Genomic DNA, 115,343 nt, shown 5'->3' on the forward strand with positions numbered 1-115,343 from the left:
GGCATATCCCCGCAGATTGATTATTTCTTCCATCATCATGCCAAGCCCCCCTACCAGAAACTTATCCGGATAAAGCTGCCTGAGCCTTTTGGCCTCTGTATATCTGCTGGGCGCTGTGAAATCCGGCAGATGATTTTTCCAGTTCTCGAAATTATCCCAGGACTCCAGAGGCGGATTCTTTACCTCCCCCATAGTCTCTCCAAAGGTCTCCATCTTATATCCCCACTGGCTGTATCCTTCCGCAACAGGTACAAATTCAGGATCATAGCTGGATACAATGTAAATGTCCGCATCGTACTCCTTCAATATATCCTTTGTGATTGCCTGATTCAAAGCGTCTGAATCAAAATCCAGACAGATGGGAATTCTGTCAGGTCCTTTTCCCTCTATGGCATTCAGTACACATTCTTTTGATGTCTGCATTGTCTTTAATCTCCTTTACATTTATTTACTTTAACACAGCTCCTGCTGCAAAACTTTTCTCCACCTGCTCACTGCAGATACAATAAAACAGAATCAGCGGTATACACGTTATGACAATTGCCGCAGCCATGGGGCCCAGTGCAGTTGAATAGGCGCCTCGAAAAGCAGTCAGACCAATAGGCAGGGTATACAGTTCAGAAGTCTGCAGATAAGTGGATGCCATAATAAACTCGTTCCAGTTGCTCATGAAGGTGAAGATAGCTACAGTGGCAACTGCCGGTTTCAGTACCGGAATAATAATATGTACAAACGATTTGATCACACCGCATCCGTCAATAAATGCAGCCTCCTCCAGTTCATGAGGGATACTTCTGAGAAAATTACTGATTATAAACACTGCCAGCGGCAGACCCGCGGCTATATATGGGATAATGATACACCAATGTGTATTCAGCAGTCCTGCTTTCTGCATGATCAAAAACAGAGGAATCAGGGTTGCATGTATGGGAACCATCATCCCCAGCATCAGGAATCCCAATGCGGCATTGCTTCCCCTCCATTTCATTCTCGTGATCGCATATCCCATCATACAGCTCAGCGCAACTGTGATGGCTACACTTACAAAAGTAACCAGCACACTGTTCAAAAAATATTCCGCCACATTTCCTTTCAGCCATGCCTCCGCATAATTGCCAAATACAGGAGTTTCCGGCAGCCTTAATGAGCTGGCCGTATAAATTTCACTGTTATTTTTCAGAGAAAAATTAATAAGCCATAGAAGCGGAAATATCTGAATCACTGAAAATATTATTAAAATTATGATTTTGACTGTATTCTTCTTCTTCATTGCCATTTCCTCCTGTCAATATTCCATGGGTTCCCTTGACATAACCTTGTTGATCAGCAGATAAACCCCAATACATACCACACAGAGCATTACTGCAATGGCACTGCCATAACCATAATTAAATTTCAAAAATGATTCCTTATACATATGAATCGCTATGGTTGTTGTAAGATTATAAGGACCACCTGCAGTCATAACATAAATATTGTCGAAAATCTTAATGCTTCCCACCACAGCAAGCACAAGGCAGACTTTTAATATATCCCGAAGCATTGGAATAATAACACGGAATGTTACCTGAAAACCATTGGCTCCGTCCAGTTTTGCTGCCTCCTCATATTGTTCCGGGATTGCCTTTAGCCCCGCGTAGAGAATAATCATGTGGTAACCAATCCACTGCCATATAACCGGAACAATGGCTGCGATCAGGCAGGTACCTTTTTCCGACAGCCACTCATGCTGAAAATTTGACAAGCCTACAACTCTTAGAAATTCATTTAAAAGTCCATAGTTTACATCGTAGATTTTCTGCCACATAAGCGCAATTGCTGTGGTAGATAAAAGCACAGGTATGAAGAACGCGATTCTGAAAAAGCGCGTTCTCTTTTTCATACTTGATAAAAGCATGGCAAAAAACAGTGCTGGCACTAACTGCCCAATTACTGCAACTATCAGAATGACCAGCGTATTTAGAAGCGCTTTTCTAAAAACCATGTCACTGGAAAATAGTTTTATATAATTGTGAAGTCCCACATAATCCTTCGGACCGATTCCCTTCCATGATGTAAAACTCAGGTTTACGGTATACAAAATGGGATAAACAAAAATAAAAGCGAATATAAGAAGTCCCGGAATCATAAACAGCGCAATAACAGGTTTGTTGGACAACATTTTTTTCATTCTTCTTCCCCCTTCAAACTGGACTGTCCTCATTTTAAGGACAGCCCTGCACTTCTTTTATATCATCCGCCTTTGATTATGCTTTCCAGCTGCTTGATAAAGTTATCTGCGTCCACTTCGCCAGCAAATTGCTGTTGGGATAAATCCCTCATAGGCTCACCGATTGCAGTATCCAGATATGTGAACCACCACAACTGTGTTTTCTCCATTTTTTTGAAATTCTCGATATATGTTTTCATCATTTCTGTTTGTCCGGCCTCTTCAATGTCTGTCTCAAAATAGGTCTGCTCTCCGTTTTCAGCAAGGTGGTCATTCAAAATCTTGGAGTATTCCACTGCCAGTTTGGCTGCTGCTTCCTTGTTCTCTGAATTCGCGTTGACTGCAATTCCCGCATCCGCAGCATTTCCACAGCAGGATAGATATGGATCTTCTGCCCCTGTTTTAGGAAATACCGTACATCCTAAGTTCTCATCAGATTGCAGTGCGGATACCTGCCAGGAACCCGTAGGATACATTGCTATCTTTCCAGCTTTCAGCAGCTCTACACATTCTGATGGTGTTGCCTGCATATAACCGGTCTGAAATGCATTTCTTTCTATCAGTGTCTCCACCTTTTCCGCAGCCTCCACAAATGGTTTACTGGTAAAAGTACCTCCGTCTTTCATAGCGTCTGCAAATGCATCTGCATCTTCCCGCACCACCATCATATTATAAAAGAGGTCGCCTTCCCATCGATCTTTATCTCCAAGTCCCATGGCCCCGATTCCCTTGGCATTGCACGCATCTACTACATCCAATAATGACTCCCAGTCTGCAGGAACCTCTTTGCCCATATCTTCAAAAACTGCTTTGTTATAAAAGAGACAGTAGGATTCCAGGGCCCCTGTGGGCACAACATAGTTATGACCATTCTCGTCCTTTTGTGCATAGGTATCATAAAGTGTATAACCGGATTCCTCAATCGCATCTTCTAAAGGATAAAGGGCATTCGCCGCTAAAAAAGGTTCACTATAAGAACCTCCCCATGTATAAAACAAATCCGGCAGCTCATTTGCCTGAAGCATAACCCTGATTTTTGTTTTATAAGTTGCATCGTCCACACGCTCGATATTGATCTTATAACCAAGCTTATCCGCAGCCTCCTGAAAACTGTCTAACTTTGCGGGATTGTCCGTTTCCGGATCAAAATGTACCAAAATAGATATTTCGGCATTGGCTTCCGATTTACTGCCTTCATTACCAGCCGCATCATTTACCTCATCATTGCCTCCGCATCCCGCCAGCGTTCCAATCATTGCTGTTATTCCCAACAACATACTTATTTTTTTCGTCTTTCCCATTTTCTTACCTCCTTGATTCGTGTTTTATCTATGTTTAGATTCTATCATTACAGATTAACGAAAAATATAGAATATATTCCGACTGCGTTAAATATATTCATCATTTTATTTTATATATATTAATAGGCTGCAGCCTTACATTTTCTGTAAAACTGCAACCTATTTTATTCTTCCCATGGTTTTATTCACCGGCATAAATTTCTCTGTATTCACCGGCGGTAATTCCCGTATGTTTTTTAAACACCTGCGAAAAGTAAGGATAATCCGTATATCCCACCATTTCAGCGATTACATAAACTTTATGTTCCGTCCTCCGCAGAAGCTGCTTCGCACGATCCATCCTGACTTTGGTAAGATAAGAAAAGAACGTCTCACCCTGTTCTCTTTTAAATATACTGCACAAATAATTTTTACTCAGATGAACAGCGTCAGCCACATCTGCGAGGGAGATTTCTTCTCCAAGATGCTCGTCCACATAATGTACAATCTGCCCCATAATCTCCCTGTTTTTTCCCGCCGAATCTGCTGCCGCTTCATCCACGGTCTCCTCTGTAATTTCCAGAACAAGGTCTCTCAGCATATCGCCTGTTTTATAGTCATTAAGCGCAGCGATCACTTCCCTGATTTTTTTCTTTCTCTCCTCATCCGGAGAGATATTAAACAGCTCTGTTAAGATAAGAATGGTCTGGCTGTAAAACTGCTGGTATATGGCTTTATTTTCTCTCATCTCCACATATATTTTTTCAATCAGCTTAACTGCACTTTTTTTATTTAAAGCCCTGAGTTTCATACATATCTGGTTCATAAGTTCATGATCATATTCCACACTTTCATTTGAAAATACTCTGACCTCATCATAGAAAATACAGCTTCCCTCTCCCAGATTGCATCTTTCCTCCAGAGCCGCCTCACAGTCCTTTCTCGCCATATATAATTTATGATAATCTTCATATACACAGCTGACTCCCACGGACAAACTAGTTCTTGTAAGATTTTTGAACTCACTCAGTATAATTTCAAGCAGTTCCTCCATGGATTTTCCCTCCGGCAGTGTATCAGAATCCTCAACTACATATAGCAAATGCTTTCCCTTTACAAAAGAATCACTGACAAACAGCCCTTTGGTATTTTCTCTGATGATCATCCTCAACTGTACCCACAACAGTTCACGCATTTCAGGTATAGTGTCACAAATTTCTTCCCGGTCCAAATCAAAACACCAGAGTCTGAATGGGTCTCCTTTCAGTTCTGAACCATAATACTTCAGACTCTCCATCAGGTTTTGCCCCTCTGGAATAATTTTATCTGCCAATTCACTAAAAAACTGGTTTTTCAGTATGGGAATATTTTTCTCTGCCTCTTCCCTGAGTTCCCTGATATTTCTCTCCAGGTCCGCTTTTCTCTGAATCCTTTCATAGACCTTCTGCAGAGCCTGCTCCAGCTCTTCTTTTTTAGTGGGTTTCATAATATATTCCATGACCCCTGCCCGCATGGCAGAACGGGCAAAATCAAACTCATCATATCCGCTGATTATGATAACCTCTGTTTTTGGGTAATTTTCTCCTATAAATTCTGCCAGCTCAATACCGTTCATCTGCGGCATCATCACATCGGTTATCACAAGGTTCGGCCTGTACTCCTTCAGTAATCTGCATGCTTCCTCTCCACATTCTGCCGTTGCACAGATAGAAAACCCGAATTTTTCCCAATCAATGACTTTGCTTATGTTTCTCAGAATCACAGGCTCATCATCCACCAATAACACCTGATACATTGCTTCCTCTGCTCCTTCCCTAATCGTCCTGCCTCAGTTTGTCTACAGGAATCCGTATAGTGACCTTCGTCCCTCCATTTTTCCGGTTCTCGAACCTCAATGCGCTGTCTTCCCCGTAACGCATTTTCAATCGTTCATTTACATTATAAATGCCATGTCTGTGCCTTTTTCCGCTGTTATCATAGGTATTTCCGTCCAGCAGCACAGCAACCTGTTTCTCATCGATTCCTGTTCCGTTATCCCAGACACAAATCACCAGTTCTCTATCCTCTTCCTCGGCTGAGATACCAATATATCCTTTTTCAGGTTTTGACTGAATGCCATGCAGGATACTGTTCTCCACCAACGGCTGAAGAAAAAATTTGATAACCCGGTATTTCATCACAGACTCCGGTATATCAATAAGGTATACCAGCTTATCCTCAAATCTTTTTTTCTGCAGCAGGAGATAGTTTCTGGTGTTTTCCACTTCTTTTGACAGCTCAATTTCTTTTTCTCCCCTGCCCAAACTGAACCTGAACATTTTGGAAAGGCACTGAATCATTTCTGCTATTTCTGTTTGGTCATTTGCCATTGCCTTCCAACTGATGCAGTCCAGCGTATTATAGAGAAAATGAGGATTGATCTGTGCCTGCAGGTTTTCAAGCTGGGCCTGCTTTGCATTTAACTTTTCCCTCATGACCTCGTTTACAAGAATATGTATGCGGTTGATCAACCTATTGTACGCATCTCCGAGTTGAATGAACTCATCAATCCTTCTGATTTTAATCTCTTCCTTAAAGTTCTGGTCCTCTGCGCGCCCCATAATCTCATTCAGATTTTGAAGCTCCCGCGTAACGCCATGCGAAAACCGGCTGTATATGTAAGAGGCAATGATGATCACGAAACATGTGACAAGCGCCACGATTAGGATATTAATCCACTGACTGCTCAGGACAGCACTCACCATGCCTACACACAAATAGTTCCATTCCATGTGAGTGTCATAACATCCTGTAACAAAATATTTTCCATTTCTTTTACTGTCTATTTCTTCTTTTTCTGCAGCTTTTATTTCGCTTATGAACTCCTGTACTTCCTGATTTTCTGTTTCAGGTCCAAACAATAACTCGCTCTCACCCCCATATATATAAAATTCCCCTATAGCAGGATTGCTCAGGCTATCTACCATTTTAGACAGATATTCATTGTCAAGAACAACCATGAGAATTCCAATTCCGTCTACAGTGTCTCTTTTATTAATCACTCTGGCAAACAAAATTTTATTTTTCTGTTCTCTGATTCCACTAAAATCAGAACTTACCCATATAAAATTCCCTTTTTTCTGAATCACATCAGGGTACCAGCTCTGTTTCTTCCATACTGACAGATTGCTGATATAAGAAGGACTATCCCCAACTGTAAAACCATTTCCGTTTAAATCAAAAACAGAGAGTGATTCAATATAATCCTGTTCCATAATCAATCTGGTGATTTCCTCCTTAGCCTGCTGCAAAATATTATTATAGGAGGGATTCTGATGTTCTGCTGTCAGCATATTTTGGATGCTGGAGTCTGAAAGAATAAATCGTGATTTATTCTCTACATCAGTTGTAATATATTCCACATTCCTTGATAGGTCCTGAATGAACTGCGAAGCATATGTTGAATAGTTTTTCACGGTTATTTTACCTGTTATGATTGCCGAAGTGGCTAAGATTATAAGAACTGCCAATATAAAGATACTGTTGAAGGTCAGCATCAAAGATGGATATAACTTTAGTTTATAAAACCAGTTTTTCATTTTAATTTTCATTTTATCATCCGCCCTCTACATTATATATAATTTGATTATAACAGATATAAAAATAAAAAAGAATAGTTGACAGGCAGATGGAAAATAATGTAAGTTCGCATTTTAAAACACCGTACAATTATAAAATGGGGCTGCTACACCTATTATTCACCGGTGCAGCAGCCCCATTTTTCACAGCACAACGGCTGTCTTATGTTATTTATCATTCATTTTCGTCAACTTAGCCGCCTGGTCTGCAGCCGTAAGACTGTCTATGATCTCTTCCAGATCACCGTTCAGCACACCGTCCAGACGATGCAGTGTCAATTTGATCCTATGATCTGTCACACGTCCCTGGGGGAAATTATAGGTCCTGATCTTCTCAGAGCGGTCCCCGGTACCCACCTGGCTTCTTCTGGCTTCTGCCTCCTCGTCGTGGCGCTTCTCCAGCTCCATCTCATACAGTCTGGAACGAAGCACCTTAAGCGCTTTGTCTTTATTCTTGAGCTGTGACTTTTCATCCTGGCAGGAGATGACGATTCCTGTGGGGATATGGGTCAGACGTACCGCAGAATCTGTGGTGTTGACACACTGGCCGCCGTTTCCGGAAGCACGGAATACGTCGAACTTACAGTCATTCATATCAAGATGGAAGTCAATCTCCTCTGCCTCCGGCATGATTGCCACCGTTATGGTGGAGGTATGGATACGGCCGCCGCTCTCTGTCTCAGGCACACGCTGGACGCGGTGTACACCGCTTTCATACTTCAGCCTGGAATAAGCGCCTTTTCCGTTGATCATGAAAGTGACCTCTTTGAAACCGCCGATGCCGTTCTCATTGAGGCTCATCATATCTGTCTTCCAGTTCTGGGACTCCGCAAATTTCACATACATACGGTAGATCTCCGCCGCGAAAAGCGCTGCCTCGTCTCCGCCTGCACCTGCTCTGATTTCCACAATAACGTTCTTCTCATCATTGGGGTCCTTCGGCAGAAGTAAGATCTTCAGCTCGCGCTCCAGCTCCTCAATACGCTTCTTGGCGTCTGAGAGTTCTTCTTTGAGCATCTCGCGCATCTCCGGGTCTGACTCTTCATCCAGCATCATAAGGCTGTCTTCTACTGTCTGTTTACAATTTTTATATTCACGATACGCGTCCGCTATGGGCTGCAGATCGCTCTGTTCCTTCATCAGCTTCTGGAAGCGCGCCGTGTCATTCGCAACTGTAGGCTCATTTAACTCATTTAAAATCTCCTCCAGACGAATCAAAATATCATCTAACTTATCAAACATGGTGTTCCTCCTGTTTCTTTCTTCCCAGCACCACCCTGTCAAGGCCTGCCAGGTCCTTCACTACTCTTATCTCTGTATATCCGGCATCCTGCAGCATAAGGCGCACCGGGCCGCCCTGGTTATATCCGATCTCAAAAGCCAGAATCCCTCCGGGCTTCAGATGATCCCCCGCCTCACATGATATCCTTCTGTAAAAGTACAGACCATCCGCGGTCCCGTCAAGGGCCATTCTCGGTTCGTGGTCCCTTACTTCCTCCATCAGGCTGTCAATGACATGACTCTCTATATAAGGCGGATTGGAAACGATAATGTCATACGTTTCACTGATATCTGCAAATAGATCACTTTTTTTCCATACAGCCGGTATCCCCATCTCTCTGCTGTTTTTTGCTGCCACAGCAAGGGCTTCTTCGGATAAATCCGCTCCAACCCCCTCCGCTTCTTTTAAAACGGACAAAAGAGCCAGCAAAATGCAGCCGCTGCCTGTGCACATATCCAGAATCCTGGATCTGCTGCTGCCCGCCTGCATCTTCCCGGCTTCGAGGAGCACTTCCTCTACCAGAACTTCCGTATCCTGCCGTGGAGTCAGCACATGCTCATCCACATAAAATTTCAATCCATAGAACCAGGCCTCGTGGGTGATGTGCTGGAGAGGAATGTGCTGTGCACGTCTCCTGATCATCTCCCTGTATTTCTCTGCCTGCTCCCGAGACATTTCCTCGTTCTCCCTCATAAAATAGGAAGCCCGTGTCATGCCTGTTATATATTCCATCAAAAGCCATGCATCAGTTGTACTGTCTGCGATTCCGGCTTCTTCCAGTGTCTTTCTTCCCTCCAGAAGAAGTTCTCTATGCGTCTGCATAACAGCCCTCTCCTGTTTCACATCTGTGTGAAGCGGCCATGCGGTCTTCTTCCGCCTGTGCGATCTTCTCACGGGCATCCGGGAAATTTTCCAGAAGATATGCCTTCCAGTCAAAGACTGCCTCCACCGCCGCGATGGCAACCTCCGCCATATCCGGTGTGGGTTCTTTTGTGGTCAGCTTCTGCATAGCCATACCCGGCTTTGAAAGCGCACACACCACAGGATTCTCACTTCTTCCCGCCAGCCTGATAATTTCATAGGAAATACCGGCGATCACCGGCACCAGCAGAATACGGATCACAACCCGCAGCCACATGGTATGTACCGGCACAACAGCAAAAAATCCCAGGAAAAATATAATACTCACAACAATGACAAAAAACAGAAAGCTGGTCCCGCAGCGTTTGTGGAGTCTGGAGCTCTCCATAACGTTTTCCACGGTCAGGGCCTTTCCGTGTTCCACACAGTTAATACACTTGTGCTCTGCCCCATGGTACATGAACACTCTCTGGATATCCTCCATCTTGGAAATCAAAAGCAGATATCCCAAAAAGAGCAGGATTCTCACCAGCGCCTCCGCCAGGGTCACCCCTGTCTCCGAAGCGCCTACCCTGTGCAGCAGGCTGGCGATCAGATACGGCAGCACCATGAACAGACCTACAGAGAGGATCACAGAAAAGATCACGGTTCCTGTCATGAGGATACTTTCCTGTTTCTTCTGTTTTGCGTCGTATTTTTCCCGTTCTTCCTGATTCAGGGCTTCTCTCTTTTTAATCTCCTCCTCTTCCTCCTCAAAGAAGGTTGCGGAGTACATCAGGCATTTTGTGCCCACTACCAGCGAATCAATGAAATTGAACACGCCTCTGATAATAGGAAGAGAGAGTATCTTTTTGTTCTTAATAAAACTCTTGTAGTCTTCTATCTTAACTTCAATCTCTTTGTCCGGCTTTCTGACAGCTATGGAGTATTGATCCTGATGACGCATCATGATGCCTTCCATGACTGCCTGTCCGCCGATGTTAGATGATTTCATCTATACCTCCATATCATACAAATCCCCAAAAGCAGCAGCGATTTGCCAAAGCAGATACTATACTGCTCAGGATATACAATAAGAGGCTGAAGTCCTAAAACCTCAGCCTCTCCCGTTTTTTTATTTGTCCATGCCGTATTTTTTGTTGAACTTATCAATACGTCCACGAGCCTGTGCAGCTTTCTGCTGTCCTGTATAGAAAGGATGACATTTAGAGCAAACTTCTACGTGGAGTTCTTTCTTTGTAGAGCCTGTTTTAAATGTATTTCCACAGTTGCATACTACTGTACATTCCTGGTAGTTTGGATGGATTCCTTCTTTCATCTTTTTCACCTCTTCTATCGTTTGTTATTTATCTTTATTTTGCGTTTTACAAATTCAAACAGCTTTTAAATTATAGCATATGATTTTTATAAATGCAAGCATTATTATAGAAATCGTTGTTTTTTCACTGTCTGTACAAATTCATTGTTATTGCGGGTGTGTGCGAACATATTTAAGATGTTCTCAAGGGCATCATCTGCCTTCATTCCGTTCAGGGCTTTGCGCATGATATCCACTGCCTCATGCTCCTCTTTTGTGAGCAGAAGATCCTCTCTTCTGGTACCTGATTTGGAAATATCAATAGCCGGGAATACGCGCTTTTCCTGAAGTCTTCTGTCCAGAACCAGCTCCATGTTGCCGGTACCCTTGAACTCCTCGTAAACCACATCATCCATCTTGCTTCCGGTATCCACAAGGGCTGTGGCAAGGATCGTCAGGCTTCCGCCCTCTCTCATATTTCTGGCAGCACCGAAGAAGCGCTTTGGCATGTGCAGCGCCGCCGGGTCAAGACCGCCGGACAGCGTACGGCCGCTTGGCGGAACGGTCAGGTTGTAGGCTCTTGCCAGCCTTGTAATACTGTCTATGAATATGGTAACATCTTTCTTATGCTCCACCAGACGTTTTGCACGTTCTATGGTCATTTCGGAAACTCGCTTGTGGTGTTCCGGCAGCTCGTCAAAAGTGGAGTAGATGATCTCCACATTCGGTCCCTGAATGGCTTCCCTGATATCTGTTACCTCCTCAGGCCGCTCATCGATCAGCAGGATGATCAGGTGCATCTCCGGATTGTTTTTCAAAATGGATTTGGCAGCGTCTTTTAAGAGGGTTGTCTTACCTGCTTTCGGAGGAGACACGATCATACCCCTCTGCCCTTTGCCGATTGGGCTGACTAAGTCCACAATACGCATGGCAAGGCTTCCGCCCGGACGCTCCAGGTGCAGTCTCTCATTGGGGAATATAGGGGTCATGTCCTCAAAATTCAGCCTGCGCATCTCATTCGGTTTGATTCCGTTAATGGATGTCACGTAAAGGAGGGCAGAAAACTTTTCGTTCTGGCTCTTCACTCTTGTATTACCCCGGAGAATATCCCCGGTCTTCAGATTAAATCTGCGGATCTGTGAGGGAGACACATACACGTCGTTCTCACCCGGCAGATAATTCTCACTTCGGATAAACCCATAGCCGTCCGGCAGCACTTCCAGAATGCCGCTCACACTCATGCCGCTGTCCAAGTCTGACTGCTCCATAGGCGGGCGCTCTGTACGGCTCTCCTGCTTTTCTTCTTTTCTGACGTAGGTGCGGGACTCCTGACGATCTTCCTGACGGCCGGACGTTCTTGTCTCCTGGCGCTCTTCCTGGCGGCCGGATGCTCTTGTCTCCTGGCGCTCTTCCTGGCGGCCGGATGCTCTTGTCTCCTGGCGTTCTTCTGCCTTGCCCGCTCTTGACCCATTTCTGGATTCCTGTTCGCTTTCCTGGGGAGCACTGCTCTCCTTCATCTGGCGCTCCTTGTCATCTTCCTGCACCATGCGCTCCACCAATTCACTTTTTTTCAGGGTGGAAATTCCTCTCATTCCTCTGGCCTTGGCAATTTCTTTTAATGCCCCCAAAGACAGGGACTCATATTTTTCTCTCATTATATTAATCCTTTCTTTAAAAATCGCAACAAATGGGTAATCGTCTGATTCGACATGAATAGATCTATGAATATTTCTCTTTCTTCTATAATCCTACCATACTTTCTGGAAAAAAGCAAAAGAATAATATGCAATTTATAATTTTTTTCTTCCGATGCCTTATTGTCATCTGCCCTTACTTATTTTATAATATAAAAAAAGAAAAGGAGGCTGTTTTTTATGAAATTTCAAATGATACATGAGAATTATAATGTAGCTGACTTGTCACGCTCTCTGACATTTTACCAGGAGGCACTGGGGCTTACGGAAAAAAGACGCATCACCGCGGATGACGGTTCCTTCATCATTGTGTACGTGGGAAATGATACTACAGACTTTGAACTGGAACTGACATGGCTCCGTGACAGAGAAGAACCATACAGCCTGGGCGACAATGAATTCCATCTGGCATTTCAGGCTGATAACTATGAGGAGGCTCATGCGCTTCACGAAAAAATGGGCTGCATCTGTTTTGAAAACCACGATATGGGCATCTATTTCATCGCGGACCCGGACGGCTACTGGCTGGAGGTTGTTCCTGCCAAATAATACACCGCAGGTCTGCAGGATATCCTGTATCCGAAGGGCTGCTGCATCAGGCCGATGGCTTCTGATGCAGCAGTCCTTTTTTATACAGGTAAGCTGTAAAGTACTGCTCCTTCACATTGCTGTCAGTTCATGCTGATCCTCGGAATCTCCTGGCCCCGCAGAAGTATTCTGGGGCCTCCGGTGTGTTCAATATATTCCTTTGTGATTATGACTTCCCCGATATTCTCATCCTTTGGAATCTCATACATGATATCCAGCATATATTCCTCCAGAATCGCGCGCAGGGCTCTGGCGCCTGTATGTTTCTCCAGGGCCATCTTCGCAATCGCACCAAGGGCTCCGTCGTCAAATTCCAGCTTCACCTCATCCAGTGCCAGCAGCTTCTGGTACTGTTTTAAAATGGCGTTCTTAGGCTCCTTGAGAATCTGCACCAGCATCTCCTCTGTCAGACCGCTGAGTGTGAAGATAATGGGGAGACGTCCCAAAAACTCCGGAATCATGCCGAACTTCTTCAGGTCATCCACGATCACCTTATCCAGTATATTGGCATCATGGTCATACTTGTCTTTCAGGTCAGCAAAGAAACCGATGGATGCCTGCTTATTCAGACGCTCCTTGATAATATTCTCCAGATCCGGAAAGGCTCCGCCGCAGATAAAGAGAATATTCTTGGTATCCACAGTGGTCAGAGGCACCATGGCATTCTTGCTGTTGGCCCCCACCGGAACCTCCACCTCACTGCCCTCCAGCAGCTTCAGCATTCCCTGCTGTACGGCCTCACCGCTTACGTCTCTCTGGTTCGTGTTCTTTTTCTTTGCGATTTTGTCAATCTCATCAATAAAAATGATTCCGTGCTCTGCACGCTCCACATCATTGCCTGCCGCTGCCAGAAGCTTGCTGACAACACTCTCAATATCATCGCCGATATATCCTGCCTCAGTCAATGAGGTAGCGTCTGTGATTGCCAGGGGTACATCTAAAAGTCTTGCCAGTGTCTTGACCAGGTAAGTCTTGCCGCTTCCTGTCGGCCCGATCATCAGCATATTGGACTTTTCAATTTCAATATCATCCGCCCTGTCCGCAAATACTCTCTTATAATGGTTGTAGACAGCTACTGACATGACCTTCTTGGCCCGTTCCTGTCCGATCACGTATTCATCCAGGCTGGCTTTTATTTTGTGGGGCGCCGGGATACTTCGGATGTCAAATGCCTTGGATGCTGTATTTTCCTGCTTTGGTTCCTCTTTTTTCTTTTTCACCCGCTGACGCTTTGGAATCTGGTTCTGCAGCGTGTTCAGATCGATCATGCTCACGTTGGGCATGTTCTTCATTAAATCGTTATAGTCAATCGGTGCGTTGTTCATGGTGTCAAAGCTTTTCTGCATGCATTCCACACAGATATGGATATCGTTTGGCAGGTCAATCATTTTCCCTGCTTTGCTCTCCGGCCTTCTGCACATGAAACAGATTTTTTCATAGTCTTCCTCGTCATTTGAGGAATTATCTGCGGTTAACTTGTCTTTTTCGGATTTCTCCAAATAGTCCTTATCGTCTGCCATTTCCTATTCTCCCTGCCTTTTCTATATAAAATTTGATTATTAGTGATTTTTTGTATCTGTTCAGTAAACTGAATCGTTACATTTTTCTATCGTTTGTGGGTATCTTATCACAAATTCATATGAGTAACAAGTAAACTTTTCATTAACTGCCTGTAAAGCCGGCGAAGAAAAAGGCATCTGCCTGCACACTTCCATGTACAGGCAGACACCTCTGTCTGCTGTTTTTTAACTTTAACGGCTCTTTTCCTCTTCCTGGGTTGTTGTCTTGGCGTCTTTCTTGGCCCCCAGTGTTACGGTTATGGTCTGTTCTTTGTACTCACCGTTCTGGGCACGTGAGATAACAAAATCCACGCTCTCCCCTGCTTCGTAATACTGCAGTCTCTCGATCAGCTCATCTCTGGTATTCAGGCTTGTTCCGTCAATTTTCAGGATGACATCGCCCTTCTGGATACCGGCCTGTGCTGCCGGACCGTTTTCTTCCAGGCTGTATACAAAGACACCTACAGGCATACCGTACACCTGAACTGCCTCGGATGTCACATCCGTACATGTGATGCCGAGATATGATGCTTTATTTTCATCTTCCACTTTATATCTGGTCTCTTTGCTCATCAGGTCATCCAGGATCGGTTCTGCTTTGGAGATTGGAATCGCGAAGCCCACACCCTCCACTTCATTGGAGGCGATTTTCGCTGAATTGATGCCCACCAGCTCCCCATTCATATTCAGAAGGGCGCCGCCGCTGTTGCCCGGATTGATGGCTGCGTCTGTCTGGATAAATGTGCTGTCTGCATTCTCAGAGCTCACCTGACGGTTCAGGGCACTTACATAACCGCTGGTCACAGACTGCCCGTATCCCAGGGCATTGCCGATAGCCACTACTTGGTCACCCATAGTCAAAGAGTCGGAATCACCGATGGTGGCTACTTTGATCTCCTCCAGAATATCCTGAGGGATATCGGAAAGCTTTACAGAGATAACTGCAAGGTCATTATCAGCATCCGTACCTTTTACCTGAGCTGCCACTGCACTGCCCGGACTTTCCGTTTCTTCCCCGTCGACACCCTGTTCGCTGCTGGTTTTCTCCACCTGGGAACTGGTAACCGCGCTGCCGTCCTGATTGGTGAAGAATACCGTCAGGGAATCCGCACCGCTTACCACGTGATTGTTGGTGGCGATCAGAAGCTCTGTGTCATTCTGGCTCACAATGATTCCCGAACCGTTGCTTGTGGCCTCCTGTGCCTGCTGTCCATAGAAATATTTGTAGATGTCAGGAAGCTCCTGAACACTCACCCCTACAATAGAGACAATGGAGGGCATGGCGTTCTTTGCCACCTGCGCTACAGTCGCACCGGATGTGTTGGAGCTGCCGGTGCTGATTGCATCCTTTCCCTTTGCGGGAGTATCTCCTGTTGTCTGAGTGTTTTCTATTTTTACATTCTCTTTCGGGTTTACTTTATCGCCCACATAATTGGTGGCCTGGAAGACAATGCCTGCCACCAGACCGAACACTGCCGCACAGGCTGCCGCTGTTCCCAGTTTCTTGCCGATTCCGCCCTGGGATTTTCCGGGCTTTTCTTTTTTATTGTTTTCCGGAGGAATGGGGGAGGTAAATTTATAGGAATCATAGTTTTTCTTCCGTTCCTTCTCATACCATTCTTCTTTTCCGGACTCGCTTTTGTAGGACCTGGCATATACAGGATTTTCCGGCGTAGGGGCCGGCGCAGGTTCTTCTGCTCTCTGCTGTCCACCTGCCGGCTGCTGAGGAGCACCGGCTTCAGCCGCTCCTGACGCTGTATCTGTATTTCCATATACCGGTGTTTCTGAAGCCGCTTCTGCGTTTCCATAACCCGGTGCTGTCTGCTCCTGCTCTGTTGTTTTTTCTTCTGCGGCTTCTTTCATGGTAAAGTTTACGCTGCCCGGAGTTTCCGTAATGGAAGGATTTTCTTCCGGTCCCTTATGTTCTTCCGCCATGCCGCGGTTCTCATTCATGCCCTCATTGAATTCTTCACTCATGATACATTCTCCCTTCACTGCTATCTATCCTGAAATATCTTACTATTTATCTTTCTGAAACATAGTCTACCAGCCATTTGTGTTCAAATTGTGATAAAACAGCAAAGAAAAAATGAAATTCTATTCTACAGTTACAGATTTTGCCAGGTTTCTCGGTTTATCCACATCCAGCCCTTTTCCGAGAGATACATAGTACGCAAAAAGCTGAAGAGGTACCACTGCCAGAGAATTGGTGAAATATTTATTTGTCTTTGGCAGATAGATCACATAATCCGCTGTTTTTTCAATTTCTGTATTGCCTACATTGGTCACAGCCAGCACGAAGGCGCCTCTTGTCTTGACCTCCTGGATATTGCTGAGGGTTTTCTTGTAAAGCTCCTCCTGGGTGGCAACCGCTGTCACAAGCGTATCCTCCTCGATCAGGGAAATGGTGCCGTGCTTTAATTCCCCTGCAGCATACGCCTCGGAATGGATATAGGAGATCTCTTTTAATTTCAGGGAGCCCTCCAGGGAAATGGCGTAATCCAGGCCCCTGCCGATGAAAAATACATGCTCTGTAGCCAGATAACGGTTGGCGAATTTCTGGATTCTCTTCTTATTCTCCAGAAGCATCTCAATCTGTCCCGGAAGCTTCTTCAAATCCTCCACCATCTCTGCCATCTGCGCGTCGTCAATCTCACCTCTGGCCTTTGCAAATTTCAGAGCCAGCAGATAATGGGCGATGAGCTGTGTGCTGTATGCCTTGGTGGTGGCAACCGCAATCTCCGGGCCGGCCCAGGTATACATCACATTGTCCGCTTCCCTGGCGATGGAGCTTCCCACCACATTGACGATCCCCAGTACCCGGATTCCATGCTCTTTTGCCTCCCGGAGAGCTGCCAGGGAGTCCGCAGTTTCTCCTGACTGACTCACAATGATCGCCAGGGTATCCGGCTCATAGATGGGATGGCGGTAGCGGAACTCACTTGCCAGATCCACCTCAACCGGAATTCTCGCCAGCCCTTCAAACACATATTTTGCGGACACACAGGTATGGTAAGCGGAACCGCAGGCGATCATGTAGATCTTGCGGATGCTGCGGATCTCGTCGTCAGACATTCCCAGCTCCTCAATGACCACATTTCCATCCTTAATGCGGGGATTAAGAGTGTCGCCGACAGCCTGGGGCTGTTCATACATCTCCTTGAGCATAAAGAACTCATAGCCGCCTTTTTCCGCAGCGTCAATATCCCATTCAATTGTGGTGGGCGTTTTCTCCAGCTCCTCCTCATCAATATTGTAGAAGGTAATGTCATCCTTTGTCATGCAGACAATCTCTTCATTTTCAATAAAATATACATCTCTGGTGTATTTCAGCACTGCCGGAACATCGGAGGCGATCAGATTGCCCACGCTGCTTCTTCCCACGATGAGAGGACTGTCTTTCCGCACTGCATAGAGTTTATCCGGCTGATCACTGAACATGATGCCCAGTGCATAGGAACCTTCCATGCGGTGCATAATTTTTGCGATCGTCTCTAACGGGTCCCCTTTATAGTAATAATCCAAAAGGTGAGCAATGATCTCTGTGTCAGTCTCTGACACAAATTCATAGCCTTTGGATTCCAGTTTCTTCTTCAGTTTCATATAGTTCTCGATAATTCCATTATGTACCACTACGATGGATTTATCTTTATTGAAATGGGGATGGGCATTGACATCGGACGGAGAACCGTGGGTAGCCCATCTGGTATGTCCGATCCCTACCGTTCCCGGCAGGGTTGCTCCGCCGTGGGTGAGCTCATCCAGAATTTTCAGCCTTCCCATGGATTTCATCATCTCAATGGTCGTTCCGTTATAGACAGCAATTCCCGCGGAATCGTATCCTCTGTACTCCAGTTTCTCCAGGCCTTCCAGCAAAATAGGTGCTGCCTGTTCTTCTCCGATATAACCAACTATTCCACACATAATCATTTCCTCCATGTAACCGGATGCAAAACATGTATTCTTTGTCTTATTATCCGGCATATTTGTCCTTCTATCCATGAAACATGGCCTATTTTAGCAGATTATTGTGTTGATGTCCAGTAAGAAGCATTCATCGTGCAAAATTTTATTACGGATTTTGGGAGGCGGCGGTAGGATTTTCCCATCCGGTATCCCAGAAATTTAAATCCGCTTTTCACCACCAGCTCCCCTATAAGCCAGGGCTTGTGTATCTTACATAGGTATCCTGCCGTCTGTTTTACCAAACGGATTCCCTCGCTCTCAGAGCGGATGCCGGCAAAGACTTCCGGGTGGTCAGCCTGAGAGACTGCCAGGTCAAAATTGCGTCTGAACTGCTGCATACATCCATAGTTGTGGGAATGGACTACCCTGGCATCTGCCCGGTAAGCCACACTGCCTCCGTCCAGGATCAGCCGTCCGGCAAAGATCATGTCCTCATTGAAAATGGTATGCGTTATAAATCCGCCCAGCTTCTCATATGCACTTCTTCTGTAGGCCGCACATACATTGGAACAGAAAAAGGTTTTGATTCCCAGCTCCGGCAGGTCTTCCCTGCTCTTTATCCTGCTTTTTGCCGGGTAATTGAAGGAACGTGTGTACTTTTCTATGATCCTGCAGTCCCTGTCCGCAAGCTGTCTGCCATAGGCTGCCCCCACCTGCGGATCCTGAAAGGGCTTTACCAATTCTTCCACCACATGTTCATCATATGGCACCGCGTCCTGTGTAAAGAAGACCAGAATATTGCCTGTGGTCATGGCTGCTGCCCTGGCTCTTGTTCCGCCGTGGTCAAAGTCCTCTTTTTTCAAATGCTCCACCCGGACATTCTCCATCCCCAAAACCCAGGTATCTTTCCAGTATTCTTTTTCCGTGTTCATGATCAGGATCTCTTTTATGGGATAGGTCTGCCTTTTCAGGCCTTCCACCAGTTTTCTGAATTTTTCATCCGGTTTGTATACCGGTATTATCACTGACACTGTATAGGAATCCATAGAATTTCTCCTCTATATGGCACAAGGGGATGCTGCGTTATCCACACAACATCCCCTGCCGCTTTTCTCATTTTTTATTCGCTGTAATCATCATCCTCGTTGTTATAGCCCCCGCCGTCACCGGATTCTCCGGAACTGCTGCCGCCGGAGCCGTCATCACCGCTGCCTTCATATCCGTTGTCATAGTTATTGCCGGATTCTCCTGAATCACCGGAATCATTATAATCATCACCGCTGTTGTAATCAGAGGATCCGCTGTCACCATAATCGGAAGACCCGCTGTCATTGTAATCAGAGGATCCGCTGTCGCTGTAATCAGAAGATCCGCCGCTGCTGTAATCAGAGGATCCGCTGTCACTGTAGTCGGAATAATCGCTGTAATCACTGTCATCCGTATCACTGTAAGTGCTTGTTCCGCTGCTTGACTGCGTATCGGCAGAGCCGTCATAGGTAGAAGCCCTGTCACTGATAAGCGCCTTCTGTTCATCACTCACATAGGAGTTTCCGAATCCTGTATGTCCTGCTATATAATCGCTTCTCTGTTTTACTATGTCAGAGGGTTCATAAGCCTGATCACCGAACAGGAACTGATGGAGTGCCTTAACATTGGTCTCCAGTGTTGTCGGTACCACACAGTCAAGGCCAATGGCATTCTTAACCTCATCGCCCATTAAACTGCTGTTGGGGAATCCGCTGGTCTCACCCAGTTTATAGGACAGGATACCCATTCCCAATTTAATCAGTTCGCTCTTGCTGAAGTCTGTTGCGATCATCGGAAATACCTGATCCATAATATCATTCAATGTAGACAGGCTGGCTTTTTTCGCTTTTTCCACAATAAGAGAAATGATATATCTCTGACGCTCTGTACGCCTCATATCCCAGCCGCTGGTATATCGAATACGGCAATATGAGGTAGCCTGTACACCGTTTAGATGAAAAGAACCTAAAATCTCTGATTCCTGTTTATCATCACCCGGGTATTCCGGCATTTCAATCGGCTCATAATCCATACCTGTCACTTCTGAAGTCTCTACACAGTAGTCATTCATATTCTTGAGCTCAACATATGTCATTTCCACATCCAGACCGCCCAGACAATCAATTGCCGTAGCCAGAGCCTTGAAATTAACAGCCACATAATTGGTAATATTCAAATCCAGGTTTGTGTTGATCATGGACATTGCCTGTGTCGGCCCGCCGTTGTTATATGCTGCATTACATTTGGTATACTTGTCATTGCCAATATTTAAATAGGTATCCCTGTAAAGAGAAACCAGTTTTACTTCCTTCGTGTCATTGTTAATGCTGGCAATGATCGTGGTATCACTCTGTCCTGATTTTACGTCTTCTTTCCTGTTATCCACACCAAACAAGGCAATATTGGTAAATCCCTTCAGCGTCTTACTGCCAACCACTGCCTCATTGACTTCGACCTTGCTGGCCTCATCTGAGCTGGTGTCAATATCCAGTTTATTCATCTTTTCATTGACTTTTGCGTATATGAAGAGTCCGCCCACCAAGATCAGCAGTACAAACAGTTCAATACCAAAAAGCACTCTTCTTTTTCTGCGCCTTCTGACGCTTTTGTTCTTTTTTGCCATTTCACTTCCCCTTATTTACTAATAAGCGTTTTTGTTTACAAAGCCTTTAAAAACTGTGAGAAACAGTATCTTAATGTCAAGTCCAATGGTCCAGTTTTCAATGTAGTACAGGTCATACTCAATTCGTTTACGGATGGAGGTGTTTCCCCTGTATCCATTCACCTGCGCCCATCCTGTAAGTCCTGGGCGTACCTGATGCTTGATCATGTATCTGGGAATCTCTTCCCGGAACTTCTCCACAAAGAAGGGGCGCTCCGGTCTGGGACCAACCAGACTCATTTCTCCGCGCAGTACATTGAAAAGCTGAGGCAGTTCGTCGATACTTGTCTTTCTCATAAATTTGCCGAAATTAGTGACCCGTGGGTCATCCTTAACGGTCCAGGCTTTTTTCTCCTCTTCGGGCGGCTGCACATCCATGGAGCGGAATTTGTACATCATGAAATTCCTGTTGTGCAGACCCACCCTCTCCTGCTTATAAATAAGCGGCCCGGGAGATGTGAGTTTTATCATGATCACCGAGAAAAGCATAACCGGTGAAAACAATACAATTGCGGCCAGCGCGCCTCCCAGATCCATAATGCGCTTGATCAGGGCATTGAACGTATTGGAAAGCGGCACATATCGGATATTGATGACCGGCAGTCCCAGAATGTCCTCCGTATAAGGCTTTGTGGGGATAATGCGGTTATAATCCGGTATAAACTTCGTGTGTACTCCTGATTTTTCACAGAGAGCCACAATCTGTTCCAGACGGTAATATTCATTCAGTCCCAGAGTGATGGCAATCTCATCCAGATGATTCTGCGGCAGAATCACCATAAGGTTGGCGATCCGTCCCAGCACCTTGATTCCCTTATACTCTGTACCGGCTTCAATATGATCATCCAGAATCCCCCGCACCTTATATCCCCACTGGGGATTGGCGAGAATGCGGTCAATGTATTCCTCTGCTGCACGGCTGTATCCAACTAAAAGTACATGCTTCTGATTATATCCCTTGGAGCGCATCTGGCGAAGCCCCAGTCGTATGAGGTTCCTGGACAGCGTCTCCAGAAAAATATTGACCACATAAAAAATAAAAATCACATGACGGGAGAAATCTATCTGCTTGACCAGATATAAAACTCCCACAAACAGGAACATCCCAATGGTATTGGCCTTGATGATATTGGACAGTTCCAGTCTCCGCCCCTGCATACGCTTAGGCGTATACATGTTAAACGCATAATTTAATATCAAATATCCGGGCACAATGAACAGCAGTGCTGACATATAGACCCGGAAAGGTAATCTTCCTACATTGTCGTTCAGGAAAGGTACATAAAACTTAATGACCCAAGCCAGAAAATAAGAGAGTGCAATCACAAAAGCATCGATCACCACCTGCAGACGGTTAAAATGCTTCTGGTTCTCTTTTATCAAGGTTTATCACCTTCTCTTCTTAATAATTCGCAGCCGCTTATCCTTTACTGTATCAGCCGGCTACGATAATTCTAACTAATAATACTATAATTTTAACAAAAAGGCAACAAAACATTTTCTGAAGACTCCTTAAGGAGGCGAAAAAACGGCGTTTTGCAGGATTTTTTACTGCAAAACGCCGTTTTTTCTTGTAACATTATTTAATATTTTTGTTACATTCTTCCAATTTTTCCACCAGTTCCCTGCAGATTTCTTCTGCGCTTTTTTTGTCCGTATTGACAATAAAATCGGCTGCTGCCATATATTTTTCTCTGCGTTTTTCCATAAGCGAACGGATGTACTCCACAGTCTTTCTGCCCTCAATGACCGGACGGTCGTGGCTGTCCTTCACCCGCTCCAAAATCACCTCCGGAGAAGCTGACAACAAGGCCACCCTGCCGTTTTTTTTCATCTCCGCAACATTGCGCTCCCGCATGGGTACGCCGCCGCCGCAGGATATGACCACATTTTTCCGGTCCTGCAGCTCTATCAAAAGCTCTGTCTCCAGACTGCGGAAGTATTCCTCTCCGCGCGTCTCAAAAATCATCGGTATGCTCATGTTCTCCCTCTCGGAGATAAGCTGGTCCATCTCCACCACTTCCAGGCCGTACCTTTCACTCAGTGTGCGGGCAATGGTGGATTTCCCTGCTCCCATAAATCCGATCAGGACAATATTACAGCCAAAATCTTTCTTATCTCTCATGTTGCTTCCCCTGTTTCTCTTTATGAATGTAAAGTAATGAATTTATTATAGCAGAAACAGGAAAAATAGCAATTCTTTTTTCATCACATATTAAACAGATCGTTGAACGCCTCACTCATGGTGGGATGTGTATAGATCTGGTCGCGCAGTACCTGATACGGAGCGCCGAGATCCATTGCCAGTTTTATGGTGTTAATCATCTCATAGGACTCCTCGCACAGAAGCATGGCTCCCAATATCTGGCCTGTCTCCTCATGGATCACTGCCTTTAACATACCCTGAGGCTCCTTCAGAACCTGGGCTTTTGGAATGGCAGCCGCGGGAAGTTTGGCTATTTTCACCGGAATATCCGCTTTTCTGGCTTCTGTTTCACTCATGCCCACCCGGGAATAGGACGGAGAGATAAACACACTGTAGGGAACCGCTTTTCTTTTGGAAAGCCCGTAGCTGCCGCCGATCATGCGGGACCAGATGATCCTGAAATCATCCAGGGATGTATAGGTAAACTGCAGGCCTCCGTGCACGTCACCCATGGCCCAGATATTATCCGCTGTGGTCTTCAGTTCATCATCCACCACCACTGCGCCCCGCTGATTCAGCTCTACTCCCGCTCGTTCCGGGTGCAGCCCCTCCGTATTGGGTTTTCTTCCTGTTGCGATCAGCACCGCATCTGCTTCCAGGATTTCCTCTTCACCTTTATAGGTGAGCTTCACCAGCGCATGGCCGTCTGCCTGGGCGATCTCCCAAATCCTGGATCCCAGCTTGAAGGTTACGCCGCGGCTTTCCAGCACGCCCTGTATGGCTTCCGCCACGTCCCTGTCCTCTCTCGGGATCAGCACTTCCCCATCCTGCAGAACCGTCACTTCTGTGCCGAAGCCGGAATACATGGAGGAGAATTCCAGACCGATATAACCGCCGCCCACGATCACAAGACGTTTCGGATATTCTCTCAGATCCATCAGTGTGGCACTGGTATGTACATAGGGATTCCCCTCCAGACCCTTGATCGGCGGAATCACAGGGGTTCCTCCTGTGTTGATAAAGATTTTCTCCCCTTCGATTTCAAAGGTCTCAAGAGCTGTCTTCACCTCCACAACCGTATTGGAGACAAAGGATGCGGTCCCGTTAAATACATCCACATTGTCCAGGTCATCCAGTTTCCTGAAATTCTTTTCCCTGAGCATAGCGGTGAGCCGTCTCTTTTCATCAATGGCTGCCTCATAATCCGCAGCCCTCTCCTCCGGGGAAGCCTCTTTTTTATTAAATGCCAGTCCGGAGCTTCTGACCAGGGATTTTGACGGGATACATCCCACATTGATACAGGTTCCGCCGTACATGCCTGCATCCTTCTCGATCATCGCCACCTTTTTCCCCTGCCCTGCCAGCTTGCCTGCCAGTGTCTTGCCGCCCTTGCCAAATCCGATGATTACCGCATCATATTTTTTCATATTCATTCACCTTTCTTCTCTGTGAAATATTTTATTGTCAATATCGGCTATTGTGATCCTGCACAGCTTCTCTCTGCACACTTCATTGAGCTGTCCGTAAATGTCATCCATAATATCTGCCATACCCGAAGCTACCATACAGTTCATATCCGGATTGCCGGATTTCCAGGACGCACACACCGCCTCAATCTCCAGCGCGTCGTAAATCATGGCAAGATTCACATCCGCTGCCTTCATGGAAGTATGGTATCCTCCGTTCTGTCCCTCTTTTGTGGCAATAAGCTCCTTCTTTTTCAGTTTTGCCATGACCTTCCGGATGCGTGCCGGATTGGTACAGACATTCTTCGCCAGCTCTTCACTGGCCAGAGTCTCCTGTTTGTGGTTCAGATAAACCAATGCATGTACCGCGATCGCAAATTCACTTGTCATTTCACTCACCCTCACTCTTGTTCTTTTTCCTTATTCTTTTTCATAGTTGTGCATATAGCACCGCATTTACAGCTCTTGATACAGTCACCGCAGCGGATACACTCCCTGCTGTTTGGGGTTTCCCATACCCGGATATCCATCTTGCAGGCTCTCTGACAGCTCCCGCACCGGTTGCATTTTGTCTCGTCCACCTGATACCGGTACAGGGCAATGGGATTAAACAGCCCGTAAATGGCACCCAGAGGACACAGATATTTGCAGAACGGCCTGTATACCATAATGGACAGAAGCACCACTGCAGCCAGAATCGCTGCCTTCCAGGCAAACAGAAAACCGATGGCCCCTCTCAGGTCTTCATTTAAAAGTACCAGGGGAATACCGGCTGTCAGGGTTCCGCTTGGACAGATAAACTGACAGAACCATGGGCTTCCCTGCCCGATGATATCCACATAGAACATGGGCATCAGAATGACAAACACCACTAATATCACATATTTCAGCCATACCAGCCACTTATGTCCGGGCAGGTTCTTCCTCTTTCTGTTTCTGAAAAAAGGGATCTTATAAAGCAGATCCTGGATCAGTCCAAAAGGACACAGCCACCCGCATACAAATCTTCCGATCAGAGAACCGATAAAGATCAGAAAACCGATAATATAAAAGGAAAACCGGTAATTCCGGCTTCCCAGCACTGCCTGCAGGGAACCGATGGGACAGGCCCCCAGCGCTCCCGGACAGGAGTAGCAGTTAAGCCCCGGCACACACAGCGCCTTGGTGGGACCTTTATATATTTTTCCTTTGATAAATCCCAAAACATAGCCATTGGTCAGTGCCGTAAATCCCACCTGCACGATCAGCCGCATTCTGTTTCGGATCTTCTGCAAAAATTCAGCCAATTCCTATACACTCCAGACATATATTCACTGCTTTTGTAAACACGGTATCCACTTCCCCCCGGCTTGCGCCAAATATAATAAATGCCGCTGCCGCCACAAGAAGCAGACTCCTTAAAACTGCTGCCTTTCTCCTACTCATTCTGCACCTTCTCAAGCATTTTGTCTATCACTGCAATCCACTGTTTCTTACTTTTCGCCCCGGGATACGTCTCCCCTACCTGGTTTCCGTTCTTATCCAGGAAAATAGTTGTGGGCACAACCTGGGCATTTCTCAAGATTCTGTACTGCATATTGGCATCATCCGGTATGACAAGATGTGTATAATCCGCCTCTGTTTTATCCACAATTTCAAGTGCTGTCTCATCCTCCGGCTGGCTCACATCACTGATGATCCCAACCATCCGGAAGCCCTTATCCGCATATTCCCGGCTCAGTTCCCCAAGATCCGGCATCTCTCTGATACACGGTCCGCAGAACGTTCCCCAGATATTCACCATAGTCAGGTCCGCCTCAGCAAATATGTCCTGATTCACATCCTTTCCGTCCAGCGTCTTGGTCTTAAACTCGCCGAAGATCTCATTTTTATCGGTCTCATTCTCCGCATCTGCCTGCTGATCCTGACTTTTTTCCTGACTCTCAGTCTGCTGATCCTGGTAATCAGCTTTCTGTCCATCTTCTTTGGCACTGTCCTTATTCTCCTGCTGTCCGTCAGTCTGCGCCTTATCAGCTGCATCCTCGCCGGCGCTTTTTGAGGTCACACTTCCGTCCTTCTGGCTTCCCGCGTTCTCTTCTGTCTGTGTCTCGGTCTTAGTTGTACTGTCTTCTTTATTTCCACACCCGGCGAGCACCCCGGCTGTTACCAGAGCTGTCACCGCCATTGCCATTAAATATTGTCTCCGTCTTCTCATGGTCCAACCTCCATATTGTTATTCTCTTTGTTACAGTTCATACTGAAATTATATTAGTTACAGTTCCAAATGTCAAGTCTTTTTCCCATATATTTTTCTAATGTAACAAAGTCACAGTTGCTGTTTCACGGATAAGTAGTCGGTTCAATTTAAAACTGCCGGAAGGAAACAGCCCTATAGCCATTCCCGCCCGGCAGCCTTTCAGCTCTGCACTCTTTTAAATTTTTCACATCTTAGGTGAGATCACATACTTCCCTTTTGCCCTCACCTCCGGCCTGCTCAAAATTTCTTCCAATTTATCCAGACTGCACACCTCATACACCATACTGCTCACATCCAGCCTTCCTGAATTGATCAGGTCCAGCGCCCTCTTCTGTGTATAGGGATTGATATAAGAAGCCTTCAGCACCAGCTCCTTCTGGAAGACCTGAAACGGCTTCACAGCAATCTCCTCATCCGGCTTCGTCAGCCCGAACATCATGACAACCGCCTTATTCCCCGCGATCTCAATCGCCTGCTCAATGGTGGATGGGCGGCCTACACACTCGATCACCACATTCACCCAGTCCATTCCGTTCTCTGCAAGGCGCTCCTTCACATCTTCCTTTACAGGGTCAATACACACATCAGCCCCCAGCTTTCTTCCCACTTCCCTCTTATTCTCCACCGGCTCTAAAAGCGCCACCTTGGCAGCCCCGGCCAGCTTTGCAAGCTGAAGCATAAGAAGACCGATCATCCCTCCGCCGATGATGACCACCTGTTGTCCCGGCTGGATCTCACACATGTCAATTCCGTGGAGGCAGCAGGCCACCGGTTCTGCCATGGCTCCCTGCTCAAAGGTAGTATTCTCTCCCAGAAGATACACCTGTCTCTCATCCACTGCACAGTATTCCGCAAAACCGCCGTTTACCGTTGTACCGTATCCCATCATATTTTCACAGAAATGGGCAACTCCGTTTCTGCAGGGATCACAGGCTCCGCAGTAACAGTTCGGGTCAATGCAGACTCTGTCCCCGGCCTTATACTTCTTCACTTCACTTCCCACTTCCCTGATCACGCCGGAAAATTCGTGTCCTAAAATAGTGGGAGGCGTTACCTCCGCAGCTCCTTTATCCCCTTCATAAATATGTACATCTGTTCCGCACACACCGCATGCCTCCACCTGGATCAGCACATCATGAGGCCCAACCTCAGGCATCGGATGCTCCTCCACTCTCAGATCATGTTTTCCGTAAAATACTGCACTCTTCATCCCTATTTCCTCCACTTTCTCAGTTTTCTATACTTTCGCTCTAAACTTATAGTTATGTCTTACGCATAAGTTCACTATATAGCAAGGTACAAAAAAATACAATAGACATTTATACCAATATTCTTTTGCGATTTTTATCCAAAATGCTGCAGCCGCCCGTTACCGGATACCGTTTCCCCCTTCTCCGCCCCTTTCGTTTTGAATCCCCACTTGTCATTTTCCCCTGTCCATACTAAAATAGAGACAGATATTCCCCGGGAGGAACTTTTATGAACACAACAGGCATGACCACAATGGAAATCAAAAAAATAAATAAGAGCAAAGTCTACCACCTTATCTATGAAAGCCGCACCATATCCAAGCAGGGGATCGCCGCTGCCCTGCAGATGGGCATGAACACAGTGACCCAGAACCTGAAGCTTCTGGAAGAGGAAGGGCTCATCGAACGGAAAGGATACTTTGAATCCACAGGCGGAAGAAAGGCCCATGCGATCCGTATCCTTCCGGACGCCAAAATCGCACTGGGCATTGAAGTGCTCAGAAAGACCCTGCACATGGCTGCCATAGACCTTTACGGCAATATTCTGTATCAGGAATCCTGCGCCCTTCCCTTTGAAGCCTCAGACGCCTACTGTGAACAGGTCGGCAGAAGGCTCACCGCCTTTGTGGATAAATACGGCATAGAAAAAGAACATATCTTAGGGGCCTCCATTGCCATTCAGGGACTTATCTCCCCCGACGGAAGCACTGTAAGCTACGGAAGGATACTGGAGCATACGGGCATGAAGCTCTCTGACTTCTCCCGCTATATCCCATACCCCTGCCGTCTGGAACACGACTCCAAGGCTGCCGCCTATCTGGAGACCTGGCATCAGGAAAAATTCCGGGATTCCATTGTAGTTCTTCTGAACCAAAACCTGGGCGGCGCGGTCATTATAAACGGAAAGGTCCACACAGGCCTTGGCATGCACAGCGGGTCCATTGAACACATGTGCATTCAGGCTGACGGCCCGCTCTGTTACTGCGGGGAACACGGCTGTCTGGAAACCTACTGTTCCGCGGACAGTCTGGAACGGGCGGCGCAGACGGATATCCCCTCCTTTTTCCGGGAGCTGCGCCGTGGAAATTCCGCGTTTGCAGACATATGGGAGGACTATCTGGACCACCTGGCCTTTGCCCTCTGCAACCTGAACGTTATACTTGACTGCCGCATCATCATCAGCGGCTACCTGGCTCCTTATATTACAGGGGAAGATGTGGTGCAACTTACCAAACGCATACAGGACAGCTCCCCGTACAGTCTCCCGGATGATTTTATCTTTTTGAGCACCCACGGACAGCTTGCTCCGCCGGTCGGCGCAGCACTTTCTTATATCGATCAGTTTCTGCAGACAATTTAAGGGTATGGGAACCGCATTCCTGCGCGGTTTCCATACCCTTTCCACTATTCCTCATAAAAACAGACCTGGTTCTTGCCTCTTTTCTTCGCCTCGTATAAAGCCTTATCTGACTTCCGGTACAGAACCGGCTGTGTGATACCGTCCTTCGGAACAGAGGCCACGCCTATACTGACAGACAGCTTACATCCGCTGAATTCTTTTGGCAGGCTGCTTTGGAAATTATCCATGAGCTGTTCTGCTTTTCTGCTTATCTTCTGGCGTTCATTAACATTTTTCATAAACACCACAAACTCATCGCCGCCCAGACGCCCGATAAAGTCATCGCCCCGGAAGGTATTTTTCAGACAGGCTGCGAAAAGCTGCAGCACTTTATCTCCGTTTGGATGACCGAAGGTATCATTCACATTCTTAAAATTATCCAGATCCATGATCATGAACGCTCCTGCGCTGCCGCTCTCCGCTATGACACTCTCCACTTCCTGTTCCAGAGCTCTTTTATTCTTCAGCCCTGTCAGCGGGTCCCTGCTGGCACTCTGCACAGCCTCCGAGAGCTGCTGCATCTGACGGCTGATATCAATAAAGGCGCACTGCACCACCAGAGCCCCCTCCTGCATCTGCACATCAAAATTTCCATAGGCCCATTTGCGCTGTCCGTCCCTGCACAGAATCAAAAATTCTCTGGAGATAAGTCCCTCTTTCAGCTTCAAAAACCATTCCCTGTCCTCCTCCTCTAAAACGGGCTGCAGGAATCTGCCGTATCTCTCCTCATAATCCTCCATAGTGTATTCCATAAACTGATAAAACCCGTCATTGGAATCCAGTATAGACAACTTATCGTCCAGACGGAAACGCACGATTGCACTGGGCACTGTCCGGTAAATGGAGCGGATATTCTCATATGCCCGTCTGATCTGTCTGTGGTTCTTGCGCCGGCCGTTCAGCATTCCGAATGCCATAAGCCCCAGCACCAGAAGAATGAACACGCAGTAAAAGGCTGTGCCGTCAATGACGTTCCGCGTCTTGACATCCACCACATTACACGGAACCACCAGCAGCAGATACCAGTCATTGATCCCTGTGGCAGTGTATTCCAGTATAAAATCCTCACCGCTTTTCTGATAGCGTATGTATCCGTTCTCTCCCTTCTGCATGTTGTCCGCAAATTTTTCCAGGTCCGGGGCGGTAAAATCCCTGCTGATCACATGCTTCAGATCCTCCAGCACATTCTGCCTGGCGTCCCCTTTGGCTGAGTGCACCAGGACCTCGCCTTTGGAGTCCGTGATATAATTGTACCCTTCCCCGTTGAAATAGCGAATGGACATGAGATGCTCCAGCTCATCCATGGTATACTGCCCGAGCACAAGCCCCTGTATCTCCCCGTCCCGGTAAATGGGCACACTGATGACCATGGTACGGCTGCTTCCGTCCTCAGCCACATAGCTCTCCACCGAGCTTTGGCCCTGAAGGGCCTTTTGAAAATACGCACGGTCCTTTACCAGGATCTGCTGTTCCATGCCGTTATAATACATGATGCCGTCCAAATCCACCACGGCAAGCCTTGTAAAGCGTGTAATGCCTGACTTCTGTTCCAGAATATCCAGGACCCTCTGAGAATGGATTGATGTTTTCTGGCCGCCTATGGAGTCTGAGATTCCTTCCAGATACAGATAGTCGTTGTCGACCCTCTCATTGATCAGCTTGATGCTCTGCTGGGCAAGCTCCTGCGCATAGGCGTTCGTCTCTTTTTCCAGAATGTCATGAATGTAAGTACCGTAATAAAAAGAGGCGCCGATAATGACCCCCACCGTCAGGATAAGGAGGCCGGCTGTTATCCATCTTTTTTTCTTCTGCATAACATTCCTTCTTCCCGATTATTACTTATATTATATATGACTCCGGTGTGCTCGTCAATTGAACAAAGAAACTCCTTTACAGTCTCCCGCACTGTCGATTATAATGGGAATATAGCTAAAAAGAGGAGGGATTTTATGAGTAAGGCAAAAACTGTTTTAAAAGGCTTCGGTATCCTGCTGCTTATACTTGCCGGTATTTTACTGCTTCTGCTGGTTTATCTGACTGTGCGGGAATATCGTCCGAAGGCGGAGGAATCCCTGGAGGGAAATTATAAGGACGGTGCGTTCATTTCTCTGCGCAGCCCCTTCTCAGTCATGAGCTACAATACGGGATATGCCGGCCTCAGCAAAGACGAGGACTTCTTCATGGACGGCGGTACGAAAGTAAAACCCGCTTCCAAAGCCCTGGTGGAAGAAAATATGGAAGGCATCACAAAGGTACTGCAGGATAATCCGGCTGACGCATACTTTTTACAGGAAGTGGATATAGACTCCACCCGCTCATACCATATAGATGAGCGCAGCGCTTACAGCAAAGCCCTTGAAAAAAACAGCTTCTTCGCGTATAACTTCAAATGCGATTATGTTCCTTATCCCCTCCCTCCCATTGGACATGTGGAGAGCGGGCTTGTAACGCTGACTGACAACTATGTGGCCGGTGCCAGCAGGATTTCCCTTCCGGAATCCTTCTCCTGGCCTATCAAGACCTGCAATCTGAAGCGCTGTCTTCTTGTCACCCGGTTTCCGCTTCAGGATTCGGAAAAAGAACTGGTGCTCATCAACTTCCACCTGGAAGCTTACGACAGCGGCGAGGGCAAAATCGCTCAGAGCAAAATGCTGGCGGACATTCTGGAAGCAGAATACGAAAAAGGGAACTATGTGATCGCCGGCGGTGATTTTAACCAGACCTTTGAGGGTGTGGACAAATATCCTGTCACCAATAAGGAAGACTGGGCGCCGGGCGTGATCGGAACCGATGACCTGCCGGATCACTTTTCCTTTGCCATTGATGACACCTATCCCACCTGCCGTCTTCTGAACGCCCCGTACACCGGTTCCTATGACACCTCACAGGTCTATGTCATCGACGGATTTATCGTGTCAGACAATCTGGCCGTCAGAAATGTGAACGTCATTGATGTGGGATTTGAACATACAGACCACCAGCCGGTGCGCCTGGAGGTGGCGTTTAAGTAGGAATACTGTTTTCCCGGCCTTTTGCATAGAGTATCTATAGAGGATATTCTGTGAAAAGGAGTATTTACATGAGGGAAATCAGCCATATCACACTGAAAAACCAGGGAGATTTCATTGTCCGTCCGGGCTTTGTCTACGTGGACGGCAAAGGCAGCCGTATCTGTGAGAAGGGACATATGATGGTGGCAGCGGGCAGTTCTGCCACCATCAGTCTGAAGGATCACGGGATACCGGAGGGCTCCTGTATCACCTTCTACGCGGAAGTTCCCCAGGGACCGGACCGGGAGGCCCATCAGATTTTTGTGTACGCGGAGGATTGCGGGAACACCGCCCATTACGTCATAAGCGGTACGGCAGCAAACAGTACACTGGGATTTCTGAAAGAAGTCTGAGGTATGTATCCTTAAAACATAAAAACAACGCCGGATACTCATGTATTTCCTACTGGTATCCGGCGTTGTTTTTCACTTATTTTCTATTTTGCCTCTGTCTTTATCAGCATCATAAAGAAACGGAGCAGTACATAACCGATGATCATGGTTGTGAGAAATGTCTGAAAGCCTGCAAGCTGGTTCACGGCACTGCCCAGTCCCTCCTGTCCCTGCGCGGTGAGAAACGCCCCCATTTTTGCGGAAGCCACGATTCCGATAGCCATGGGGAAGGTCATGCCCGCATAGCCCGGTGCAAAGGGAAAGGAAAAGAATTTCGGCAGCTTTATGACAATGAAAACCAGGGACGCAAGCACGCAGAGGTACAGAAGTGTTACCAGAATCCTGTTGGGGTCATCCAGCACATTCAGCACACTCACGACGCAGAGGCTGCAGGGCGCAAGCAGAACCGCCATGGTGTGATAGACTGCCGGTTTTACTTCCACCTTCATAAGCCTCCAGATCATAAAGGGCACCAGGATCACATAGATGGCGATTCCGTAATATGTGACCACGGTCAGTATCCCTTTGGCATTCATGGCTCCCCCTGTCACACAGCTCACCATAATACCATTGTATGTAACAAACCAGCTTGGCACAAAGGTGTTGATGTCGCATTTCATGACCATATTTCGGACCGTGAACACGATCAAATGTACCGTATGGATGGCAAGGCCTGCGGCCCAGATGAACTTTCCGCCTGCAAATCCCAGTTCATAGAAATAACTTCCCAGTATCATGGTGACCATGGAAAATCCTGCGTAGAGGCTTGCCGGCACTACGTTCTTGTACTCCTCCAGGCATGTTTTGGGAAACCGTATGATCTTGACAATATAACAGACCATGACGATCAGGGCTGTCCACATCATAAAATGCCGCAGCCAGCTATAGCCGAATCCCGCATATACGTTGCTGAGAGTCAGTGCGCCTACAAATGTGGGCAGTATGGGCACAGGTAATTTTTCCAGTCTATTCATCTTTTATGTCCTCCTGATAATAGTATTCAAAGTTGTCACCCACATGGAAAAAGTCAGAGTAATCAATTTCAAAAATAGGTTTTTTCACCCTGGACACATCAATTCTCCTGGCTATGAGCTGCTGGAGTACTCCGCTGTAGGATAAATCCCCCTGGATGATAGCTCCCAATATCCGCCCGTTCTTGTGGATGATCTTCTTATATCCGTCTTTTCCCTCCTGTGTCTCCACCAGCTCCGTCTCATCCTGCGGTTCTGCCTGTCCCAGAGACATGGTGGGTATCCCGAAGAAATTCATGGTGGACTTGCTGGCAAAGAAGTCTGTCATCTTCCGCTTCCCACCTGCCATATTGCTGCCGGCAATAATGCCCTCCTTGACAGCTGCAGGCCAGATAGGTGCCCTGCCGGATACATCCCCGGCCCCGTAGATCCCCGGCACGTTCGTCTCACCGGTTTCCTCAAAGAGAAGGCCGAACCGGTCTGTCTCCACCTGGCATCCCTCCAGAAACTCCACATTAGCCCGCACACCGGCTGTCACAATGAGGAGATCACAGGGGATTCTGCTGCCGTCTGACAAAAGCAGCTCCTTAACATTTCCCTCCCTGTCACAGAACAGCTCCTGCACACCGGTGCCGTAATACTGCCTGACTCCCTTTTCGCTCATGGCAGCCTCGTAGACGGCAGCGGCTTTTTTGTCAAGCTGTCTGCACAGCAGATGGTCTGCCAGTTCCACGACCACGGGCTTTACGTCATTTTCCAGCAGGCCCGAAACTGTATCCAGGCCTACAAGCCCGGCACCCATGACTACCACATGCTCTGCCCTTGGCAGGGCCTCTTTGATCCTGTCAATATCACACAGGTTCCTGAAGCCGATGACATTTCCCGCTTCCCTCATACCCTTTACAGGGGGGATAAAGGTGTGGGAGCCTGTGGCAATGAGAAGCCTGTCAAATCCTACACGCTCTCCGTCTGCCAGCAAAACGGTGCGCTCTTCACAGTTAACGGAAACCGCCTCCCTGCCTTTCATAAACCGGACCCTGTATTTTTCCGTAAAATCAGGCTCTGTGAAATCAAGCTGCTGTACTGTCCTTATATTTCCCAGATAATGGTGGAGGATACACCTGGAATAAATGGTCTCATCCCTGGAGATCATGAGGATCTCCCCGTCCTCGTCCACTCTGCGGATCTCTTTTGCCGCATTGACACCGGCTGCGGAGGAACCCAGAATCACATATTTCATAGCCTACACCTCCTCAAATGTAATCGCCTGCATGGGACATTTTTCCACACACATAGGGGCGCCTTTTTTATCACTGCTTCTGTGCACACACATGTTGCACTTCATGATCTCCTTGTGCTTGTGGCTGTCACTTTTCAAAATGCCGAAGGGACATGACATAATGCACATATAGCAGCTTGCGCAGCGGTCCTTGTCGTATTCCACATATCCTGTCTCGGGATTCTTGCTCATGGCTCCTGTCATGCATGTATAAACGCACTCCGGCCGCTCGCAGTGCCGGCAGAATATGGGAGCCGGTTTTGTCTCACTGTCAATCACCACGCGGTTTCTGGAATCCCCGCTGTCCGTCTCATGGCTGACCACGCAGGCGGTGACACAGGTCAGGCAGCCGATACATTTGCTGCGGTCTATTTTAATCCGATACATCTTCGTTCCCCCTTATCTTTTTTCAAAGCGGACAGCCGCTGATTTGTAGGATGGTTCTTTGGAATAGGAATCATATATGGATGGCGTGAGCTTATTGCACTCAATATAATGAATGGGCGCGTACAGCTCGTCTTCCCTGACATGGTCCGTGATCTTCACAGCGAACTCAGCGTTCTGCCCATTGGCGGAATACACACAGATTCTGTCATTTTCTTTTACACCGTGATGCTTTGCAGTGGCGGGATGCATGTAGAGATATGCCTTTTTCAGAGAGACATCTTCCACAAACTTCACTTCCTTTGTCCTGCTCTGAGTATGCCACTGGCCCACAGAGCCACGCCCGGTGTTGAACACATATGGGAATTCCTCTGTTGTGGGCATAGGGTTTTCCATGGGTGTTTCAAATATAAACTGCGCTTTTTTGGACGGTGTAAAGAATCTGCCGTCTTCATAAAGCCTTCTCTGGTCCTCTTTCAGGGTTTCCCCTTCCCGGAACGGCCACTGGATTCCATGGGAATTCTCAAGTCCCTCCCATGTCACCCCTGTAATGTCGCAGGGCATTCCCCTGGAACATTCCCGCATAAGTGCAAAGCAGTCCTTTGGCGTCTCCCATCCCTTCAAAAGTTCTCCCATGCCCAGGGCTTTTCCCACTCCGAGGATGGCTTCGTAGTCGGATATTTCATTTTCCTCCCTTGGAAGCACCTGCCGCATGGCGGAGAGCCTGCGTTCCAGATTGATATAGGTTCCCTCTTTCTTCATGCCGGATACCACAGGGAAGAATACCGTGGCGCCCTCAGCGCTTTCAATGGTGTCATAGATATCCTGCACCACATAAAGCTCCAGCTTCTTCACAGCTTCAGCAAAAGTTTCATTGTTGGTCCAGCTATGTCTTGGGTTGGTGCAGAGGATCCACAGTCCTTTGATTTCTCCTGCATTGATCCCCTCGATGATCTGGTTATAGGTCTTCGTGGGCTTTTCCGCCAACACGCTCTCCTCCACGCCCAGTGCCTCCGCCACCCTTGCTCTTCTGGCAGGATTGGTGAAGTCGCCGCCTGCATAGAGTACAGCGGTGTTGCTGTAGGAACGGGAACCCATGGCATTGCACTGGCCTGTAATGGAGTTGGCACCTGTTCCGGGACGCCCGATATTTCCCGTCATCAAAGCCAGGTTGATGACAGCCTGGGCTGTACGGACAGCCTCATACCCCTGATTCACGCCCATGGTCCACCAGAATGAAACACGCTTTCCTGTGTGGATCAGCTCCACAAGCTCCAGGATCTGCCCCTCGGAAAGGCCCGTCTTCTCCGCAGCCCCGCTCAAAGTATAGTCTTTTACAAATGCCTTGAATTCCCGGAACTTTTCCGTGTGCGCTTCTATGTATTTCTTATCAATATAATCTTTCTCGATCAGAAGATTGGCAATGGCATAATACAGGTACAGATCGCTCTTGTGCTTCAGGCCGTACCAGTAATCCGCGTTTCTCGCACTCTCTGATTTTCTCGGGTCAATGACGATCAGCTTCTTGTTGTGGTTGTCCTTGATCTTCCCCCACACGATGGGATGTGTCACCACCGGGTTGGCTCCTATGAGGATGATGGTGTCGGACAGCTCCAGGTCCTTCAGTGTATATCCGGGAGCGTCAAAACCGTAGCTCTGTTTATGTGCAACCACTGCTGTGGCCATACAGAGACGGGTATTGCCGTCCACGTTTGTCTTCAGATAGTTGCGCATCACATGGCCGAACAGTGCGAATTCCTCCATGGTAAGCTGTCCGGTGCTGATGCCTGCCACGCTCTCCGTTCCGTATTTTGCCTGGAGCTCTTTGAGCTTGTCAGCTACATACTGAAAGCCCTCCTCCCAGGGCACTTCCTTCATGGTCCCGTCCGCCTGTCTGATCTTCGGCAGAGGAGACGGCTTTTTCACTGTGAGCTGCTTGTCCAGAGACAGCCCTTTGATACAGCAGAATCCGTCATTGACCGGATAGCCTTTTGTGGGGACAACCTTCATAATCCTGTTGTCCTCCACATAAAAATCCAGATTACAGTCTATGGCACAGTAATTGCAGGTGGATTGTATTTTCTTCATGACTTCCTCCTATTTTCCTGAAATATCACGATTTCTTCCGTGTTTTCTTCTATTTAAAAGGATAACTCCACACATACAAAAAAACCGTGACAAAAATCACGGTTTTCTGCTTATTCTTTGAAGTAACTGTTTAATGCATCCGGTTCCGGTATCACAAAGGTATTCTTATCATAACGGACAAGGTCCTGTTCCACCAGAACTTTGAGCTGGCGGGAGGCTGTCTCCCTTTTCGTCCCCAGCATATCCGCAAGCTGGGTCACCGTCAGTTTCAGACAGATGCGGACACCGTCCTTCTCCCTCTTCCCATAGTCGCGGGCCAGTTTCCACAGCTTGGCTGCCATCTTCTTTTCCCCTCTGGTGGCATTGGTGGTGTTCTTTAACTGGCGGTACAGTCTGCGGACCTTATGGGACTGGGAGGAAAACAGAAAGCGCATGAGCCTTGCGTCTGTCTCCATCAGTGCCAGAAGCTGCTTTCTGGGGACTGCCAGTATCAGGGCCTCCTCCATGATCTCGCAGCTCACAGGCTCCGGCAGGTCCTGAAGGATCTCCTCATTTAACAGGCTTCCCCTTCCCAGAACGAAAATCACCTTTTTTTCGCCCATGGCATTCATCTTATATAACGCGGCAGTGCCGCTCACTACGGCATATACTGTGACAATCTCTTCTCTCTCCCGATACAGGTGCTGCCCCTTTTTCATCCGCAGCAGCACACTGTAGCGTGCCAGATGTTCCAGGCTGGACTGCCGTATGTCATCTGCTCCGAAAATGATTCCCAGTGATTCTTCTGTATCCGTCACCCTCACGCTCCCATCTTCATATATTCCCGGTCTTTCCCAGCCGCTGCTGACATTATACCGTAATAAGTGACGAATATCTACATTTAATTGCAGGATGTATGTAAAGACGTCAATTCTATATATAGGTTATAAAAATATCCGATTCCCACAAACAGCATCAGTAAAACTCCCAGAAACAGCATGAGATAATACTGGTTTTCACTCCGCATAACGCTCAGCTTGTAATTCATGCACCAGGTCTTCACAAACTCTGTGCTTCCCAGCAGGAGAAGGGCTGCCTGTATAGCAGGAAACACAAAGATCTGGGTATCTCCCTTCAGCATAAAAAACGCAGGAACACTGAGGACCAGTGTCACGGCAAAAATCACCCATGCCTTTTTATTATTCTGAAATATCATATCACATTCTCCTTTTGCTTTTCTTTCCCGCATCTTATGACTCTTTTGGAAGAATGTCAATATCATACTCACAATATCAGGCTTTTCCCGCACGAAATACATTTCCCCCACAGGCTCTAGCCGGCGTTCAGGGAACGTCTTCTTCTCTCCAGCTCCACATCCATATCTGCACGTTCCTTATCCAGCTTGTAGAAACACATCACCACACCGATGACTGCACAGAGCGCCATAGGAATCCAGATAAAGCTGGCTTCAATATAGGCAAGTGCTTTAGGCGTCTGGGCCGCATTTGCCACATAGCCGCCCTTTTTCAGAAGAAGGCCGATGACGGCGCTTGCAAGTCCCATGCTGGCTTTTACAAAGAAGCCCTGGAAAGCGGCGATGAGACCTGAAACACTTTTGTTTTTCCTGTACTCAGAGTAATCGATCACATCCGGCTGAATGGCAAAGGTCGTGCCGAATATACCGTAAATGCCAAGTCCTGTGACAGCCAGACCGATGATCAGGCATACTGCAGAGGTCTTGCCGAAGTAAATGATCAGGTCACCCGCCATATAAATAGCCACACTCAGAAGCATGACATTTCTCTTTGACATCCGCTTCTCCAGATACGGCAGCACAAGGAGCATGGGAAGTCCTGAAAGGATTCCGAAGAGTCCCACAAAGGTCAGCCATTCTGTCTTCTGGAGATTGTAGGTAAAGTAATAGATAACCGTAGTATTTCGCACCACATAGATGGCAAAATACAAAAAGTTCACGGCAAAGAATATTACGCTCTGGCCTGTCAGCCCTTTTAAATCCTGTGCCAGGGAAGATTTTTCCCGCTTGACAGAGGGCGGCACCACTTCCTCGGTGTTTAAAAATGTCACTACAAAAATAAGCATGGCCGCGATTCCGTAGATGGTCATGGTCACCAGATAACCCTTACCGGCATTTCCCTTTGCGAAAAACTCCACAAGGGGAGAGGTGATGGTCATAACAATGGCTGTCCCGATCATGGCGCAGATCATACGGGAGGAAACCAGGCAGTTTCTCTCATGCAGATCTGAGGTCAGACGCGGAACAATGGTATTCAGCGGAATGTTCACCACCGTGTAAGCCGTGCAGAGCAGACAGTACGTCACATAAGCCCAGATGATCTTTCCCGTCATATGAAAATCCGGCACAAAGAATGTCATGATGGTAAAGACGGCAAAGGGAACCGCGCCCACAAGGAAATACGGCCTTCCCTGTCCCCATTTTGTGTGGGTCCTGTCCACAAGGATACCCATGCCTGTGTCAGTCAGCGCGTCGATAAACTTTGTGACCAGCATCAGGGTTCCTGCCACTGCTGCCGAGATTCCAAATACATCTGTATAAAATATCATGAGATAGGACGCCATGGTGCTGAATACAAGATTGCATCCGAGATCCCCCACCCCGTATCCAATCCTTTTCTTCCACTTAGACGCCCCTGCGGTGTATCCCGCTTGTGAGGTGTTCTGCAAATTTACTGCCTGCTCCATATTCCTTCCTCCATATCTTTTTTCTTTTTCTTCCTTTTATATCTATCTCTATTCTGCCAGTTTTGTCAGCTTCTTCATGTCTGTTTTCAAATTCCGGTAGACAGAGTGGTACAGCTCAAAATACTCATTATATTTTTCATGGTTCTTCTCATCCGGCATGATCTTTTCATCCAGCACCTGCCACTCTTTCACTTTTTCATAGGAAAGAATGCCTGTGCCGATGCCTGCCAGAATCACATCCCCCATGTTCGCCTCCACATCCTGCTTGGGGCAGACCACAGGATAACCGGTCACATCCGCGAAAATATGTCTCCAAACCCGGGACTTTGTGACCCCTCCGGCCAGGAGAATATACTCGCCCAAATCCTCCCCGGTGGCTTCCATGGCGTCCCTCAGAGAATAGGCAACCGCCTCTAAAAATGCCCGGTACAGATGCCCTTTCGTATGTGCCAGGGAAAGTCCCACAATGGTACCCTTGGCGTCAGAATCCCAGACCGGACTTCTCTCTCCCATGAAATAAGGAAGGACCACAAGTCCCTCACTGCCCGCCGGGATTTTCTCCGCCATGGCATTCAGCACATCATAGGAATTATTCTCTTCCCCGCCAAACGTATTCCGGAACCATTTTACAATGGCCCCCGCTGTGGCTCCCCCTGCAAAATAATAGGAGAGATTTTTGGCATCGTACAGATACGGCCACACGATAAGCCCGTTCCCTTTTACGGGTTTATCAGAAATCAAAGCCGCGCACATGGATGTCCCGATGGCCGCTGCGTAGATGCCGGATTCCAGCACACCCAGGCCGATATTGGCAGCGCCGCAGTCAATGCCCCCTGCAATAACCGGCATTCCCTCCATAAGTCCCAGGCTCTCTGCCGCCTCCTTTGTCAGACCGCCTGCAATATCCGTGGATTCCACCAGCTTTGCAGGCATTTTCTCCATGGGGATTCCCATGGCCTCCATCATTTCCTCTGACCAGGTTCTGGTGCGCATATCGAATATGCCGCCGATATTGCCCGCCGAGGAATAGTCAATGACGATCTCTCCTGTCAGATGGTAGATCACATAATCATTTGGCGGAAGAAAAAGCTTTGTTCTCTCCCAGTTTTCAGGCTCATGGTTCTTGATCCAGAGCATCTTCGTGTAGCCGTAGTATGGGTCAGCGCCGTTCTGGGTGATCTCCAGAAGCTTTTCTTCCCCAATATGGGAAAGTACCCAGTCGCTTTCCTCCTGTGCCCTCCTGTCCATCCAGATCAGACAGGGGCGCACCGGCTGCATCTCCTCGTCCAGAGGGATTCCGGAACCGCCGTAGAGCCCGCTGACAGCCAGGCCCTTTATGTCCTCTTTCGCGATGCCTGATTTCAGCACGGTTTCCCTGATAGAACTGCGGGCCGCTTCAAGCCATACGTCCGGCCACTGCTCTGCCCATAAAGGGCGCGGTGTCAGCACATCGTACTCCACCAGATGCTTTGCGATCAGATTCCCCTCTGTGTCCATTAAAATGGTCTTTGTACCGGATGTGCCGATATCTGTACCTAATAAATATTCCATTCCTGTTCTCCTTCAGCAGACATTTTTTCAGGTGTTTTTTAGAAACAGGTGAACGCTCCGTCCACAATAAAATCAGAACCTGTGGTAAAGCTGCTGGTATCTCCTGCCAGATAGACGGCGATGGACTGCAGCTCTTCCGGACGGCCCATACGGCCCATAGGAGCCATGGCATTCCACTGTTCAATCAGGGGTTTCAGGCTGGGGGAGTTGAGGGTCAGCTCTGTTCCCATGTATCCCGGGCTGATGCAGTTTACTCTCACGCCGCGTTTTGCGAACTCAATGGCCATGGATTTTGTAAGCTGGATCACACCGGCCTTGGAGGCATTGTAGGAGCACTGGGGCTGCGGTACATTTACAATGTGGGCTGACATGGAGGCTGTGTTGATGATGGAGCCGTGTCCCTGTTTCAGCATCTGCTTTGCCGCTGCCTGGGCGGTTAAGAATACGCCGCTCAGATTGATATCAATCACTTTCTTCCACTGCTCGTAGGTCATCTCCTCACAGGGGATATTCATGCAGATGCCTGCGTTGCAGAACGCTGCGTCCAGCTTGCCGAATGTGTTCACGATCTCTTCCATCATGGCATTTACTTCCTCCGGCTTTGTGACATCCGTCTTGATGGCAATGGTCTTCACACCGTTTTCCTCGGCAATGCTACCTGCTGTCTTCTCTGCCTCCTCAATATCCACGTCCACGATTGCCACATCACTGCCGGCCTCTGCAAGGGCGATTGCGATCTGTTTCCCGATACCTCTGGCGCCTCCTGTTACGAAAGATACTTTCCCGTCCAGTCTCATTTTCTCGATAATTCCCATGTTTTTTTCTCCTTTTCAAAGTGGATTTGTTTTTGTGATTCTATTTTGTAAAATCATTTTGTAAAATCTATTTATATAATAATCCCCGGATATCAATTCGTCAATATGTATAACTATCCAAATATGGATGGGGATTTTTATGAATTTCTACCAAAGGTGTTTGCCGGCTGTTTGTGCTATACTCTATTGTATAAAGTTTTTTTATAAATATCCTTTACAAATCTCCGGGCCAATGTGTCTGCCGGGTCGGAATCATGGTATAGATTTTCACAGAGAAAGGAAAAGAAACATGGGAAATATTACATTGACGGATATAAAGAAAAACAATTATTCTTTAATTTACAACCTGCTGTATGAGCAGGAAAAGCTCTCCAAGCAGGAGATTGCCAACCAGCTTCATCTCAGCCTGCCCACGGTCACACAGAATCTGGTTGCTCTGGAGGATGCCGGCCTGATTGAAAAGGGAGGACAGTTTGCATCCCAGGTGGGGAGAAAAGCCGTTGCCTACACACTCTGCCTGCAGGCAGGGATCGGAATCGGTGTGGAGATTTTAAAGAAGCAGATTCGGATTCTGGCCGTTGACTTGAAGGGGCAGATCTGCGGATGTATGGAATATGAGTTATTGTACAGAAATGATGATGCCTACTATAAAGAGATCGCCGGATATGTCAGCACCTTTATTGAGGACAGCGGATTTACGAAGAAACAGATTCTGGGTATCGGCTTTGCTGTACAGGGTCTGACAACAGCCGACGGACAGGAGATCATCTTTGGCAAGACCCTGGGTTATACAGGGCTTAAGATCACTGCCCTTTCCGGATACCTTCCATATCCCTGTATGTTCCTGCACGATGCCAAATGTGCCGCTGCCACAGAGCTGTGGAACCGCAGGGATCTGACCGACGCCATTTATCTCTCCATCGGCAAGCATCTGGGCGGTGCGGTGATCATCGGCGGACAGACCGTGATGGGAAAACAGGACCACGGCGGCGCGGTGGAGCATATGACCCTGATTCCCGGCGGCAGGCAGTGCTACTGCGGCAAATCCGGCTGCATGGAGACATACTGTTCTGTCAATGCTCTGCTTTTGGAGGATGAGAGCCTGGAAGAATTCTTTGACGGACTCAGGAATGGAAAGGAAGAGAACAAGGTACGTTTTGAGGAGTATCTGGAGAATCTTTCCACGGCGGTAAATAACCTGCATATGGTGATGGACTGCGATGTGATCCTCGGCGGGCATATGGCGCCTTATCTGACAGAGGAGGATCTGGCTGCGCTCCATAAAAAAGTGAAGGAAAAATCCGCGTTTCCGGATGAGGCGGATTTTATCTTTTTGTCCGAGGCCGCAAGGGATTCGGTGCCGGTGGGGGCAGCGCTTGCATATGTGAAAGGGTTTTTAGAAGAGATTTAGATAGATAAAACACCAGTTTTTCGCTGCCGATCTGTGGCACGGCCGCAGCCTAAATAAGAATCCAGCTCTCCTGCATCCTCTTCAGGGACTTGACCTTCCGCTCTGTCACTTTATCCTCCGGCAGTATCTCACTGCACAGGATAGGGGATTCTGCCGTGTATCTCCTTCGCCCGGCTGCGGCGGCCCGGCTGCTTTGGTTGGCATAGCAGTACAGGCATCCGTGGGGACAGGTATCATAGGCACCGATATCTATACTCTCCACACAGCCGCATTCGCTTCTCTGGTTTTTGTCTTTTTTCACATCCAGGCTGCAGCCGCACAGACGCCGGATCAGTTCCCCGTCCACACAGCTTCCGTGGGCAATCCCGTATTTCTGCAGGTCTGCTTTTTCCGCGCAGGTCACGATCTCCATACCGTGAACATGGGCAGTGCGGGCCAGCTCCCCGGCGAATCTGCCCAGGCTTTCCTCCTCCAAATTCTCACATTCCAGCATTTCCAGGTTCTTTTTTATCTTCGGATAGTAGTCAAGAAAACTGATCACCACCCGCTCTGTATAACCCTCCAGCGCCTCTGCGATTCCGGAAAATGCCCGCAGATGATATTGCGGTGTATAGCGGGCATTAAAGAAAACCGGGTCATAGCGCCACACCACCCGTTCTGCCCCTATAGTCTCTGCCAGTGTTTGGAACGCGGGAATCAAAACCTGTTTCTTATCCGGCAGCCCCGGCTCCACATCCCTTCCGTACCCGGTCAGAGTAAACTGAAAATAATACATATACGGATCAAGAAGCGGCAGCTTCTCAAACATAGGGACCGGATTCTTGGTCCAGAACACAATACAGTCCACCACCTCCGGCTTAAGGGATATCCTGCTCACCTGATGAAAGTTAAAAGGATTGCGGACACAGGCATATCCCTCCTCAATCCTTTTAAAAAACCAGTCCCGGTAATAGGCCGGTATATCTGTCCTTCGGCTCACACTCAATATCATTCACGCCACCTCTTTTTCGAAAATATGTTCGTTTTTCTGATTATACACCTTTTTTTCACCGGACACAACTGTGACACAAATTTCAAGGAAAATCCCCCAAAATTCGTCTTGTCCCTTCCCTCCCCATTGTCTATACTTATAGACATGAAAAGGTTTATGACAGGAGGAAAAATCATGAACAGAGAATACCATGTAGCCGTCACCGGCTCTGACTATGCAAAGGGGACGAAAGAGGATCCCTTCCGAACCATACAAAGGGCAGCCAAAGCCGCCGAGACAGGAGACAAAGTCATTGTACATGAGGGCGAGTACCGGGAATGGGTCAAGCCGGAACACAGCGGCTACAGCGACATCAGCCGTATTGTATACGAGGCAGCCGAGGGAGAAAAGGTCGTGATAAAAGGCTCCGAACGGATCCAAAACTGGGAGAATACAGAGGGGACCGTTTGGAAAGCAGTGATTCCAAACACTGTTTTCGGTGACTACAATCCCTACAAAGAGCCGCTCTGGGGTGACTGGTTCATCTATCCGGATGACAATTCCGTCCATGCAGGAGATGTCTACTTAAACGGCAAATCTTTCTACGAAGCAAAATCCCTGGATGAGGTGAGAAATCCCCAGATCCGCACAGAGGGATACAACCCGCCGTGGACCAAACACCCGGAACCCATCAAAGATAAAGAGTGGACCATTTATCAGTGGTATGCTGAGACAGACCATGAAAATACATATATTTACGCCAATTTCCAGGGAGCTGATCCCAACAAAGAGCTGACCGAGATCAATGTGCGTAAGTGCTGCTTCTACCCTGAAAAAACTGGCATGAATTATATCACCGTGCGCGGCTTTGAGATGGCACAGGCTGCCTGCCCCTGGACACCGCCTACTGCTGACCAGCCGGGCCTTCTGGGTGCTAACTGGAGCAAGGGCTGGATCATTGAAAACAATATGATACATGATGCGAAATGCAGCGGCATCAGCATTGGCAAGGAGGCCTCCACAGGCCATAACCTCTGCACCAGAAGACACAGAAAACCGGGATACCAGTATCAGATGGAGGCAGTGTTCCGCGCCCTGAAGATTGGCTGGAGCAAGGAAAAGATCGGTTCCCACATTATCCGCAACAACGTCATCTATGACTGCGGACAGAATGGTATCGTAGGCCATATGGGCTGTGTGTTCAGCCAGATCTACAACAACCATATCTATAATATTGCCGTAAAACACGAGTATTTCGGCTATGAGATCGCAGGCATCAAGCTGCACGCAGCCATTGACGTACAGATCCACGACAACAATATCCATGACTGTACTCTGGGCACCTGGCTTGACTGGCAGGCACAGGGCACGCGCGTCAGCAAAAACCTGTACTATAACAACGACCGTGACCTGATGGTGGAAGTGACTCACGGGCCTTATATGGTAGACAACAACATCTTTGCCTCTGCCTACAACTTCGACAATATCGCCCAGGGCGGTGCATATATCCACAACCTGTGCTGCGGAACCATGAGAAGAGAGGATGTCCTGAACCGATCCACTCCCTATCACTTCCCGCACAGCACGGAAGTTGCCGGCACCACACCTGTATACGGCGGAGATGACCGTCTGTACAACAACATTTTCGTGGGCAGCGTGGATGCCTATACGGAGCAGTCCTTATGCGGAACCATAGGCTACAACGGCTCCACCAAAACCCTGGAGGAATATATGGAAACCGTTGCTTCCATGGGAAATGAGGACCTGGAAATGTTTGAACAGGTAAAACAGCCTGCCTACATCAATCACAACGCTTATCTGAAAAATGCCCCGGCATTTGACGCGGAGAAAGAGAACTACACAAGTGCTGCTGATCCCCAGGTAAAAATCTCCGTGGAGGGAGAGGAAACCTATCTGGAAATCCATGCAGAAAAAGAGATGCTTCATATGCCCGCCGGAATCATCTCCACAGAAACACTGGGTATGGTCCGCATTCCGGAAGCCCCCTTTGATGGCCCTGACGGTGAATCCATTGTTCTGGATACTGACTATAACGGTGCCGTACGCTGTGAAACACCGGCTGTTGGACCTTTAGAAGGACTGAAAGAAGGATATAATAAAATAAAAGTCTGGGGATAACCCAGAACCTCAGAACGGGACACCCCATAACAGGGTGTCCCGTCTTTCTTTGCAGCAGAGCTATTTTTATTTATCTAAATACCGTTTCTCGTATTCATCCACAGAAATGGGTTTGCTGAACAGAAATCCCTGGGCCAGCTCCACACCGCAGGTCCGGAGAACCTCAAGCTGTTCCTCCGTCTCAATTCCCTCCGCCACGATCTGAATGCCCATCTTTTGCCCCATATCCACAATGGAGCTGACAATAGCCTGGGCCTTGGGATTACTCACCACATCGTCTACCATGCTTTTATCCAGCTTCAAAACGTCGAACTCCACTGCGGATAAAAGGGCCAGATTGGCATATTCCGTGCCGAAATCATCAATCGTCACAATGAATCCCGCCTCTCTGAGGCTTTCTATCAGGACACAGATATCTATGTCATTGCCACTTCTCACAGTCTCCGTAATCTCAATTTCCAGACATGTCGGTGATATCCGGTATTTATCGCATATGGAAAGAAGATGCTCAATAAAATGCGGCTGTGTCAGGGAATACCTTGAAAAATTCACAGATACGGGGAAGCCCTTTTTCCCTTCCCTGCTCCATGCCTTAATCTTGGAACAGATAAATTCAAACACAAAGAAATCAATCTGGCTGACTGTCCGTGACTCCTCCAGCAGAGGCAGAAAATTTCCCGGAAGGACCAGGGAGCCATCTCTTGACTGGTACCGGATCAGTGCCTCCGCTCCCACTGCCGTCCGGTCCGCTGAGGAAATCTTCGGCTGCAGATAGACCACAAACTGGTTTCTGCTGATTTCCTGCCTGAGGATTTCCGGGTCAGTCAGATAGAGCAGCTCATCGCTGTGATGGCGGTACCTCTTGGAAGCCGGGTTATTTCTGTAGAATTCCTTTTTGTCCTCGTACATCTGCGCATCCGCGTTTGCCACGACCTGTCCCACATCCACTAATTTCTCAGTCCACTGGGAGCCGATAGCAGCTTTGCACAGTGCATCCCGCTTAAATGCAGCCCTCAGCTCATTGACCCTTTGGCAGAATCGTTCCTTTGGCACATCATGGCAGATGATCACAAACTCATCGCCTCCCACACGATAAAAACTACCCTCCTGAAAGACCTGTTTCATGCGTTCCGCGCATTCTGTGAGTATTTTATCCCCAAAGGCATGGCCGTACCGGTCATTGATGTCCTTAAGTCCATTGACATCCAGATAAACGATGCCCACGCTTCCCTCTTTGCCGGTCATCCTCTGCATGTCCTCAATATAACGGTTTCTGTTATAAAAGGAGGTCAGAGTATCGTAGTAACTGAGATGGGCTAACTGCTGCTCATCCTCTGCCCTCCGGTAGGCAAGCAGGATAAAGTAGCAGATAGTCTGAAGGATAGAACCAATGTTCATCAGACGGTCCTCCGGAAGATTGTCCACCCCCAGACAGCCCATCAGCACATCATCTATCTCCAAAGTGGAGATTGCCACATTGCGGATATTCCGTTCTCTGGCAATCGCTTCACTTCCCTGAAATATTGTCATGAACTCTTCCGCGTCTTTCATGACAATACAGCCTTTTTGATTCAGAACCCTGCGCCACTCTTCCAGTTGTGCAGCGGATATATCCTTCAGAGCCTCATGCCGGGAACCCGCGTTTTCGGCACACCATTCATAGTCATTGTGCAGAAATCCCTCACGCAGATTAAACATATAGGTTCTCTCTGCCTTTAAAAACGTTCCGATTTCCCGCAGTACATCTCCCACTGCCTCTTTCATATCTTTTTTACAGTACAGTGTCCTGACACACTCCATCACCATCTGCTCTGAGCTCAGAGCGTATTTCAGTTTTTCTTTCTCCTGCTCCGCATCAGTGGTGTCAAAGGCCAGCTCCAGCCGTGCCCGTCTTCCTTCCCACTCGATCAGGCGGTCTTTCAGAAGATAATGGCGGCCTGTAATGGGATTGGTAATCTCCCAGGTATAGTTCTCCCCGCTCTTTAAAAATCTGTTGGTACAGAATGGACAGGGACTATCTCTTCCCTGAAGGACACGGTAACAGATCTTCCCCTCAATATCGTCCAAATGAAAGCTTCGTTTTCCTGCGTCGTTGATAAATAACAGCTCATATGTATCCATATCTGAGACGTATAGGAGCTCCGATATTTCGTTCATGGGAGCCTGCAGGTCCTGCGTCATTCTGGAGAGCTTACGGCTCTTTTCCAGATTGGCGTTTTCCATCATTTCCACTTCTCTGCGCCGCTGTTCCTGCTTTCTCATATAGACAGCCAGCAGAATCGCCGCAGCCGTACATATCAAAGTCAGCGCAGCAAAGCAAATCTGTGCCATACGGACATAGCGCTCCGCGTACTGCTCCGCAGTACCCACACTCTCATCTGCCAGTTCAAAAAAATCTTCGCTCAGATTATAAAGCCTTTGGCTGTCCGCGCCCTCCCGCACCTTCCGGATTTCCTGCTTCATCTCTTCCCAGCGTTCCTGCATGAGCGCCACCATTTCCTGGTACTCATCGTCCTTCAGCCTGACCAGCCTGTTCTCGCCTTCTCCTGTGCGCAGTTCCTCTATGATGCCGTCCAGTTTTGAAATCAGGGCATCATCCCGGCGTCCCTCCAATTCTTCTTTAACAAGTCTCTGGGTTGCTCCGCGAACAACTCCGGTGTAATTGATGACCCTTGCATTTCCCTGAAGATTCCCCATAGAATACAGGGACAGGAGTCCCGACAATACAAGAACGACCAGCAGGAAAATGGTCATCATCCTCTTCTGCATATTTATTTGCCCTCAAACTTTCTCACAGACAGCCACACAGTTTCCCAACCGGACGGCAGTATTCCGTTAATCTCTAAACCACTTTTCTTAAGTATAGAATGTATTCTGCTGCAAGTCAATTGGCTTTGTCTTTGTCTGTTAGAAACCTTTTTCTGTACTTTATTTTCACATAATCCAGTATTCTTCTTAAATAGATGGAGTCATAGGCTCCACCGATCGCTCCGGCCACGGGGATCCCCTGCAGGAATTTCATATACAGAAGCTCTCCGGAAAGAACAGCGGATGTCTCCTTTATCTGTTCCCTGCTGTCATATCCTTTAGGGACAACAGGTTCCAGAATATATCTGTCTGCTTTGGCGTTCATCTGTTCCAGTGTCTCTGCGTAGGACAGTGACCCCTGTATAAGCAAAAGTATGAAATACTTTTCCTCCTCCGTATCATATGGGTATCCGTAGTGAAGCGCTGTCTCATAGATACTTTTCAGTATCATCCCCGTAAAAAGCGGGATATCCGGAAGACCGATTCCCAGGACACCGAGTCCCACCCCTTCCACACCGGCCAGAAGCAGATTTCTGTTCCCTGCAGCCTGCGCTTTTTTCGTAAATGTGCGCAGTGTCTTTTTGTTCTCCATCAGTCCCGCAGCGTAGGCGTCCACTTTATAATTGTGCTCTATCTTCTCCCTGGAATATGTCTTCTCTATAAAATCCGTACCTTTTTCAAAAATAAGGCCGAATGCCTTTTCAAATGCTTTATCCAGCGTCTCCTGCAGCCTGGCCGGAACTTTCTCCTCCAAAGTCCGGTCCAGAAAAGATGCCTTCTTCTCCGCGTTTTTCTTCAGAAATGCCTGCTCCTTTTTCAGGACAGCCTCCATCTCCGCACGCAGCGGTGATTTTTTATTTCTCTTGATCATGGTACCACCTTTCCGGAAAATTCCTGCCTCACTCTTCTATATATATTCCAGTTCGCTGAACGCTTTTATAAATTCTTTCGTTCCATAACCCTCGAATTCTGCCTCCAGCATGGTTTCATCCTCCCGCACAACCACACCTGTTCCGTATCTGGGATGCCGGACACGCTTTGTTGGGGCTGGCTCCTGTTCCCGCAGACTCCGCTTCTGTTCCTGCAGACTGCGCTTCTGTTCCTGCAGACTCCGCTCCTGTTCCTGCAGACTTCGCTTCTGTTCCTGCAGACTCCGCTCCTGTACCTGCGTTCTCTGTTCCTGCACCTGGCGTTTCAGCTCCTGCAGGCTGACAGCGGGTCCCCGCTCTTCCTCCCCTTCCAGAAGGCGCGGCGGAATCATGCGGATGTATCGGCTCTCCCCCGGCATGGCCCTCTCACCGGGATTTGTATAATAAGACAGCTCCAGTCTGTCTTTTGCCCTGGTGATTCCAACGAAAAACAGCCTGCGTTCTTCCTCTTCTCCATCCATGTCTCTGGTTTTAAGGGGAATCAGGCCATAATTTACCCCTGTGATAAACACACAAGAAAACTCCAGCCCCTTTGATGCGTGCAGTGTCATAAGCTTCACACTGTCTTTCTCTTCGCTGATCTCCTCCCTCAGCACATCCAGCCCGTAGAGAGAGGAGGAATTGATAAACGCCCGCATTCCCGCCTCCTGGTTCTCCTGCTGCTCCTTCACATAGTCAAACATGATCTGAAACAGCCTGTGCACGGCATCCCTGTCCTCCATGTAAGAAGCAGACACAGGATTCAGATACCGCTCCAGTTCAAAATAGGAAAACAGTGCTTCCTCATCTCCGAGTTCCTCACAGATTCGGCTGAATCCGCACATCTTATCAAACAGAAGACTGGCTCCCGGCTTACTGTTGCAGACAATCTCTTTTGCCTTCTTCTCACTGATTCCCTCCCCGTACTCCCGGCTGGCGAGCACATAGATGCCGGATGGGGTATCTTTTTTATTCAGTGAAAAGCGCAGCAGGCGGATGCACCACCGAAGCACAGGCACATCCCCCACCGTTCTTTTTAATGAGACCTCAAAGGGAATCCCCTCTCTGGAAAACACATCCTCAAACATTCCGGACTGGCTCTGCAGGCGGTAAAAAACAGCCATCTCCCCGTATGGCGTGCCCTCCCTATGCAGCTTTTTTATTCTTCCCGCAAGATAGCAGGCATCCTGAAAAGCATCATACTGCCGTTTCACGATTATTTTATTCCCCGGCTCCCGCACGCCTGTAAGGGGGCTGCCGTTCTGCAGAAAGCATCGGGCAGCCTCCAGGATAGAGGAGCTGGAACGGTAATTGATGGGGAGGGTCAACTCTTTTGCCCGGTATTTATGTTTCAGGGTATAAAAAATTTGAAACGCACTGCCCCTCCAGCTATAGATCACCTGATTGGGATCTCCCACGGCAAAAAGATTGGCGCCTCTGCTGACCAGCCGGTCAAGGAAAACAAGCTGCTGGCTGTCACTGTCCTGGACCTCGTCTACAATGACCCATTTGGGAGACGGAGAATTTCCAATCTCCTCCCTCAAAAGAAGATTGGCATTTTCCAGCAGGTCAAAAAAGGTCATTTTGTCCTGACTGGCCTTTTCCTCCCGCAGCAGACGGACCAGATCAAAGATATCGTCCTGATATTTTGAAACTTTTTTCTCCTCCCCGCGGACAGCCATTGCCGACTCCAGTCTTTTCTTCAGGCGGTTCTTATATTTTATTTTCAGTTTGTGCTGCCGGATCAGATCAAGTGCCAGTTCCAGCTCTTCCTCAGGGTCTATGACCAGAAAATCTCTGGTATATCCCAGCTTTTCCACCGGAAGATATTCCCGCAGATAATACAGGGCTGTGCTGTGAAAGGTACCGAATCCTCTGAGCTTTTCCACAGGCAGCTCCGGTTCTGCGGCCAGAAGCCTGGACTTTATCTCATCTGCGGCTTTATTTGTAAAAGTGAGGACCGTCATCTCCTCATAATTCACCTTTTTCACATGGTGGAGATACTGCACTTTGGATATCAGCACTGTGGTCTTGCCGCTCCCCACATTTGCATTTACTATGCAGGCAGGGCTTTCATCCAGAACTGCCTCTTTCTGATAGGGATTCAGTCTGTCCAGCTCTTTTTCATTGTATAATTCCATATTTTCATCCTCGCCCGCAGCTGTACGGTTCAAATCACTGAACTGTTGTCCTGCTGTTTGTTACTGCATTTTGACTGGGGAGTATTCGCCCCATCGCAAAACAATTTTTATTTGGTATCATTTAGATGGGAATACCTTCGCCTGATTTTTTCTTCTGTATCTTTCCTGTTTTCTGTTCCTTCCGCCAGACGCACCTCCAGGCGCAGGGACGGGGGTGCATCCGTATAGAAGGAAATGATGTTTTTCAGGCTTAACCTGTTAGACGGTTCCAGAATCCAGGCCTGGTAAAAAGTACTGGACGTGGGAAGAAACAGGGTGTCTCCCTCAATGCTTACCTGCTCCACGGTATTGAAAAACGCAGCCATGGTTTCCCCTTTCCGGCCTAAAAAGACGCAGAACTCCTTCCATTTACGGGGCAGTTCCTCAAAGGAAAAGGGCTTCTGCATATAAGTGGAAGGTGTATGTTCCGGCAGTTTCATGCCCATAGGAGAATCCAGCTCTAAAAGCAGGTTTTCCAGGCCCCAATAGACAATCTTTTTATCCAGACGGTAATCTCCCACACAGGCAGCGCAGCCATCCTTACATTTGCAGCCTCCCACCATTTCCATGGCATGTTCTATGATCTTCGACATCAATTCATAGGCTTTCTCCGCGTAGCCCAGACCGCCCACATACTCGTCAAAAATGTACAGGCACACTTCCTCCTGAAGCCCTGCGCCCAGATCCAGTGCATTGCCGGACATAGTGACACCTATGTCCTCCTGTTCTGTCATGGTCGCCATGCGGGCCGCGTTTCTGATGGCATAGCAGATACCGTCAAAATGGTTATTTCTTAAAATCTGTCCGTTTCCCGATTCCCTTATAAGACTCCGGTACACCTGCACAACGTTTTTAGGAATGGTGATCCAGGTACTCTCCGTGTCAAAATCTTTTGACAAAGGACGTGTAAGCTGCCCGTAACCCAGGTTCTGGTGGTTGTGAAACTGCAGCTTTTTATACATGTAGACAGATTCTTTTACATTTACATCGCCGAAAAAAACTTTTGTCCTTTTGTATTCCTTTTCCGCATTTCCGTGTATGACTCGGATGGTGGTGCTGCTGCCCGGCATAGTGTAATAATTTCCATGGAAAGGAACCGCGTAGGAGGTCTTTGTCTCCTGATCCATGCGGACCACTTCATACTGGGCACCTCCGTGCATGTACACAGCGCCCTCATGGATTTCACGGAACGCCTGCATCTCATCCATCTCTGTTATGACTCTGGCATTTTCCTGGTCCACCAGTTTATATCTGACTTTATCGATATTCCTCAGGCTGAAATCTCCTGCCGGAAAGGTGTCTCCGCACCAGGAAAATCTGCCGTCCTGGGCGCTCAGCTCTTTGACTCTCAGCAGCACCGGGATCGTCTCACCCAAATCGGGAAAGACAGCGATATCATCAAGGGTGAGAGGCAGCTCCGCCGCCGCTGCCCGGATGTGGGCAAGCTCAATCAGCAGGTTGTCCCGGTCCACCACTGCACTTTCGCTCTCCCCGTCGAACAGCCAGTCCGGATTAATGGAAATGTACTGGTCAAAGGGCAGGTTATCCAGGATCAAATAGTTGGAACATGCCCTGCCGCTCCTTCCGGCCCTGCCGGTCTGCTGCCAGAAGGAAGCCCTGGTTCCCGGGTATCCGGCGAGTACGGTTGTGTCTATCTTGCCGATATCAATGCCCAGCTCCAGAGCGTTGGTGGAAATCAGGCCGCATAGCTCGCCTGTGGTCATTTTGCGCTCAATCTCTTTTCGCTCCTTTGGGGTATAGCCTCCCCGGTAGCCGGAGATCCGATCAGCAGGCCCTGTACCGGATATGTCCTCCCCGTCCAGCATGTCCCGGGCTTCTTTTAAGATGACCTCCACATTTCTGCGGGATTTTGCAAAGGTGAGAAAGCTCTGTCCCTCCTCGGCAAGCTGTGCCGTCATGGCTGCTGCCACAGCGGTACTCTGTACCTGGCCGTAGTATTGGTTGTCTTTTCCGTAAATCTTTGGCGGCTGGAGAAAGAAATACCGCTTTTCAGGTGCCGGAGAACCGTCCCTGTCAATGCGGATGAATTCTCTCTGGCACACTGCCCGGGCAAGTTCCACGGGGTTTGCTATGGTAGCGGAACTGCAGAGGAACCTGGGTGATGCGTGATAGTATCTGCAGATTCTGGAAAGACGGCGGAACACATTGGCAAGATGGGAGCCAAAGGCGCCGCGGTAGGTGTGGAGTTCATCTATGACAATGTATTTTAAGTTGGAGAATATGAAGTCAAAGCCGGCTTTGCTGTGGTTTGGGAGAAAAGCGCTGTTGAGCATTTCCGGGTTGGTCAGGATAATGTTGGCATTCTTCCTGATACGGCTGCGCTCCGTGGGCGGCGTATCACCGTCGTACACCCCTGCCGACAGTCTGTGTTCTCCAAATGTCTCGATCCAGGGGCGGATGGCACGGTACTGGTCGCTTGCCAGGGCTTTTGTGGGGTAGAGGAAAATGGCTCTTGACTGAGGATTGGAGAGGATTTCCTGTACGACCGGGAGGAGGAAACCCAGGGTTTTGCCACTGGCGGTGGAGGTTGTGATGACGATGTTTTTGCCCCGGGTGGCCTGGATGAACATTTCGGCCTGGTGGGTGTAGAGGCTGGGGATGCCGTGGGTGGCCAGGTGGGTGCGGATTTCCTCTGACAGGGTCTGGGGGTAGGGGGCGTACTGCGGGGGGATGGAAGGGGTTGTTTTTTGGTAGGTGATGAGGTTTTCTATTTGCATGGTTTTGACTCCTGGGGTGATTTTTTTGTTTATAGGAACGTTTGTTCTTAGTTTAGCATTTTTTTTGGGGGGATGCAATGGGGTTGTGGCTTCGATTGTGGCTCACGGACGGGACCATCAGAGGGCCGGGGGCGGGAGGGCAGAGGCCCTCTGATGGTCCCTGACGGTGAAGTGCGGATGTAAGAGTAAACAGAGCAGTTTTTAGATTAATTGAGGATTTGCGGATTGACATTGGGGGTGGATGTGGTATTATGGAAGCAAGTGTTTTAAATCGCATGTTTTAAATCAGATGATTCAAATTATATTTTGCTGAATATCTATGTGTATATTATGAGAATGGAGAGGTTTGGGATGCCGCCTAGGGCTAAGTTTACGAGGGAAGAGATTGTGGATGCGGGGTTGAGGATTGTTCGGAGACGGGGGATGGGGGGTGTTACGGCCAGGGAATTGGGGGCGGAGCTGGGGAGTTCTGCAAGGCCGGTGTTTACGGTGTTTCAAAATATGGAAGAGGTGCAGGCGGAGATTGTGAAGGCTGCCAGGGAGGTTTATAACAGGAGTGTGAAGCGGGGGCTTGAGCAGGATATGGCTTTCCGGAGTGTGGGGATGGAGTATATCCGGTTTGCACAAAGGGAACCTCAGCTTTTTCGGCTTTTGTTTATGACGGAGAGGGAGGAAATGCCTGATGTGAAGGATGTGCTCTTCGCTATTGATGATAACCATGAGGAGATTCTGCAGTCGGTTCGGGAGCAGTATGGACTGAGTGATGAGGATGCGTGGACTTTGTACCGGCATTTGTGGGTCTATACTCATGGGATCGCTGCTCTCTGCGCTACCAATGTGTGCAGTTTTGAGGAGAAGGAGACTGAGGAAATGATGACTGAGGTTTTTACAGGAGTATTGAAAAATATAAAGGCAGGTGAACGGCATGATCAGAGCTTGTGATCTTTTTAAGTCTTATGGGAGTGCCGATAATCCGTTTCCGGTGCTTCGGGGGATTTCCCTGGATATTGAGGACGGGGAGTTTGCCGTTATTTTAGGGGCTTCCGGGTCCGGGAAGTCTACGCTGCTGAATGTTTTGTCGGGATTGGAGACGCCGGATCAGGGGGATGTCTATTATGAGGAGAAAAAGATCACCGGGCTCAGTGAAAGTGAACTGACACGGTTTCGGAGGGAACAGGTGGGGTTTATTTTCCAGCAGTATTACCTGCTGCCTCATATGAATGTGGATAAGAATGTGAAAATGGGGGCAGACCTGTCCGGTAATAAGGATTACCGGGAGGTGATCGAGGCTGTGGGGCTTGGAGATAAACTGGAAAAGCTGCCCGGGGAGCTGAGCGGCGGGGAACAGCAGCGTGTCTCCGTGGCAAGGGCACTGGCGAAAAAGCCCAGGGTGCTGTTTCTGGATGAGCCGACAGGCGCTCTTGATGAGGCTACCGGAAGGCTGGTGCTTGACTATATCTGCAGGCTGCAGAAAATGTATCATTTTACGGTTGTGATGGTTACGCATAATCAGAATATTGCGCAGATGGCCCACAAGGTCATTCTTATGAACAGCGGTAAGATCAGGGATCTGTACAGAAATGACACACAGAAAACAGCTTATGAGATAGGATGGTGATGGTATGGTAGTAGGACTCAAGGATGCCGCTAAATTTACCGGAATTTTTATTATATCCTGCTGTGCAGTGTTTGTCTGTACCCTGTTTTTGAACTTTAATATGGATATGGCAGGGATACGGGATGAGATTGCGCCCGGGCCTGTCACTGTGTTTTATGAGGCTCAGGTCTCCTCCGGCAAAATGATAAGCTGCGTGAGCGGAGGGTGCCTTCTGCTCACCTCTGTGCTCATGCTGTTCTTTTATATTAAGCATTATATTGACAGTCACAGAAAAGAACTGGGGATTTTAAAAGCTCTGGGGTATTCTGATTTTAAGATCGCACGCGGGTTCTGGGTGTTTGGGTTCAGTGTGCAGTTTGGAACCGGTGTTGGATTCGGGGGAGCTTTTCTCTTGATGCCCAGATTTTACAGGGTGATGAATGAAGAGAATATCCTGCCGGATATTGCCGTACAGTTTCATTTCTCACTGCTTGTCTGCCTGGTTCTGATTCCTGCTGCATTCTTTTCCGCTCTCGCTGTCCTTTACGGATGCCGAAAGCTGGGAAGCCCTGTGCTGACACTTCTCAGCGGGAAACAGGGCGGGATCTTCAAGATAAGACGGCAGAAAAAAAGCGGCAGAAAGAATCTTTCCTTTCTGCAGGATTTAAGGCAGAGCACGGCCAGAAGCCGTATCTCACTTGTGTTTTTCATTGGATTTGCTTCTTTTTGTTATTCTTCTATGATGCAGATGACTTTCGGTATGGATGAACTGGCAAGCCCTATGTTCACGGCGATCATATTTGTGATCGGGATTGTGCTTTCTTTTACCACACTTCTTCTGTCTGTCACAACCGTTGTTGACTCCAATACCAAGACCATTGCCATGATGCGGGTATTTGGGTATTCGCAGAAAGACTGCAGAAAAGCCATTCTGGACGGGTACAGACCTGTGGCTTACACAGGATTTGCCATCGGCACCGCGTATCAGTACGGGCTGGTGAAAGGCATGGTTTCCATTATTTTTAAGGATGTGCCTGAAGTTCCCGATTACACCTTTAACTGGCAGGCGCTTTTTATCACTCTGCTCTCCTTTGCTGTGGTATATGAGTGTATGATGCTTTGTTATTCTGTGCGGATCAAAAACATTTCTTTAAAGGAAATCATGCTAGAGCGTGTTTGAAAATTGCTTTCGGCAAGCTGTGCGTCACAGTTTGTGGGAGATTTGACCCCGATGAAGGAGGCGTAGCGGGCTACGCTGACTGAATTGGGGGCAAATATCCCGCAAAGTGGGGCGTGCAGATTGTCGGAATGAATTTTCAAACAGGCTCTAGACTGACCATTCTTCTCACTGCTGCATTTTCCCTTGCATACTTTTCATAAAATGCGTATGATATACAAAAGTAAACCAGGAGGTTTCATATGAAATTAACCGTTCTAGTGGACAACAACACGTATATCGACCAATATTATGCAGGGGAACCGGCAGTCAGCTACTACATCGAAACCGATGATATAAAAATTCTCTTTGACACCGGGTATTCGGATATTTTTATTAAAAATGCGTGCTCCATGGGCATTGACTTAGATTCCCTCACGCATATTGTTCTCTCCCACGGCCACAATGACCACAGCAGAGGATTAAAATATCTGCGGCATCACTATGATCTGCCGGATATCCGGCTTATCGCACATCCCCTGTGTTTCCAACCAAAATACTACGAAAATGAATACATAGGCTCCCCCTATTCTTTGGAAGAGATCACTGAAAACTTCCGATTTGAGCCTGCCGAATCACCCGTTTTCCTCTCCGAAAACTGCCTTTTTCTCGGCCGGATACCCGATCTGCATGACTTTGAAAAACGCAGCCCCATCGGTACAGCCACAGCAAACGGTCAGGAAACAGAGGATCTCTGCCCGGATGATTCCGCCTTGGTATGCAGGACAGACAAAGGGCTTTTCATCGTCACCGGCTGCTCTCACAGCGGAATCTGCAATATCACGGACTATGCACGCAGTGTCTGCCGGGAACAGAGGGTTGCAGGCATCATAGGCGGATTCCATCTCTTTGATACAGACACACGGCTTGCCCGTACCATTGAATATCTGAAGGCTCTGTCCCCGGATATCCTGTATCCCTGCCACTGTGTTTCCCTTAAGGCTAAAGCCGAAATGCTGAAATATATAGACATCGAAGAGGTCGGCGTGGGCCTTACCATAGAATTGTAGACAACAGGTGAAAAAATGTTTAAAATAGGAGAATTTTCAAAACTGACGCAGGTATCCATCCGGATGCTGCGCTATTACGACGAAGCCGGCCTTCTGAAACCGGCCAGCACAGACCCCTGGACCGGCTACCGTATGTACTCTGCCGACCAGATTCCCACCCTGAATAAGATCATTTATCTGCGCGACAGCGGTTTCCAGGTCTCGGAGATTGCCGCTGCTCTTGCAGCAGAAAATGAGACTTCCCTCCTGGAACAACTGGATCGGAAATACAGGGAAATCCGGGAAACCATTCAGTCAGAACAGGACAAACTTCAAAAGATCGAACTGATCAAAAAAGATATCCTGCACGGAAAAAATGAAATGCAGTATCAGGTCTTCATAAAATCCATCCCCGCCTGCCAGGTCCTCTCCCTCAGACGAGTCCTGCCGGATTACTATGCCGAAGGCCTTCTGTGGAAGGAAATGTCCCGCTTCGCACAGAAAAACCGGATACAGGTTTCCTCTGACACCTTTTCCATTTACCACGACAGGGAATACAAAGAGACCGACGTGGACGTGGAAATATGTGCACCAGTAAAAAAGCCCGGCAAGAGTACGGAAGATTTCGTTTTCCGCCTTACAGAACCAGTCCCTTCCATGGCGTGTACAATGGTTTACGGCCCGTTTTCCAACATCGCCGGCGCCTACCTCTCCTTTGCGGACTGGCTGCAGAAAAACGTCCGCTTCCAAATGGCAGGGCAAAGCAGACAGATCGTCCACCGCGGCCCATGGAACGAAGAGGACCCCAAAAACTATCTGACAGAGATACAGATACCCTTAGAGAGTGCCTGAGCAATCACTCCGGCCTCCATATAAAAAGCAGCTTGACTCTCACACCGTGTCAGGGTCTACATTGACCTTACAAATAAATTATATGGAGGAACACATTATGATAACATACCAGTTACATCCCATCGGAACCATCCACAACAACGGAGAGGACATGTTTATAACCCTCAGCCCGGAATACATCCCGGCTCTGCAGGCCTTAGACGGCTTCAGCCACCTACAGGTACTCTGGTGGTTCAGCGACTTTGACACCAAAGAGGCCCGGGCCGTACTGGAAACAGAACAGCCCTACAAAAATGCCCCTGCCGTCATGGGCATCTTCGCCACAAGGTCCCCCATCCGTCCAAACCCCATAGCCCTCACGACAGCGCCTGTCACATACATTGACTACGAAAACGGCGTCATCCATATTGCCTACATGGATGCCAACGACAACACCCCTGTCCTGGATATCAAGCCCTACACCCCCAGCATGGACCGCATAGAATCCCCAGCCGTCCCCGCCTGGTGCAGCCACTGGCCCATAAGCCAGGAGGAATCCGCTGACTTCCCCTGGGAAGACCAGTTCAATTTTTAACAAAAGTTATAATGTAGTTTGGAAAATATTCTTGAATAAATTGATGAAATCTGCTATGATATAGACATGAAGAGGAACAACCGCCCACAAGTTGGGTTGGCCTGTAATCAGAATAGAAAAACCACCCTGTGACTGGTCAAGTTTTCGGGTGGTTTTTCTATTTTAAGTTAGTGACAAATCAAATAAATGAATGTCAGCAACGCTAAAATAAACATTCCAAAGGCCATTAGGTCTTTAAAGTCGAAATGTTTCATAGACATCACCTCCATTCTATGTAGAATGAAGGCCAACGCCACCCTGCAACACGGTTGTTCCATTTTCAAAGTATAGCATACTTTTTGCACATTCTCAATAAGCAATCATCACATATTGTCGGCCCAAATCCTAGATTACTCCCTTTTGCAGCATCACATTGGCGTAGACCGCCCCTTCCCCTGTCGCCACGATCGCATACGCCTTCCTGGCTTCCTCATAGAAAGCAAACCTTTCCACATTCCGGATCACTTTGTCCCCCCGTTCTTCATACTTCCTCACGATTTTCCTGTAAGTATCCCAAATAGGCGTCTTGGCATCATCTCCGGGCATAACCTCCATAAGACTCATTGGATGCTCCACATACCCGTCAAGCGGAATCAGACTGAGCACTGCGTCCAGCACCTCCGGCACTCCGTGTCCGTCCATTCTTATAACGATACAGTCCTTTCCCATACTCTCCGCAGGAAAATTCCCGTCTGCGATCACGATCCTGTCACTGTGCCCCATCTCCGCCAGCACTTTTAAAAGCTCCGGCGATATAATTTTCGGAATTCCTTTTAACATCTCATTCACCTTTTATCCTTCACATATATTTTTCACTGCCCAAAACAAAACACGCCCCATCTGCTCCCGGCATAATTCCCGGCACCATATGAGGCGCGCCTCTAACCGCTGTTTACCGGCCTATCTGTCCTCTTCGGAATACTTCTTATATCCGGGATGCCTTCCCGTCACACCGTATCCCTTCCGCATAGAAATCAGCCTGTCGATATTTTCCCGGGAAATTTCCTTTGCCCCGCCGAGCAGATGGGCATTCAGACTGATCTGCGCGAAAAGCTCCAGGGTCTCCATCCGGTAATACGCGGTGATCACATCCGCTCCAACCGTCAAAGCCCCATGGTTCTGCAGAAGCACAGCGTCGTGCTCTCCCAGATAAGGAGCAATAGCCTCCGGCACCTCGTAAGTGGAGGGTGTCCCATATGGAGTCACCGGCACAGAGCCGAGAGCGATCACGGTCTCTATCATGGAATACTCATCCAGAGGCTTATTTGCCACTGCAAATCCTGTGGCCACCGGCGGATGTGCATGGAGGACAGCCCCCACATCCTCCCGTTCCTGATAGCAGCGCAGATGCATCTTGATCTCTGAAGAAGGGCGGCACCCTTCCTCTGCTTCCAGAATATTTCCGTCTCCGTCAATGTGCACCAGCTTTTCCGGGGTGATAAAGCTTTTGCTCATTCCCGTGGGGGTTGCCAGAAATGTCCCGTCCTCCAGTTTCACGGAAACATTTCCGTCGTTTGCTGCCACCCAGCCCTTCTGCCACATTTTATGGCACACATCGCAAATCTGTTCCCTGAGCTCCATATAACTTAATTCCATTTCATTTCCTCCATATTTGTGTCACCGGACAAATGCTCTGTACTGTCCGTAAGCTTCCTGCCACAGTTCTGCATCCTGCGGCTCATACACTTTCATATTTTCTGAATTCCGGATGATGCTGCGAACCTCTTTCAAATCCTTTACTTCCCCTGCCGCCACAAGCTGCATGGCCAGGTTTCCGTAGACAGTTGCCTCCACAGGCCCTGCGATCACGGGAATGCCGCAGGCATTTGCGGTCATCTGGCACAGAAGGGCACTCTGGGCCCCGCCGCCAACCAGATGGACCGCCTGATATGACCTGCCCGTACACGCGCAGATCTCATCCAGCACCATCCTGTATTTCAGAGCGAGACTTTCGTCAATGCAGCGCACCACCTCACCCACACGCTCCGGAACCTTCTGCCCTGTACGTCTGCAGAACTCCCGGATACGGCGCGGGATATTTCCCGAAGGCACGAACTCCGGCGCGTCCGGGTCTATAAAGGAGACAAAGGGCGCCGCGTCTCGGGCCATGGATTCCAGATGCCCGAAACTGTACTCGCAGCCCTCGCGCATCCACTGTCTTCTGCTCTCCTGGATCAGCCAGAGACCGATGATGTTTTTCAAGAAAGATGTCTTGCCGCCGCATCCGCCTTCATTTGTCATATTGCAGGCAAATGATCTCCCGTCAATCTGAGGCACGTCAAGCTCTGTTCCAAACAGCGACCAGGTACCGCAGCTTAAGAACAGAAAATCATCCGTTTCTGCCGGCACAGCTGCCATGGCACTCTGCGTATCATGTCCTGCCACTGCTATGACATCCATAGGACCAATGCCCAGCTCCCGGCATATTTCATCTCTCAGACTTCCCAGCCGTGTTCCCGGCATGAGCACGGGTTTTAATATCCGGGAAGGAAGTCCCAGACCTTCCAGCACCTCCCCGGACCAGTCCTTTTTGACAGCATCCAGCATCTGGGTGGTTGACGCAATGGTATACTCACTTCCCATTTCCCCTGACAGAAAATAGGAGAACAGATCCGGCATTAAAAGCATACTCTCTGCCTGCTCCAAAAGCTCTTCTCTGTATTCCTGCTCTGCCATAAGCTGAAATGCCGTATTGATCTCCATGAACTGGCTGCCTGTGATCTCATAGAGTCTTTCCCTGTCCATGCGTGAGAAAGCCTTTTTCAGCATTCCCTCTGTTCTGGAATCCCGGTAGTGGACCGGGCTTGATAAAAGCATACCGTCTCTGCCAAGCAGTCCGTAATCCACACCCCAGGTGTCCACGCCGATGCTGCTGATATCCGCCCCTGACCTGCCCTGCATGATCCCTGCCCTTGTGATTCCGGTCTTAAGCTCATGAAACAATCGTAGGAAATCCCAGTACATGGTACTTCTGTCTTTTCCGTTTAAGATCACAGGCTCATTGGCAAAACGGTGCATCTCCCCAAGAGAGATTTTTTCACCGTCAAAGCTGCCCAGCATCACTCTGCCGCCGGAGGCTCCGTAATCTGCTGCCAGCATCTGTTTTCCCAGCATTTCCATCTTCCTTCCTATTTATATAGCGGACCGTAAGCTGCACATGCCCTGTAGTCCTGTCCTTCTTTGTCCATACCAAACGCGTTCCATGCAGCGGGACGGAAGATTTTTTCCTCCGGTACGTTGTGCATGGCAACAGGGATTCTCAACATGGAACACAGAGTGATCAGATCTGCACCGATGTGGCCATAGCTGATGGCGCCGTGGTTGGCTCCCCAGTTGTTCATCACATCATACGCGGTCTTAAAGGCGCCCTCACCGCTCACTCTCGGAGCAAACCATGTACACGGCCAGGTGTAGTCCGTGCGTTTCCAGATCGTGTCTGACACCTCAGCCGGAAGCTTGATGGTCCAGCCCTCTGCAATCTGCAGCACCGGTCCCAGCCCCTTGACCAGATTCAGACGGATCATAGTCACAGGCATCTCCGCATCTGTCAGGAATCTGGATGAATAACCGCCTCCCCGGAAATATCCGAAATCCGCGGCATTCCAGGTAGTTGCCTTCATAATGGCATCCTGGTCCTCCTCGGTCACGTCAAACCATGGTTTGATCACACTGTTTCCGTTTTCATCCTTTGCCTCCCCGCAGGCATCCAGACAGGCTGCGCCGGAGTTGATCAGATGAATGAAACCGCCGGCCTGTGCTGCTTTGCCCTCCAGAGTATAGCCGGTAGCTTCTTTCACAGCCTCCGGGCTCCAGTATGTACGCACATCCGCAAAAATCTGCGCCCGGTTGGTGAGCAGCTTCATGAACATCATGCCAAGGCCGTTGAGCACATCGTTCTCTGTGGCCAGGATATACGGCTCTCTGGCTCCGTTCCAGTCAAAGGATGTATTTAACATGGCTTCTGCAAAGTCTGCATTGGGATAAAAGTCTGTCCACTGTCTCTGTCCCTGGAAACCTGCTGCCAGGGCATTGTGTCCCACTTTTTCTTCCTCGCATCCCTCCGGAAGGTTTGCATTTCCGTTCATCAGATCTTTAATGATGCACATCATCTTCACAACGAATTCCCAGTCTGCGTCCTTCTGCTCTCTTGTCTTCTGCACCGCCTCCGGATTCTTGTCAAATCCCTCTATGCAATGTTCCTTTGTCCATGAGAGCGCTTTTTTAAACTCTTCCTCATCATAGATGCCCTCTGTCATGCGGCGGATCAGCTCCACTTCATCTACCGATTCCACCCGCATTCCCAGATAGGATTCAATGAAATCCGGGTCAATGATGGAACCGCCGATTCCCATGGTCACAGAACCGATCTGCAGATAGGATTTGCCTCTCATGGATGCTGCCGCTACTGCCGCACGTCCGAACCGCAGCAGTTTTTCCCTGACATCATTGGGGATTTCCGTGGCATCCGCTGCCTGTACATCATGACCGTAGATTCCAAAAGCGGGAAGTCCCTTCTGTGCATGGGTTGCCAACACACTTGCCAGATATACGGCACCCGGGCGCTCTGTTCCGTTAAATCCCCAAACTGCTTTTATGGTCTGCGGATCCATATCCATGGTCTCTGCCCCATAGCACCAGCACGGTGTCACAGTCAGGGTAATATCCACGCCCTCTCTTCTGAATTTGTCCGCGCAGGCCGCTGCCTCCGCCACACGTCCTATGGTGGTGTCCGCAAGGACTACCTTGACCGGCTCGCCGTTTGAGTATTTCAGGTTCTCCTCAAAAAGACGCGCTGCGGATCTTGCCATATTCATGGTCTGTTCTTCCAGGGATTCCCTTACCTTCAGGTATCCTCTTCTTCCGTCAATCGTGGGTCTGATCCCGATCACAGGATATGTTCCGATCAATCTGCTCTCTGCCATTTTTCGTACCTCCATACATTTAAAGTTTTTAACAGTTTTCTTATATTCCCATCCTAATCTTGTTTCAAACATATTTCCTGTGATATAATGGCAAAAAGCAGGACAATATTCACCTTTTTACAAATAGTCAGGAGGCAGCTATGCACTATCTGGATTACAACGAAAAACAGGCCCACGGCACGGCGGATTTTCCCCTTGCCTATTATTATGTGGATGAGCATCACCCGCGTTACCACATGCCCTTTCACTGGCACAAGGAGACAGAACTGCTCCGGGTCGTGGAGGGACAGCTCCGGCTCAGTCTGGATGACCGGGAGTATGTGGTGAGTGCAGGAGAACTGATCTATATCGGGGAAGGCATCATCCACGGCGGAGAGCCGGAAAACTGCATCTATGAATGCGCCGTTTTTGACCCAAAGCCTCTGCTCATGCACACACACGCCATCCGCCGCTACCTCTATCGAATTCAGCGCCGCCAGATCCAGATTCTCATGCGCTTTACCCAAAAGCAGCCGGAGATCCTAACCCGCGCGGAAACCCTGTATGGTTCCCTGCGCAAAAAAAGCCCCGGATGGGAAATGACTTCCCTCGGAGCACTTTTTGAACTATATGGTATGATTTTTGACAGGGAATATTACACGCCCTGCGCCTCCGGCGACCATACACAGGGAAAACTAAAGCAGCTAAAACCTGTGCTGGAATATATGGAGCTGAATTATCAAAGCCCCATAACCCTGGAGGACCTGTCCAGGCTGGCCGGCATGTCCTCCAAATATTTCTGCCGCTTCTTCCGTGCAGTCATCCACAGGACACCTATTGATTATCTGAATTATTACCGCATTGAGCGGGCCTGTTATCTCATGGCCGCAGAGGACATTTCTGTTACGGAGGCTGCCTACCGGTGCGGATTCAATGACAGCAGCTATTTTGTCAGGGCCTTTAAAAAATACAAAAATGTGACACCCAGACAGTATATGCAGCGCCTGGAAAAGACGTAACTGTTCACTGCGTGCACAGTAACAGAAAGTCCGCTTAATATCTCTTTATTTTCTTGGAAGGCGTCTTTTCAAATTCTTCCTCCCTGATCTTCAGGCCGTGAATCTTTTTATAGGGAGGAAGGCCTTTGTTAAAGTTGTCAATCACTTCCTGAAGCTTTTCCCTGACATCCCTGATCCTCTTTTTAGAGGCATATTCATAGTCCGGGAATATCTCAGCTTCAATGACGGATTCTGTCTCCCTGACAATGACCTCTTTTACCAGAGGAGATCTGCTGATCTCATTTTCCAATTCCTCCGGGGATACATTTTCTCCGTTTTTCAGGATGATCAGGTTCTTCTTCCGCCCTGTGATGAACACAAAATCATCCTCATCCACATAGCCCAGATCCCCTGTTTTCAGCCAGCCGTCCTCCAGAGCTTTTTCTGTCTCCTCAGGCATCTTGTAATATCCCATCATGACGCTGGAACCCCGTACCCAGATTTCCTCATCCACAACCTTGGCCTCACAGTTTGGAAGGAGTTTTCCCACAGACCCCTCTTTGGAATCCCATTCCAGATTGGTGCTGATGACAGGGGAACATTCTGTCATGCCGTACCCCTGAAGAATGGTGATGCCGTACTCAGCAAACGCTCCCACCATTTCCGGGGGAAGATAGGCCCCGCCGCTGCAGATGGTCTTTAAACTGCCGCCGAAAGCAGCCTTTGCCACCATTTTTTTCGGCAGGATACCTGTGGATTCCTTCAGTTTCTTGTATATGGATTCAATGACCATGGGGACTAAAAGCACGATCTCCGGCTTGAACAGCTTCATATTTTTTGACACATGCATGATAGAGTCATTGATGCAGATGACCATGCCGATGTAGATTCCTTTCAGGATATCCATGGTAAAGCAGTAGGCATGATGGATGGGAAGCAGGGTCATGGATACCGTACCTGCAGGTATCTTCATATCCAGGCAGGAGGCATTGTCAGCCAGATTGCGGTGTGTGAGCATTACCCCCTTGCTTTTGCCTGTTGTGCCTGAGGTAAATAAGATGGCACACAGTTTGTCCGGGTCCAGTTCACAGGAAAAGCTCCCTGCATGGTTTTTCAGAAGGACATCCAGGGATTTTGCCTGTTCGGTATCCTCTTTTGCCTGCATGGAAACCATGCACTTGATCTCCGGACATTTCTCCCCTGCCAGTTCCGCCACATCCCTGCGCAGTTCATCATAGACGAGTACACTGATATCAGCCCTGTTCAAAAGCTCGCACACATCCGCTGCCGGAAGCTGAGCATCCAGGGGCACGATCACGCATCCGCTGTCCGCCGCTCCGAAATAAGAAATGATCCACTCATATGTAGTCGGCCCGATGACCGCCACGTGTTTTCCCAGCATTCCCATGCCCTCCAGGGCTCTGCTGAAGGCCTCACTGTCCCTTTTTAAGTCCAGATACGTCTTTGTTACCACTTCTTTTCTCACTTTATAACGGATGGCCGGATTTTCCCCGTAGGTCTTGGCTGCATAGCCGATAATATCCTTCATGGTGTTGATCTGACTGCTCATATTTCCCCTCCTGCTCTAGTCCTGAAGACTCTCGATGTAGTGTACCGCTTCGCCTACGGTTCTGATCTCCGCAACCTGACGCTCCTCCACCTCAATGTCAAATTCATCCTCCAACTCCCCTACCATGCTCATAAAATCATAGGAGGTGAAACCAAGGTCCTCCACGAACCTGGAATTCTCCGTAACCGCATTTTTATCCACTTCCACATATTCACAGATCATGTCTTTTAATTTTTCTAACATTTCTCATTTCCTCCCAAAAATATTATACAGATTCGATAATCTCTCCCACTGTCATGTCCGGATTCTCCACGCCTTTGAAGATGATCCGGCACAGATAGTAATACAGATACTGCAGGTCCTCAAAATGCACCACTCCGGTCTGGTGTTCAAAATTAAAGTTCATGCCATTGTCCTCTGCTCTGTGCATAACCGTCAGATAAAGGGCATGGGCTGCCGCGCCGTTACTGTACCATGCAGATTTATATTGAATGTTCTGCAGACGCTCCAGCCCTTTTCCCTGAAGTGTCAGAGGCTGGTAGGTCAGGCTCAGAGGCTCATACGTCTGCCCTGACTTTAATTTATAATATTTGTTCCTGTATGCATAATAGGCCGTCGGGTCATAGTTTGCATGGCGGAAAATCTGGTTCTGCCCATCCCGGATCTTTTTCAGGCCTTCCATAAACGTATCCTTTTTCTCCACCACTGTGCGGAAAGGAAAACAGTGAATCCTGGTGCCGCCGCATTTCTTTTCAGCCAAAGTGGCTCTTCTGGCAACTGTGGTGTTGATGGAGACATCATCGTTGCCGTTCACCTTCTGCAGATACGTGCGGAGCCCCATCATCAGCAGGCACACCATGGAAATATGGTGTTCCTCGCAGAACTGCATCAGCCTCCTGGATGGATCTGCCTCTAACTGGAAGGTGATAATATTGGCATCCACATTGTCCGAGACGTTGGTGACTGCCCTTAACTCGGGATTCTTCTCTTTTTCCCGCTCAGCTTCCAGCTTGCCGGGACCGAAAATGCTGTTGAAGACAGGTTCTGAGGAGGAGATCATCTTCTCAAAGAACTCTGTGTCCCGTTTCTTTGCCTTGGAATCCGCCTCATACTCCAGGTCCTTTTCAAGCTGCGCTATGTAGGATTTCATCTCCTTTGGATATTCCATGCCCTCATATTTCATGTTGGCATAGATCTCTATCACATCCTTGAGAAACAGGATCAGAGACTGGGCATCCATGGTCATATGGTCCACCAGCAGGTAGATGCCCTGAAAACCATCCGGCGTAATGATCATGACTACCCGGTTTAAGGGGGAATCGAACCGTTCAAAGGGAATGGAGGTCCATTCCTTCATCTTATCCACAGCATGGCACTCCTGCCATCCGGTAAAATCAAAGAACTCAATCTCCCTCTCCTCCCTGTCAGCAATGTACTGATACACGCTGCCGTCCTCGTCCTGTGTAAAACGAAGGCGCATGGACTCACATCTGGCGTATGCCTTATAGACAGCCTCCTTCAGCGCGCCAAAATCCAGGCTCTGCTGAATGGTCAGGCTGGTGCCGATATTGAGCACCTGCTTTTTCGGACAGTATTTCTGATAGAAAAAGTGCAGCTTCTGTGCTGCGGTCAGCGGATACAGTGGTTTGCCAAACTTCTCTTTCATATGTCAAACTCCTCTCATTTTCAAACGGGAACGAATCGCAGGCGCCCAGGCCTCCCCTGCCGTCTCCAGAAACTCCGTCAGCTTCTGTTCATACAGCGCCTGCTCTTTGTAAAAAGCTTCCACATGGCCCGCTCCGTGTACTATGAGCATGTTCTTCTTAGATGCGCAATTTTCATATATCTCAAAGCACATACTGCAGGGAACAAAGGTGTCCGCATCCCCGTGGATAAAAAGGATGGGAACCTTTGCCTTCTTCACTTCCAGAGCCGCACTGCACTGCTTCAGCCCATATCCCGCCTTTTCCCTGCACATGCGGTCCGATATCTTAAGAATGGGATAGGAGGGCAGATGGTACTGGTCCTTCAGCACATGGGCAAACACGTCCCAGGCGGTGGTAAAGGCACAGTCCGAGACGATTCCCTTCACCTGCGGCGAAAGTTTTAGTCCGCTTGCCATGAGAACCGTGGAGGCCCCCATGGAGGTGCCGTGAAGCCAGATCTCACAGCCGCTGCCAAAACGCTTTGCCGCATACTCGATCCAGAGAAGCGCATCCTCTCTGTCCAGGCAGCCAAATCCGATGTATGTGCCTTCGCTGTCCCCGTGTGCCCGCTCATCCACCAGAAGCATCTTAAATCCTTTCGGCAGATAATAATTGGATAGTCCAATGTAATCACTCATTCCTCTGCTGGTATAACCGTGAAAACAGATCACCAGCTTTTTGCCTCCCTGCCCCGGAAAATATGTCCCGTGGAGCTTCAGCCCATCGCCGGACGTGATGTACACATCCTCCCGTTCCTGCTCCATCATCCACGCTTTCATCTTCTTGATCTTCGGCATATACAGATCCCAGTTTGTCCCTGCCATATCCATGGTCCTTTTGGTCTCTGCCTTCTGCCGGAGCATGGTGCGCCTGAAAAAATAAGACGCAATTCCGTATTCCCCCGCAGCAGCCAGCGCCCCTGCTCCCAGTAACAAGCTCCATCCGTTCATAGATACTCCTCCCGTCTCCGCGGCTGCCTGCGCATCCGCGGTGCATCACTCTCAGTTCCCGGAATGTGTTTATTTTTTCAGAATTCTTCTGACTGTCCTCTTAGGTGTCTTATCTTCTGTCTTTACCTGTTTCTTTTTTTCTTTTCCGGCCTGCTTGGAGAAACTCTGAAGCATCAGTGCTTTGTCAAAGCTGCCTTCCACCTGCAGTTTTCCCTGTGTGAATGCCGCGACAGCATCCATGGTGCCCCCTGCAATGCCCAGAAGTGTCTCGGCTGTGGTTGTAAACAGCACATCCCTGTCGAAATATTCATATGGCTCTATGTACAGCTTCCCCTCTGATACTTCCGCGTAAAAGGCTCCCTCGGCCTCTCCCCTGATATTAAACTGATAGGCAATGTGCTCCTTGATCCCGCTTACATCCGCCTGCATAAAAAGGTCTCTGATCTCACTCACTAATTCCTGATACGTCATTTATTTTTCCTCCAAACATATTTCGCCATTTTTCGACCACCGGTCGAATTTAGGTTGTAAACAAGATACCACTTTTTCGACCGATAGTCAAGTTTACATTTTTATGCTATCATGTTACTATCAAAGAAAAACGGAGAATGGTATTTATGCAAAACAATAGAAAAAAGGATATGATCCTGGATGCCATGCAGAGATTGATGAACCAAAACAGCGCCCAGTCCATATCTGTCAGCGATGTTGCCAAAGAAGCGGGCATCGGGAAGGGAAGTATCTACTATTATTTCAAATCCAAGGAAGAAATTCTGGAAGCTGTCATCGAACGCTCCTATTCCGCTGCCATAGAAAAAGCCAAAAATCTGCTGGAAGCCCCTGATATGGATGCCCTGACCAAGATGGAGATCATATTCCGCACCTGCCGGGAATCCTCCATGGAGCTTCTCCGCCAGGAGTCCAACAATTTTTTCGAGCTGCAGCAGAGCGCTCTTCTGCATCAGCAGTATATCCGCATTATGGTGAGAAACCTGCGCCCGATCTTGTCAGACATTATCCGCCAGGGCAACCGGGAGGGGTCCATGCACTGCAAATCCCCTGAGGAGGTTTCCGAGATTGTCCTCATTATCCTGACCATTAAGCTGGACAACCATCTCACAAGAGACAGCAGGGAGCACACCAGAAAGACCCTGGATGTATTCTCCTATATGCTGGAGACCAGCTTTCACATTGAAAAAGGAAAACTGGATTATCTGTGGGAGGATTGAACCTGCCGGACCTGCGCGCCGGAATACGGTTTTTCGGCACAAAAAATGCAGCCGGATTTTGTTCCCGGCTGCACGCGCTTATTTTACTGCTTCTATAAATGTTGCCCCGTCGATACATTCCAACCCCGCTGCATTTGCAAATCCCACGCTCTTTAAAAGCTCAGTCTCATGTTCCAGGGTCAGAGGAATGTCAAAGTGTACAAACTGATCCTCCGAGATCCCTCCTGCCTTTCGTTTTCTCCGGCATTCCAGCCGCAGGAGATTTTCCTCCTCCTCACAGCAGGCAATGTAATCCCCTTCCAGGAATCGTCCTCCCGGCTTCAGAGCTTTTTCGATCTTTGCAAAGAGTTCCCTCTTTTTCTCAGGCAGAAAATGATGCAGGGATTCAAAGGAGATCACCATGTCATAACAGGACTTCCCAAAAGGCTCCTGAAAATAATCCCCGCATATCAGTGTGATATCCTTTCCCCGGTATTTCCGTCTCAGCTTCTCCAGCATAGTACCGCACAGATTGATCCCTGTCACATGGATATGGGGATATTTCCGGAAAATGGATTCCAGTTCCAGCCCCGTCCCGCAGCCCAGATCCAGCATCCTTTTCGTATCCCCGCCAATCCAGCCGGCGATTTTTTCATAGGCTGCCTTCCAGGTCTGCATCTTCTCCTCATATGTATCAATACGCCTGTGAAAAAAATCAGCCATCTCCTCAAGCGGCACATCTCTTTCCTGTTCCAGCCAGTCCCGCAGCTCCTGCATGTACTGCTCCCTGTCTTCTCTTATAACAACCGGCATTTTTCATTCCCCCTGTACATTTCTTCTGTTTTCTTCTATTGTACAGGTCAGCATGTGGAAAATCCACCTCATAAATGATTCTACTTAAAATTGCGCCTCTCTCCAGATCCTCTTTTTCACTCTGCCTTCATTTCCCGCTCCAGCAAATCCCGTTCAATCTGCGGATACATCTTATCCAGCTTGTACACCAGCAAAATCAACACCGCCGCACCCCAGACAATGACCGGGCCGAACTTATAGATATTTCCAATGGTTCTGACAGCGGATTCCGGCTGTACCACCTGCGCTCCGGTTGAGCTGATATAGCCGCTTACGGTCATGAGTCCTGTCATGACAGCACTTGTGATACCCGTTCCCACCTTGAATCCCAGACTTGCGCCGCCGAATACGAGGCTTTCCTGGCGGAACCCGTTTTTCCAGCAGCCGTATTCCACCACATCCCCCAACATGCCGAAGATGGTGGCTGACAACTGGGATGCACCTATAGAACGGATAAGTGTCACAAAAAACAGCCATTGGAAGTTATAAGGGTTGACCAGCACCAGAAGCTGGGAGCCCACCGCAATGAGGCAGCCCGCCAGCGTAACATTCCTCTTTCCCCATCTTTTGATCAGAAACGGGCAGGCCACTGCGCCGCCGATCATGCACACAGTTTCCAGAAAATACAGGGTGCTGTACATCCACGTATCATTTCCGAAAATATATTTACAGTAATAGGGCAGATCCGTTCCCACAATTGTCATATGGATGACCTGGATCGACCACAGCCCGAGCACGCACCAGAAATACTTGTTCGTTACAAGAGCCTTGATGTTCACGCCCACAGAACGCTTCTCTTCTTTTTTTGTCTCTGTTACCACAGTCTCCTCACACCGGAAGAAGCAGAACAGCAGCAGAACCACAGCGATCACCACCCAGATGCACATGGTCTTGATCCATGCAGACTGGTCATTTCCGAATATTTTCACAAGAGGCATGGTAAAGGTCACGGAAATAATGCGTCCCACCGGGGACAGGATCATCCGGAAAATGGACAGCAGATCCTGCTGGTAAGAATCCCTGGTCATCATGGTGGACAGTGAACCGTAAGGTACATTGATAGCTGTGTAGATAACCGTTGTGGTCAGATTATAGGTGACGAATATGTATATCCCTTTCAGAAAATCTGTGGTGTGCGGCACTGTGAACATAAGAATCGCCGCTATGGCATAAGGAATCGTCATCCACAAAATCCAAGGTCTTGATTTTCCCCATTTAGACCTGGTTCTGTCTACCAAAAATCCCATGATCAGATCTGAACTGCCGTCAAATACTCTGGACACCAGCATGACAATACCGATGGTCACCGGTGAAATCCCCACATAATCCGTGTAAAACAGCGTCAGCAGTGTGGATATCATCCCGTACACGATATTACAGGCTGTATCCCCGCATCCATATGCTACCCTTGTCCCAAAGGTTATTTTCTTCTTCATAATGACCTCCCCGCCACATAATTTCTCAATTCGTTTTTCAGCACGCTTCCATAATCGCCTTCACAGCACTCTCTGTATCTGCAAGCGGAAACAGCTCATAACCCACATATCCTGTATACCCGCATGCCTCCAGATGACGCAGCACCTTTTTATAATTGATTTCCCCCGTCCCCGGCTCATGACGCCCCGGAGCATCCGCCACATGGATGTGTCCAAACTGGTCTGCGTAATGGGAAATGGTATCACAGATACAGCCTTCATTGATCTGCATATGATACACATCGTAGAGAAGCTTCAGCCTGGGTGACCCGATCAGGCGGCATATCTCCGCTCCCATCTGTGTATTCTCAAGAAAATTTCCCACATGGTCTGTGGTAATATTCAGGGCCTCCAGGTTCAGGTTGATCCCTTCTCTCTCCGCTGTCTCCACACAGTCCAAAAGTGTACGGTACATGGAGCAGAGCTTCACCGTATGGGAAAGGTTATCATAGTGGTCCACCACAACTCCTCCCTCACCCAGGGCATTGGAGTGAATGGTCACACTGCCTGCGCCCACGGCTTTTGCTGCCCGGATGGATTCCTCCAGATATTTCACGTACTTCTCTCTGTGCTCCGGGTCAACCAGGGAATAATCCGCGTCCCCGTTAAATCCGCTGATCGCAATGCCGGCCTCGCAAGCCGCCCTCTTTGTGGCTTCCAGATCCCGGATTCTCCAGTCCCAGAATTCCACCGCGTCAAATCCGTCCTTCTTTGCCGCCAGGAATCTTTCCTCCCAGGGCAGCTCTGTGTACAGGGTGTCAATACATGCGCATTTTCTCAGACTCATCTTCCTTCTACCTCCTCAATTTTTACAGGCCTTCCCTCTTTCAGAGATTTTGTGGCAGCGGCTGCCATCAGTACCGGATACAGCCCGTCCATTCCGGTTACAGGTGTCTCCCTGTCGTTCTCCACGGCATCTGCAAATGCCTGGATTTCTGAGACAAAGGCACCGGTATAACGATCCCACATTACCTTATATGTATTTTCACAGCTGGTCCTCTCGGCATCTGAGAACACAACCGTATTCGGCACATCATTTTCATTGCGCACACAGCCCTCGGAGCCAAATACCTCCACTCTCTGGTCATATCCATAGACGGCCTTCCTGCTGTTGTCAATGGTGGCAATTATGCCATTGTCAAACTTCAGCATCACAACAGCGGTATCCACATCCCCCGCCTCCCCGATAGCCGGGTCGATCAGCACAGAGCCGGCAGCCACAACCTCAGTCACCTCAGCCCCTCCTGCCAGAAAGCGTGCCATGTCAAAATCATGGATCATCATATCATAGAAAATACCACCGGAAACCTTCACATATTCAATAGCCGGCGGCTCCGGATCCCTGGAACTGATTTTGATCATCTGCACCTTCCCGATTCTTCCTGACTGCACCATATCATAGACGCCTCTGTGATTGTGGTCAAATCTGCGGCAGAATCCGATCTGCAGCTTCACACCGGCGTCCTCTGCCGTCTGAATGGCTTCCCTCACCTTGCCCAGATCATAATCTATCGGTTTTTCACAAAAAATATGCTTTCCTGCCCTGGCAGCCTCAATAATATACTTGGAATGCGTGTCCGTGGAGGAACAGATCAGAACCGCGTCTATCTCCTCATCCTGCAGAATATCCTCCGCGTCCTTTGTCACATTCTGCACACCGCATTTTCTCAGAAATTTCTCTGTCTCTTCATTCATAAAAGGGTCTGCAACCGTCTTGATCTCCACCTCCGGCACAAACATAGAAATATTCTTTGCATGCACCTTTCCGATTCTACCTGCTCCAATAATTCCTGCTTTCATCTCAATACGCTCCTTTACTCTCCGCTATTTTGTTTTTGCCCACCCGCTCCAGTCCCCCCGGCATTGCACCCCGCATTGCGAAGCCCGGCCTTTTTGACCCCCTCCGGCGTCTGGCTGTGAACTGTTTTCTTTTGTGCTTTTGCACTTTATGTGCTTTTGCACTTATAATTATAGAAAAGCCTCCCGGTTTTGTCAACATCTCTGCCCTTTCTTTTTCATTTTTAGCTACATTTCACAATATTGTGCTTTTGAACATCCCATTTTATCAGCCCTCACTTCTTCTCCTTTTGTTAAACTTAACCAATCCCCCTATTTACAACCCCATTCTCCATATGATAGAATTTAATCATAAGATGCCGCAGAGCAAAAATACCATCCCCGTGCAATAGCACGTGCACATAAACAGGAGGAATCATGATAAACAAAAAACCAACCATACAGATGGTCGCTGACAAAGCGGGCGTGTCCCGTGGAACGGTAGACCGTGTTCTCAACAACCGTTCCCATGTAAGTCCTGACGTATACGAAAGAGTCATGGCAGCCATTCAGGAGACCGGCTACCTTACCCCCCGCAGCACCTACCAGAAAACCTTGTTTGGTCAGGGCTTTCCGCCGATCAAGCTTGGTGTGCTTCTGCCCAACTGGACCGGCCATTTCCGCTGGGAGATCATGCGCGGCATTGAAGCTGCCCAGGCCGAGCTCACTGATTTCCATGTAAAGATCCTGGTAGAAGAATGCGAAACCGACATCCCGGAGGAAAGCATCGAAAAACTGGACGCGCTTTTAGAGGCGGGCATTCAGGGCGCTGCTGTCTGCACCATGAACGACCCATCCATTGAGGAGAAGATCCGTTCCCTCACCCAAAAAGACATCCCGGTCATCACCTTCAACAGTGACCTGCCCGGCACCGACAGACTCTGCTTCATCGGTCAGGACTACAATAAAAGCGGCCGCATTGCCGCCGAACTCATCAGCAAATGCATCCCCTCCACCGGCAGAATCCTTGCCGCGGCGGGCAACCTGGAATTCGACGGCCACCGTGCCCGTCTGGACGGCTTCTGCACCCGCATGTCTGAGATTGGCTTCCCCCGGGACCAGATCCAGGTCATAGAGACCTACAACAACTACCAGCTCACCTACAAAAAAGTCCTCAGCGCCCTTCAGGAAGACCCGGCCATAAAAGCCATTTACATGGCCAACCGCAGCGTAGCCGGCTGTACCAAAGCCGTGGAGACGGCACAAAAAAAAGGAGAGATCCGCATCATCTGCCATGACATGTCAGAACACACGAAATCTCTCCTTCTGGATGGAACCATAGACTTTTCCATCTCCCAGGACCTCCACCGCCAGGGCTACCTCCCCCTGATCTACCTAAGAGACTACCTTCACAAACAAAAACTCCCCCCAACCCAGGACACCGCCGCCAACATCTCCATCCTCTGCTCCCAAAACCTGTAAAAAGCTCCGGTCCTGGATTCACCACCACAGCCCCCCATACACATCCTCTCCTCCCGCGTCCACAACCAGTCGGCATGGATAGGAGACCGTATGGGCCGGCGGGCCGTGGAGCTTCCTTCCGGGCAGCATTCCGGAGGAGGCTTAGACCTGCTTAGTAAAAATGGAAGTCCCAGGCAAGGAGAAATTCCGGTTACCATCCGGAATTTCAGGACAGTTGAGCGGTTCAGCCATAAGGGCTGGACTGCGGTTCTGTCCGGTGCCTTGCCTGGGGCTTCCATTTTTACTTAGCAGGTCTTGCCGACGCAGGTGCTGTCCGGAAGGAAGCTCCACGGCCCGCCGGCCCATTACCGGTCTCCTATCCATGCCGACGTCCGTGAGCCACCATCACACGACCGCCCTACTCCCCTTCCGATTCACCCAAAAGAAATACCCCACACACAAAACAATCTGCACCCCCGAAGAACAAGGCGTCGCCAGCCCCACCCCAAACAAGGAAACCGGCACCATCCGGCTCATCAGAAACGATACCGGAATCCTCACTCCGAAAGCACCGACGATTCCCTGCACCATCACAAACAAAGTCTTCCCACACCCATTAAAATACCCGATCATACAAAACATCACCGAAACCAGCAGACAGTCAATGGCATACGCCTTCAAATACTCCGCCGAAGCCGCAATAACCTCCCCGTCCCTGGCAAAAATCCCCGACAGGATATCCCCGTGGAAAAATGCCCCATAAGCCATCAAAACACCCACAGCCAGCGACATCCCAATTCCGCACAGCAGCGCCTTCTTCGCCCTTCCGGCCTCCCCGGCCCCCATATTCTGGGAGACAAACGCTGCCATGGACTGATTAAAAGCAGACGGCACAAGCATAATAAACCCACACAGCTTTTCCGCAACCCCTACTCCCGCGGAGGGAATCACTCCCAGAGAGTTGACGATGGCAGTGATCGCCAGAAACGAAATACCTACCAGCACATCCTGAAACGCAATAGGAAATCCCAGCCGGAACACTTCCCCCATCCGTTTTCTGTCAAATGCAATATCCTTTCTGTGAAAAACAAACGTAAACTTCCTCTTCCGGATGATCTGAAGCGAGATCACCACACTCAGCACCTGAGCAAGCACTGTGGCGATGGCCGCCCCCGCAGTGGCAAGCCCGAAAACACCCACCAGCAGTAAATCCCCGACAATATTAAACACACAGGCGATCGCCACCGTAAGAAGCGGCATCCTGGAATCTCCAAGTCCCCTGAAAATACTTCCGATCACATTATACGCCACAATAAACACAGCCCCTGCGGAACAGATCCTCACATAAGAGACCGTGGCATCAAATGCTTCCGGCGGTGTCTGCATGATCCTGGCAATGGGCACCGCAAACGCTTCCATGATAACGGTTATCACGACACCTATGATGATGAACAGCATGATACTGGCTCCAATGATCCTGCCGCCTTCCTCTGCTCTCCCCTCACCGATTTTTCTTCCCAGAAGAATCGTAGTGCCCATGGCGATTCCCACCACAAAAGCCGTCACAAGCTGCATCAGCCAGCTCCCCGTGGAAACTGCCGACACGTCTGCCGCCTGGGCAAACTGTCCCACAACCAGCATGTCCACTGCTCCATACATGGTCTGCAGAAAAATAGCCGCCAGCACCGGCAGGGCAAATTTAACAAGCGGCATCAGGATTTTTCCTTTTGTAAAATTCTGTCCTTGACTCATACTCTCATTTTTCTCCTTTTGCTCGTAATGTACATTTCACGGAGGTTTCATACTATAAAAGGCTCTAAACCCACACAAAAAACCGGATAAGAAGCAGGCATCTCAGCCAGCATCTTATCCGGTTACCATTTCTGTCAGAATGGTTCACCCTCCGATGAACGCTGTCATTATATAACATGACTTTTTATTTGTCAAGATTCTTCCGAAGCTGTCAGAGAAAAAATGCGGTGTATATTACCCTGAATCTATTCTTCGCTCTTTTCTCCTAACACTTCGCGCAGCTGCACTTTGCGGTTCTCATACCTGGACATGGTACATGCATCGGCTGTTGCTATGGCTGCCCTTGCTGCCTCTCCTGTGAGCAGAGGCCTGAATTCATCATCTGCCTTTGCTCCGTGCATAATGCCGTTTAAGTATTTCATTTCATTTTTCATAATACTGTGAAGCCACATAGGTGGTTTTTTCCCCGGTTTTCCGTACATAATGGCTCCGTCCATCTCGGTGCCGTGGTATATTCTGGTACGGTCATCATCCTCCTCCTGGGACTCATGGACAAGAAAATGCTCCTCTTTTCCATCCACCTTTAACGTGCCGCCGCAGTCACACATATCAATACGGATGGCACCCTTTGTACCCTGTATCAGCACATAGTGCTCAGGCCAGTGGAAGGCAGACCCCCACTCCAAAACCGCATAACGGTTGTCGGAAAATTCCATGTTTACAAACAGCATGTCATCCTCGTCACCGAACTCATCCCCCTGGTGCGCAACATTTCCCCCTGTCATGGTCACTGTTTCCGGCATTCCGCCCATGAGGAACTGTACACAGTCCAGTTCATGAATGTGATGATACAGATGTCCTCCTGATTTTTCCCTGATCTTTTTCCAGGAGATCGACGGCTGCGGTTCTTCCCATCCGTTTCTGGCCGAATGACAGTACAGAACTTTTCCGATCACTCCGTCATTGATCAATTTTTTCGCATGACGCACACCCCGGAAGAAATTCATGACATGGCCTGCCATAAAGGTAACACCGTGCTGCTGACATGCTTTTACCATCTCGTCGCAGTCCTTATAACTCAGCGCGATAGGCTTTTCGCAAAAAACATTTACCCCGTGCTCTGCCGCCTTTATGACCGGTTCCTTGTGCAGGTAATTAGGTGTTGCCACAATCACGGCCTCCACATCTTCCCGGCTGTACAAGGTATCTAAATCTGTTTCCACGTCACATCCCAGTTCCTCTGCAACGGTTTGGGCGTTTTCCGGGTCAAGGACAGCCACGATCCTGGCCCCTTCCTGCTCCTTCATAATACGTCCAAGCTCCGCGCCGAAATAACCGGTACCCACAATTGCATATCCTATTGTCTTCATATTCTATTACCTCCAAATATATCCAAAGTTATTTTACTGCTCCGTCAGTCATGCCGCCTGCAATCTTATTCTGTATAAACATAAAGAATATTACGGACGGTACCACCACCAGGGCAGATGCTGCCATCATATCTCCCCAGTTCAGGATTTCCGAACCCTGAAGAGATTTTAAAGCCACAGACACTGTCATCTTATCTGTGCTGTTGATCAGGATCAAAGAGTATAAAAATTCATTCCACGCATTGATAAATGTATAAATGGCTGTTGCCACGATCCCCGGCATGACCAGGGGCAGTACAATCCTCACAAAAGTCTGGAGTTTATTGGCTCCGTCCACTCTTGCCGCTTCCTCGATTCCCAGCGGCACTGTCTTGAAAAAGCCTACTAGCATCCATACAGCATAAGGTACGCTGAAGGAGAGATACACTATGACAAGTCCGACTCTGGTATTGACAAATCCCAGCTTTGCCATGACCATCGAATAGGGAATCGCCAGAAGGATGGGAGGAAACATGTAAGTTGCCACCAGAACCTTTGACATAATGGAACCCAGCTTCGGAAAAAATCTTACGATTCCGTATGCCGCCATGGATGATACCACAATGGCGATGCAGGTAGTTGATATTGCAATGATCAAACTGTTGCTGATATTCCCTGCAAATCCCAGGTCCTGAATCACATGGGTAAAGTTTTCCAGTGTAAAGTGCTTTGGCAGAAATCGGGTTGGATTTGCGGTCAGCTCTCCCGAAGATTTTACGGAACACAGTAAAACCCATACCAGCGGGAAAAAAGCAATCACGGACAAAATGATCAAATATACATGGCAGAGTCCATTGCCGATCTTTTCTTTTTGATTTGTCATCACTTGTCCTCCTTTTCCCATTTTCCAATGATCGTAAAGTAAACCAAACAAACCAGCAGCAGGAATGCCAGCAAAAGCACAGTGACTGCAGATGACCTGCCCAGAAGTTTTGTTCCCCAGCCCATATTATACGCATAGACAGGAACTGTGGTCGTGGCATTGGCAGGGCCGCCGCCTGTAAGAAGATAAATAATATCAAAGTTATTGAATACCCAGATGGTACGAAGCACTACCAGCAGGCCGACTACGACTTTAATATGCGGTACTGTTATATGCCAGAACTGCTGGAATTTGGAAGCACCGTCAATCTGAGCTGCCTCATACTGGTCCTGGGGAATGGTCTGCAGTGCAGACAGCACATTTACCATGATCATCGGCGCACCGAACCAGACATTAATAAAAATCAATGTCAGAAATACCAGGCTGCTGTCACTTAAAAACTGCGGAAGTTCGCTGCTGATGCCCAACTGGACAAGAATATTCGGAAGGAAACCTGAAACACCGTTCAGTATCCATTTCCAGGAAAGTGCGATTACAATAGAGGGGAATGCCCAGGGAATGATCATCAGGGTTCTGTAAATTCCCTTTCCGATCTTCACCCGATTAATGGCCAGTGCTGCTGTAAATCCGATGAACAACTGTCCTAACAATGAACCCACGGTCCAGAGTATAGAGGTCAAAAATGCCTTATAAAAATTAGAGTCTGATAAAACCGCTTTATAATTTTCCAATCCTATAAAATCATAGGAAGCCTTGATCAGATGCTTGGTCGTCATACTGTAATATAAACTGGAAAAGATAGGATATACCAACAGTATCCCCACAACCAGCAGTGCAGGAAGTACGAAAATCCAGCGGGCATAATCAAATTTTACTTTTCTTTTCACAAAAATGCCGCCTTTCTGAGGGATGGGACTGCCCTTCGTGGTGGTTCGGGCAGCCCCTGGTAACAGGTTATGTATTCAAAATCACTGTACAGTGCTGAATACCTCATTCAGTTTGTCTTCTGCTGTCTGTGCAGCTTTTTCCACATCCGTTCCGTTTGTGATAATATCCTGGAACATACTCTCTATGATTCCCTGAGATGTGAGAAGACCGGCCTGAACACTGGGGCCTTTTTCAAATCCTATGGCAGTACCCATATCCATGGTTTTTGTGATTACATCTACCGCATTGGAGAACTTCTGTACGGTTTCGTTCTCTTTGTATTCCGGTGTATCCGAAATACCTGTAATGGAAGGCAGCATACCTACCGGTGTTGCTTCCAGGAATTTGATATAGGTATCTTTCTCGTATAATTTTTTGATAAATTCCTTGCATATTTCCGGGTGTTCTGAGTTCTCCCATACCACCATCGGAATATTGGAAGTTTCCGCTCCGTATTCCGGGTCATCCGCATTTATCTTCGGAAGAGGCGCACAGTCAATCTGATCCACCAAATCAGGGGAGTTCGTTTCAACGCCGCCGATCTGGAAACCGGAGTTAAAGTCAAAGGCTGTCTTTCCCTGATAGAACAGGGTTGCCTGATCTAATACTGCATAATTTACAGAATCCTTCGGAGAACAATTCTCATAAATGTCCAGCCAGTAACGAATGCCGTCAAGTGCCAGATTACTTGTCAGATCTGCTTTCAGATCATCTGTAAGAAGGCTCCCGCCGCCGCTTCTCACATAGAAGTTTAAGAAACGTGTTCCCATAAGGTCATTGGAACCGCAGGGGAAGGAACATCCGTAAACCCCGTCTTTTGTCAGGGTTTTTGCCGCATCGGCAAATTCATCCCATGTCTTGGGAACTTCAAGTCCTGCTGCATCCAGCAGATCCTTTCTGTACCACATGACCTGTGCATGGGAATACAATGGCAGGGAATAGCAGGTGCCGTCCTTTTCTCCTTCCGACAGGGCAGTTTTTGAAAACTTATCTCTACCTATGTCATCGATCAGATCATCCAGGGGAACCAGGGCCTCTGCGTCCATCATCTCTACCACATGACCGGGAAGCGCAGTGCTCATATCCGGCACATTCCCGGATGCAAGACCGGTGGTCCATTTCGTATAAAAATCCCCCCAGGAAAACGTCTCTATGGTTATGTTTACATCCGGGTTATCCTTCATAAACTGGTCTGCGGTCTCCTGTATCACCTCCAGACGCGGCCCCTGTGTAAAGGAATGCCAAAATGTAATGTCACCTTTTAATTCTCCTGTTTCCGCTGCTGTCTGTTTGCTTTCTGTATTCCCATTCTGTCCGCATCCTGCAAGCATGGCGGAACCTATCATGGTACCCACCAGCAAAACTGCTAATTTTCTTCTCATAAAGCTCTCCTCTCTGTTCACTTTTTACTGTTCCCCGATATCGGCCGTATCGATTTGTTTATTGTAAGTTTATTTTACCTATTTTCTTTGTGTACATCTACTAACCAAACGCTCAATAATAGCACTAGACTCTTATTCTTATTCTCTTGCCACCCTCCGGTACTGATTCGGTGTAAACCCGAAAGCTGCTTTAAACTCCCTGATAAAATAATTGGCGTCCTCATATCCCACCTCGTAGGCAATATCATTGACATTATCATTGCTCACCAAAAGAGCCCTTGCCGCAGTGGTAAGCCGGATCTCCCTCACGTATTCCATGGGTGTTTTTCCCATGTTTTCCTTAAAAAGACTGCTGAACCTCTGCTTGCTCAGTTCCGCCATATTTGCCATTTTTTCAGGCGTATATTTTTCTTTTGGATGGAGAACGATATAATCCGCCACAATCTGTACCCTGGGATCGATCTGCTTCTTCGTTTTCATGGCTCTTTTTTTGATTCTCTCCAAATCATACTCTTCTGTTTTGATTTCTCCTTTCACCCTGTCTATCTTCTCTCCTCTGACTGCAAGAGAGCCTATGAGCAGGTCCAGGTATCCCCGCACAAAACATTTCTTCGCGATATGCTCTGTCTTCACCCACCTATAGATCTCTTTGAAATAATTATCTTCTCCCATACTCTGTGTAACCCTTGGTATTCCATAGTATTCTCTTAACACATCTTCACCTTCATAAAAAACAGAGGTGGTAAAACGGATACTGAAAAATTCAAATGTATCGCTGAGTGCATGGCAGGACATTCTGCACCCGCTGGGTATGTACACGATCTGGTTCTCCTCCACCAGAATCTCTTCGCTGTCAATACAGAACTCTGCCTTTCCCTTCACTATGTACCGAAAAATGTTATATGGTATGACTGATTCCGGATATACCCATGTCCTTCCCATGGAATACAGATCAATATAGAGAAATGTAAAACGTATATTGTCAATCACTGACATAAAGGAATCCTCCTTATAAATTTTTTATGCAGCTTTCAGCAATAAATAAGGCAGCTATCCGTGAAGATACACCTGTCGATCTACACTTTATAGCTGCCCCGCCCGCTCTTACTGACTACTGTACTTTTATTTTAACTACTACTTTTTCTATATTTTCCGGCTTATTTTCCATGATTGCCACCATGTGGGCATCGCTGGGGTAACACACCATAAAATCACCCGGTTTCAGCAGATAACGGCCAAATGCACTGCCTTTATAAAAGGCAATATCCCTGTCCGCATTGTATGGGACTGACGCAGTCAGGGATTTGACATCCGCTGTGGCGATTCCCTCTCTGCCTGACACAATGTAGTGTAAATCTATATATTTTTTGTGTGCTTCATAAATACAGGCTTCTTCCGGTTTTGATGTCAGAGAAACAGGATTACAGAAAGCGCGGTCCTCACAGATCACCGTATCCGGCAGAGGAAGCTCTCCCTGCTTCAGCCCCTCCAAATAGCATAGTATCTGATAAAGTGTTTCGTACTCCCTGTAATTTTCTTTGTTTTGAATGGAATCAAAGATCATTGTATTTTTCCTCCTGATTGATCACAGATCGATCTTGTACTGGTGCAGTGTATTCTTCAAAACGGCTGCCATAATTTCATACCCCTTTGCATTGGGATGCAGACCGTCATAGGTAATGCCGTCCAGCAGCTTTTCGGTTCCCGGAAATGTGGTGGTATTATAATAGTTTACAAAAATCAGCTTATTCTTTCTCGCTGTCTGCGTCAGCCATGCATTCATCTCTTTAATATACCTTTTGCGAACCGCTTCATTTAACAAAATGGGAATATGTATCGGCAGAAGAGAGGTCAGAATTAAAGTGGTATCTGTATTTTCTGCCTGGCATATTATATTGCTGATATTGTTCTGAGCGGTTGTCAGGACCTCCTCATAAGGCTTCGGCTCCAGCCTTTTCCAATAATCCCCCTCCAGTTCAATGGAATCATTGATTCCAATGCCCATTATGCAGTATCTTGGCTTTAACTGCAGAGCATCCGCATAAAACCGCCTTTTTAAGAATTCTGTTGTGTCACCGCCGATTCCCCGGTTTACGATCAACTGTCCCGGCAGATTAAAGTATACATTTAGCTCCCAGTAATGGGTAATAGAATCTCCGATAAACAGAAAATCCGGCTTCTGCCCCGTATAAATAAGAGAATGGTTCTTAATGTCGAATTCCTTTCTTCTGCTGTCCGCTGCCGCAATGCTGGAAAAATATTCTGCTCTTGCATATCCCTCCTTTGTTGAAATCATGCGTCATCCCTCCTCCCTGCCGCTGTACAGACCGCTGATACGGTTGTCCGCTCGCAGCCGTCTGTGATTTAATATTTTTTCTAATTATAACAAATCCTTCCCGGTTTCGATATGGAACACGCGCTCAAAAATAGCACAATATGCTTATTTTGCAGTACACAAAAAAAGGCTGCCCAAAAGGTTTTCCAAAGAACCTTTTTGGGCAGTCTTCCAATTTCCGGACATGCCTGTTATTCTGTTGCTTCTAAATAAAGGACTGCGTTCATCCTGCCTGTTTTGCCAGTGTCTTTATTTTCTGATAGGACGCCAGGTCTGAATACAGCTCTGTCCTGTAGGGATTGCGTTTTGTCTTTCTTATATGAAGGATCATATAGATAAATACCGCCGCGTTTGCAAGAAGCGCAAGCAGGCTTACCACAAAAAGCGCCGTGGTGTCCGGATTTGCGGAGGCAAGCTGATAGATACCGGGTTCCGCCAGTGCAGTATACCCATCCGCAGCCACATATCCCTGCTGGATCGCAGCGTCCGCAATGGCTTTGCTGGATGTGGAATGCACCATCCAGCGGCTGGCATCCTGAAAGGCCGGCACAGTCTGGGCAAACATGCACCACAGCGCCAGTGTGTGCGCCCTGTGCTGCAGCCATGCACCTTTTCCCACGGTAAAGGCACAGACTGTGGGAGCCAGAAGCAGGGCAAATCCGCAGTACCAGGCATGAGTGGGCAGACAATTATACGTGTACGCAAAGTTCCATAGATCATAGGCCACGATCCAGAACCACATCATATCCGGCCAGAGCATATCTCGGCTCCCGTCCTTTTTCGTCACAGCCCTTATGCAGATTCCAAACCACCCCGTAATGGTGATAATGTTCAGGATTCCCGCGATGCCATTCATATAATTCCAGGCACCACCGATATAATACTGTGTCTGATTATTGGTGTACTCCATAACCGGCGTCACATATCTTCCGATCTCAAAATCACGCAGCACAGCCTCACAGATATTGATCGCCAGGATCAGAGGCGGAAAGCAGAGCGCTATCCTGTTGGAGGACAGCTTCTTCACATGCCGGATACACCAGAAACCGATACATCCCGCCGTGGAGGAATACACCTTCGCCAGGTGGAACCAGTCCATATACGCAGTATCCTTAAATGCCGTGAGCCACAGGATCGTGAGCACCACCGGCAGGATCACAAACGCGGCAAATCCCACCCATTTAAATCTGCGGGTCACCTCATTCAGAACAAAGAGACTTACAAACACACACAGCCACACAAGCAGTACCAGTGCTGTGGGAACGCCCTCGTAAAATGCAAACATACCCATTCCCCCTATTTACATAGAATTTCCTTGATCATCAGGTCATTTCCTGAAAGGATCTCCATCTGCTGCCCCTCACACATTGGACAGCGCATGTCGTACTCCATGGCGTTGAAGATTCTGCCGCAGTCCCGGCACTTTACAATGCCGGGCACTACGCATACTTCCAGTTCTGTCTCCTCCATGGAGGTTTTGTATCTGGCTGCCGGCCAGCACTCCTCCAGATATCTGGGCACGACACCGGAGAGCTCTCCCACATCCAATACGATTCGTTCCACCTCTTCGGCTCCTTCTTCCCGCACCACATCCTCAATGGTGTGGATCATGGCGTCCAGGATTCCAAGTTCATGCATAGGATCAGTCCTTTCTGCGGGTAGTTTTCACAGATGAGGCGGCAATTTTTCCGCTTCTCTTCACTGCATTTGCCGCGATTTTCACCGGAAGCTTCTCATACAGATCCGGTTTGGAATGACCGGTACGTTTCAGATGAATGGCATCAAATTTACATTTTGTGGTGCACATACCGCAGCCCACACACATATAGGAATCCACCTGTACGGCACCGCAGCCCAGGCATCTCTCCGTCTCTTTTTTCATCTGTTCCTCTGTAAATGTCATCCTGTCATCCCGGAAAGTGCCCTTCTTCTCCTGTGCATGGGCAGGGCGCTGTCTCGGTGTATTGTCAAAACTCTGCAGATCCACAGCCACGTTATTTTTATCAAAGGCATGGTATTCTCTTCTGTCGCGGCCCAAGGTCAGAGTCTGTCCCGGCTGCACATATCTGTGGATGGAAATTGCTCCTTCCTTGCCGGCTGCGATGGCGTGAATAGCAAATTTCGGACCGGTACAGCAGTCGCCGCCCACAAACACGTCTTTTTCTCCGGTCTGATAAGTAAGGCTGTCAGCCTGCGCAGTGTTTCCGCGGCCCAGTTTCACTTTGCTGCCTTCCAGCAGGCTGCCCCACTCGATAGACTGCCCAATGGAGAGAAGAACCGTATCAGCCGGAACCGTAATGGTATCCTCCTCATCGTATTTCGGTGCAAAACGGTGCATCTCATCAAAGACAGAGACACAGCGCATAAATTCCACGCCTGTCACCTTTCCATCCTCTGTCAGAATGCGTTTCGGGCCCCATCCGTTCTGGAATTCCACATGGTCAGCCTCTGCCTCTTCGATCTCCTCATCCAGGGCAGGCATCTCCTTACGGCTTTCCAGGCAGTACATTTTTACCGTGTCAGCTCCCTGCCTTGTGGCTGTGCGGGCCACATCCACAGCTACGTTGCCGCCGCCCACTACCACTACATTTCCGGCGAGGGTACGGCCGCATCCCAGGTTTACTTCGCGCAGGAATTCCACACCGGATACCACACCGGAAGCGTCCTCTCCTTCCACGTTCAGCCTGCGTCCGCCCTGGGCGCCGACTGCTATGTAAAATGCCTCGTAGCCCTGTTTTCTCAGTTCATCCAGCGTCACATCTTTTCCCACTTCCACGCCGGTCTTAAATTCCACACCCATCTCTTTCAGCACATCAATCTCTGCATTCAGCACCTCTTTTTCCAGGCGGAAGGAGGGGATTCCAAGTGCCAACATGCCGCCCAGCTTCTCCTGTTTTTCAAAAACAGTCACCCGGTAATCATCTATGGCAAGGTAATACGCGCAGGAAAGTCCTGCAGGGCCGCCGCCGATAATGGCGATCTTATTGCCCAGATGGTAGCGTTTCGGCGGAATGTAGCGCACATCACTGTCCAGTTCTTTATCCGCGATAAATTTCTTGATCTCATCAATGGCGATGGGCTCGTCAATATCCCCGCGGGTACATTCATTCTCACAGCCATGCGGGCAGATACGGCCGCAGACAGCCGGGAATGGATTTTCCTTTTTGATCAGTTCCAGGGCCTCTTTGTATTTTCCCCTGGCAGCCAGCTTGATATAGCCCTGTACCGCAATATGGGCCGGACAGGCGGTTTTACAGGGGGAAGTTCCCTCCTCCGCCACATCCTGACGGTTCTCCCTGTAGTCCATATTCCAGTTCTTTTTGCTCCACACATGATCCCTGGCCGTAGGTTCCTCTGTCTTTGGAAGCGGCTTTTTGGCACAGAGTCTCTGTCCCAGCTTCAGGGCATTTGTGGGACAGTTTTCCACACACTGCCCGCAGGCCACACACTCCTCCGGGTTCACCTCCGCTGTAAAATTGGAGCGGATGGCATCCGGTGTGCGGAACAGCGTTGCGATACGCATGGAAAAACAGGAACAGCTGCAGCAGTTGCAGATTGCCGCCGATTCACCCAGCCCGTCTGTTGCGGGCATCTCATGCATAAGGCCGTTGTCCTCCGCAAATTTCAGGATTTCCAGCACTTCCTCCCGGCTCACCTGACGGCCTCTTCCTGTCCTGATATAATATTCTGCTCCTGTTCCCATCTGGATACAGATATCCTTTTCCAGATGTCCGCAGCCCTCGCCAAGCACCTTTCTGGACTGGCGGCAGGAACAGTCAGACACACTGAATGTATCGTATTTTCTCAGATAATAAGACAGCTTTTCCCAGGGCTGTACTCCCGGAAGGTCTTTGACAGCACTCTCCACAGGCGTCACACGCATCATTGCCATGCCTTCCGGAAAAAGGGGCGCCATAGGTGCGATCCTCTTTCTGGTATACTCCTCAAATGCCTTGCCGATCTCAGGATGCGCGGCAAGCTGCTCCCGGTTATTTACCATCATTTCCAGCATGCCCGGCGCGAAAATATTGATGAAGTACCGGTCCTTCTTATCCTTTTTATCCGTCCATACTTTTACTACACCTGTGTATGTAAGCTGGTCCAGAAGCTTTTTGGTCTCTTCCCGGCTTCTGCCGCATTTCTCCACAATATACTCAAAGGTTCGCGGCTGGCGAAGCCCCATGACCAGGGCTACATCTGCCATATCATCCGTGACCACAGCATTCAGCGCATAGTATTCCGGAGCCTTCTCATCGATCCGGTTCATTGCCCCTGCAACACCGCCCACCATCTTTGCCAGTTTCACGATCTTCGGTCTTAAATTTGCCATATACAAACCCACCCTTTCTACCATTCTGCAGCCGCCTCGCTGCTCTTTTGCAGCTCTTTAGATGCTCTTTTGCAGCTATCCTGCTGCTGTTCACAGTCCTGCTTCCGGATTACCTTGCTTCTCTCCACATGTTTACTTCTGTCCTCAGCCAATCTGCCCACGCATCCACACCTTCCCCTGTCTTTGCGCTGATTGGGATCACTTTCGCCTCGGGATTGCGCAGTCTGATGTTTTCTCTGCATTTTTCCAGGTCAAAATCAAAATAGGGCATCACGTCGATCTTGTTGATCAGCACCACATCACATACGGAGAACATCAGCGGATATTTCAGAGGTTTGTCATCTCCCTCCGGAACCGATAAGATCATGGCGTTCTTCACTGCCCCCGTGTCAAATTCCGCCGGGCAGACCAGATTTCCCACGTTTTCCAGCACAGCCAGGTCCACGCTTCCGGTTCCCATGGCGTCAAGCCCCTGCCTCGTCATATCCGCGTCCAGGTGGCACATGCCCCCTGTATGGAGCTGTATTACTTTTACCCCCATATTCTCTATGGTGCGGGCATCCACATCAGAGTCAATATCCGCCTCCATAATGCCGATCTTCAGCTCCTCCTTCAATGCCTCAATGGTCCGCTGCAGGGTTGTCGTCTTGCCTGAACCCGGGGAAGACATGAGATTCAGCAGGAATACCCTCTTCTCTTTCAGTTCTCTGCGAAGTTGCTCCGCCTGCCTGTCGTTATTATCAAAAATGCTTCGTTTTACTTCAATGGTACGGAATGCTTCCATTTCCACATCCCTCCTTTCCGTGCTGTTTCATACTCTCATCATACTATGCCGGAACTGCTTTTACTATAGACAAAACCGGCGGTCTGTCAAAAATTTTGACAAACCGCCGGTTCCGTAAACATGGCTGCTGTATCATGCTGTTTTATCTTCGTCCGGTTTCATGACCAGACATTCCTTTCACTATCGGAATACCAGCACAATTCCCATCCCGTCCTTCTCCTTCTCTGCAAACACTTCCCCGTCCATCTTCCGCATGATCTCCCTGCAGATATAAAGTCCCAGCCCGCTGCCCTGCTGCCCAAGACTATTCGTCCCTCTGAAAAAGCTCTCGAAAATGTGATTGAAATCATTCTCCGACACGGCCTCCCCCGTATTAAAAATGCGGATGAGCTGGCAGAAATCCTCCTCATAAAAGCTGATCTCAGTTCTTCTGCCGTCCCCGTATTTAAAGGCGTTTTCCATCACATTGTCAAACACTTCCAGTATACGGTCAAGGTCCCCGCGCATCAGCCGGTTCTCATATCTGCCGATCTGCAGCTCCATCATTCGCACTGCGCACTTTTCCACATAGGTGTCTGCCACCCGCTTTACCAGTTCCTCCAGATAAAATTCTCCCATTTCCACCCGGACATCTAAAATATCTTCCTTTGAGCTTCTTATGATCTCCGCCACATATCCCTCAATCTCTTCTGCTTTCGCACAGATTTGCCGGGCAGCGTGGCACTTCTTCTCCTCTGTATCGTAGAGTCCCTGCTCCAGGGCTTTTCCGTAAAGTCTGATGGTCCCAAGAGGCGTCTTCATGTCATGGGACAAGGACAGCAGCATTTTTTTCTTTTCCTTTTCCAGCTCAAGCCTCCGCTTTTTCGTCACTTCCAGCGTATCTTTTAACTGCCCGATTCCCCAGAGAAAGTCACCGAAATATCTGTTCTTCTCCTGCTTTACCTCGCCTTTCAGATGGCCTTTTGCCAGCTCATAAGGCAGTTCGCTTACCCGGTTGAATGGACGGATGACCCGGTATTTCAAATACAGTAAAATTCCCACCACAAATGCTGCCATAAGTGCAAGACCAGCCTGCACGGTCACCATCACACCGCCCAGGCTCATATTTTCTTCCCTGTATGAAAACCGGAGATACCCTTTCAGACTGCTGTCCGTATACCAGGGTTTTATAACACTGCCTCCATTACTTTCATCACTGTAAAATGCCTCTGACTTCTCCCTGTCAGCCGCATCAGCAAGGGGCAGACTGTCAATCCTGTATACATCCCGAAATCCGCTCAGCTCCACTTCCTCCGGGCGTGTTCCCGCTGATATGGTATGGTACAGGCGGTTTATCTCCACCCGGAATTCCCTGTCTCTGTGCTCCTGCATCCGGTAAAGGATCTGACCTGTTCCCAGCGCCAGCAGCAGATAGAGACATACCGTTACTGCCAGAATCCTGTCATATTTCCTCATACCGATACCCCACACCCCAGACAGTCTGAATGCGCCTGGGCGCCCTGGGATTTTCCTCTATTTTGTTTCGCAGCATTCTGATATGCACCGTCAGCGTCTGATTCTCACTGAAGCTGTCCATACCCCAGATCCGGTCAAAAAGATATTCCTTGTGAAGGGTCCTCCCCGGGTTTTCAGCCAGTAATAACAGCAGTTCATACTCTTTTACATTCAGCTCCACTGCCTGCCCGTCCCGGTAAACCTTCCGCGCATTTTTGTCTATGGTAAGGCCGCCTGATACCAGATAGTCCGTCTCACTTCTGGCCCCGTAAGTTCTCTGCAGCAGTGCCCGCACCTTGGCAGTCAGCAGGTCCGGGTCCACAGGCTTTTCCATATAGTCATCTGCCCCCAGACCGAATCCGTTTAACTTATCATCCTTTTCCGCTCTGGCACTCATGATCAATATGGGGATATCTCCTTTCTCCCGCACTGTCCGGCAGACGGCAAAACCATCCATGCCGGGAAGCATAATGTCGAGGAGCATGATCTTCACATTGTTCTCTTCCAGATATGCTGCCGCCTCCTCTCCGGTAGGTACCGGATGAACAGTAAACCCGTCTTTTTCCAAAAATGCCTGCAGAAGCTCTGCCAGCTCCCTGTTGTCTTCCACCAGCAAAATATCTTTCATACAAATCCTTTCTTTACCAGCCCAGCTTGATCAGCCAGTCATTCAATGTCCGCTCTCTTGCCCTCATATCCTGGTCTTTCTGCCATTTTCCAAGTGTAATGTCCTCCCGGATATCACCGTCCTCTATATAAAGCACCCGCTCACAGCGCGCCGCCACTTTCATATCATGTGTGACCAGAAGGATACTGGTCCCGTCCAGATTGATGCGGTTTAACTCCTCCATAACCTCTATAGAATTTTGTTTATTCAGCGCACCTGTAGGTTCATCCGCAAAGATGATCTTTGGCTCATTGATCAGACTGCGGCAGATACAGGCCCTCTGAAGCTGCCCGCCGGATACCTCGTTGATGTCATTGTCCGCCACCTCACTGATTCCCAGCTTCTGCATCAGTATCTTTGCCCTCTCATTGACGGCCGCCCGGCCTTTCTTTGTCTTTCCCGCAGGTGTCTGATAGGCCGGCATAATAATGTTATCATAAATAGAAAGATTTTTCAGCATATACATCTGCTGAAACACAAACCCCATCTGCTCCAGCCGCATATCACTGATCTCATTTGCAGTAAGCCCTGTCATCTCCCGTCCAAAGAAATCCACCTTGCCCGCAGTGGCATTGTCCATGCCGCTGACTGTATAGAGAAGGGTCGTTTTGCCGGAACCGGAAGGCCCCATTACAGCCACCATCTCCCCTTGTTCTATCTCCAGATTAACATTTCTCAGAACATTATTCTGACGCTTCTCTATAATATATGTTTTGCACAAATTTGAAACTTTCAAAGACTCCATTTCTTTCTCCCTCCACCTGGATTTTTATTCTATATTATTCATTTCACGTATATGGATCTGTTTCACTTTTCCGGTTGCAAATATGGTAGCTGCGATGATTCCCACCATCAGGATTCCCGGATAGACACCGTACACCTGCCAGGGCACGACCTGGATCTCCACATCAGCCCCCATAATGGCAAAGATAGGTCTTAACATAAACCGGTTGCTCAGAAGAGACAGGGGAACTGCCGCTATCATAGATACCAGAACCACCCAGACCATACGAAGGATCTGCCACCTGCGGATACTCCGGTTGCGGAACCCCACACTTTTCATCATGGCAATCTCCCCCTTCTCTCTTACAATAAACAGCTTTTCCATAAGGGCAGTGATCAGCATGATAATGGCGCAGAGAAGACCGGTCATGGGCAGCAGAAGCTTTGCCAAAGAGTCCTGGATCCCGCCCACATTCTGGTCAACCAGAGACTGGGCGTCATCCCACTCATACTGCGGAAAATCCTTCTTAAGGTCAGCGGCCAGTTCCTTTTGTGTCTTATCCGTCTTCATATCCACAAGGATATTCCAGTAATCCGCCATCATCTCTTCCTTCATATCTATCACAGGATTCATCCTGCCGGACTGTCCCATCTGCATATAGTCAGAATACGTCCCTGTTATTAGTAATCTCTTCTCTTTGCTGCCGATATTTACATCTACCCAGTCTCCAATGTTCCATTTATTCTGCTTCAGCACTGTCTCGGAGAGAGCGATCTCATTTTCCAGCCTGGGGGCTTCCCCCTTGTCATAATGCAAATAATCATTGTTCTGTCCCAGATTCTGTAATACCAGAAGCTTCTGGTCTGAGACGACACCATCCTTAGAGATTTTCAGGAAATAAAACGGAATGCCCGTAAGCTCTGCATCATATCCCTTCGCCTTCATCTCCTGCTCCACACGCTGCATTCCTGCCAAAAGGTCATCCTTGTATCTGTAATTTCCCTCTCTTGCCTTCTCGATTCTTCTCACATACACGGCGCTGTCAGGGTCCAGGGCAAACTTGACTGCCATCTCCCGGCTCCTCATGGTATTGATGGTATTCAGCGGTATGGTGATCAGCACAAAACTGATGCAGAAGGTGATCATAAGCACCAGATACCGCCTCATATGGGTAAGCATATCGTTCAGTCCCAAAAACATGGGAACAGACATTTTCCCTCTCCTGTTCAGTCTGATTCCGGCTCTTCTTTTGAATCTCTCCCCTGTCTTTCCGCTCCTGATGGCAGAGATGGCTGATATCTTATCCAGCTTACCGGTACTGGTATAACAGAAAAGCATTACCAGCAAAACAATGCAACCGGAACATATAAAATTCACCCACAGGTTGGAGCCGCTGTCCTCCATGATCATATTTCTGCTGACACTTGCCACCATGGCCCTGCTGACCGGAATACTGGCTGCGAATCCCACCACAGTACCTGCCGTCACAAGAACCAGATATTTTAAGAGATATACCTTTTTCACAGCGAAATTCCGGAATCCCACTGCCTTCATGATCCCGATTTCCCGATATTCTTCCTCCATGGTAAACACCAGCGTAAAGCGGAGTACCAGAAGGGCAATGAGGATCAGGCAGATACCGACCAAGATCAAAAGCGCTGCCATGATCATATCAAAAGAATAGATCATTTTATACATACTCTTTGAGACCGTACTTAAAACAGTGGTAAAGTCCTGGTTGTTCAGATCCCTCACAAACTCTGCCGCCTTGTCTGTCATGACACAGAACATACGGATATTCTCTGCATTCTCATCCTTTAGGAATGTTTCATAATCCTCTTCGCTGACGATGATCCGGTTCATTCCAACCATGTCGCTTCCAAAAGCCGCGTCTTTTATCTGCTCGGAAACCGTCAGTTTCCTTTCTGTCTTTCCCACTGAAATGGAGATCTTATCCCCGGACTCCAGATGGTTTCTCTCCATGGCATCCCTGGTCAGGGCAGCTTCACCTTTTTTCAGAGAAAACGGCTTTCCATCCAGGTCAAAAACCTTACAGTATTCCATACCTGCAGCGGCTAAATAAACGCTGGTGCCTGCGGCGGCGTATTCCTTTTTCTTTCCGTTTTTTATGATTTTCATATTCTGGTCATTGAGAGCGATCATACTGCTGTCTCCGTATTCCTTCACATCTTTCGCCCCATCGTCCAGCCACTCTTCTGTTTTCTCTTTCTCCGTATCTCCCTTCAGAATAAAATTCACATCCGGAACCCCGGAAAACTCCATGTAATAACTGATGGCCGAACTCACCACCAGGATATTGTTCACACTGCTGGCCAGAAAGATCGTGGCTATTGTGATGAACAGAAACAGTATCACATTGACCCCTTTTCTCCTCAGCAAATCCTTCTTTAATATTCTGTAAAGCATCTGACTATCCTTCCCTTTCCTGTTTTCTGAGAGGATTATAACCCGGTAATTGTGAAAAAATCCTTAAATCGTGGATTTTTCCTGTTTCGTGTATCATATCATAACCGCTGTACAAGTCTCATTATTTTTGTAAACATGTCTCTTTTTCTGTTATAATATAAAAAAACATGCCTCAAATCACAGAAAAAGGAATGGCTCAGATGAAGAAGAGAAAACCCAAAATGGAGTTCAGATATTACAAAATACCGGCGGACAGCCATATGCTTCCGCTGACAGGTGAAAATTTAAAACAGTGCTATGGTGTGGAGGTGGATTACCTTCATTTTCACAATCACATGGAAATAGGATACTGCTATTACGGAGAGGGTACATTATCCCTGGAAAATACAAAACATGAATTTCAGGGCGGCATGTTTTCCATCATACCCAGAAATTTCCCACACACTACCAACAGCAAATTAAATACCATAAGCAGCTGGGAATATCTGTTTCTGGATGTTTCCTCAATCATCAGCCAATTCCACCAGGCAAATCCTATTTTGTCGGATAAGATCATTCGGCAGATCAATAAAAAAGCATCCTTTCTCTCAGAGAAAGATTATCCTTTTACAGGACAGCTGATCCGTCGTCTGCTGGCTCTGGCCAAAGAACATCCGGTCTACTACAAAGAGGAGGCCGATGGGCTTCTGTCAGCACTTATGATGGAAATTGCCAGGATGAATCAGAGTGACACGCTGGAACCCGGGGAACATGAAGCAGACAAACTGACAGCACTTTTATTAAATGTCGTGGACTATATAAGCATCCACTATCCTGATAATATTTCCGTAAAAGACCTGGCTGACAGATGTTTTATTACAGAAAATCATTTTCGCAAGGTCTTTACTGCATACATGAAAATGTCCCCGGCCCGCTATATCAATCTGGTGAGAATACAAATGGCATGTGACCTTCTGCAGATGAGCAATGATCCTATCGCAGATATTGCCTATAAAACAGGCTTTGAAACTCTCACCACCTTTAACCGAAATTTCAAAAAAATACTTGGTATTTCTCCCAGGGAATGGAGAAACCATCCCGAAAATTATGAACGCAAGCTTCTGGAATACAATATCCAGACAGAAGAAGGATGGTAATGCATAGAAAAAATGAGTGAAATTGCATAGTTTTTAACCGGAATTGATGACATGGATACCATTACCTATACTATAATGTGACCACAGTGAATCACAGAGTTTTCCGCACTTATAAGGTTCGGAGAAGGGCCCGTTCTGTGAAATATAAGAACCGAGAGGGATTATTATGAAGAAAAAAATGATTACTTTACTGTTGGCAGGCATTATGGCATTTTCTTTAAGTGCATGTGGCGAAACACAAGACACCAATGAGGATAAAAAAGAAACAAACGCGGATACTGAAACTACTCCTCAGGCTGAAAAAACAGAGGATGACAAGAATACGCTTATGGTCTGGGCCTGGGACCAGAATTTCAATATTTACGCCATGAAAGAGGCCGAAAAAATCTACCAAAAGGATCACCCTGATTTCAAGCTGGACATTGTGGAACTGACTTCAGGCGATGTGGAAACCAAGATCGCGACCGCGGCTCTGGCTGATGATACCAGCATACTTCCTGATATTTTCCTTCTGCAGGATCATACATATCAAAAGTTTCTGGAGAGCTATCCTGACATTTTTTCTGATCTGAGCGATTCAGGAATCCCCTTTGACCAGTTCAGCGAATCAAAGGTGGCGGAATCCATGAAAGATGGAAAAAACTATGCCGTTCCCTTTGACAACGGAGCGTGTGTAGCTGCCTACAGGACAGACATTCTGGCTGATGCCGGGCTTTCATTGGACGATTTTACTGATATTATCTGGAGTAAATTTATTGAACTGGGAGAACAGGTGAAAGAAAAAACCGGTATTTCCCTTCTGTCAGGCAATGGAGGCAGTCCGGAACTTGTCATGATGATGATGCGTTCCACAGGTGCTACCGCCTTCCATGATGACGGCAGTGTAAATATGGTGGACAATGAATCCCTGCGCGCTGCTATGAACGTATATATAGAACTGGTTCAAAAGGGGATTCTTACAGAAGTCACTGACTGGGATCAGTATGTGGGCTCTCTCAACAGCGGCAGCGCAGCCTGTGCAATCAATGGATGCTGGATTTCCGGCAGTATTCAGGGTGCAGAGGACCAGTCAGGGAAATGGGGCATCACCAATATGCCGGCCCTTGATAATATCAAAGGTGCCACCAATTATTCCAGCAACGGCGGTTCCAGCTGGGCCGTTTCCAGTACCTCAAAGAACCCGGACCTGGCTGTTGATTTCCTTGGCAAAACATTTGCAGGCAGTGTAGAACTGTATGAAACAATTCTTCCGAAATCAGGAGCATTAGCCACATGGCTCCCAATGAAAGACAGCGATGTCTACAACGAGGGACAGGAGTATTACGGTGGTCAGGCAGTCTATGCAGACATTGTCGGGTTTGCAGAAAAAGTCCCTGTAAGTGTCAGGGGAACATATTATTACGATGCCGTGGATGCTGTGGGTGTTGCGGTCTCCAACATTATCCAGACAGGCGCTGATTTTGAATCTGAGCTGAAGCAGGCACAGGATACCGTTGCATTTAACATGAACAATTAAGCGTATGAGCGCTGTGCTTGGAAAGGATGGATGATAATGCATCTGCATTATACCGGTAATGTATATGAAAACCTATCACAATCGATTAAAAGAACTGGAAACCTACACAGGAATGGGGGAAAAGCCGGCTGATTTCACAGATTATTGGAAAGATGCCCTGGAAGAATTAGACCGGATAAACCCTGATGTCAGTCTGCAGAAAGCAGAGTTTCAGGGCACACATACAGAATGCTTTCACCTGTATTTCACCGGAGTGAACGGAAGCAGGATCCATGCCCAGTATTTAAGGCCAAAAAACATTTCACACCCCATTCCTGCCCTGCTGCAGTTCCATGGATACCGCTGGAATGCCGGTGACTGGTGCGAAAAAATGGCGTATACCGACATGGGATTTGCAATAGCCTCCATGGACTGCCGCGGCCAGGGCGGACTGTCCGAAGATCTGGGAAGCGTCCGCGGAACAACTGTAACCGGCCACGTGATCCGTGGGATCACGGATACCAAAGAGAAACTTCTTTATCGTCAGATTTTTCTGGACACTGCACTGCTTGCCAGAATCCTGATGCGTTTTGAAGAAATAGACGCCGAGAAACTGGGCGTATTTGGAACCTCCCAGGGCGGCGGCCTGGCAATTGCCTGTGCTGCCCTTACACCGGAAATCAAAAAAGCGGCTCCGTGCAGCCCCTTTTTATCGGATTACCAGGGTGCCTGCTGTCACCAGGAATGCCAGGGTGCTTATTTGGAACTGTGGGACTACTTCCGTATCCTGGACCCCTGCCACGAGCAGGAGCAGGATTTTTTCAGACAACTGCAGTATATTGACATCAGAAACCTGGCTCCCTGGGTAAAGGCAGATGTTTTATGGGGAATTGGACTGGAAGATAAGGCATGCCCGCCTTCCACCCAGTTTGCAGCTTACAATGCCCTTACTTCCGACAAAAAAATGATTATATATCCGGAATATGGCCATGAACCCTTTCCTGGTTTTCAGGACAAAATGATGCAGTTTATGACCGAATTGCTTTAACTTTTCCTATACAAATGCCTCCACATACAGTATAATCAAACCAGAAAATCAAAATAATTTTTTCGAACAATAAAAGGAGGCATTTTTTATGAAACGATATGTTATGTCCGCGTAGCAAAGGCTATTGCGGATACTCATCAAATATAAAATAGCCTTTGTGAATCCTGGAATTTTAAAAATCAAGGAGGACAGGATGAGCTACAAAAAGGCTGATAAGATTCTTCCCAAAGAACTGCTTGAAATAATACAGCAGTACGTGGAGGGAGAGAGTATTTATATTCCCAGAAAGACGGAAAACAGACGTTCCTGGGGGGACACTACAGGAATCCGGCAGGAAATCGCCGCCCGCAATACCAGACTGTTTCGTGATTATCAAAATGGCGCGGACCCCGTCCGGCTGGCAGATAAATACTGTCTGTCCCTGAAAAGCGTACAGAGGATCTTATTACAGGAAAAAAGAAAATAGTTGTAACTATTAAGCAGACAATGTCAGTTGCAAATAGTTTCCTCTTGAGCAGATACCATATTTCCCAATGGGTATCTGCTCATTTTCTTTTGGAAAAAAGTTTAAGGTAGCACTCCCCCGCATCCTCCCGTTATAATAACCCCATATCGTAAAAAGGAGGAACTACCATGCTGGAACCCAAGAAAAATGCATAGCAGAGGCTATTGCATATTAACAATTTCATATTGAAATAGCCTTTGCAGATCCTGACCTGATAAAACGCGAAAGGAATATGCATATGAGCTATTTAAAAGAGGAGACCTGGACCATACTCCCTGCCTCCTCCTATAAAATCATCAGAAACTGTCCGAAATGCGGCACAAAATCCCTGTTTCAAAGTACCGGGGATTTCCGCATCAACGCCAATGGAAAATGTGTGGATATCTGGCTGATCTACCAGTGCGAAAAGTGCAGGTCCACCTACAATCTGACTGTTTTTGAACGCATCAGCCCTCAAAAACTGCCCCGGAATCTGTATCAGAAATTCCAGGAAAACAACAGCAGCCTTGCCCTGAAAATCGGCACTGACAAGAAAATATTTGAGAAAAACCGGGCTGTTGTGAGGGAGGATTCTGTCTCTTACACCGTCTCCAAAAAAGAGGCATTTCCCTCTGTCTCCCGGCAAAATCCGACCGAAAACTGCCGGATGATCCATATCCAGAATCCGCATGACCTGAAAATCAGAACTGATAAATTTCTGGCCGAGCAGCTTTCTGTCTCCCGTTCCAAGATCAAACGCCTGTTTACAGAGGGCCTGCTGCGCGGCAGCAATGATGAGAATCTGGAAAAGATTCATCTCCCCCGCAGTCTGACTGTCCTTCTGGATATCGACCTCTGATACCTGACAAAATAATGAAACGGCAGAGAATGTCCTGACAAAAGACATTCCCTGCCGTATTCTTATTTCTTTCCAGTACCCTGAATCATTCATCCTGCATTTTCTGTTGCCGAAGCCGTATCTTTCTCCATCTTCTCAATGGTCCAACCCGTCTGCGCACAGATCAGAGACACAATGGGATTGATAAGATTCAGGAAACAGAACGGTGCATAAATCCCCGTTGTCACCCCAAGGACCCCTGAAAGAAACGCGGCATCTGTCCCCCATGGAACAAAGGGCGCACACAGGGTTCCTGTATCCTCCAAAGCCCTTGACAGATTCTTTGGATGCAGTCCTCTTTCTTTGTAAATATCCTTGAACATCCTCCCCGGAATAATCAGCGCCACATACTGCACGCCAGTGGCAAAATTGGTGAAAATTGTGGATAAAAGGGTTGCCGTTATGACTGTGGAATCCTTCCTGGCATTCTTCAGCGCCCGCTCAATAACTGTATTCACCATACCGCTCTTTTCCACGATACCTGCAAAGGAAAGTGAAATGAGAATGAGGCAGATGATCTCCATCATACTGGTCATGCCGCCCCGATTCAGCAGTTTGTCCACCTCTGCCACTCCTGTCTCAATGGAAAATCCGGAGAAGGCGGAGGAAATCACGGACTGCAGGTCAGCCCCCTGGAAAACCAATGCAAACACACATCCCAGAAATGCCACTGCGATCAGCCCAGGCAGCGCCGGTATCTTTTTGATCACCATGATAATGACCAGCACAGGCGGTATCAGCATGATTGGAGAGACATAGAAAATATCTTTCAACGTTGAGGTATACAGCTCCACCAGGGAGGAATCAAAATTATTCCCCGCGAATTTGATACCTATGATTCCGTACAGGATAAGTGCGATAATAAAGCTCGGCCCTGTGGTGTAGATCATATGGCGGATATGGGTAAAGATATCCGTCCCTGCCATGGCAGGCGCCAGATTGGTAGTATCGGACAGAGGGGACATCTTGTCACCAAAATACGCTCCTGATATAATGGCACCTGCTGTCATACCCGCGGGCACACCCAGCCCGCTGCCGATTCCCATCAGCGCCACACCGATGGTCCCCACTGTGGACCAAGAGCTTCCTGTGGCAGTAGCAATCACCGCACAGATCAGGCAGCTTGCCAGCAGAAAAACCGACGGGGATAAGATTTTCAGTCCGTAGTAGATCATGGTGGGCACGATTCCTCCCAGCAGCCAGACGCCGATGATAACACCAATTGCCAGAAGAATCAGAATCGCCGGTACAGCCGCCTTAATGGTATCCCCGATACCTTCCTGCAGTTCATCCCAGGAATATCCTGAACTCACAGCCACGATTCCAGCCACAATGGCCGCGATGAGCATTGCCACATGGGCAGGCCCCCCAAGACCGATTGTCACTGTCAGAAGTGCCGCAACTACAAATGCAAACACAAACACTGATTTAGAAAATGTCATATTTTTCTGCCGTTCTTTTTTCCCGCCACTCATAATTTTCCTTCTCCTTTTTTCCCTGTATGGAATGTGCTTTCTCTCTCTATCCAATCTGCCGCATCAAAAACGATTCCTTTTACCGCTCTTTCCTTGTACAGCTTTTCCGCCTCTGTTATCTTTAATTTTGATTCCCTGGTCCTGTTGCTTCTTATGCCTCTTATTTTATCAGCCAGCCACGCAGCGGCCTCCTCCCTGCTTTCCTCTGAATTTTCTCCGAGAAGATATGCCTTTTCAAACTCCACGGGCCTTATATCCACCGCCCCAATGAAGCCTTTCATGTCCTTCTTTTCATTATCCTCCTCTTTCCAGGAAATGCACAGGGAAATCTGCGCGATTGTGACCTCTCTTCGGCTTCCCAGCTTTACAAAACAACTTTTTCTTTCCTCCTCCAGGGGAAGCAGAATGGACGTTATAAGCTCATTTCTGCCCAGTAACGTGCACCCGTTTTCCAAAAGAAAAGATTCCGCATCCACACTGCGAATTCCGTTTTCTCCCAGGATCTCTATCTTCCCTCCGTACAGGAAGATACAGGGTATAATGTCACCGGCAGGTGAGGCATTTGCCAGACTGCCGCCCAGCGTTCCCTTGTTGCGTATCTGCTGGGATCCTACCTGACTGCAGGCCATGGCAAGCGCAGTAAAATATTTCCTGATAAAGGGATCTTCCGAAGCCTGGGTATGGGCAGCCATGGCACCGATTTTCAGCCATTCGCCCTGCCTTTCTATGGCTTTCAGTTCTTCCATCCTGCAAAGGCTTAAATACAGATCCGGCTCCTTTTTTCCTGACCTGATTTTCGGCATCAAGTCTGTACCGCCGGCCAGGATCACAGACTTTTCCGTCAGTCTCTGCAGATCCTCTTTCAGCTCACCCCAGCTTTTGGGCTGTAAATACTCTGTGCTCATACTGCACCTCCGTTCCCGCTGGCGGCCGCCTCATGAATGGCCTCCCGGATTTCCCGGTACCCGGAACATCTGCAGATATTTCCGGCAATGGCACGGTTTATCTCCTCCTGAGTGGGGTTGGGATTATGAAGAAGAAGCGCCTTGGCGGACATTACCATGCCGCTGGTGCAGAATCCGCATTGAACAGCACTTTTTTTGATAAAAGCCTTCTGAATGGCATCCAGCTCACCGTTCTTTTCCAGTCCTTCAATGGTCAGCAGCTCGCTGTCCTCCAACTGTCCGGCAACAGCAAGGCAGGAATGGATGGCCTGTCCGTTTAAGACCACAGTGCAGGCACCGCACTCCCCCTCCCCGCACCCTTCCTTGGTGCCGGTCAGATGCAGATCCTCCCTGATAAAATCCAGAAGCCGTTTTTCCCCCGGAACCTCCATGGTCTTCTGCTCTCCATTTAATACAAAATTCAATCTCATACTGTTTTTCCCTCCAATGCTTCCAGAATGACCGCAGGTGTCAGGGGAAGCCTGGTCAGATTTGTTCCCAGCGCATCGTTGACCGCTGCCACAATGGCAGGCGCCACAGGCACTACCACCACTTCCCCTATGGATTTCGCCCCAAACGGGCCGCTGTTCTCAGGCTCTTCAATCAGCAGAGTCTGGTAGTCAGGCAGGTCACAGGCATTGGCCACCTCATAATTCTTAAAATTCGTTATGAGTGTCTGCCCTGTCACCGGATGTATTTTGATCTCCTCGCAGAGCGCCATTCCCATTCCCTGCTGAATACCGCTTCCAATCTGCCCTCTGCAGAGGTCAGGATTGATGGCTTTGCCAATATCATGTACAGACAGGCAGTGCATAATCTTCGTCATGCCCGTATAAGTGTCCACCTGTACCTCTGTAAAATGAGCTGCTGCCACGCCGGGATTTTCTCCGGCATTGGTGGTATTGGCATAGTAGATATCCTGTCCCATGGTCTGAATGGAATACCGGATGACTTCCGGCAGAGATATCCGCACGGTCTCCTCCATCTCCTTAAAAAACTCACCTGCCCGGTAGCGAAGAAAGCTTTTGCTGCATCCAAGGGCTGCCGCTGCCGTCTCCCTTGCCATTTCCAGAATGTGCTCACAGCACTGCTTCACAGACTGCCCCAGGGAATATACTGTCCTGCTGGCGTAACAGCCGTAATCGTAAAGGCTGTTCTGTGTATCCGCCTCGTTCAGCTCAATCTTCTCCAGACCGATCTCCATGATTTCGGACGCGATCTTCTTCATAGCCATCACAGTTCCGCAGCCGTGGTCATGGATTCCCACATGGATGATCAGGCTGCCGTCCTCCTGGATTCTGGCGGCTGCTGACGCCACATCCACCCTGTAAGGATAAAAGGAGCTGGTGTGGGATGCCAGCGCCATACCGATTCCGTATCGGTATCTTCTCTGTTCCCTGTTTCTTTTTTTACAGGCTTCTTTCCTTTCTTCCCAGCAAAAGACCTCCCGCCCTTTTAACAGACACTCCTGGAAATGGACATTTCCCACCGGAATCTTATGTACCACTTCTGTCTCATAGGGATAAAGGATGTTCTTCAGCCTGAATTCCACAGGGTCCATTCCCATCTCCCTGCACACCATATTCCAGTGGTTCTCTAAGAGCAGTGCCTCCTCACATGATCCCCAGCTTCGGAAACTTCCGTTTATCGGAGTATTGGTACAGACCACCCGGGCGTCAAAATGTATGTTTGGCATACGGTACACCTTTGCTATCTTCTCCCCAATGGTGGACGCATACCCCCTGGATACCGTAAGGTATGCGCCGGCATCCAGGGTACAGGACATGGACAGCCCCTCTATGGTTCCGTCCTTTCTGATCCTGCTCTTCACGGTTCCGTCCAGGCTATGCTTCATCATGGTATTCACAATCTGCTCTTCTCTTGTATACACCAGCTTTACATCTGCCTCCAGCATTCTGGCAGCATACGCGGTCAGCGGCTCCAGCAGTGTCTCCTGTCTGACTCCAAAGGACCCGCCCATGGGCGCCTTGATCACACGTACTCTTGCGTAGGGCATCCCCAGATACTGCGCCACTGTGCTTCTGACGCCAAACACGGACTGGCAGCCCGACCATATGGTGAGCTTATCCGACGAGGCATCATACGCAGCCCTGCAGGACTGTGTCTCCATAGCCAGATGCGTCATTCTTCCGATATGGGATCTGCTCTCATGGAAGAACTCTCCCCGGGCTGTCTCAAAGTCCCCGTATTCAAAGGAAGGGACCTCATAGACATTTCCATCTCCGTGCAGGGGCAGTGCCTCCAAAGCTGCTGCCTCCTCCACAGATATGGCTGCCGGAAGTTCCTCGTATTCCACTGTGATCAGCTCACATGCTTTTGCTGCCGTCTCCTCCGAATCCGCCACAACTGCCGCCACCCTTTCACCCAGAAAGCGGACATGCCTGTCAAAGAGCTTTTCCTGGTTAGGTACATTTTCCCAGGCTTCCACTCTGCCCCTGTCGTAACAGATATCCGGGGTGTTTTCACAGGAGTACACTGCCGCCACCCCCGGAAGTGCCAGCGCTTTTTCTGCATCCACCCGGCGGATGATCCCGTGGGCAACCGTCCCTGCCTTCAGCCGCATATGGAGCATACCCAAAGACTGCATGTCACTGCAGTATCTGACCCGCCCGGTCACCTTGCCGTAAGCCTGGTCATTTGACAATTCCTTTCCAATTACCTTGTATTTTTCCATTTTTTCCACCGTTTACTGCCTCTCGGATTTTATTTTTTCAAGCATACAGGCACCGTATCAAAAAAATATCAAAAAAGAAGTGTCAAAAAAAAATTATTTTAATTGTAATCTTTTGACGCCTAATTTATAATAAGGAATAACATGATAGTAAAGCTTTTGACAGGAGGTATTTTATGAGTCAGCAACTGGCGGTATCCATGCTGGGCAGCCCTTCCATCCTGCTGGACGGGTCTCCCCTTGTTTTTCCCTATCGGCAGGCAGAAGCCATTCTGTATTACCTTTTTCTGAACAAAGCAGTGAATAAATATACCCTTGCTGACCTTATATGGGAGGATAAATGTTCGGAGGAGAAGACGAACTCCAATCTGAGAAATGCCTTTTATATCATCCGGAAGAATCTCGGGAAGGACTTTCTGGTAAAAGAATCCGGGGATATCATCAGGATCAATCCGGCCCTTTTTCCGATGCTGGACACAGACCTGTTTCTGAAGGATGAAGACAATACAGGACTATACAGAGGTGATTTCCTGGAGGGCTTTTACCTGAAAAATAATGTATCCTTCAATGAGTGGGTAACCAACACCCGGCAGGTCTTCAAGGCCCATTACCTGAAAAAACTGCACCGCGCCATCTCCCGGCACTATGATTCCGGAAATTTTGAGCTTTGTGAGTCCCTCTGCCAAAAACAGATGCAGATAAACGAATTCGATGAAACTGCCTACAAATACCTGATGCAGATCTATCTGTCCAGAAAGGAATACACCCAGGCCCTGCACATCTATAACTGTCTGGAATCCCTGCTGGAACAAGAGCTTTTTGAAACTCCCGCAAAAGAAATACAGGACCTGGCCCTTGCCATCGAGCAGACCTGGAACGAGGAAGTGAACAAGATTCTGGAGGGCAAAAAAGAACTGAAATCCCCCAGACATATTTCCTCTGTCTTCTGTGGAAGGGAAGCAGAACTGGAGCGTATGGAAAAGAACCTGTCCTCTCTCGGTCAGGATGATCCGGTACGGCACATGCTGCTTCTGGGCGAAGCCGGGGTCGGAAAAACGCGGCTGGCAAATCAGGCACTATCCCCCCAAAACCTGCCGGCAGATACCCTTCTGCTCACCTCCCGCTGCTACTGTGCGGAGGAAAAATACATATTAAAACCATGGCAGAAACCTGTGCGGGAGCTCCTGCAGTATCTCACAGACACGGGGAATGCGGCGCAGCATATGTCTCTTGTACAGAGCATACAGGCACTATTCCCCTTCACTCAGGAGCAGTGTCATCCCATGCCGGACGCTGATGACATCTCCACCCTGGATTACAAAAGCATACAGAGTATCTTTGTCAATGGCCTGATCCGTCTGTCCTGCTGCGTGCCTCTTGTTTTCTTTTTTGACGACATACAGTGGGCGGATAAAGTGAGTCTTTCCCTCATGAGGGATATCATCACCAGCCTGAAGGACTACAGCCGGCAGAACCTCCTTTTCCTGTTCGCTGCCCGCAGCGGTCTGGAGGGAGATGCGGAACGTTTTGCCGAGGATATGTGTTCCATCGGCCAATTGGAATACATCGCTGTGAACCGCTTTGACTACCGGGACACCATATCCCTTGCCTCCTGTCTGCTGCCCGGATATGCTTTCACAGACAGTGTGAAAGAACAGTTATTTCATGAGACAGAGGGCAACGCGCTTTTTATCACAGAGGCTGTCAACACCATAAAATATCACGGCTCCCCTGATGATATCACCCCAAATATGCGCAATATCATCAAGCAGCGTGTGGCTCCCGTACCCCCGGAATACCGTCAGATTCTGAATCTTGTGTCCATATTTTTTGACGGGGTATCCTATGACTGCCTCTCGGTCCTCTCCCGGAAGGAAGACTATGAGCTGGTGGAAATTCTTGAATATCTTCTGAACAAGGATCTGCTGAAAGAGGATATGGACCAGGAAAACACCTTTTTCTCCTTCTCCCATCAGAAGATCATGGAGTATGTATACGACGAAATGTCATGGACGAAAAAGAGAATCCTCCATAATAAAGCTGGCCATTATTTAGAGGGCCGCCTCCTGGGAGGCCCTGCCGATATGGCACTGTATCCCAAGCTGATCTTTCACTTTGAGAGAGGGGCCAACCGGCAGAAATATCTGAAATATGCGGTCAAATATCTATACAATTACCTGAATGTGACCCACGAATTCTTTCCGATCATCGGTCATAACCTGACCCTGTTCACACTGGATATGAGGGAGGAGACAAGTGACCGCCTGTCAGCGGATCTTAGCATTATTGAGGATCTGCTGTACACGGTGGAGAACAAGGTAAATGAATCTTCTTTTGAATTGTTTGACGGGGAGAATTCCAGGGAGGAACAGCTTGAGATCCTGTCCGATTATCTGCACATGATAGGACGGCATTATATACGGATATGCAGCTATGAGAAAGGCCTGTCCTACATTTTCAAATTAAAGGAACTGAACCGGCAAACACCCACCCCCTTTCAGCTCACCAAGCTTCTGCAGGCGAACCGCCAGTTGATCTGCGTATACATCAACCGATATGAGCCCGATAAAATGGAAGAAATCGTATCCGAATCCCTGCAGCTTCTGGCACACACAGATTTCACGGATGAGGTGGCTATCTGGAAGCGGCTGCAGGGCCTGGGCGATATTATGAAAGGCAGTCTTAAGAAAGGGATTTCCCATCTGCAGGAAGCCATTGCAATCTTCAGCAATTCTCCTGCCAGGGACGAGCATCTGTACAATCTGGCTGCCGCCTATTCCTGGATTGGGGAGGCATTCCGGCATTCCATGGAGTATGAAAAGGCCATGGAGTATTATGAAAAAGCCCTGAAGATCAGCGGAAGCAACTTCCTGGTCAGCGGCGTATCTGTCTTCTACGCCTACGCGGGCATGGCAGCATGCGACAACGGCAGCCTCTGCTCTGCCGAAAAATATCTGACAGAGTCCATCGCGCGCTACGAACAGGGAAACCTTATGTGGGGGCGCAGCCTTCCTTATTCCTATTATTCCCGGATACTTTTGGAAAAAGGAGCGTGCAATGAAGCCCTGGCGCACCTGAAGACAGCGCTCGGCTATGCGGAAAAACTGGAAAATCCTTATGAAATGGGAATCATATACCGTATTTACGCGCAAATAAAAGCCGGCATCTATTCGGCTTGTGATAACGACATATCTGTACAAAATGCACTGCCCGCGGACGCGGCATATTATTACCATGAGGCGTGCCGTATGCTCAGGGATGTATATTCCCCCGTGGATGAACAATATCTGGATGCGGTCGCGGAAAAAATTTCAGAAAATTAAAAAAGCCTGCCAATCAGATCCGATTCTGATTGGCAGACTTCTTTTTCACGTATCAAGGTCTGTCCTTGGGAATATCAAGCTGTTCGATGGCATGCATCATATGGATCTTCATGGCATACCTGGCGCCCTCTGCATTTCTGCTCTGCAGAAACTGCATAAGCATCCTGTGGTCCGAAACTGTATTTTCCTCCGCCTCACGCTTCTCCCTGGAAAGTGTCACGCCCTTGTCAATGGCAGAAAAAAGGATAGGCATTAGACGGTTCATGAACTCATTATGAGTGGCTCTGGCAATGGCCTTGTGAAATTCCTGCTCCACTGCCCTTCTGTCCCTGCCCTCCAATATCAGCTCCTCTATCTGCTCCCCCAGCTCCAGAATCCGTTCCAGTTCCCTGTCTGTAGCCCGTCTTGCCGCATAGTAGGCAGCCTCCGGCTCAAAGATCAGACGCATCTCATACAGATCTCCTGCATCCACTCTGGCTGCTGTCAGATCAGACAAAGCATCCATGGAGGGGTCCGCAAAATCTTCTCTGACATACGTGCCCCTTCCGCGCCGGATCTCCACCACCCGGCCTGCTGCCAGTATGCGGAATGCCTCGCGCAGCGTGGTGCGGCTCACCTGCAGTATCTCTGAAAATTCATTTTCATTGGGAAGCTTATCCCCCGGTTTAAACTTTTTATCCACCACGATCATGGACAGGATGCTATCCGCTACCCTGTCTGACAGCCTTTTCTGTGCCATTTCCATTCTCCCTGCTTCTGTACACATATTTTCTTTATACATTCTACCATGTCATGCCCCATCGTACAACCGCGGGATATTTCAGGTGCGGAAATTAAATGTTCTTACGCACGGAAAGCATGTATCAGCCGGAAGACCTGTTCCGCCGTATCTGCCATATTTGCCCTGGCATTTTGCGGTTCCATGGCCTCATCCAGTGTGGTGACACCCCGCAGAATAGGGAAGAACGCGTCTATCCCTTTTTCATTGCAGGCCCGTGCATCCTTTGTCACACTCCCGGCAAAGGCAATGACAGGTTTTCCGTATTTCTTTGCAAGCTCCGCCACGCCCACAGGAGCTTTTCCCATGGCGGTCTGTCCGTCCAGCCTGCCCTCTCCGGTGATGACCAGGTCTGCCTCTTTTACATAGTCCTCCAGCCTGGTCTCCTCCAGAACGATACGGATGCCGGACTCCAGAACCGCATTGGTAAAGGTAAGGAATGCGAATCCAAGCCCTCCTGCTGCTCCGGTTCCCGGGTACATGGGGTCTGCCTTCGGAAAACTCTTCTGCGCCAGTGACGCGTATCTGCCCAGCCATTCATCCATCTGGATGATCATAGATGGCGTAGCCCCCTTCTGCGGCCCGTACACTGCACTGCTGCCCTGCTCTCCGCACAGTACATTTGTCACATCACAGGCAACCTTGAACTCACACTCTGCCAGTCCCGGAATCACATGGTCCGCACTTACAGAGACCAGTTCCGAAAGCCCCTCTGCCCCGTATCTCACCTGTTCTCCCGCGGCATTCAGGAAATCGAAGCCCAGAGCCTGCAGCATGCCAATGCCGCCGTCGTTGGTGGCACTGCCCCCAATGCCCACAATAAATCTTCTGCAGCCCTTTTCAATGGCATCCCTTATCACTTCCCCCACACCGTAAGTGGTGGTGTGAAGGGGATTTCTCTCCTTCGGTGCAAGCAGTGTAATGCCCGCTGCCCCTGACATCTCTATAATGGCTGTCTTCGTATCCTCAATGATACCGTATTCACATGTTACCGGTTTTCCGAGGGGACCTGTAACGGTAACGCGCTGAATCTCTCCGTTCATACCGCCCACCAGCGCCTCCACGGTGCCCTCGCCGCCGTCCGCCAGAGGCCGGATTTCCACTTCAGCCTCCGCGCACGCCCGGAGAATCCCTTCCCGTACAGCACTGCCCGCCTCCATGGACGACAGACTTCCCTTCAGTGAATCAATGGCTGTCACTACTCTCATATCTTTCTTCCTCCCGTATCTCTTTTTTTCTAATATACCAAAAACCCGGTTTTCCGAAAATGTTATATATAATAATTTTTTTAATCTTTTCTTTAAATTTATGGTATTTGTACCAATACCCTGTTATACTTTATCCAGATTCATTTTAACACGGAAAGGGGAAATCTCCTATGGACAATCCTATTGATAAAAAACTGGCGCAGCAGATTGTAGCGACCGTAAAAGACGTGTGCGGACAAAATGTAAATTTTATTGACCATACAGGCATCATCTATGCCAGCACAGATGAAAAGAGAATCGGAAGTTTTCATGAAATCGGAAAACAGGCCGCTGAAAAAGGAGAAATGCTGGAGGCAGATACGGACAGCCAGTTTGCCGGAACCCAGAAGGGTGTCAACCTGCCCATCTTTCATAACGGCTCCCTGGTGGCAGTCATCGGCATCAGCGGGCCTCCTGACCAGGTGCGCAAGTATGCCTATCTGGCGGAACGTATCACCGTTCTTCTGATCCGGGAGAGGGAGCTTAACACCTTCAGCCGCACCCAGGCGGAGAAGATGCACTATGTCATCCATTCTCTGATCAACCGGGAGAACCTGTCCCAGGCTTATCTGCTGAATACCCTGGAACATTTTCAGATCAGCCGAAACGGCAGGTACCGACTGCTGCAGATCCATATCCACTCCGGCAGGTCTCCTATGAATACCGCGGAGGCGGAGCAGAAAATACAACGGCTGTTTTCCCGCACCGACATCACGCTTTACACCTTCAACTTTCCCAGTGAATACCTGGCTGTGGCGGACAGCCGCAGGTTTCCTGTGATCTCCCCCATCCTGGAAGAATTTGCCGTCTCCCAGAAAGGGCTGCTGAAAATAGCCGTTGGCAAAAGCTGTCCCATTTTCCAGCTCTCAGAGTCCGGCCATACGGGAACTGCCGCGATGAAAAGCATTGCATCCTCCGATATCCGGCATTATGCGGTCTTTGACGACCTTACTCTGGAACTTGTCCTGGCCTCCGTGGACGAGGGCTGCCGAGCGGAATACCTCAGAAAGACCCTGGACGCGCTGGACGCAGAGGATATTTCCCTGCTGTCAGCCTATTTTGAGGAGGATATGTCTCTGGGGCACACCAGCAGCAGACTGTTTCTTCATAAGAACACGCTCCAATATAAATTAGACCGCATTTACAAAAAATGCGGCCTGAACCCCAGAAGATTCCGCGATGCCACGGTCCTGTATCTGGCCCTGAAACTGTCCTGATCTTCTCACATCTGACTTTCTCACGCTTGATTTTCTAACAATGGAAGGGCTTCCGTAAGTGAGTGGATCACAGTGACCCCCTCACAGGTCTTATCACCCTTTCTGTCAAGCAGCAAAGCCGTGATCCCCGCCGCTGCCGCTCCCGCAACGTCTGAGGTGACAGAATCCCCGATATGGATGACCTCCTCCGGGCCAAGGCCGCTCACCTCCAGAGCTTTTTGGAAGATTTCCCGGTGGGGCTTATATGCCCTCACCATATCCCCGCAGATGATACCGGCCGGGTGCAGGTCCTTGTCCCGCATGCCTTCCTCCACATAGGAGAGGCCATTGTTGCTGATCACATAGATGGGCACCCTGCATTTTTCAAAGAACTCTGCCGAATCGGGAAATGCCGGCGCATACATCCAAAACCGCTGGCAAAGCCTGTGCAGCTCCTCAAAATTCTCTTTGAGATGTATTTTCCGGGCACACTCCTCCAGTGCCCGGTCCACGATCTCATCCTCTGTGATATAGCTGTCCTTATAACTGACGGCTTCAAAATTCTTGATCAGCTTCCACCAGTAGGCCAGCATTGCCTCCATACTTTCCATATCACTGTTTCTGTAACATCGCTTCAGCATCTCCATGCCGTCCGGACCGCCCTCCTCAATGATAGTGCCTGTGTAATCCAAAAATACTGCCTTTATCATCTATCTGTTTCCTGCCTTTCATAAATTCACGCCTGCAGTCAGAGGTATATTTTATTTTCCTTTCTGCCGCTGCAGGTCTTTTTCATTTTTACGGAGGCTGCCTTCCGCAGAATCCGGTTTACGTCCCTCGCCTTCCGGGGACAGACGGAAATACAGCGCATACAGGAAATACATTTCTCCTTGTCCACCTCCGACGGATTGCTCTTCGGAATTGCGCCTGCCGGACATTTTGCGGCACAAATTCCGCATTTCGTGCAGGATTTGCCGGCTTTTGGCTTCAGGGGAATGCCGCTGTAGCTTCTGTATGGTTTATTTCCCGGCACGCTTACGCTCTTCCCTTCAGCCTGTCCATCCAGCTTTTCTTTTATTTTCTTTGAAAATGCCTGCAGTTCTGCCCTGTCCTTCTCATCCGGCCTTCCTGCACCGAACTGCCTCATAACCGAATGCTCCGCCACAGCCGCAGATGCCGCTGCACAGCGAAACCCAGCATCCGTAAGGGCCTCTTTAAGCTCCAGCAGCGTGTCATCAAAATCCCTGTTTCCGTACACTGCCGCAAGGACCGCCCGCGCCCCGCATCCCTTCATCTGCCCAAGCGCGTTAAGAGCTGCCTCCGGCACCCTTCCCCCAAAAGAGGGAACGCCTACAATGCAGACATCTTCCTTTTCAAAGACATACCCTGTATAATCTTTCCCGAAAACCGACAGGTCAATCTCCTGTTTTTCTTCCCTCCAGGCACTGCCCAGCATATCTGCCACCTTTTTCGTCCCGCCTGTGGGGCTGAAATAAATATTATATATTTTCATTCTCTGTCCTCTCCTTTACCTTTTCCGGGCATA

99 protein-coding genes and 2 pseudogenes (2 of these 101 cut by a window edge) are annotated in these 115,343 nt (G+C 48.6%); 23 read left to right on the forward strand and 78 right to left on the reverse strand.

Annotated elements, in window-relative coordinates:
• The 11 genes from MUB35_RS16410 to rho all read right to left on the reverse strand — a co-directional run.
• On the reverse strand, nt 1–423 hold the start of the coding sequence (locus tag MUB35_RS16410) for a uroporphyrinogen decarboxylase family protein (protein WP_033141261.1). Its footprint begins 567 nt before the window's first position; only the first 423 of its 990 coding nucleotides appear in the window; its start codon is at nt 421–423; the stop codon falls past the left edge of the window.
• Nucleotides 424–448: 25 nt separating this feature from the next.
• Complete coding sequence (locus MUB35_RS16415) at nt 449–1,270, reverse strand: carbohydrate ABC transporter permease (protein WP_052099430.1); 822 nt, start codon at nt 1,268–1,270, stop codon at nt 449–451.
• 15 nt (nt 1,271–1,285) lie between these two features.
• Nucleotides 1,286–2,170, reverse strand: coding sequence for a carbohydrate ABC transporter permease (locus MUB35_RS16420; RefSeq protein WP_033141263.1), 885 nt, complete (start codon nt 2,168–2,170; stop codon nt 1,286–1,288).
• 62 nt (nt 2,171–2,232) lie between these two features.
• Nucleotides 2,233–3,510, reverse strand: a complete 1,278-nt coding sequence (locus MUB35_RS16425; RefSeq protein WP_103731406.1) for an ABC transporter substrate-binding protein — start codon at nt 3,508–3,510, stop codon at nt 2,233–2,235.
• 181 nt (nt 3,511–3,691) lie between these two features.
• Complete coding sequence (locus tag MUB35_RS16430; protein ID WP_033141265.1) at nt 3,692–5,284, reverse strand: response regulator transcription factor; 1,593 nt, start codon at nt 5,282–5,284, stop codon at nt 3,692–3,694.
• A gap of 19 nt (nt 5,285–5,303) precedes the next feature.
• Nucleotides 5,304–7,079, reverse strand: a complete 1,776-nt coding sequence (locus MUB35_RS16435; RefSeq protein WP_033141266.1) for a sensor histidine kinase — start codon at nt 7,077–7,079, stop codon at nt 5,304–5,306.
• A 195-nt stretch (nt 7,080–7,274) separates the two neighbouring features.
• Complete coding sequence (gene prfA / locus MUB35_RS16440) at nt 7,275–8,348, reverse strand: peptide chain release factor 1 (protein WP_033141267.1); 1,074 nt, start codon at nt 8,346–8,348, stop codon at nt 7,275–7,277.
• A complete protein-coding gene (gene prmC / locus MUB35_RS16445) occupies nt 8,341–9,210 on the reverse strand; it encodes a peptide chain release factor N(5)-glutamine methyltransferase (protein WP_033141268.1) in 870 nt (289 codons plus the stop codon). Before prmC ends, prfA begins: the two co-directional genes overlap by 8 nt.
• On the reverse strand, nt 9,197–10,243 hold the full coding sequence (locus MUB35_RS16450; RefSeq protein WP_033141269.1) for a DUF1385 domain-containing protein: 1,047 nt from the start codon (nt 10,241–10,243) through the stop codon (nt 9,197–9,199). Before MUB35_RS16450 ends, prmC begins: the two co-directional genes overlap by 14 nt.
• 120 nt (nt 10,244–10,363) lie before the next feature.
• Nucleotides 10,364–10,567: a 50S ribosomal protein L31 gene (gene rpmE, locus MUB35_RS16455; RefSeq protein ID WP_018593782.1), complete on the reverse strand. Its 204-nt coding sequence runs from the start codon at nt 10,565–10,567 to the stop codon at nt 10,364–10,366.
• A gap of 104 nt (nt 10,568–10,671) precedes the next feature.
• Nucleotides 10,672–12,201: a transcription termination factor Rho gene (rho, locus tag MUB35_RS16460; RefSeq protein WP_033141270.1), complete on the reverse strand. Its 1,530-nt coding sequence runs from the start codon at nt 12,199–12,201 to the stop codon at nt 10,672–10,674.
• Between the two features lie 219 nt (nt 12,202–12,420).
• Here rho and MUB35_RS16465 point away from each other — a divergent pair, with 219 nt between their 5' ends.
• Nucleotides 12,421–12,789, forward strand: a complete 369-nt coding sequence (locus tag MUB35_RS16465; RefSeq protein WP_033141271.1) for a VOC family protein — start codon at nt 12,421–12,423, stop codon at nt 12,787–12,789.
• Between the two features lie 122 nt (nt 12,790–12,911).
• On the opposite strand, the gene clpX is transcribed toward MUB35_RS16465, so the two are convergent.
• From clpX to MUB35_RS16530, 13 genes are all read right to left on the reverse strand, one after another.
• Nucleotides 12,912–14,348, reverse strand: a complete 1,437-nt coding sequence (clpX, locus tag MUB35_RS16470) for an ATP-dependent Clp protease ATP-binding subunit ClpX (RefSeq protein WP_033141272.1) — start codon at nt 14,346–14,348, stop codon at nt 12,912–12,914.
• Nucleotides 14,349–14,579: 231 nt separating this feature from the next.
• Entirely contained in the window at nt 14,580–16,364 is a 1,785-nt protein-coding gene (locus MUB35_RS16475) for a trypsin-like peptidase domain-containing protein (protein ID WP_033141273.1), read from the reverse strand.
• A gap of 120 nt (nt 16,365–16,484) precedes the next feature.
• Nucleotides 16,485–18,311 carry a glutamine--fructose-6-phosphate transaminase (isomerizing) gene (gene glmS / locus MUB35_RS16480; RefSeq protein WP_033141314.1) on the reverse strand — a complete coding sequence of 609 codons (1,827 nt, stop codon included), beginning with the start codon at nt 18,309–18,311 and terminating at the stop codon, nt 16,485–16,487.
• Nucleotides 18,312–18,412: 101 nt separating this feature from the next.
• Nucleotides 18,413–19,339: a glycosyltransferase gene (locus MUB35_RS16485; RefSeq protein WP_033141274.1), complete on the reverse strand. Its 927-nt coding sequence runs from the start codon at nt 19,337–19,339 to the stop codon at nt 18,413–18,415.
• A 74-nt stretch (nt 19,340–19,413) separates the two neighbouring features.
• Complete coding sequence (locus MUB35_RS16490) at nt 19,414–20,943, reverse strand: LCP family protein (protein WP_033141275.1); 1,530 nt, start codon at nt 20,941–20,943, stop codon at nt 19,414–19,416.
• Nucleotides 20,944–20,961: 18 nt separating this feature from the next.
• Nucleotides 20,962–22,365: an undecaprenyl-phosphate glucose phosphotransferase gene (locus tag MUB35_RS16495; protein WP_033141276.1), complete on the reverse strand. Its 1,404-nt coding sequence runs from the start codon at nt 22,363–22,365 to the stop codon at nt 20,962–20,964.
• Between the two features lie 196 nt (nt 22,366–22,561).
• Nucleotides 22,562–23,107: a shikimate kinase gene (locus MUB35_RS16500; protein ID WP_033141277.1), complete on the reverse strand. Its 546-nt coding sequence runs from the start codon at nt 23,105–23,107 to the stop codon at nt 22,562–22,564.
• Nucleotides 23,108–23,190: 83 nt separating this feature from the next.
• Entirely contained in the window at nt 23,191–24,555 is a 1,365-nt protein-coding gene (locus MUB35_RS16505) for an FAD-dependent oxidoreductase (protein ID WP_033141315.1), read from the reverse strand.
• A 6-nt stretch (nt 24,556–24,561) separates the two neighbouring features.
• Entirely contained in the window at nt 24,562–24,984 is a 423-nt protein-coding gene (locus MUB35_RS16510; RefSeq protein ID WP_033141316.1) for an RrF2 family transcriptional regulator, read from the reverse strand.
• A gap of 11 nt (nt 24,985–24,995) precedes the next feature.
• On the reverse strand, nt 24,996–25,847 hold the full coding sequence (locus tag MUB35_RS16515; protein WP_033141317.1) for a 4Fe-4S binding protein: 852 nt from the start codon (nt 25,845–25,847) through the stop codon (nt 24,996–24,998).
• 25 nt (nt 25,848–25,872) lie between these two features.
• Nucleotides 25,873–26,019, reverse strand: a complete 147-nt coding sequence (locus MUB35_RS16520) for a CD1871A family CXXC motif-containing protein (RefSeq protein WP_181014437.1) — start codon at nt 26,017–26,019, stop codon at nt 25,873–25,875.
• Complete coding sequence (locus MUB35_RS16525; RefSeq protein WP_225305368.1) at nt 26,012–26,788, reverse strand: TlpA family protein disulfide reductase; 777 nt, start codon at nt 26,786–26,788, stop codon at nt 26,012–26,014. The genes MUB35_RS16520 and MUB35_RS16525 overlap by 8 nt, the downstream gene beginning before the upstream one ends.
• A gap of 226 nt (nt 26,789–27,014) precedes the next feature.
• Entirely contained in the window at nt 27,015–28,040 is a 1,026-nt protein-coding gene (locus MUB35_RS16530) for a zinc-dependent alcohol dehydrogenase family protein (RefSeq protein WP_033141278.1), read from the reverse strand.
• Nucleotides 28,041–28,309: 269 nt separating this feature from the next.
• Between MUB35_RS16530 and MUB35_RS16535 the strand changes: the two genes are divergently transcribed.
• A complete protein-coding gene (locus MUB35_RS16535) occupies nt 28,310–29,440 on the forward strand; it encodes an ROK family transcriptional regulator (protein WP_033141279.1) in 1,131 nt (376 codons plus the stop codon).
• 44 nt (nt 29,441–29,484) lie between these two features.
• Here MUB35_RS16535 and MUB35_RS16540 read toward each other — a convergent pair whose 3' ends face one another.
• On the reverse strand, nt 29,485–31,293 hold the full coding sequence (locus MUB35_RS16540; protein ID WP_052099432.1) for a sensor domain-containing diguanylate cyclase: 1,809 nt from the start codon (nt 31,291–31,293) through the stop codon (nt 29,485–29,487).
• Between the two features lie 135 nt (nt 31,294–31,428).
• Between MUB35_RS16540 and MUB35_RS16545 the strand changes: the two genes are divergently transcribed.
• On the forward strand, nt 31,429–32,490 hold the full coding sequence (locus tag MUB35_RS16545) for an endonuclease/exonuclease/phosphatase family protein (protein ID WP_033141280.1): 1,062 nt from the start codon (nt 31,429–31,431) through the stop codon (nt 32,488–32,490).
• A 68-nt stretch (nt 32,491–32,558) separates the two neighbouring features.
• Nucleotides 32,559–32,882, forward strand: a complete 324-nt coding sequence (locus MUB35_RS16550; protein WP_052099434.1) for a hypothetical protein — start codon at nt 32,559–32,561, stop codon at nt 32,880–32,882.
• A gap of 83 nt (nt 32,883–32,965) precedes the next feature.
• Here MUB35_RS16550 and MUB35_RS16555 read toward each other — a convergent pair whose 3' ends face one another.
• From MUB35_RS16555 to MUB35_RS16595, 9 genes are all read right to left on the reverse strand, one after another.
• A complete protein-coding gene (locus MUB35_RS16555; RefSeq protein ID WP_033141281.1) occupies nt 32,966–33,895 on the reverse strand; it encodes a TDT family transporter in 930 nt (309 codons plus the stop codon).
• Nucleotides 33,888–35,132, reverse strand: a complete 1,245-nt coding sequence (locus MUB35_RS16560; RefSeq protein WP_033141282.1) for an NAD(P)/FAD-dependent oxidoreductase — start codon at nt 35,130–35,132, stop codon at nt 33,888–33,890. Before MUB35_RS16560 ends, MUB35_RS16555 begins: the two co-directional genes overlap by 8 nt.
• A gap of 3 nt (nt 35,133–35,135) precedes the next feature.
• The gene (locus MUB35_RS16565; protein WP_033141283.1) at nt 35,136–35,558 is read right to left on the reverse strand and encodes a 4Fe-4S dicluster domain-containing protein; all 423 of its coding nucleotides are present in this window, start codon (nt 35,556–35,558) and stop codon (nt 35,136–35,138) included.
• Between the two features lie 12 nt (nt 35,559–35,570).
• Nucleotides 35,571–37,643: a molybdopterin oxidoreductase family protein gene (locus MUB35_RS16570; RefSeq protein WP_033141284.1), complete on the reverse strand. Its 2,073-nt coding sequence runs from the start codon at nt 37,641–37,643 to the stop codon at nt 35,571–35,573.
• A gap of 110 nt (nt 37,644–37,753) precedes the next feature.
• Entirely contained in the window at nt 37,754–38,440 is a 687-nt protein-coding gene (locus MUB35_RS16575) for a Crp/Fnr family transcriptional regulator (protein WP_081960307.1), read from the reverse strand.
• A gap of 83 nt (nt 38,441–38,523) precedes the next feature.
• On the reverse strand, nt 38,524–38,838 hold the full coding sequence (locus MUB35_RS16580; protein WP_148393168.1) for a hypothetical protein: 315 nt from the start codon (nt 38,836–38,838) through the stop codon (nt 38,524–38,526).
• 116 nt (nt 38,839–38,954) lie between these two features.
• Nucleotides 38,955–40,343 (reverse strand): MFS transporter, encoded by a 1,389-nt coding sequence (locus MUB35_RS16585; RefSeq protein ID WP_244806511.1) that lies wholly within the window; start codon nt 40,341–40,343, stop codon nt 38,955–38,957.
• A 48-nt stretch (nt 40,344–40,391) separates the two neighbouring features.
• Entirely contained in the window at nt 40,392–41,894 is a 1,503-nt protein-coding gene (locus tag MUB35_RS16590; RefSeq protein ID WP_033141286.1) for an FGGY-family carbohydrate kinase, read from the reverse strand.
• A 38-nt stretch (nt 41,895–41,932) separates the two neighbouring features.
• On the reverse strand, nt 41,933–42,709 hold the full coding sequence (locus tag MUB35_RS16595) for an SDR family oxidoreductase (protein ID WP_033141287.1): 777 nt from the start codon (nt 42,707–42,709) through the stop codon (nt 41,933–41,935).
• 289 nt (nt 42,710–42,998) lie between these two features.
• Between MUB35_RS16595 and MUB35_RS16600 the strand changes: the two genes are divergently transcribed.
• Nucleotides 42,999–44,120 (forward strand): ROK family transcriptional regulator, encoded by a 1,122-nt coding sequence (locus MUB35_RS16600; protein ID WP_103731998.1) that lies wholly within the window; start codon nt 42,999–43,001, stop codon nt 44,118–44,120.
• A gap of 49 nt (nt 44,121–44,169) precedes the next feature.
• On the opposite strand, the gene MUB35_RS16605 is transcribed toward MUB35_RS16600, so the two are convergent.
• Entirely contained in the window at nt 44,170–45,111 is a 942-nt protein-coding gene (locus MUB35_RS16605) for a DUF1848 domain-containing protein (protein ID WP_033141289.1), read from the reverse strand.
• 174 nt (nt 45,112–45,285) lie between these two features.
• Between MUB35_RS16605 and MUB35_RS16610 the strand changes: the two genes are divergently transcribed.
• On the forward strand, nt 45,286–47,229 hold the full coding sequence (locus MUB35_RS16610) for a right-handed parallel beta-helix repeat-containing protein (protein WP_054351845.1): 1,944 nt from the start codon (nt 45,286–45,288) through the stop codon (nt 47,227–47,229).
• A gap of 66 nt (nt 47,230–47,295) precedes the next feature.
• On the opposite strand, the gene MUB35_RS16615 is transcribed toward MUB35_RS16610, so the two are convergent.
• The 4 genes from MUB35_RS16615 to MUB35_RS16630 form a co-directional block, all read right to left on the reverse strand.
• The gene (locus MUB35_RS16615) at nt 47,296–49,998 is read right to left on the reverse strand and encodes an EAL domain-containing protein (RefSeq protein ID WP_244806512.1); all 2,703 of its coding nucleotides are present in this window, start codon (nt 49,996–49,998) and stop codon (nt 47,296–47,298) included.
• Nucleotides 49,999–50,113: 115 nt separating this feature from the next.
• The gene (locus tag MUB35_RS16620; protein ID WP_244806513.1) at nt 50,114–50,908 is read right to left on the reverse strand and encodes an EcsC family protein; all 795 of its coding nucleotides are present in this window, start codon (nt 50,906–50,908) and stop codon (nt 50,114–50,116) included.
• 36 nt (nt 50,909–50,944) lie between these two features.
• On the reverse strand, nt 50,945–53,086 hold the full coding sequence (locus MUB35_RS16625) for an ATP-dependent helicase (RefSeq protein ID WP_244806514.1): 2,142 nt from the start codon (nt 53,084–53,086) through the stop codon (nt 50,945–50,947).
• 107 nt (nt 53,087–53,193) lie between these two features.
• The gene (locus MUB35_RS16630; protein ID WP_244806515.1) at nt 53,194–55,863 is read right to left on the reverse strand and encodes a DEAD/DEAH box helicase; all 2,670 of its coding nucleotides are present in this window, start codon (nt 55,861–55,863) and stop codon (nt 53,194–53,196) included.
• A 423-nt stretch (nt 55,864–56,286) separates the two neighbouring features.
• Here MUB35_RS16630 and MUB35_RS16635 point away from each other — a divergent pair, with 423 nt between their 5' ends.
• From MUB35_RS16635 to MUB35_RS16645, 3 genes are read left to right on the forward strand one after another with little or no spacing between them, the layout of a single operon-like run.
• Entirely contained in the window at nt 56,287–56,805 is a 519-nt protein-coding gene (locus tag MUB35_RS16635) for a TetR-like C-terminal domain-containing protein (RefSeq protein ID WP_244806516.1), read from the forward strand.
• Nucleotides 56,789–57,481 (forward strand): ABC transporter ATP-binding protein, encoded by a 693-nt coding sequence (locus MUB35_RS16640; RefSeq protein WP_033141296.1) that lies wholly within the window; start codon nt 56,789–56,791, stop codon nt 57,479–57,481. The genes MUB35_RS16635 and MUB35_RS16640 overlap by 17 nt, the downstream gene beginning before the upstream one ends.
• Before the next feature lie 4 nt (nt 57,482–57,485).
• Nucleotides 57,486–58,640, forward strand: a complete 1,155-nt coding sequence (locus MUB35_RS16645) for an ABC transporter permease (protein ID WP_244806517.1) — start codon at nt 57,486–57,488, stop codon at nt 58,638–58,640.
• Here MUB35_RS16645 and MUB35_RS30825 read toward each other — a convergent pair.
• A pseudogene (locus tag MUB35_RS30825) lies at nt 58,583–58,720 on the reverse strand (DUF6783 domain-containing protein); the annotation flags it as partial. The gene MUB35_RS16645 and the pseudogene MUB35_RS30825 sit on opposite strands and share 58 nt — an antisense overlap.
• Between MUB35_RS30825 and MUB35_RS30830 the strand changes: the two are divergent.
• From MUB35_RS30830 to MUB35_RS16660, 4 genes and pseudogenes are all read left to right on the forward strand, one after another.
• Nucleotides 58,658–58,840 (forward strand): annotated as a pseudogene (locus MUB35_RS30830) (DUF6783 domain-containing protein). The pseudogenes MUB35_RS30825 and MUB35_RS30830 sit on opposite strands and share 63 nt — an antisense overlap.
• A 39-nt stretch (nt 58,841–58,879) precedes the next feature.
• Complete coding sequence (locus tag MUB35_RS16650; RefSeq protein ID WP_227209812.1) at nt 58,880–59,686, forward strand: MBL fold metallo-hydrolase; 807 nt, start codon at nt 58,880–58,882, stop codon at nt 59,684–59,686.
• Between the two features lie 15 nt (nt 59,687–59,701).
• On the forward strand, nt 59,702–60,517 hold the full coding sequence (locus MUB35_RS16655) for a MerR family transcriptional regulator (protein ID WP_244806518.1): 816 nt from the start codon (nt 59,702–59,704) through the stop codon (nt 60,515–60,517).
• 97 nt (nt 60,518–60,614) lie between these two features.
• Nucleotides 60,615–61,091: an SAM-dependent methyltransferase gene (locus MUB35_RS16660; RefSeq protein ID WP_244806519.1), complete on the forward strand. Its 477-nt coding sequence runs from the start codon at nt 60,615–60,617 to the stop codon at nt 61,089–61,091.
• Between the two features lie 384 nt (nt 61,092–61,475).
• Here the strand turns inward: MUB35_RS16660 and MUB35_RS16665 are convergent, their stop codons facing one another.
• From MUB35_RS16665 to MUB35_RS16680, 4 genes are all read right to left on the reverse strand, one after another.
• Nucleotides 61,476–61,910, reverse strand: coding sequence for an RbsD/FucU family protein (locus MUB35_RS16665; protein WP_033141301.1), 435 nt, complete (start codon nt 61,908–61,910; stop codon nt 61,476–61,478).
• 120 nt (nt 61,911–62,030) lie between these two features.
• A complete protein-coding gene (locus MUB35_RS16670; protein ID WP_033141302.1) occupies nt 62,031–62,726 on the reverse strand; it encodes a class II aldolase/adducin family protein in 696 nt (231 codons plus the stop codon).
• Between the two features lie 21 nt (nt 62,727–62,747).
• Nucleotides 62,748–64,244 carry a rhamnulokinase gene (locus tag MUB35_RS16675; RefSeq protein WP_103732052.1) on the reverse strand — a complete coding sequence of 499 codons (1,497 nt, stop codon included), beginning with the start codon at nt 64,242–64,244 and terminating at the stop codon, nt 62,748–62,750.
• Between the two features lie 14 nt (nt 64,245–64,258).
• Entirely contained in the window at nt 64,259–66,052 is a 1,794-nt protein-coding gene (locus MUB35_RS16680) for an L-fucose isomerase (RefSeq protein ID WP_103732049.1), read from the reverse strand.
• Between the two features lie 140 nt (nt 66,053–66,192).
• Here MUB35_RS16680 and MUB35_RS16685 point away from each other — a divergent pair, with 140 nt between their 5' ends.
• On the forward strand, nt 66,193–67,050 hold the full coding sequence (locus tag MUB35_RS16685) for an AraC family transcriptional regulator (protein ID WP_244806520.1): 858 nt from the start codon (nt 66,193–66,195) through the stop codon (nt 67,048–67,050).
• 34 nt (nt 67,051–67,084) lie between these two features.
• On the opposite strand, the gene MUB35_RS16690 is transcribed toward MUB35_RS16685, so the two are convergent.
• The 5 genes from MUB35_RS16690 to MUB35_RS16710 all read right to left on the reverse strand — a co-directional run bounded on the left by MUB35_RS16690 (nt 67,085) and on the right by MUB35_RS16710 (nt 71,726).
• Nucleotides 67,085–68,599 (reverse strand): AMP-dependent synthetase/ligase, encoded by a 1,515-nt coding sequence (locus MUB35_RS16690; RefSeq protein ID WP_148393182.1) that lies wholly within the window; start codon nt 68,597–68,599, stop codon nt 67,085–67,087.
• Between the two features lie 15 nt (nt 68,600–68,614).
• Nucleotides 68,615–68,842 (reverse strand): acyl carrier protein, encoded by a 228-nt coding sequence (locus MUB35_RS16695; protein WP_033141307.1) that lies wholly within the window; start codon nt 68,840–68,842, stop codon nt 68,615–68,617.
• 22 nt (nt 68,843–68,864) lie between these two features.
• Nucleotides 68,865–70,265 (reverse strand): condensation domain-containing protein, encoded by a 1,401-nt coding sequence (locus MUB35_RS16700; RefSeq protein WP_033141308.1) that lies wholly within the window; start codon nt 70,263–70,265, stop codon nt 68,865–68,867.
• 3 nt (nt 70,266–70,268) lie between these two features.
• The gene (locus MUB35_RS16705; RefSeq protein ID WP_244806521.1) at nt 70,269–71,255 is read right to left on the reverse strand and encodes an alpha/beta hydrolase; all 987 of its coding nucleotides are present in this window, start codon (nt 71,253–71,255) and stop codon (nt 70,269–70,271) included.
• A 69-nt stretch (nt 71,256–71,324) separates the two neighbouring features.
• Complete coding sequence (locus MUB35_RS16710; RefSeq protein ID WP_081960311.1) at nt 71,325–71,726, reverse strand: SCP2 sterol-binding domain-containing protein; 402 nt, start codon at nt 71,724–71,726, stop codon at nt 71,325–71,327.
• Between the two features lie 146 nt (nt 71,727–71,872).
• On the opposite strand from MUB35_RS16710, the gene MUB35_RS16715 reads away from it, so the two are divergent.
• Nucleotides 71,873–72,484, forward strand: coding sequence for a TetR/AcrR family transcriptional regulator (locus MUB35_RS16715; RefSeq protein ID WP_033141310.1), 612 nt, complete (start codon nt 71,873–71,875; stop codon nt 72,482–72,484).
• A 78-nt stretch (nt 72,485–72,562) separates the two neighbouring features.
• Here the strand turns inward: MUB35_RS16715 and MUB35_RS16720 are convergent, their stop codons facing one another.
• The 4 genes from MUB35_RS16720 to iolG all read right to left on the reverse strand — a co-directional run bounded on the left by MUB35_RS16720 (nt 72,563) and on the right by iolG (nt 76,590).
• Nucleotides 72,563–73,276 (reverse strand): class I SAM-dependent methyltransferase, encoded by a 714-nt coding sequence (locus MUB35_RS16720; protein WP_244806522.1) that lies wholly within the window; start codon nt 73,274–73,276, stop codon nt 72,563–72,565.
• A gap of 116 nt (nt 73,277–73,392) precedes the next feature.
• The gene (locus MUB35_RS16725) at nt 73,393–74,751 is read right to left on the reverse strand and encodes an MFS transporter (protein ID WP_103731507.1); all 1,359 of its coding nucleotides are present in this window, start codon (nt 74,749–74,751) and stop codon (nt 73,393–73,395) included.
• A gap of 37 nt (nt 74,752–74,788) precedes the next feature.
• The gene (locus tag MUB35_RS16730; protein WP_103731506.1) at nt 74,789–75,577 is read right to left on the reverse strand and encodes a hydroxypyruvate isomerase family protein; all 789 of its coding nucleotides are present in this window, start codon (nt 75,575–75,577) and stop codon (nt 74,789–74,791) included.
• Nucleotides 75,574–76,590: an inositol 2-dehydrogenase gene (gene iolG, locus MUB35_RS16735; protein ID WP_244806523.1), complete on the reverse strand. Its 1,017-nt coding sequence runs from the start codon at nt 76,588–76,590 to the stop codon at nt 75,574–75,576. Before iolG ends, MUB35_RS16730 begins: the two co-directional genes overlap by 4 nt.
• A 414-nt stretch (nt 76,591–77,004) precedes the next feature.
• On the opposite strand from iolG, the gene MUB35_RS16740 reads away from it, so the two are divergent.
• Entirely contained in the window at nt 77,005–78,048 is a 1,044-nt protein-coding gene (locus tag MUB35_RS16740; protein ID WP_225305370.1) for a LacI family DNA-binding transcriptional regulator, read from the forward strand.
• 384 nt (nt 78,049–78,432) lie between these two features.
• Here MUB35_RS16740 and MUB35_RS16745 read toward each other — a convergent pair whose 3' ends face one another.
• The 16 genes from MUB35_RS16745 to MUB35_RS16820 form a co-directional block, all read right to left on the reverse strand.
• On the reverse strand, nt 78,433–79,779 hold the full coding sequence (locus MUB35_RS16745; RefSeq protein WP_244806524.1) for an MATE family efflux transporter: 1,347 nt from the start codon (nt 79,777–79,779) through the stop codon (nt 78,433–78,435).
• Between the two features lie 245 nt (nt 79,780–80,024).
• Nucleotides 80,025–81,149, reverse strand: a complete 1,125-nt coding sequence (locus MUB35_RS16750) for a Gfo/Idh/MocA family protein (RefSeq protein WP_103731503.1) — start codon at nt 81,147–81,149, stop codon at nt 80,025–80,027.
• 28 nt (nt 81,150–81,177) lie between these two features.
• The gene (locus MUB35_RS16755; protein ID WP_033139032.1) at nt 81,178–82,011 is read right to left on the reverse strand and encodes a carbohydrate ABC transporter permease; all 834 of its coding nucleotides are present in this window, start codon (nt 82,009–82,011) and stop codon (nt 81,178–81,180) included.
• Complete coding sequence (locus MUB35_RS16760; protein ID WP_033139031.1) at nt 82,011–82,898, reverse strand: carbohydrate ABC transporter permease; 888 nt, start codon at nt 82,896–82,898, stop codon at nt 82,011–82,013. Before MUB35_RS16760 ends, MUB35_RS16755 begins: the two co-directional genes overlap by 1 nt.
• Nucleotides 82,899–82,979: 81 nt before the next feature.
• Entirely contained in the window at nt 82,980–84,269 is a 1,290-nt protein-coding gene (locus MUB35_RS16765) for an ABC transporter substrate-binding protein (protein ID WP_412240106.1), read from the reverse strand.
• Nucleotides 84,270–84,458: 189 nt separating this feature from the next.
• Complete coding sequence (locus MUB35_RS16770; protein ID WP_081960094.1) at nt 84,459–85,316, reverse strand: AraC family transcriptional regulator; 858 nt, start codon at nt 85,314–85,316, stop codon at nt 84,459–84,461.
• Nucleotides 85,317–85,431: 115 nt separating this feature from the next.
• Nucleotides 85,432–85,884 (reverse strand): YhcH/YjgK/YiaL family protein, encoded by a 453-nt coding sequence (locus MUB35_RS16775; RefSeq protein WP_148393190.1) that lies wholly within the window; start codon nt 85,882–85,884, stop codon nt 85,432–85,434.
• Between the two features lie 21 nt (nt 85,885–85,905).
• Nucleotides 85,906–86,616, reverse strand: a complete 711-nt coding sequence (locus tag MUB35_RS16780; protein ID WP_244806526.1) for an SGNH/GDSL hydrolase family protein — start codon at nt 86,614–86,616, stop codon at nt 85,906–85,908.
• A 262-nt stretch (nt 86,617–86,878) separates the two neighbouring features.
• Nucleotides 86,879–87,940 carry a DUF5692 family protein gene (locus MUB35_RS16785; RefSeq protein WP_331477541.1) on the reverse strand — a complete coding sequence of 354 codons (1,062 nt, stop codon included), beginning with the start codon at nt 87,938–87,940 and terminating at the stop codon, nt 86,879–86,881.
• 11 nt (nt 87,941–87,951) lie between these two features.
• A complete protein-coding gene (locus MUB35_RS16790; RefSeq protein WP_148393192.1) occupies nt 87,952–88,293 on the reverse strand; it encodes a hydrogenase maturation nickel metallochaperone HypA in 342 nt (113 codons plus the stop codon).
• Nucleotides 88,294–88,297: 4 nt separating this feature from the next.
• Nucleotides 88,298–90,985: an FAD-dependent oxidoreductase gene (locus MUB35_RS16795; protein ID WP_331477543.1), complete on the reverse strand. Its 2,688-nt coding sequence runs from the start codon at nt 90,983–90,985 to the stop codon at nt 88,298–88,300.
• Nucleotides 90,986–91,094: 109 nt separating this feature from the next.
• On the reverse strand, nt 91,095–91,769 hold the full coding sequence (gene hypB, locus MUB35_RS16800; protein WP_244806528.1) for a hydrogenase nickel incorporation protein HypB: 675 nt from the start codon (nt 91,767–91,769) through the stop codon (nt 91,095–91,097).
• Between the two features lie 180 nt (nt 91,770–91,949).
• The gene (locus MUB35_RS16805) at nt 91,950–93,224 is read right to left on the reverse strand and encodes a sensor histidine kinase (RefSeq protein WP_244806529.1); all 1,275 of its coding nucleotides are present in this window, start codon (nt 93,222–93,224) and stop codon (nt 91,950–91,952) included.
• A complete protein-coding gene (locus MUB35_RS16810) occupies nt 93,211–93,891 on the reverse strand; it encodes a response regulator transcription factor (protein WP_227242771.1) in 681 nt (226 codons plus the stop codon). The genes MUB35_RS16805 and MUB35_RS16810 overlap by 14 nt, the downstream gene beginning before the upstream one ends.
• A 13-nt stretch (nt 93,892–93,904) precedes the next feature.
• Nucleotides 93,905–94,675, reverse strand: coding sequence for an ABC transporter ATP-binding protein (locus MUB35_RS16815; RefSeq protein ID WP_033139022.1), 771 nt, complete (start codon nt 94,673–94,675; stop codon nt 93,905–93,907).
• Nucleotides 94,676–94,699: 24 nt separating this feature from the next.
• Nucleotides 94,700–97,081 (reverse strand): ABC transporter permease, encoded by a 2,382-nt coding sequence (locus tag MUB35_RS16820; protein ID WP_244806530.1) that lies wholly within the window; start codon nt 97,079–97,081, stop codon nt 94,700–94,702.
• Between the two features lie 200 nt (nt 97,082–97,281).
• Here MUB35_RS16820 and MUB35_RS16825 point away from each other — a divergent pair, with 200 nt between their 5' ends.
• From MUB35_RS16825 to MUB35_RS16845, 5 genes are all read left to right on the forward strand, one after another.
• Nucleotides 97,282–98,217: an AraC family transcriptional regulator gene (locus tag MUB35_RS16825; RefSeq protein WP_244806531.1), complete on the forward strand. Its 936-nt coding sequence runs from the start codon at nt 97,282–97,284 to the stop codon at nt 98,215–98,217.
• A 166-nt stretch (nt 98,218–98,383) separates the two neighbouring features.
• Nucleotides 98,384–99,733 carry an ABC transporter substrate-binding protein gene (locus MUB35_RS16830; RefSeq protein ID WP_244806532.1) on the forward strand — a complete coding sequence of 450 codons (1,350 nt, stop codon included), beginning with the start codon at nt 98,384–98,386 and terminating at the stop codon, nt 99,731–99,733.
• A 64-nt stretch (nt 99,734–99,797) separates the two neighbouring features.
• Nucleotides 99,798–100,760: an acetylxylan esterase gene (locus tag MUB35_RS16835; RefSeq protein WP_244806533.1), complete on the forward strand. Its 963-nt coding sequence runs from the start codon at nt 99,798–99,800 to the stop codon at nt 100,758–100,760.
• A 193-nt stretch (nt 100,761–100,953) separates the two neighbouring features.
• Nucleotides 100,954–101,226 carry a CD3324 family protein gene (locus MUB35_RS16840; RefSeq protein ID WP_033139018.1) on the forward strand — a complete coding sequence of 91 codons (273 nt, stop codon included), beginning with the start codon at nt 100,954–100,956 and terminating at the stop codon, nt 101,224–101,226.
• Nucleotides 101,227–101,503: 277 nt separating this feature from the next.
• Nucleotides 101,504–102,103, forward strand: coding sequence for a DUF1062 domain-containing protein (locus MUB35_RS16845; RefSeq protein ID WP_187370645.1), 600 nt, complete (start codon nt 101,504–101,506; stop codon nt 102,101–102,103).
• An 89-nt stretch (nt 102,104–102,192) separates the two neighbouring features.
• Here the strand turns inward: MUB35_RS16845 and nhaC are convergent, their stop codons facing one another.
• The 4 genes from nhaC to MUB35_RS16865 are packed head-to-tail and all read right to left on the reverse strand — an operon-like array spanning nt 102,193 to nt 107,256.
• Nucleotides 102,193–103,617 carry a Na+/H+ antiporter NhaC gene (gene nhaC / locus MUB35_RS16850; RefSeq protein WP_103731873.1) on the reverse strand — a complete coding sequence of 475 codons (1,425 nt, stop codon included), beginning with the start codon at nt 103,615–103,617 and terminating at the stop codon, nt 102,193–102,195.
• Entirely contained in the window at nt 103,614–104,522 is a 909-nt protein-coding gene (locus tag MUB35_RS16855; RefSeq protein WP_148393202.1) for an FAD binding domain-containing protein, read from the reverse strand. The genes nhaC and MUB35_RS16855 overlap by 4 nt, the downstream gene beginning before the upstream one ends.
• A complete protein-coding gene (locus MUB35_RS16860; protein ID WP_148393203.1) occupies nt 104,519–104,992 on the reverse strand; it encodes a (2Fe-2S)-binding protein in 474 nt (157 codons plus the stop codon). Before MUB35_RS16860 ends, MUB35_RS16855 begins: the two co-directional genes overlap by 4 nt.
• Complete coding sequence (locus MUB35_RS16865) at nt 104,989–107,256, reverse strand: xanthine dehydrogenase family protein molybdopterin-binding subunit (protein WP_148393204.1); 2,268 nt, start codon at nt 107,254–107,256, stop codon at nt 104,989–104,991. The genes MUB35_RS16860 and MUB35_RS16865 overlap by 4 nt, the downstream gene beginning before the upstream one ends.
• A 173-nt stretch (nt 107,257–107,429) precedes the next feature.
• On the opposite strand from MUB35_RS16865, the gene MUB35_RS16870 reads away from it, so the two are divergent.
• Nucleotides 107,430–110,576 (forward strand): AAA family ATPase, encoded by a 3,147-nt coding sequence (locus tag MUB35_RS16870; RefSeq protein ID WP_244806534.1) that lies wholly within the window; start codon nt 107,430–107,432, stop codon nt 110,574–110,576.
• 52 nt (nt 110,577–110,628) lie between these two features.
• On the opposite strand, the gene MUB35_RS16875 is transcribed toward MUB35_RS16870, so the two are convergent.
• On the reverse strand, nt 110,629–111,315 hold the full coding sequence (locus MUB35_RS16875; RefSeq protein WP_331477546.1) for a FadR/GntR family transcriptional regulator: 687 nt from the start codon (nt 111,313–111,315) through the stop codon (nt 110,629–110,631).
• Between the two features lie 104 nt (nt 111,316–111,419).
• A complete protein-coding gene (locus MUB35_RS16880) occupies nt 111,420–112,562 on the reverse strand; it encodes a glycerate kinase family protein (RefSeq protein ID WP_054351823.1) in 1,143 nt (380 codons plus the stop codon).
• A 170-nt stretch (nt 112,563–112,732) separates the two neighbouring features.
• Here MUB35_RS16880 and MUB35_RS16885 point away from each other — a divergent pair, with 170 nt between their 5' ends.
• A complete protein-coding gene (locus tag MUB35_RS16885; RefSeq protein ID WP_244806536.1) occupies nt 112,733–113,818 on the forward strand; it encodes a CdaR family transcriptional regulator in 1,086 nt (361 codons plus the stop codon).
• A gap of 20 nt (nt 113,819–113,838) precedes the next feature.
• Here MUB35_RS16885 and MUB35_RS16890 read toward each other — a convergent pair whose 3' ends face one another.
• The 3 genes in view from MUB35_RS16890 to MUB35_RS16900 are tightly spaced (at most 38 nt apart) and all read right to left on the reverse strand, a layout consistent with a single transcriptional unit that may run on beyond the window.
• Nucleotides 113,839–114,507, reverse strand: coding sequence for an HAD family hydrolase (locus MUB35_RS16890; protein WP_244806537.1), 669 nt, complete (start codon nt 114,505–114,507; stop codon nt 113,839–113,841).
• A 38-nt stretch (nt 114,508–114,545) separates the two neighbouring features.
• Nucleotides 114,546–115,310 (reverse strand): EFR1 family ferrodoxin, encoded by a 765-nt coding sequence (locus MUB35_RS16895; RefSeq protein WP_244806538.1) that lies wholly within the window; start codon nt 115,308–115,310, stop codon nt 114,546–114,548.
• Nucleotides 115,297–115,343: the 3' end of an ArsR/SmtB family transcription factor gene (locus MUB35_RS16900; RefSeq protein ID WP_227209843.1), read on the reverse strand. It continues 337 nt past the right edge of the window; only the last 47 of its 384 coding nucleotides appear in the window; its start codon lies off the right edge, out of view; its stop codon occupies nt 115,297–115,299. Before MUB35_RS16900 ends, MUB35_RS16895 begins: the two co-directional genes overlap by 14 nt.

It is taken from the genome of Blautia sp. NSJ-175, from assembly GCF_022867815.1.
Lineage (GTDB): Bacteria > Bacillota > Clostridia > Lachnospirales > Lachnospiraceae > Blautia > Blautia celeris.

What these genes read in the sequence shown, in the direction of transcription:
- MUB35_RS16430 (WP_033141265.1), bottom strand. Translation starts at nt 5,284, where the DNA reads ATGTATCAGGTGTTATTGGTGGATGATGAGCCTGTGATTCTGAGAAAC.
- MUB35_RS16450 (WP_033141269.1), bottom strand. Translation starts at nt 10,243, where the DNA reads ATGAAATCATCTAACATCGGCGGACAGGCAGTCATGGAAGGCATCATG.
- MUB35_RS16775 (WP_148393190.1), bottom strand. Translation starts at nt 85,884, where the DNA reads ATGATCTTTGATTCCATTCAAAACAAAGAAAATTACAGGGAGTACGAA.
- MUB35_RS16490 (WP_033141275.1), bottom strand. Translation starts at nt 20,943, where the DNA reads ATGGCAAAAAAGAACAAAAGCGTCAGAAGGCGCAGAAAAAGAAGAGTG.
- MUB35_RS16750 (WP_103731503.1), bottom strand. Translation starts at nt 81,149, where the DNA reads ATGAAGACAATAGGATATGCAATTGTGGGTACCGGTTATTTCGGCGCG.
- MUB35_RS16840 (WP_033139018.1), top strand. Translation starts at nt 100,954, where the DNA reads ATGAGCTACAAAAAGGCTGATAAGATTCTTCCCAAAGAACTGCTTGAA.
- MUB35_RS16875 (WP_331477546.1), bottom strand. Translation starts at nt 111,315, where the DNA reads ATGGCACAGAAAAGGCTGTCAGACAGGGTAGCGGATAGCATCCTGTCC.
- MUB35_RS16795 (WP_331477543.1), bottom strand. Translation starts at nt 90,985, where the DNA reads ATGGCAAATTTAAGACCGAAGATCGTGAAACTGGCAAAGATGGTGGGC.
- MUB35_RS16835 (WP_244806533.1), top strand. Translation starts at nt 99,798, where the DNA reads ATGAAAACCTATCACAATCGATTAAAAGAACTGGAAACCTACACAGGA.
- MUB35_RS16640 (WP_033141296.1), top strand. Translation starts at nt 56,789, where the DNA reads ATGATCAGAGCTTGTGATCTTTTTAAGTCTTATGGGAGTGCCGATAAT.
- prmC (WP_033141268.1), bottom strand. Translation starts at nt 9,210, where the DNA reads ATGCAGACGCATAGAGAACTTCTTCTGGAGGGAAGAAAGACACTGGAA.
- MUB35_RS16610 (WP_054351845.1), top strand. Translation starts at nt 45,286, where the DNA reads ATGAACAGAGAATACCATGTAGCCGTCACCGGCTCTGACTATGCAAAG.
- MUB35_RS16780 (WP_244806526.1), bottom strand. Translation starts at nt 86,616, where the DNA reads ATGATTTCAACAAAGGAGGGATATGCAAGAGCAGAATATTTTTCCAGC.
- MUB35_RS16685 (WP_244806520.1), top strand. Translation starts at nt 66,193, where the DNA reads ATGCACTATCTGGATTACAACGAAAAACAGGCCCACGGCACGGCGGAT.
- MUB35_RS16680 (WP_103732049.1), bottom strand. Translation starts at nt 66,052, where the DNA reads ATGGCAGAGAGCAGATTGATCGGAACATATCCTGTGATCGGGATCAGA.
- MUB35_RS16530 (WP_033141278.1), bottom strand. Translation starts at nt 28,040, where the DNA reads ATGAAGAGTGCAGTATTTTACGGAAAACATGATCTGAGAGTGGAGGAG.
- MUB35_RS16730 (WP_103731506.1), bottom strand. Translation starts at nt 75,577, where the DNA reads ATGAGTCTGAGAAAATGCGCATGTATTGACACCCTGTACACAGAGCTG.
- MUB35_RS16525 (WP_225305368.1), bottom strand. Translation starts at nt 26,788, where the DNA reads ATGAGAAGACGGAGACAATATTTAATGGCAATGGCGGTGACAGCTCTG.
- MUB35_RS16830 (WP_244806532.1), top strand. Translation starts at nt 98,384, where the DNA reads ATGAAGAAAAAAATGATTACTTTACTGTTGGCAGGCATTATGGCATTT.
- MUB35_RS16510 (WP_033141316.1), bottom strand. Translation starts at nt 24,984, where the DNA reads ATGACAAGTGAATTTGCGATCGCGGTACATGCATTGGTTTATCTGAAC.
- MUB35_RS16520 (WP_181014437.1), bottom strand. Translation starts at nt 26,019, where the DNA reads ATGAGTAGGAGAAAGGCAGCAGTTTTAAGGAGTCTGCTTCTTGTGGCG.
- MUB35_RS16785 (WP_331477541.1), bottom strand. Translation starts at nt 87,940, where the DNA reads ATGTTTGCATTTTACGAGGGCGTTCCCACAGCACTGGTACTGCTTGTG.
- MUB35_RS16425 (WP_103731406.1), bottom strand. Translation starts at nt 3,510, where the DNA reads ATGGGAAAGACGAAAAAAATAAGTATGTTGTTGGGAATAACAGCAATG.
- MUB35_RS16560 (WP_033141282.1), bottom strand. Translation starts at nt 35,132, where the DNA reads ATGAAATATGTGATTCTGGGTTCCTCCGCAGCCGGTGTCAATGCGGCA.
- MUB35_RS16745 (WP_244806524.1), bottom strand. Translation starts at nt 79,779, where the DNA reads ATGAGTCAAGGACAGAATTTTACAAAAGGAAAAATCCTGATGCCGCTT.
- MUB35_RS16535 (WP_033141279.1), top strand. Translation starts at nt 28,310, where the DNA reads ATGAACACAACAGGCATGACCACAATGGAAATCAAAAAAATAAATAAG.
- iolG (WP_244806523.1), bottom strand. Translation starts at nt 76,590, where the DNA reads ATGAAAGCAGGAATTATTGGAGCAGGTAGAATCGGAAAGGTGCATGCA.
- MUB35_RS16695 (WP_033141307.1), bottom strand. Translation starts at nt 68,842, where the DNA reads ATGTTAGAAAAATTAAAAGACATGATCTGTGAATATGTGGAAGTGGAT.
- MUB35_RS16865 (WP_148393204.1), bottom strand. Translation starts at nt 107,256, where the DNA reads ATGGAAAAATACAAGGTAATTGGAAAGGAATTGTCAAATGACCAGGCT.
- MUB35_RS16540 (WP_052099432.1), bottom strand. Translation starts at nt 31,293, where the DNA reads ATGCAGAAGAAAAAAAGATGGATAACAGCCGGCCTCCTTATCCTGACG.
- MUB35_RS16650 (WP_227209812.1), top strand. Translation starts at nt 58,880, where the DNA reads ATGAAATTAACCGTTCTAGTGGACAACAACACGTATATCGACCAATAT.
- MUB35_RS16585 (WP_244806511.1), bottom strand. Translation starts at nt 40,343, where the DNA reads ATGGAGCAGGCAGTAAATTTGCAGAACACCTCACAAGCGGGATACACC.
- MUB35_RS16755 (WP_033139032.1), bottom strand. Translation starts at nt 82,011, where the DNA reads ATGACAAATCAAAAAGAAAAGATCGGCAATGGACTCTGCCATGTATAT.
- MUB35_RS16630 (WP_244806515.1), bottom strand. Translation starts at nt 55,863, where the DNA reads ATGCAAATAGAAAACCTCATCACCTACCAAAAAACAACCCCTTCCATC.
- MUB35_RS16500 (WP_033141277.1), bottom strand. Translation starts at nt 23,107, where the DNA reads ATGAGAGATAAGAAAGATTTTGGCTGTAATATTGTCCTGATCGGATTT.
- MUB35_RS16475 (WP_033141273.1), bottom strand. Translation starts at nt 16,364, where the DNA reads ATGAGTGAAGAATTCAATGAGGGCATGAATGAGAACCGCGGCATGGCG.
- MUB35_RS16820 (WP_244806530.1), bottom strand. Translation starts at nt 97,081, where the DNA reads ATGCTTTACAGAATATTAAAGAAGGATTTGCTGAGGAGAAAAGGGGTC.
- prfA (WP_033141267.1), bottom strand. Translation starts at nt 8,348, where the DNA reads ATGTTTGATAAGTTAGATGATATTTTGATTCGTCTGGAGGAGATTTTA.
- MUB35_RS16550 (WP_052099434.1), top strand. Translation starts at nt 32,559, where the DNA reads ATGAGGGAAATCAGCCATATCACACTGAAAAACCAGGGAGATTTCATT.
- MUB35_RS16720 (WP_244806522.1), bottom strand. Translation starts at nt 73,276, where the DNA reads ATGCCGGTTGTTATAAGAGAAGACAGGGAGCAGTACATGCAGGAGCTG.
- rpmE (WP_018593782.1), bottom strand. Translation starts at nt 10,567, where the DNA reads ATGAAAGAAGGAATCCATCCAAACTACCAGGAATGTACAGTAGTATGC.
- MUB35_RS16860 (WP_148393203.1), bottom strand. Translation starts at nt 104,992, where the DNA reads ATGAGATTGAATTTTGTATTAAATGGAGAGCAGAAGACCATGGAGGTT.
- MUB35_RS16740 (WP_225305370.1), top strand. Translation starts at nt 77,005, where the DNA reads ATGATAAACAAAAAACCAACCATACAGATGGTCGCTGACAAAGCGGGC.
- MUB35_RS16815 (WP_033139022.1), bottom strand. Translation starts at nt 94,675, where the DNA reads ATGGAGTCTTTGAAAGTTTCAAATTTGTGCAAAACATATATTATAGAG.
- nhaC (WP_103731873.1), bottom strand. Translation starts at nt 103,617, where the DNA reads ATGAGTGGCGGGAAAAAAGAACGGCAGAAAAATATGACATTTTCTAAA.
- MUB35_RS16890 (WP_244806537.1), bottom strand. Translation starts at nt 114,507, where the DNA reads ATGATAAAGGCAGTATTTTTGGATTACACAGGCACTATCATTGAGGAG.
- MUB35_RS16880 (WP_054351823.1), bottom strand. Translation starts at nt 112,562, where the DNA reads ATGAGAGTAGTGACAGCCATTGATTCACTGAAGGGAAGTCTGTCGTCC.
- MUB35_RS16545 (WP_033141280.1), top strand. Translation starts at nt 31,429, where the DNA reads ATGAGTAAGGCAAAAACTGTTTTAAAAGGCTTCGGTATCCTGCTGCTT.
- MUB35_RS16555 (WP_033141281.1), bottom strand. Translation starts at nt 33,895, where the DNA reads ATGAATAGACTGGAAAAATTACCTGTGCCCATACTGCCCACATTTGTA.
- MUB35_RS16625 (WP_244806514.1), bottom strand. Translation starts at nt 53,086, where the DNA reads ATGGAATTATACAATGAAAAAGAGCTGGACAGACTGAATCCCTATCAG.
- MUB35_RS16705 (WP_244806521.1), bottom strand. Translation starts at nt 71,255, where the DNA reads ATGAACGGATGGAGCTTGTTACTGGGAGCAGGGGCGCTGGCTGCTGCG.
- MUB35_RS16645 (WP_244806517.1), top strand. Translation starts at nt 57,486, where the DNA reads ATGGTAGTAGGACTCAAGGATGCCGCTAAATTTACCGGAATTTTTATT.
- MUB35_RS16665 (WP_033141301.1), bottom strand. Translation starts at nt 61,910, where the DNA reads ATGTTAAAAGGAATTCCGAAAATTATATCGCCGGAGCTTTTAAAAGTG.
- MUB35_RS16770 (WP_081960094.1), bottom strand. Translation starts at nt 85,316, where the DNA reads ATGTCAGTGATTGACAATATACGTTTTACATTTCTCTATATTGATCTG.
- MUB35_RS16825 (WP_244806531.1), top strand. Translation starts at nt 97,282, where the DNA reads ATGAAGAAGAGAAAACCCAAAATGGAGTTCAGATATTACAAAATACCG.
- MUB35_RS16810 (WP_227242771.1), bottom strand. Translation starts at nt 93,891, where the DNA reads ATGAAAGATATTTTGCTGGTGGAAGACAACAGGGAGCTGGCAGAGCTT.
- MUB35_RS16505 (WP_033141315.1), bottom strand. Translation starts at nt 24,555, where the DNA reads ATGAAAAAATATGATGCGGTAATCATCGGATTTGGCAAGGGCGGCAAG.
- MUB35_RS16465 (WP_033141271.1), top strand. Translation starts at nt 12,421, where the DNA reads ATGAAATTTCAAATGATACATGAGAATTATAATGTAGCTGACTTGTCA.
- MUB35_RS16485 (WP_033141274.1), bottom strand. Translation starts at nt 19,339, where the DNA reads ATGGATTCCTATACAGTGTCAGTGATAATACCGGTATACAAACCGGAT.
- MUB35_RS16855 (WP_148393202.1), bottom strand. Translation starts at nt 104,522, where the DNA reads ATGAGCACAGAGTATTTACAGCCCAAAAGCTGGGGTGAGCTGAAAGAG.
- MUB35_RS16600 (WP_103731998.1), top strand. Translation starts at nt 42,999, where the DNA reads ATGGGAAATATTACATTGACGGATATAAAGAAAAACAATTATTCTTTA.
- MUB35_RS16895 (WP_244806538.1), bottom strand. Translation starts at nt 115,310, where the DNA reads ATGAAAATATATAATATTTATTTCAGCCCCACAGGCGGGACGAAAAAG.
- MUB35_RS16570 (WP_033141284.1), bottom strand. Translation starts at nt 37,643, where the DNA reads ATGAAGAAAATACAATCCACCTGCAATTACTGTGCCATAGACTGTAAT.
- MUB35_RS16805 (WP_244806529.1), bottom strand. Translation starts at nt 93,224, where the DNA reads ATGAGGAAATATGACAGGATTCTGGCAGTAACGGTATGTCTCTATCTG.
- MUB35_RS16700 (WP_033141308.1), bottom strand. Translation starts at nt 70,265, where the DNA reads ATGAAAGAGAAGTTTGGCAAACCACTGTATCCGCTGACCGCAGCACAG.
- MUB35_RS16420 (WP_033141263.1), bottom strand. Translation starts at nt 2,170, where the DNA reads ATGAAAAAAATGTTGTCCAACAAACCTGTTATTGCGCTGTTTATGATT.
- MUB35_RS16845 (WP_187370645.1), top strand. Translation starts at nt 101,504, where the DNA reads ATGAGCTATTTAAAAGAGGAGACCTGGACCATACTCCCTGCCTCCTCC.
- MUB35_RS16660 (WP_244806519.1), top strand. Translation starts at nt 60,615, where the DNA reads ATGATAACATACCAGTTACATCCCATCGGAACCATCCACAACAACGGA.
- MUB35_RS16690 (WP_148393182.1), bottom strand. Translation starts at nt 68,599, where the DNA reads ATGAGCAGTCAGATCAACACCATGAAGGATATTATCGGCTATGCAGCC.
- MUB35_RS16595 (WP_033141287.1), bottom strand. Translation starts at nt 42,709, where the DNA reads ATGGGAATTATCGAGAAAATGAGACTGGACGGGAAAGTATCTTTCGTA.
- MUB35_RS16710 (WP_081960311.1), bottom strand. Translation starts at nt 71,726, where the DNA reads ATGACGTATCAGGAATTAGTGAGTGAGATCAGAGACCTTTTTATGCAG.
- clpX (WP_033141272.1), bottom strand. Translation starts at nt 14,348, where the DNA reads ATGGCAGACGATAAGGACTATTTGGAGAAATCCGAAAAAGACAAGTTA.
- MUB35_RS16885 (WP_244806536.1), top strand. Translation starts at nt 112,733, where the DNA reads ATGGACAATCCTATTGATAAAAAACTGGCGCAGCAGATTGTAGCGACC.
- MUB35_RS16565 (WP_033141283.1), bottom strand. Translation starts at nt 35,558, where the DNA reads ATGTATCGGATTAAAATAGACCGCAGCAAATGTATCGGCTGCCTGACC.
- MUB35_RS16605 (WP_033141289.1), bottom strand. Translation starts at nt 45,111, where the DNA reads ATGATATTGAGTGTGAGCCGAAGGACAGATATACCGGCCTATTACCGG.
- MUB35_RS16765 (WP_412240106.1), bottom strand. Translation starts at nt 84,269, where the DNA reads ATGCTTGCAGGATGCGGACAGAATGGGAATACAGAAAGCAAACAGACA.
- MUB35_RS16615 (WP_244806512.1), bottom strand. Translation starts at nt 49,998, where the DNA reads ATGCAGAAGAGGATGATGACCATTTTCCTGCTGGTCGTTCTTGTATTG.
- MUB35_RS16635 (WP_244806516.1), top strand. Translation starts at nt 56,287, where the DNA reads ATGGGGGGTGTTACGGCCAGGGAATTGGGGGCGGAGCTGGGGAGTTCT.
- MUB35_RS16675 (WP_103732052.1), bottom strand. Translation starts at nt 64,244, where the DNA reads ATGCTGGGAAAACAGATGCTGGCAGCAGATTACGGAGCCTCCGGCGGC.
- MUB35_RS16715 (WP_033141310.1), top strand. Translation starts at nt 71,873, where the DNA reads ATGCAAAACAATAGAAAAAAGGATATGATCCTGGATGCCATGCAGAGA.
- MUB35_RS16725 (WP_103731507.1), bottom strand. Translation starts at nt 74,751, where the DNA reads ATGAAGAAGAAAATAACCTTTGGGACAAGGGTAGCATATGGATGCGGG.
- hypB (WP_244806528.1), bottom strand. Translation starts at nt 91,769, where the DNA reads ATGGAAGCATTCCGTACCATTGAAGTAAAACGAAGCATTTTTGATAAT.
- MUB35_RS16790 (WP_148393192.1), bottom strand. Translation starts at nt 88,293, where the DNA reads ATGCATGAACTTGGAATCCTGGACGCCATGATCCACACCATTGAGGAT.
- MUB35_RS16515 (WP_033141317.1), bottom strand. Translation starts at nt 25,847, where the DNA reads ATGCGGCTGATCGTGCAGGTGGGATTTACGGCACTGACCAATGGCTAT.
- MUB35_RS16590 (WP_033141286.1), bottom strand. Translation starts at nt 41,894, where the DNA reads ATGGAATATTTATTAGGTACAGATATCGGCACATCCGGTACAAAGACC.
- MUB35_RS16670 (WP_033141302.1), bottom strand. Translation starts at nt 62,726, where the DNA reads ATGGAATTAAGTTATATGGAGCTCAGGGAACAGATTTGCGATGTGTGC.
- MUB35_RS16870 (WP_244806534.1), top strand. Translation starts at nt 107,430, where the DNA reads ATGAGTCAGCAACTGGCGGTATCCATGCTGGGCAGCCCTTCCATCCTG.
- MUB35_RS16580 (WP_148393168.1), bottom strand. Translation starts at nt 38,838, where the DNA reads ATGATATTTCAGAATAATAAAAAGGCATGGGTGATTTTTGCCGTGACA.
- MUB35_RS16415 (WP_052099430.1), bottom strand. Translation starts at nt 1,270, where the DNA reads ATGAAGAAGAAGAATACAGTCAAAATCATAATTTTAATAATATTTTCA.
- glmS (WP_033141314.1), bottom strand. Translation starts at nt 18,311, where the DNA reads ATGTGTGGAATAGTTGGTTATATCGGAGAAGAACAGGCAGCACCTATT.
- MUB35_RS16620 (WP_244806513.1), bottom strand. Translation starts at nt 50,908, where the DNA reads ATGATCAAGAGAAATAAAAAATCACCGCTGCGTGCGGAGATGGAGGCT.
- MUB35_RS16435 (WP_033141266.1), bottom strand. Translation starts at nt 7,079, where the DNA reads ATGAAAATTAAAATGAAAAACTGGTTTTATAAACTAAAGTTATATCCA.
- MUB35_RS16655 (WP_244806518.1), top strand. Translation starts at nt 59,702, where the DNA reads ATGTTTAAAATAGGAGAATTTTCAAAACTGACGCAGGTATCCATCCGG.
- rho (WP_033141270.1), bottom strand. Translation starts at nt 12,201, where the DNA reads ATGAGAGAAAAATATGAGTCCCTGTCTTTGGGGGCATTAAAAGAAATT.